This is a genomic window from Gryllotalpicola koreensis, assembly GCF_039538185.1.
GTDB classification, from domain to species: domain Bacteria; phylum Actinomycetota; class Actinomycetes; order Actinomycetales; family Microbacteriaceae; genus Gryllotalpicola; species Gryllotalpicola koreensis.
In genome coordinates this window covers 342,408-457,750 of sequence record NZ_BAABBW010000003.1, presented here as the reverse complement: position 1 = coordinate 457,750, position 115,343 = coordinate 342,408, and the positions used below count along the sequence as shown (strand labels likewise).

Below are 115,343 nucleotides of genomic sequence, written 5' to 3'. Positions count from 1 at the left end.
ACCGCGCCTTAGCACGCAACGTCGAAACGGTCGTCTCGTCGTAGCCGACGCCGTCGGCCCAGTCAGCGAGAACGCCGAACTTCGCCGCAAGCTCGGCGTTGCGGGTGCCCCGCGATTGCATCATCCGCCGTATCCGGTATGCAAGTGTCGGTTGCACCACCCCGATCTCGTTGCCGCCATGCTGCCGGTAATCGACGGTCTGCTCGCGCAGCACCCGCACCCCCCCGTGCAGCGCCGCCACGATAGCCAGCCACTCGTCGTGCACCCACTCGCTCGGGAACGGCAGCGCCTTCTCGAGCAGGTCGCGGCGGAACACTACGGTCGCTCCGGTAGCGACATTGCGCCGTAGCAGCGCGTCGAGTGCATGGCGCGACTCGAGTACGCCGAGCTCAGCCTCGGTGAGGCCGAGCGACTCGAACAGGCCGAAGCCCAGCGGCGCGCCCTCGGCGTCCACGAGCCGGGCGTCGGTGAACAGCAGCAGCGCCTCAGGGTCGCGGTCGAAGATGGCGACCGCCCGCTCGAGCTTGCCCGCATGCCAGATGTCGTCCTGATCGCTCAGGGCGATGAGTCCGCCCGTAGCGGCGCGCACCGCCCCCTCGAAGTTCTTGGTGACTCCGAGCGGCGGACGGTTCTCGATCCAGTGCACCTCGGGCCGGGCATTCGCCGCGCCGATCGCCTGCCGCGCGAGGGCGAGCGTGTCGTCGGAGGAGTCGTCGTCCGAGACGACGAGCTGGGCGGGCGCGGGCGACTGGGCCAGGATGCTATGCAGCTGGGCGCCGACGAAGCGGGCGCCGTTGCGCGTGCACAGCGCGACGGAGACGCCGGGATCGGTCGGCGCCACCACGTCAGTCCAGCCGGCCAGTCGGCCGGGACGGCGCCGGGTAGCGCAGGTAGCTCAGGCGCGCGTTCTCGCGACGCGAGCGCGTGATGCCGTCGAGGATGAAGCCGAGCAGCAGGGTCAGAGCGGCGATGATTGCGAGCGAGGAGGCGAGGATCGCGGACGGAAACCGCGCGACCTCCCCGGTCTGGAAAAACTCTACGATCACGGGGATGCCCACGATCAGCGCGATCAGGAAGACGACGCCGCCGAGGATGCTGTGGAACAGCACCGGCCGCTCGTGGCGCACCAACTGCACAATCAAGCTGAGGATCTTGATGCCGTCGCTATAGGTGTTCAGCTTGCTCTCGCTGCCGGCCGGCCGATCCTTGAAGCCAACCGTCACCTCGGTCTGTGGTACTCGCAGACTCGAGGAATGCACGGTCAGCTCGGTCTCGATCTCGAACTCGCGCGAGACAGCAGGAAACGACTTCACGAAGCGCCGCGAGAACACCCGGTAGCCGCTGAGCATGTCGTTGACCCGGGTGCCGAAGATAGCGCTGACCAGATTGTTGAACGCGCGGTTGCCTGCCTCGTGGCCAGGCCGATAAGCCGATTCAGTGACCTGCGCGCGCACCCCGAGCACGTGGTCGAGCGGTCCGGCGAGCAGTTCATCGATCATCTGCGGCAGGGCGGCCGCGTCGTAGGTGTCGTCGCCGTCGATGAGCACGTACACATCGGCCTCGATATCGGCGAACGCGCGGCGCACCACGTTGCCCTTGCCCTTTACCCACTCGTGGCGAACGATCGCGCCCGCCTCAAGGGCACGCTCGACCGTGGCATCCGTCGAATTGTTGTCGTAGACATAGATGTCCATCGATGGGACGGCCGCCCGCAGCTCGGCGACGACCGTTCCGACGGCGGCTTCCTCGTTATGACAAGGGACAATGGCGGCGATCTTCAGGTCGTCGTACATGTGCGTGTGGTGCTCCTCAACGGGCTGTGCGATTGTCATCTCAGGGCCGCGTCCATCCCGCCGTCAAGATTAGTCAGTACAGGGCGATGGCGTAGACCGCCACACTGCAGACCAGGACGAAGGCGGCCGGGACGGCAAAGACAAGCGGTTCCCACCGTCGGGGTACCGCCACGTACACGGGCAGCAGCGAGGAGAGCCCGAGGATCGCGACCGCGAGCATCGGCAGGAAGTACCGGCCCTGGACGCCCGAGGCGTAGATCGCGCCGACCGGCATGAACGTGAGATACAGCGCACCGATGACGGCGAGGAACACCCCGAGCGCCGCGACGAGCCAGAGCAGGGCGGTCCTCGGCCGGAGCTTGGCTGCGCGCAGACCCGAGATCAGGAGCAGCGCCATGGCGATGATCTTGAGTGGCTCAGGCACCTCGATGGTGTCGTAGCCGAACAGGCCCACGATGCCGACGCGCCACGAGTCGCCGAAGATCGTGATCGTGCGGATGATCACGCCGGCGAATCCGATGGGGTCGGTCAGCACGTGCCGCAGCTGCTCGGCCGGGACGATCTGCGCGGCCAGGTCGGCACGCTGGTAGACCAGGTCCGCCGACGGCCCGGCGGTGATGAGGTACACCCCAGCAGTTACCACGAGTGGGACGACGATGGCGGCCGCCTTCGTGATCCATCCGCTCAGAGTGCCGCCAAGGTTGCGCGCCGGGATCGCCAGGATGAGCAGCAGGAGCGGTGCGTAGGACGGTTTCATCACCGCGAGCGCGAGCGCCGCGAGGCCCAGCACCGCGGTGCTCGTGCGCAGGCCGCGAATCGGATGCGACATCAGCCTCAGCACGACCGCGGTGAAAAGCAGTCCGCCGGCGTCGCTGAACGTGTCGGCGGTGATGACGGAGGATTGAAAGACCACCTCGGGAAGCAACGCGATGACGAGGATCAGCCACCGACTCACGAGGTCACGAACGAGCAGGAGCGCGGCGAACACGATGACGAGGTATACGAGCGCGTTGAGCACTCGGGCGATCGTGAGCGCGCCGGCGACGTCGGCGTGCACGACCCGGGCGATCACGAAGCCGGCGGCGGCCGGGAGGTATGGCACGGGCGAGTACACCGCCGAGTTGACGAAGTCGGTCGTGACCCGCGCGCCGTCGACGTCGTACGGCCGGGCGCCGAAGTGCCGCCGCGCCGTGGCGTCGAACGCGTCGCTGCGCTCGTAGAACTCCTTGCTGCGGTCCACCGAGTTCGACTGCAGCCAGCCGGACTGCTCGTAGTCGTACAGGGTCTTGGGCACGTCGCCGCCCCAGCCCTCGGCGAGGTCGACCAGCTGCGCCCACCAGATGCCCTCCGAGATCTGCTCGGCGCGATAGACGTGCGACTGCTCGTCGAGCCCGTAGCCCGCGGGGGTGATGACGATGAACAGGGCGCAGCCGACGGCGGCGATGATCGCGAACATCCAGTGCGCCGTGAGCAGCCGGCCCAACGGCGACGTCAGCCTTCCCTGTAGATCCACAGCGTGGTCGCCCCCTGCGTGATCTTGGCCTCCTGAGTGAGGCAGCTCTGTTGGATTGCGCCGGTTGAGAGCACATAGTCGACGTTGCTCTTCGCGAAGCTGCTGCAGGAGTCGAAGGTCACCGCGATCTGATCCCGCACCGGGTTGCTCACGACCGGTTCACCGGTACCCGGCGTCCAGCTGATGTTCGCGAGCCGATTCCAGGCATCCTCGTAGCGCTTTGCCGGGTCGATCTCGGCCCACAGCGTACGCGGCGGGTAGGTCTGCACCCCGTTCATCGCCTTCACTCCGCTCTCCAGTAAGACGCTGGTCGTGACGTTGCCGCCGACACCGACCCAGACCGCGTCGGGGTCGGCCTTCCCGATCGCCTCAACCGCGTGTCCGGCCCGGGTGTCGTCAGCGACGTCGTACACGCCGCGGTAGACCGGGTTCACCATCCCGCCGACCGCGAGCGAGGCCATCAGGAACGCGGCCGTGGCCCAGCCGGACCGTCCGAGGCAGTAGAGGGCGACGGCGACACCCGTCAGCAGCACGACGGCCGCCCACAGATGCGTCACATGCACCACCGCCGACCCGGTGTGCCGCAGGTACAGCCAGACCACGCCGCTCGGGACCATGGCGACCACGCCGCAGGCGGCAGCGACCGCCCCGTGCAGGCGCAGGCGCAGGCGCCGCGACACGATGAGCCCATCGGATCCCTCGGTCATCCGCACCATGTCGGTGACCGCCATCACGGCGAGCACGGCGAACGCAAGCCGGATCCGGCCGTCGGTGGTGCGGTCGAGCAGCAGCAGGTACGCGAGCGCGTCCCAGTGCGGCACGAAGAGGAAGGCGAGCACGACGAGACCGCCGACGAGGGTGGCGGCCGCCGGCCAGTCGATGCGGTGCGCCCGCCGCCAGAGCAGCACGAGCAGCAGTACGAGGGGCAGCGTCAGCAGCAGGCTGAGCACGAGCGGGGCCGATGCCTCCGACGGGTTCGGGCCGATCCCGTCCCACGCGCCGAGGCCCAGCGCGCTCTGGAACGGGCCGCTGAACAGCGCGATCGCCGCCTGCAGGCCGCCGCCGCCGGTGGCCTCCAGCCGCTGCCCGGGATAGACGGTGCCCAGCACCGCGCGGATGGTCGGCAGGCGGGTGGCGACCCAGGCCCCCAGCACCGCGACCGCGCCGACGGCGGCCGAGGCCAGCGGCACCAGCCGGACCAGCACGTCGTGCCAGGCGAGGCCTCGCGTGAAGCGGGATTGCAGCACCGCCCCGATCGCGAACAGCCCGGCGGCGACCGCCGCCGGCACGATGAACGGCACATAGATGCTCATCGCCATCGTGACGGTCACGTAGCCGGCCAACGCCGCGACGACCGCACGGACCCACCAGTGACCGGCACGCAGGGCGAACACCACGGCCGTCATGACGAGGAACGCCCAGGCGACCGGCCATAGCGTGGTGGGCAGGAACCACCACTGCAGGATCGGGGAGAACAGCGTGGCGACCGCCAGCATGGCGGCGAGGATCGGCCGCCTGGGCAGGATCGACACCACGAACCAGTACACGCCGACCAGCACGCCGAACGCCGGAAGCCACCAGCGCAGCGCCATCCCCTGGTCCAGCGGCAGGAAGAGGAATCCGGCGACGTGCGGGCGGAAGATCGTCGACCAGTCCCACGAGGGCAGGTCGTTCTGGACCGTCGCATCCATGCCGCCGGGCAGGGTCTGGTTGAAGCTGGGGAAGCCCTCGCGGATCTGCGAGACGATCCAGCTCGACTGCACGAACCACTCGTCGCTGCGGATCGGCCGCGGCACACCGGCGAGGAGCGACGGGTCGGCGCCCGAGCCGAACTCCGCCCAGTGCGCGCCGGTTGACGAGCCCGAGATCCCGAGCGCGACGAGCACGCCGAGGATGACGAAGGCGAGTGCGGGGAAGGCCACCAGCACGAGCAGGTTCGGCAGCCCGGAGGCCTGCGGCGCGAGCCAGGCGCCCAACCGGGCACCCCACGGCGCGCGCGGCGCCGCGTCGGCAATCTTCAGCACGCGTACCCCTCGCACACGATCAATGAGGTTCGCATCTGCAGACAGCACCGCGACCGCCTATGAATTTAGCGGATTCCTAGCTTGAGCCCACGCCGGGAACCGAGGGTGTTTCCCGGTTTTCGGGGCCCAATTCGGGGCAGATCAGGGAACGGTGACGGCTTTGCAGCCGATCAGCGAGTTGCTGCCTGCACCCGTGTTGATGCCGTAGACGCACACGTTGTAACTGCCGGGCTTCGCCGGCACCACGCCATCGTAGCCGTGTTCCGAACCGTAGTCCGGGTACGCCTTGCCGATGTCAGAACGGGTGTTTCCCGCGGTGAGCGCACCGGCCAGCGTCGTCCCGACGTATACGTGCACCGGGATCGACGCCGACGTGTCGGGGTCGAGTGCCCAGCCCGCGACGCGGACTCCGCCCGAGACGCCGCCCGCCAGGTCGACGCTGCCGATGGGCGAGCCCGACTTCACGCTGAGGGTCTTGCAGCCGAGCAACGGGTTCGAGCCAGACGGCTGATTGATCAGGTACAGGCAGACGTTGTCGTTGCCCGCGGCCAGCTGCACGCTTCCGGAGAACCCGTGGGCCCCGCCATAGGCCGGGTAGAGGGCCGCGATGTCCGAGCGGCCGCCGTTGGCGGTCAGAACGGTTACCAGCTGGCCGTTGGAGTACACGTGCACTGCCACGGGGTTCGCCGTGTCGGGGTCCAGCGCCCAGCCCCGCACGGTCGCTCCGCCGGCGACGGCGTCCAGTGCGTCAAGGTGGCCGAAAGGCGCACCACCGGGAAGCACGCTCACACTGCGGCAGCCGATCAGGCTGTTCGATCCGGTGCCGACGTTGATGCCGTAGACACACACGTTGTGCGTTCCGCCGGTGGCCGCGAACGAGACCGAGTAGCCGTGGTTCGTGCCCGAGTTCGGGTACGGTCCGGCGAGATCGGGTCGGCTGCCGTTCGCGAGGAAGTTCGTCGGCACGATCTTGCCGTCGACGTAGATGTTCACGTGGATCGGGTCGGTGGTCTGCTGGTCGAGCGCCCATCCGCTCACCGCGATGCCGTCGGGCAGGGCGGACGCCGAGTCGACGTGGCCGACCGGCGAGGCGGAGATCACGTTGACGGTGCGGCATCCGAGCGAGGTGCCGTGCGAACCGATGCCGACGTTCACGGCCGTGATGCAGACCGATCTCGCGCCTGCGGCGGCACTCACTGTGACCGAGAAACCGTGCTGGTTGCCCGTGTTCGGGTAGGCGGCCGCCACGTCGTTGCGCGTCAGGGAGGCGGCCTTCGTCGCGACGACCTTGCCGTCGACGATCACCTGAACGTTGATCGGACTGGTCGTGTTCGGGTCGATCGCCCAGCCGGTGACGGTGAGCTGGTCGTAGCCGGCGGTCGCCGTGTCGTAGTGACCGTAGGGCACGTTGCCCGCGTCGGTCGGCGAGCCGAACCAGTTGTTGAAGAACACCCAGAAGTTGCGGTTGCCGTAGGAGGAGCAGCTGTCGCCGACACCGTTCAGGTTGTTCAGCGCGGCCGCATTGGGCGTGTACGGCGTATAGATGTACAGCCCGACGGTCGCCTGATTGAGGATGTTGACCGTCGTGCTGCCGCAGGACGCGGTCGGGCTGTAGCGAACCGCCGAATTGCCGATGTGCTTACCGGTGACCGAGTACCAGTACGACGGCTCGTACGCGTACTCTTTGAACTGCCAGGCCGCGTGGTACACCTGGTTGAAGAATCCGTAGTACTTCGTGTCGCACGCGGAGGTGTCGGGGCACGCATAGCCCATCGCGATCGAGTACCGCGCGCTCGTCGGGGCCTTCGAGCTGACGAGCGCCTCCTCCTTCTCGAGCGTGACGAGGATGACCTGCGGGTTGATCCCGCACGCCTGCGCGACCTTGTAGATGATCTGCGCGGCGCTCTCGTTGTTGGCGCCCGCGTAGGCGTTGCAGCGGCCGGCGCTGGCGGCCTGGCTGGTGGTGTTCTGGTGGAAGTTCATCAGGCACGGCTGGCCGTTGGCCGCCGTGCAGCCGGATTCCTGCGACTGCAGGAACGACTGGATCTGCGCAACCGACATCGCGTTCGAGTTGAAGAACACGTCGTCGGAGATGATCTCGCCCGCGTTGAAGTCCGACCCACTGAGCGCCTCGGCGCGCTGACCGGGTAGAGCGATGAGCAACGCCGCTACGAGGCACGCCGACAGTACGGCCGCGCACAGCGTCCAGCCCCTACGAAACACGAACTAACCCCTCACACCCACGGCAATCGAATCTGAGGCTAACCCATGGTCAGCGGTTCGCAAGGGAGGCGGCATGACCGCGGCGAGTCAGAGCCCCGCCCGCTCGCGTCGCATCATTGTGCGCGTGCGCAGGTGGACGAACGGGTCGTTGCCCGGCACCCCCCACCGGGCGCGGATGCGGTCGACCTCGAACTGCTCGACCCGCGCCTCGCGGGTGCGGGACTCGAAGTGGTACAGCCGGGCGCGGCTGATCCAGAGGATCCGGTATCCGGCCTGCCGCACCTTGAGGCTGAAGTCGACGTCGTTGAAGTTGATCGGCAACTCCTCGCTGAAGCCGCCGATCTCGAAGAACACCGTGCGGCGCAGCGCGGCGCACGCGGCGGTCACGCCGGAGACCTCGCGATCCACGTCGAGCGCGCAGAACGGGCCCGGGTCGTCGAGCGAGTAATCCTGATACGGATGCCCGTAGCCGCGGTGCGCGTACTGGTGCCCGGCGTGCTGGATGTGCCCGTCTTCGAAGACGAGATAGCCGCCGGTCAGTCCGACGTCCTGCTGCTCGAGCGGCGCGCAGAGATCCTCGAGAGCAGAGCGCGATATCGGCTCGACGTCGTCGTTCAGCATCACGAGGATGTCGCCGGTGCTGTGCACCGCGCCGAGGTTGCACTTGGCGGAGAAGTTGAACTCGTCCGCGAACTCCACTAGCACGAGGGAATCCCCGCCGATGCGGCGCAGCTCCGCCAGCACGCCTTCCGGCGTCGCCGTGTCGTAGACGATGACGATCTCGAGCCGGCCGGCGACCGTCTGCTCCAGCAGCCCGCGCACGGCATCCACCACGAAGCAGCGCTCGACGCCGTTGACCGTGCCGGTGCCCCCGCGCGTCGGGATGACGACGCTGATGCGGTGCCCCTTCCCCAGCGTGCGCGTCACCTCGACCGTGCCCTGCCAGGGGCCACGCACGGCCCCGTCCCCGGTACCGGTGCGCTTGACGTGCTCGTCGACCGCGCGCACGCCGGCGTCCCACGCATACGGCTTCGCGTCGCCGCTCGAGGCGGTCGATTCGGGCAGGATGCGCCAGTGGTAGAGCACCTCCGGCACGTGGTGGACGTGCCGCGCCAGCTCGGTCACCCGCAGGGCGAGGTCGTGGTCCTGGGAGCCGTCGAACTCCGAACGGAACCCGCCGACCTGCTCGACCAGCGCGCGCCGGTACACCGAGAAGTGGCTCGTGTACATCTGGTTGCGCAGCCGCTCGGGCGACCAGTCGGGCTTGAAGAACGCCTCGGAGAACTCGCCGAGCTCGTCCACCTTGTCCTCGTCGGTGTACAGGTAGTCGATCTGCGGGTCGGCGGTGAGCGCCTCTGCCGCGGTGCGCAGCGCCCCCGCACCAAGGAGGTCGTCGTGGTCCAGCAGGCCGATGAACTCGCCGCGCGCGACCGCGAGACCCGCGTTGGAAGCCACGGAGATGCCGCCGTTCTCCGCCTGCTCCACGACGACGATGCGCTCGTCGAGCTCCGCCTGGGTGCGCAGGAACGGGACGATTTCGCTGTTCGGTGATTTGTCGTCGATCAGGATCAGCTCCCAGTACCGGAACGACTGCATCCGGACGGAGTCGATCGCCTCCTGCAGGAACCTCAGATCGCTGTTGTAGACGGGGACTATCAGTGAGAAGAACGGGGCGTCGGTCATTGCCTGGCCCCGCGGCGCAGCACGCGCATCGGCTTCAGGGCGAGCGTCCCGACCCGCCACGTCCGCGAGCCGCGCAGCGCGTCGAGCTGCGCCGTGTAGTGCTGGTTGAGGTCGTCGATGATCTGCTTGGTGATCTTCTCGTGCATGTACGCGGCCGAGAGGATCTCGTGGCGCAGGGCCTCCTTCTGATCCTCGAGCTGGTCGATTCGCAGCAGGGCCTGCGCCAGGTCGCCGTCGGCGACCTCCTCCCAGCGCTGCCGCAGCACCGCCAACTCGGCACGCGTGCCGAGCGCGTCGTCGCGGGTGAGGAGGAGCTCGCGCTGCAGTGTGCGAATCAACTCGAGCAGGTCCTCGCTCGACTCCTCGCCCCGCGGCACCCACGTGGCCAGCGACTCGGGTTCAGCCGGCTGAGGAGCCGAGGTGGGGATGTCCGGCTGTGCGCCCTCGCCGAAAAGATCTTCTGTCGTCATGTTCTCGCTCACTGCCCTGCGTTGCGACGCGTGATCCGCGCCCTGACCTTGCCCACGACTACTCTTGCACCGCCGTTGCGCAGGTAGTAGACCGCGCGGCCCAGGTCGCGCCGTAATCCGGAGTACTGCGGCACGCGGGCGCGCACGGCAACCGTCTTGCCCGCCTTGACCGCCTCCACCGGCTCCGGCTTCTTGTCGGGTGCGCGGTGCGGCTTCACACAGAACTCGACGACGGGGGCGAGCACACGCTCCCACTCGAAGGCACGCCGCGCTTCGGCGACGTTCGCCCGCGCGGTCGCGACCGCCTCCGGCTCGTAGAGGTAGGTCTCGAGCGCCGTCTCGAGCGCCGCAATATCGCGCTCGGCGACGGATGCCCCGAGCTCGCGCGCCTCCACGAGATCGCCGAAGCTGTCGCCGCCGGTCGTCACGATCGGCAGTCCGGCCCAGAGGTAGTCGAGGATCCGGGTACGGAAGGAGTACGTCGTCTCGATGTGCTGGAAGTGGGTCGACACGCCCAGGTCCGCCTCGAGCAGGTAGTTCTGCCGTTCCTCGTAGGCCACCCAGGTGTCGTTGAAGAACACGTGGGTGCCCGTGAGGCCGAGCTCCTCGGCGAGCTCACGCGCGGCGATCGCGGCCCGCATCTCGGGCACGTGCGGATTCGGGTGCTGCGTGCCGAGGAAGAACAGGCGCACGTCGGAGTGCCGTTCGGCCAGCCGGGCGACGGCGTGGATCAGCGTCTCGGGGTCGAACCAGTTGTAGATGCCGCCGCCCCAGATGATGACCTTGTCGTCGGCGCCGATTCCGGGCACGACGTCGCGCAGCACAGCGCGGGTGTGCGTCGGCTCGTCGCTGGGAATCCCGAACGGTACGACGCTGAGCAGACCCTCGAGATCATTGTCCTGGCCGTAGGTGAACGGGTTGACGCGCCCGAGGGAGGCGAGCTGGCCGAGCCAGAAGCTGCGCTGGCGCTCGCTTGCGCAGAGAAAGAAGTCGCCGACCTCGAGCTGGTGATTGAGGGACTCGTTCGCCTCCTCGACCTGCTTGGTCCACTGCGACAGCGGCTTCTCGCGCCCCTGCTCGAGCTGTTCGAGATGCATCGGGTCGTAGATGTCGACGATGAGGTACTTACCCGACTTCTCGAGGGCCGGGAACAGCGAGAGGGCGTGGCCCTGCGTGATGATCACGTCGGCCCAGCCGACGTGCGGGTTCATGCTGCTGGGGCGGTGGTAAGACACCTCCGCGATCTCGAACGGCTCGCCGCGGTGCACGGCGGAGTTCATGCTGACCAGGCGCACGTCGTTGTCCTTGGACAGGATGCGGGCCATGTTCCAGGCGCGGATGGCGGGGCCGGCCATGCGCGCTCCCACCGGGTCTCCGGTGATGATCAGGATGCGCCGGCGCACGTGCTGGTCGAGCACGCCCAGCGACGAGACGATGCTGCGGTAGCCCTCGAGGTAGCTGTCGATGGGGTACGCCGGCTCGTCGATGTTGCCGAACAGGCCGAGCAGCTGGCGGTCGCTGCGCTGTCGGCTCGTCTGGATCTCGGCCCTGGCGCCGTCGAGGCCGGGCAGCTCCTCGACCAGGCGGTCGATGGCGTAGAAGCCGGCCAGCATCCGGCGCGACACGGTCTCCTCCGGCGCCTTATCGGCACCGGATTTGCGCAGATCGAACTTGTCGGTGTCCTCGACATTGCCGCGACCGGTGGCGCGGCGCACCACGAGCATCAGGGCGGCGGCGAGCCAGTGCTTGAGCTGCTCGTCCTCGAGGTTCTTGTACAGCGTGAACAGGGCGTTGCGCTCGAGCAGGTACAGCTCGTGGAAGTCGCCGAACTTCTCCATCGAGGCGTGGTGCTTATGGAACGCCAGCGACGTCGGAGCGTAGGCGAAGCGGTAGCCCAGCAGGTTCAGCCGCCAGCCGAGGTCGACGTCCTCGTAGAACATGAAGTAGCGCTCGTCGAAGCCCTTCAGCGCCTCGAACACCTCGGCGCGCACGAACATGGCGGCGCCGGTGCCGAACAGCACGTCGCGCGGGTCGTCCCACCTGCCGCCGTCCCGCTCGCCGGCGTGCGGCTTGTAGCCCATGCCGAACCAGGTGATGGCGGAACCCACGTAGTCGACCTCCTCGCCCTCCCAGTCGAGCACCTTGCTCGCCACCGCGCCGACGTCGGCGCCCGACTGGAACACCTTGACGGCCTCCGCGATCCAGCGCGAGTCGGGGCGGGCGTCGTTGTTCAGGAAGGCGACGTATTCGCCGCTCGACTTCGCGACGCCGAGGTTGCTGCCGCCGGCGAAGCCCAGGTTCTTCTTGGATTCCACGAGCACGACAGAGCCGCCGAAGGCAGCCTTCAGCCGCGCCATGCTGTCGTCGCCCGAGCCGTTCTCGACCACGACGATCTCGAGGCGATCCTGCGGCCAGTCCAGCTCGGTCAGGCCCCGCACGGCGGAGATGGTGTCGTCGGTGCCGCGGAAGTTCACCAGGACGACGGAGACGACTCCGGGCTTGCGCTTCGACATCTGCTTGGGGCCTTTCATCGAGGAGGAGCGAGCGGACCAGCGAGGATCAACCCTGCGGGCCGTTGACGTAGTCCAGATAGGCGGCGATCGTGGGGTCGGCCGGGCCGACCTGCTTGAGGTCGCCCTTCTGCAGCCAGGCGGCCTCGTCGCACATCTGCTCGACGAGGTCCATCGAGTGGGACACGAGGATGACCGTCTTGCCGTCCCGCTTCATTTCGGCGAATTTCTGCCGGCACTTGTCCTGGAACTGCTGGTCGCCCACGGCGAGCACCTCGTCGACAACGAGGATGTCGGGGTCGACGTTGATCGCGATCGCGAAGCCGAGCCGGACGTACATGCCGGACGAGTAGTTCTTCACCGGCTGGTCGATGTAGTCGCCGACGTCCGCGAAGTCGATGATCGCGTCGCGCTTGCGCTCGATCTCCTTGCGGCTCATGCCGAGGATCGAGCCGTTCAGGAAGATGTTCTCCACGCCGGAGAGCTCCGGGTGGAATCCACTGCCGACCTCGAGCAGGCCGGCGAGCTTGCCGTACGCGGCGATCTCGCCCTTCTCGGGGAAGTAGATCTTGGTCAGGCACTTGAGCAGCGTCGACTTGCCCGAGCCGTTCGACCCGATCAGGCCGAAGGTGGAGCCGCGCGGCACCTCGAAGCTGACGTCGTTGAGCGCCCAGAACTCCTCATACACGGACTTGCGCCCACGCATGATGGCGCTCTTCAGCGACTGGTTCCGCTCGTGGTAGAGCCGGAATCGCTTGCTGACGTGATCGACACTGACGGCGATATCGCTCATAGTGCTTCGGCCAGCCCCTTCTCGTTCTTGCGGAAGACCGCGAGCCCGATCGCGAACGCCGCGACCGCCCACAGGATGCACGCGACGATGTCCTGCCAGTCGGGGATTCGCTGGTCGTACATCAGGGCGCGGAACGCCGAGACGTACTGGAACATCGGATTCGTCTCGAAGATCTGCATGAGCGTGATGTGGGTGCCGAGGATGCCGCCGTGGCGGTCAGACAGCGACTGCACGATCGAGATCGGGTACACGATCGGGGTCAGGTACATCCAGATCTGGAACAGGATGCCGAGGAAGTACTGCGTGTCACGGAAGTGCACGTTGGCGATCGAGAGCATCATCGCGAGCCCCGCCGCGAACATCGCCAGGAAGAACATCAGCACGACGACCGCGGGCAGAAAGAACACCACGTGCCAGCCGCCGACGAGCAGCAGCACGACGACGAGCACCGCCATCTCGAACAGCCAGTTGAAGGCGACGGCGCCGATGGTCGAGACCGGCAGCACGATGCGGTTGAAGTACACCTTCTGCACCAGGCCGGCGTTGCCGACGATGGAGCCCATGCCGCCCATCACCGCGGACGAGAAGAACGACCATGGCAGCAGTCCGCACAGCAGCCAGACCGGGAAGATGTCCAGGCCCGACGGGTCTCCGGGGGGCGGCGCCGCCCGGAGCAGGAACCGGAAGACGATCGTGTACACGAGCATCGCTGCGAGCGGGTTCACCAGCGACCAGAGCTGGCCGAGGATCGTCCGCTTGTACTGGCCCCGGATGTCACGAAGTGTGAGGTTGGCGAGGAGCTCGCGCGAGGCGAAGACTTCTCGGAGATAGTTCATGCTTCCTCAGTGGTCGGGTTCGGACGGGCTGGCGGGCGCACGCTAACTTATCTCAGAAAGCTTGAGGCCCTCTGTCGCGCTCTCCCCGAGACCCGACAGAGCCTCGCCGCGGCATGAACAGGATGCGAATGACGTCACAACAGGAGACCGGCCCCAATACCTTCCTTCGCGGCACCGCCGCCGTGAGCCGCGCGCTGGGGAGCACATGGCTCTTCTGGGTTATCGTGGCGGCATTCATCGCCAGCGCGCTGGCGATCGCCCTCACCGCGAAGCCGCAGCTGCTGTACGACGAGTACTACCACTTCGGCATCATCGGCGTGTACTCGAAACAGCTCAGCCCGTTCATCACGCATCAGACGGCCGCGACGGCGCCGCTCGGCGACCTCACGCGGATGGGCTCGTTCCTGTACCACTACCTGCTCAGCTTCCCCGAGCGCTTGGCGGTGCACGCCGGCGCCTCCCTCGAGACGCAGTTCCGGCTGCTGCGCACGATCACCGTCCTGATGGCCGGCGCATCGCTGTACTGGTTCCGCCGCTGCCTGACCGACACGGGCGTCCCCAGCGCGGTGGCCAACACCGCCATCGCGGTGTACGTAGCCCTACCGATCACATCGTTCCTCGGCGCGACGATCAACTACGACAACCTGCTGCTGCTCCTTGCGGCGATGCACCTGTCGCTCGGTGTGCGGATCTACACGGACCGCCGCCGCAGTATGACCTTCTACGTGATGTTCCTCGCAACCGGGGTGCTGGCCTCCCTCACGAAGTTCGAATTCATCCCGGCCTTCATCGCCACGTTCGTGATCCTCGCAGTGCGCTTCGTCCTGGTACGGCGCAGCCAGCCACTGGAGCGCGGGCTGCCGCTGCTGCCGGCCCGCCGGCCTGCGCCGATCGCCGCGCTCGTCGGCGCCGCCGCACTGCTGGTCGCGGGTATCTACGCGGTTGCCGCCCGCTATGTCCTGAACGCCTTGACGTACGGCACACCGCAACCGGACTGCGGCGACCTGCACGCCGTCGCGTTCTGCTTGAAGTACGGACCGTGGGAGCGCAATTACGAGCTCGGGCTCTCCCATCCAGTCGCCACGCCCCTAAACCCCAAAGTCATCGGGCAGTATCTGCCGCAGTGGATCACGAACATGCTGAGCACGATCCACACGGACGGAGTGCAGACGCACGTCTACGGCGGGCCGGCCGCCTTCTCCTCGATGCTGTCCTACGCCGTGCCGGTGGCGATTGTGATCCTCGCGATCGGCCTGGGTTTCGTGCTGCGCCGGCCGGGCTTCCAGTTCCTGACGATCGCCGCCGCGTTCTACCTCGCTGTTCTGTTCCATGCCGAGCTGAGCTACTACCTGCGCTACGGGCAGGCGAACATCATCTCCGCCCGCTACGTGATGTTCTTCGTGCCGATCTTCCTCGGGGCGGTCGGGCTCGCCCTCTCCGTGATCGTGCGACGGCTCTACCCCGTGGCCGGCTCCGCCGTGAACGTGGGGATCTTCCTTCTGCTCGCGGTGCTGTCGCTCGACGGCGGCTGGTTCACGACGTTCATGGTCGGTGCGAACCCCGACTGGTTCGACCCGACGAGCCCCTTCGCGCCGTTGCTCACGCCGCTGCGGTTCTTCTCGTCCCACGTGATCGTGCAGTGACACCCGCGCGGCGACGCGCGAAGAGCGGGCTGCCGACACCGAGGACGATCATCAGCACGGTGGCGACTCCCGCGGCAACGAACGCCGCCGTGAGGTAGGCCGGCCAGAAGCGGTAGGCGACGTCGTGCCGTCCGGCCGAGACGACGATGCGCTGGAACAGCCCGTCTGCGGCGACGTGCACCGGCCGCCCGTCGACCGTGACGTGCCAGCCGGGAAGGTACTGCTCGAGCCGTAGCAGCGACCCCGCGCTTGCGCAGTCGACCGTCGCCGCGTCCTTGCCGTGCGCGCTCACCCGGCAGCCGGGTGAAGCGACGAAGTACGACTGTGGCGCAGGCATCCGAAGCACCTGCGTGCTCGCGTCCTCGTAGGCGAGGGTGAGGCCGTGCTTCGCCCGTTCGGCGTCCGTGATCAGCCCGCGCGGCTCGACGACGTAGCTCACGCCGATCGACTCGAAGTTCGCGAGGTTGTCCAGGAATTGCTGCTTGGGCGTCACGGAGGCGCCGCTCGGCGAGACGCCGTTGAAGGTCACGGGCGACTCGGTCGGGATCAGCTTGGCCTGCAGATACGCCTGCCAGGTCTTCGGCACGGGCAGGTTGTTGTCGTTGACGGAGGCGATTCCGAAGTACGAGCCGTAGTTCGGCTGGATCGGCCCCAGCGAGAAGAAGCGCCCCAGGCCGAGGTTCTGCTTCAGGAACGTCACGGAGCCCGTGTCGATCGTGACCGGCCGGGCCGGCGCGTGCGTCTGCGGGGCGAGGAAGAGCGCAACGGATTCCACGACCACCAGCACCGCCGCGCCCAGCCAAGCGCCGGGGACGCGGGCGAACACGGCCGTGACGGCGACGCCGACCCCGACGAGCACGGCCAGGCCGCCCCAGCCGAGGACCTGCAGGCGCAACCCGGGTGCGCCGGGGGCCAAATGGCGCGCGACTAGCGCACCCGCGCTGACGAAGGCGACGGTGCCGACGGCGAGCACCGCCGCGAACCAGAGCCGCAGGCCGCGCCGCAGCACCGCCCCGCGCAGCCCCTCCAGGCCGAGCGCGGCCAGGACGACGGCCGCCGCCGACAGCGCCGCGGGGATGTAGCGGTAGGCCGCGGTCGCGGCGACGCCGGGGATCAGGTCGATCAGCCGGCCGATCACCGGGACGCCGTAGATGCGGCAGATGGCGACGACGACCCACGCGGTAAGGAAGAGCTGCAGTGCCCGGTGCCCGCGCCGCACCATCACCCCGAACAGCGCCAAGGCGACGGTCCCCAGCGACAGATAGCCGCCCACGTTCGACCAGATGTGCGCGATGGTGCCGCTCGCGTCCACGCCGCTCCAGCCATGAATCGGGCCAAAAAGGTAGGGGGCTAGCAACGCAAACATGCCTACCCTAGGCAATGCGACGGCGCTATAGCTACCTGAGTGGCCGGCGAGGAAGGCGTCCGGCAGATAGTCTACGAACGCGACCAGCGCCGGCGCGGCGAGGATCGCGCCGAGCACGACCCCGGCCAGCGTGGCCACGAGGTACGGCCAAGGGCGCGGTGTGCCCGGGATGCGCACGAGCGTCCAGCCGGCGGCGAGCAGCAGGTAGAGGTACGCCGTCTCGGGGAATCCGGCGTACAGCCCGAGCGCGACGGCGATCGCGATCAGCCACCAGCCGCGGAGTCGCGCCCACCGCGTCGTCCCCCGAGCGAGCTCGACGCCGAGCAGCACCCACGGCAGGAACGCTATCGGGTTGACCACCGCGTTGGCCAGCAGCGCGAAGGCGCCGTTGAGGGCGAACAGCACGCCGCCGACCAGCGCCGGCACGAGCGAGAGCTTGAGGCGCCGCAGGAGCAGGTACATGCCGATGCCGGCGAGGCACTCCAGGACGATGTGGAAGATCGCTACACCACCGGGCAGCACCATCAGCAGCGTGAACGGGAACAGCGCGGCCGACTGAAGCCCGCCGGCGAGCGGCTGGCCGACGCCCTCGTCGTGGTTCCACAGCGGTAGTTCGCCCGAGAGCAGCTGATGCACCGCGGCGACCCCGAGGGCCTGGGTGGTAAAGCCGTCGTTCGGGTCGATGGAGTTCATCCCCACGCTGGCCGTGTGCGGCGCCTGCGTGGTTGGCAGGCCGGAGCGTTGCAGCAGCGGATTCGGGTTCGTCACCAGCAGGCTCACGCCATTGGCGAGCAGCACGAACAGGACGATCACCACGAGCGGCCCGATCGTGCGCAGGGCCGCGCGGAGGCGCGCCTCGCGGTCCGTCGCGGGCTGCGAGCGGGCTGACGTCATCGGGTACGACCTCCATCCCTGTGGGAGGAAGCCGGACCTCCCCATCAAAGGGTAGCGTGGCTGCCCGCTGTCAACCGATGCGCACGGCCAACGTGCGATGCGGCCCGCAGCGGGCCAGCCGGCGGTCGGCGTCGCACCCGAAACACAGCGAGCGCCCGCGCTTCCGGGCTCGGCCAGGCGGGCCTTGCATAATGGACGCGTGAAGCTGTTCGTCCAGATCCCCTGTCTCAACGAGGAGGAGACGCTTCCGCTCGTGCTGGAGTCGATCCCGAAGAGGATCGACGGCGTCGACGAGATCGAGATCCTCATCATCGACGACGGCTCCAGCGACCGCACGATCGAGGTTGCCAAGAGCCACGGCATCCGCCACTTCGTGCACCACACCCGCAACATGGGTCTCGCCCGCTCGTTCCACGACGGCATCGACTATGCGCTGCGGCACGGCGCCGACATCGTGGTGAACACGGACGGCGACAACCAGTACCCGCAAGGCCGCATCGCCGACCTCGTGCAGCCGATCCTGCGTGGCGAGGCCGAGATCGTCGTCGCCGACCGGCAGACCGCGAAGATCGCGCATTTCTCTCCGTTCAAGAAGCTGATGCAGCGCTTCGGCAGCTGGGTGGTCAACAAGGCTGCGGGCACGAACGTGCCGGACGCCCCGAGCGGGTTCCGCGCCTACAGCAAGTACTCGCTGCTGCGGATCAACATCGTCACCCAGTTCAGCTACACGATGGAGACGATCATCCAGGCGGGCAACAAACGCCTGGCGATCACCAGCATCCCCGTCGAGACGAACGCCAAGACCCGCGAGTCGCGGCTGTTCCGCAACATCTGGCAACACATGTTCCAGTCTGGCCTCGCGATCCTACGGGCCTATCTGATGTTCAAGCCGTACACGGTCTTCGGCACCATCGGCCTGCTGCTGCTGATCGGCGGAATCATCCCGTTCGCGCGCTACCTAGTGGTGCTCGCCGATAGGGCACCCGGCGGCCACCTGCAGTCCCTGCTGCTGGGCGTGACACTGCTGCTCGGCTCGTTGCTGTCGTTCGTGATCGGCATCGTCGCCGATCTCACTCGCATCAACCGGATCCTGCAGGAAGACCAGCTCGAGCTGCAGAAGCGGCAGGCGTACGACATCGCGGTTCGGACGTTCGGGCAGACGCTGCCTTCGGATGGCCCGGGTCAAGCAGCCGCGTAACCCCGGCATATGAAACGCGGCTGCGCTTGAGCCGACCGCCTTCAGTATTCGGGCTGTAGATTCCGGCGGAGAATGTGCCGAGCGGCGACGCGTTTTGACGATCGATATCGAACGACCCACATGAGAGCAAGCGCCGCGATCAGTGCTACCGCGGCTAGCACGATTGCCATCCGCGCGAGGACCAGTGCCCAGACGTGGGTGATCGGTTCCTCGAGGTTCACCATGCCGACATCGATCGCAAACTCACAACACGACCAAGCCGTTGCTGCAGCCGCTCCAACCACTCGGCCAGTGGAGAAGACGTAGCCGAACATTGCGGCCAGGATAGGAAGGAGCGGCAGCGCGTAGCGGTTGTTGGCTCCGCCCCCGCCGGTTTCCGCCCATATTAGGAACAGGCAGGTGAGAACGACTTCCAACAGGCTTAGCCCGACAATCTTCAACGTGCCGCGAGACGGCGCGTTCCTGCGGGCGCTCGCGCTGATGCTCCACGCGAGTGCTGCCGCCATGAGCGGAACGAGCAAGAGGAGCCACGGCCCAAAGTCTGTACGGGAGAGGTGGCCGTTGAAGATCGCAAACACGCCAATCCAGAACTTTGAGCCGAAAATCACCTCGATCCACGTCGCGGAAGTACGGCCGAGATGCTCGCTCGACCAGTCTGAATGTCCCCCCGTGATGCTCCCCGCAACCAGTAAGTTCCGCACATAGAACCACCCAGCGAAGGCCAGGGCGGATCCCCCCACTATCAGGGCGTCACCCGTCGCCATAAGCAGCCGTCGAAAGCCGGTTCGCCGGTTCTCAGCTAACAGCACCGCGACCAGCAGGACGATCAGCCACACCGCGAAGGAGAGGCGGCTCAACATGCCAAGCGCTGAGACGCCGGCGGCGCCGAAGATCAAGCCCCACGACCGACCCTCACGCGCGAGCGCACCACACAGCCCGAAGGCAAACGCTCCACAGACGAGGCAGGCCAAATCGCTATATACCGTCCCTCCGATAAGTATCACCAGGGACGTAAGAGATGCGACGACCGCGGCCATGTCGGCGGCGAAACTCCTACGGGGTAAGACGCGCCGGACCGACCACCAGACGGCGAACACCGCGAGCCCGGCTAAAAGCGAGTTCATCGCCCGCCCTGCAATCACGGCAAGGTACGCATGTCCATCGTCTGCAAGTGGGCCGATCACCGGGGCGAGCAGCACATAGAACAGGGGCGGATGCTGCGACTCCCACTGAACAGGCGGTACGACTGCCCAGCTCGGCCGAATCAAGACGCCCGAGTAAAAGTCCGGAAGCCGAAGATGCCAGACCTCGTACGCATAGTCGAAGTGTCCCGTTTCGTCTGCTGTGTGGAGCGGGGCAGATCCCAGCGAGAGGGAGACGCTCGCAGAAACCGCAAGGATGATGGCACTCAATAGGATCGACACCGAGAGCCGCGTCGGCCGAACGGAAGTCAATCTCGGTCTAGCGGGAAGCTGCACGTTCGAAAGGCTACCGTCAGCCATAGCAATGCAAGGCATTCACTTGTGGTTGTCACGCTCGGCACGACTTCGAGGACGGCAGATGCGCCGTTCCGCACGCACGTCGGGGATCGCCTCGCGGAGGCGACGCCGGGAACGGCCGTTTTGTGCTTGATCCATGCCTCGCGACCTCCTGCCCTCCACGACACATCGACAAAGCGTGAGGGCGGAATCGGCTTAGAGGGTACGGACTCGGCGATTGACCTCAAGAATCGTTGTGAGTCGATACTTTATGAAGAACGCCAGCATGAAGTGCCGCAACGGCAGCCGAGAAATACGGCACCTCTTGAAAATCCCTTGGAAAAGCCGATCATCGACCAGTTCTTGAAATTCGCCTCGTCGCGCGCGAAAGGTTCGGGGGTTGTCCGGATGGAACGGACCGAGATGCACGCAGTACAGGAGTTCCCAGAGGACTCGGTAGTCATAGAGCTCGTTCCAGTCAGGATTTCGATTTCGCAGCCTTGGCAGCAGTGATGCGAGCGCGTGCAGCGCGCCCTTGCAGTACTCGATCTTCTTCGGGTTGAACCGGTGACCCTCCGACTTGATGAAGAGCCGGTGATGCAGCACTGTGTACTCAACTCGCACGGCGTTGCGCGCCACATCCAGGCACGCGAGATTGAAGATGATGTCCTCGGCATGGTGGACATCCTCGGAGAATCTCAGGTCGTTGCCGAGAAGAAAATCCCGCCGGTACAGCTTCGCCCATGGCGTTACTAGCCTCATCAACTCAAACACAGGCTTGTTGCTTCGGAACCGATTCAGACAGTCCTCTTGCAGTTTGCCGATCAAATCTGAAATATCCACCGGCTCGCTGGGCCGCGTCTTCTTCGGCGCCGAGACCTCAGATTCCTTTTCAAACTCATCGAAATCGAGATAGACGACATCCGCCTCCACACTGGTGCAACGTCGAATTGCTTCAATCGCGTCGCACGCTAGGAGGTCATCATGGTCGAGAAACATGATCCACCTGCCATGGGCGAGACCGATGCCGTGGTTGCGGGCGGAAGAAATACCGCCGTTGCGTTTGTGGACTACGCGAATAAACGGATATTCGGCCGCATACTCGTCGAGCACGAGAGGACTCTCGTCCGACGAGCCATCATCAACGCAGATGAGTTCGACGTCGTCCCTATCTACTTGCGAAACGACGCTACCGAGACAAGCCCGAAGGTGTTCGCCGGTGTTGTATACCGGGACGATTATGGACAGTAGCACTCTCAAGTCCTTCATGTTGTAACAAAGTCGTGGGGCTGGGCCGCGGTCACGGCGAGCGTCGGCCATCGGCCTCCGTGAAGGTCTCGCCCCGCTGAAATGCAACATCGTCATGGCGGTGACGGCGGCTGAGGAGCAGCGCGACCAGCGCGCCGAGACAGTCGATGGCGATCTGCGCGAGACGAGAGATGATCGCCACGGCGAGCGCCCCGCTCGTTCCGGCGATGGGCCCGAGCAATGCGACCAGTACCGCCTCTCGTGGGCCGATTCCCCCGGGCGCGATGATGATGACGAACCCGACCGCAAAGGCGAGTTGCGCCGCGCCGAGGGCCAACCAGAAGTTGGCGGTTCCGCTTGTCGAAATGGCTCTAACGATTACCCACGTTTGGAAACCATTGCTCACCGCACCTAACAGCGACCATGCGGTTGCACCCAGCAGCGGTCTGCCCCCGACCGAAACCTCACCGAAGGCTCGGAAACGCCACCCGACGCGCGCGACAAGTCGCAGGACCCAGGTCAAGAGTCCAGGCCACAGCGCGGCGAAACACATAGCGGCGATCGGCACGAGCCACCAATACTTGGCGATTGAGCCACCGGAGAGGAAGACCCCCAAGACACCCGCCACGACGGCTGCGCCTAGCCCGATTGTCATCGTCAGAACGGCCGCGACAGCGCTGTGGGTTCTCGGTACGCCGTTGCGCTTCATCAGTTCCATCTGCGCAGCTACCGGCCACACCGCGCCGGGAACGTACTTGCCGAGCGCGGCCGTGAGGAAGGCGCGTGCGACCTGCGCCACAGGAATTCGGTGGGATGTCGCAGCGAGGCTCTCACGCGAGGCCATGACCGACGTGAACTGCGCGACGACTGCAGCGAAAAGGGCAAGGAGCAGTGTCTGCGCATCGATCAGTCCCACGGCTCGTGTGAAGTCCGACCATTGCTTCACCACGGCGGCGACCAGAAGCCCGAGGGCGACGACAAGAAACGCCACAGAGGCGATTGTCTTAACGTGTCTTTTCACTTCGCCCGCGCCTTCATTCATCCACTCCTTGCTCATCGGACCACGGAAGCGCGTCGAGCGCGGCGGCGATCACATCGACGCTGAAACGCTTTTCGAACAACACTCGCCCCGCTTTCCCGATCGCCTCGAGGCCCTCACGGTGCTCTGCCGCCCAGAGGATCGCCTCTTCGATCGCCTCGGCCGAGCCCTGCGGGACAACGAGGGCATCGACTCGGTCCGTGACCACTCGAGATTCATGATTCGCCCCGATTACCGTCGGTAACCCCGCACAGAGGAACTGATACGCCTTCCCGGTGATTACACGCTGGGACTGCACCGTGTCACCGAACGGACCTGCTAGGAAGAGGTCGCACTCGCCGAACAGTTCGGGCAGCCTCTCATAGTCCACCCACAACCGATGCCGCACTCTCGCGCCGGCTGACACAGCCCGATGCACAGCCTGCACCGTTTCGTTGTCACCGCCGACAAGTTCGAAGTCGATGTCCTCTCGATCGCGGAGTGAGACGGCTGCCGCTAGAACATGGTCCAGACCGTGCAACGGCAGCATGGACCCGTAGTACAGCACCGTGAGACAATCCGAGCTCGACCGCGTCCGCGGTCGCGGCGCAAATGTCTTTTCATCGGTGCCGACGGGCACGGGACGGTAGTGGTCCCGCGGGATGCTCATGAGCCGCGAGCTGAGTTCCGCATGTGAAGGCGTGTCGGTGAGAACTGCGACGGACCGTAGCGACCATCTGCGGAACAGCGCGCGCAGGACTCGCGCAGGTGCGGACCCCTCGCGGAACTTGCGGTGCTCGTAAACGAACCACTCGACCGCGTTGACGAACTCGTCGAACACGACCGGGCGGCCGCCGGAGAGGGCAAGCACGATCGGTAGGATCTCGTAGCCGCGGAAGGTGACAAGGTATGCGTCGGGGCGGCGCCGTCGCAATTGCCACAGTTGCCGGGTCACCTCGAGATAGCGCCGAAGGCCGCGACTCCGATTCTTGACCACCACCACGTCATCGAACCTCTCGCCCCGATCCAGCGCGTCCCTTAGGCTGACCGCACGGACGTAATCGGGATGCCGATAGCACGTGACCACTGCGATAGAGGAGCGCCTGTGAGCGGCGTCAGGTTCTGGCAAAGACATCCTCGAGTTGCGAAGGCGGGCTTGTGACAGGTTACCAAGGGCCGATTGTGAGGCCGCCTGCGCAGCTTCCCCGCTCTCCGTGCGCGCCTCGCTGCGATACGACGTCGTCTCCCGCGTGATCTCGGCCTGTTCCCCGCGAACTGCTTTGAAGATCGGATGCGGCCGGGGCCTTCGGCGCGCGACTCGCGGGTCGGGTCGACTACCTGGGCGTCGAGCCGGACGCGCAGTCCTACGCGACCGCCGCCAGCAGAATCGAACCGAGGGGGGAAGGCTTCGACTCGGCACGGCAGACGTCGTCGCCGACGGCAGCACCTTCGATCTCGTGTGCGCGTTCGAGGTTCTCGAGCACATTGAAGATGACTTCGGCGCGCTCGCGCGCTGGGCATCGCTCATCAGGCCAGGGGGGCAGCTCGTGCTCTCTGTCCCCGCATTCGAGGAGCGCTTCGGGCCAATGGACGTCCATGCGGGACATTTTCGCCGCTATTCGCCGGAGGATCTCGACCAGCGGATTCTTGCGGCGGGGCTGCGGACCGACACAATCCGCGCCTACGGTTGGCCGCTCAGCTATGCCCTCGAGGCCGTTCGCAATCGCATCGACGCCAAGAAGCTCGCCGCCGCCCGGCGCCGCGGCACCTCGGCGGCGGAACTGACTGCGGCAAGCGGACGAACCTTCCAATCTCCGGCGTTACGCGGCGTCGTGATCGCCGTTGCCGCGGCGACGCTGCCCTTCCGTTACGCGCAGAGGCGCCCGACTCCTGGAATCGGCCTCGTCGCCGTGGCGACCCGCCCCGAGTAGCGCGTTCAGCCTTCGCGGCAGTGTGCGCTCGTAGACTGTCCGGGTGGAGGCGCAGAGGACGAGTGAGGCGGTTGTGACGGAGGCCGACGATTGTTCTCACGTGGACCCGACCCTCGCCGTGATCACGGTCAACTACCGTTCGCAGGACGCGCTCACCGAGTTGATCGAGTCGCTGGCCGCGGCCGATACCCTGCCCCTGCAGACCCTCGTCGTGAACAACGAGGCCGGTGCGAGCCTGAGCCTGCCCGCTCTCGAGGGGCTCGCGATCGTCGACGCCGGCGGCAACCTCGGCTACGGCGGCGGCATCAACGCCGGCGCACGCCGGCTCGCGGAATCCGTCGAGTGGATCCTCGTGACGAACCCCGACGTGCGCATCGAACCGGATGCCCTGAGCCGGTTGCTGGAGGTGGCCCGCTCCCACACGAAGGCCGGGTCGGTGGGACCCCGGATCCTCGAGACCACCGGCGAGGTGTACCCGTCCGCGCGCGAGCTGCCCAGCCTGCGCACCGGCATCGGGCACGCGCTGCTGGCGAACGTCTGGCTGAGCAACCCGTGGACCCGGCGTTACCGCGGCGAGACCCGAGAGACGACGGGCACCTGGCGCGAGACCGGCTGGCTGTCCGGCTCGTGCGTGCTGGTGCGCCGGGCCGCGTTCGAGGCCATCGGAGGCTTCGACGACAGCTACTTCATGTACTTCGAGGACGTCGACCTCGGCGCGCGGCTCACCAGGGCCGGCTGGCGGAACCTGTACGTCCCCGGCGCGACCGTGACGCACACCGGTGCGCACTCGACGTCGACGGCGGCGGATTCCATGCGCGCGGAGCACCACCGCAGCGCCTATCAGTACCTCTCCCGCAAGTACGCCGGCTGGTACCTCGCCCCGCTACGCGTCGCGCTCAAGGCGGCGTTGATGCTGCGTGCCCGATTCACGAGCCGCGGCTGAGTCCCGGTAATCTCGACTCACCATGACGACTCTGCGCGTGTTCGCCGACGACGCGCTCGCGCGCTCGTCGGCTCAGCCGAGGATCAACGGCCTGACCCGCTACGCGGGCGAACTCACGCGGGCGCTGATCGACACCGCACCGCCCGAGTGCGATGTCGAGCTGATCGCATCCAGCCGTCCCAAGAGCGCACTGACCGAGCTCGAATCCGAGTTCCCCGCGGCGACGCGCACCACCGTTTCGCGGCTTTCGCATTGCGTTCTCGCCTCGGCGTGGGCGGGCGGCATCCGGGTCGCCGCCGGCACGGGCATCCTGCACGCACCTAGTCTGTTCGCGCCGCTCGTCGGCCACGACCGCAGTGTTGCCAGGCAGCTCGTGGTGACGATCCATGACACGATCGCCTGGACGCATCCGTCATCCCTCGACGGCGGCACCGCCGCCTGGACGCGGCGCATGGCGCGCCGCGCCGCGAAACACGCCGACGCGATCGTGGTGCCGAGTCACGCCGTCGCCGCCGAGCTCACCGAGCGCATCGATGTCGGCGAGCGCGTGCGGGTCATCCCCGGCGCGACGAGCTCGAGCATCGTGCTGCCCGCCGAGCCCGAGGTGCGCTCGAGCTGGCTGAAGCTGCCCGAACGGTTCGTGCTGGCATCCGGCTCCATGGATCCGCGCGCCGGCATCGCCGAGCTGATCCAGGCGGCCGCTCTGCCGGACTTCCACGACGTCCCGCTGCTCATCATCGGCGACGACGAATGGCGCGGTCAGCGCATCACGGAAGCAGCCATGCTCGCGGGACTTCCTGAGGACCGCGTGCGCCCCCTCGGCACCGTCAGCGACTCCGATCTCGCCCTGCTGCTGAAGCGCGCAGAGGCCTTCGTCGCACCGAGCTACGCGGAAGGCTTCGGCCTGATGGCGCTTGAGGCGCTCGCCTTCGGCACACCGCTCGTGCACTCCGATGCGCCTGCCCTCGTCGAGCTCGCGAGTGGAGCCGGCTACCCCGTCGTGCGGCATGACGCGGGGTCAAGCTACGCCGAGCGCCTCGCCGCCGCGGTCGGCAACGTGCTCCACGGGGACGCCGACGCCGAGTCTCTCGCGACCCTCGGCCGGGACCGCGCCAAGGCCTTCAGCTGGCGCGACTCCGGCGCCAGGGTCTGGCAGCTGCACGCCGAGCTGTAGCCGGACACGGGGTCACAGCCCGGCGATCAGCGCCTGATTCTTCTGCTCGACGAGCGCCTCGAGCTCGCGCGCGTAGGCAGCGACCTTCTCGCTCAGCTCAGCGTCGCCCGAGGCGAGGATGCGCCCCGCGAACAACCCGGCGTTCGCCGCCCCGTTGATCGCCATCGTCGCGACCGGGATGCCCGCGGGCATCTGCACGATCGACAGCAGCGAGTCGAGTCCGTCGAGTCGTGCGAGCTGCACGGGCACGCCGATCACGGGCAGCGTGGTGACCGAGGCGACCATGCCCGGCAGGTGCGCGGCGCCGCCGGCGCCCGCGATGATGACACGGATGCCGCGGGCGGCGGCCCCCTTGCCGAAAGCCAGCATCTTGTCCGGCGTGCGATGCGCCGAGACCACCTCGACCTCGTACGAGATGCCGAAGCGGTCGAGCGACTCCGCCGCCGCCTTCATCGTCGGCCAGTCGCTGTCGGAGCCCATGATGATGGCGACCTGCGCCGCAGTGGTCGAGAGTGGCATGGTGTCAGGATATCGGGGACCATTTCGAGACGCGCGCTGCGCGAGCTCCGCAACCGCGCTAGTCGAAGTAAGCGGCTGCGGCACGGGCATCCGTCAGCACGCCGTCGAGACTAGCGCCTGTCAGGGTCACGTGCCCGACCTTGCGACCCGGGCGCGACTCCTTGGCGTAGCTGTGCAGCTTCACGGCGGGGAACCGCTCGGCGACCGCCGGGTAGCGGTCCTGCATGAGCTGCCCGACCGGCCCGCCGAGCACGTTGATCATGACCGACCACTCCTCGCGCGGCCGCGTCGAGCCGAGCGGCAGGTCGAGCACCGCGCGCAGGTGCTGCTCGAACTGGCTCGTGACAGCGCCGTCGATCGACCAGTGGCCGCTGTTGTGCGGGCGCATGGCCAGCTCGTTGACGAGCACGCGCCCGTCGCGGGTCTCGAACAGCTCGACGGCGAGCATGCCGGTGACGCCGACGCCCTCCGCGATGCGCACGGCGATGTCGCGCGCCTCATCGGCGACGGTGCGATCGGACGCCCCGGCCACCGCGTCGCCCGCTGTCGGCGCCGGCGCGATCACCTCGGCGCACACGCCGCCCTTCTGCACCGTCTCGACCACGGGGTAGGCGACGATCTCACCCGAGGGCCGGCGCGCGACCTGCTGGGCGAGCTCGCGCACGAAGTCGACGAGCTCCTCGACGATGAGCGAGCCGCCGCGGCCGTCCTCGGCAAGGGCGATGAACCAGTCGTCCGCCCCGTTCTTGTCGTCGACGACGCGCACGCCTTTGCCGTCATAGCCGCCGCGCGCGGTCTTCACGACGGCGCGGCCGCCGTGGGTCTCAAGGAACGCCCCGAGCTCGTCCGCGTCCGAGATCGCCGCCCAGTCAGGCGACGGCAGGCCGAGCTCGGTGATCTTCTGCCGCATGAGCAGCTTGTCCTGCGCATAGAGCAGGGCATCGGGGCCCGGGCGCACCGGCACGCCGGCGTCGACGAGCGCGTGCAGCACGTGCTGCGGGACGTGCTCGTGGTCGAAGGTGACGACGTCGACGGTCTGCGCGAAGGCGAGCACCGTGTCGAGGTCGCGGTAGTCGCCGACCGCGGTGGCGGCGAGCTCTGCCGACATCCCCGGCGCCTCTTCGAGGACCTTGATGGTGACGCCCAGCGCGACGGCGGGCGGGATCATCATGCGGGCGAGCTGGCCGCCGCCGATCACTCCGACAGTGCTCTTCATGGACCCAGGCTATCGGGGACGGCGAATAGCATGACCGGGTGCAGAACCTGTTCGTCGCGCTCTACAACCGCTTCATCCGCGACGCCATGAAGTTCCTGGTCGTCGGCGGGGCGGGCTTCGTCATCGACACCGCCGTCTTCAACCTGATGCGACTGGGCGCGAGCGGTCACGGCCACTTCTTCCAGGGGCCGATCGGCGCCAAGATCGTCTCGGTCGCGGTCGCCACGATCGTGACGTGGGTCGGCAACCGGTACTGGACGTTCCGCGAGCACCGGCGCCAGAACTACCTCCTCGAGTTCGTCGAGTTCACGATCATCTCGCTCGCCGGCCTCGGCCTGAACCTGCTCTGCCTATGGGTGTCGCACTATGTGCTCGGGTTCACCTCGCTGCTCGCCGACAATATCTCGGGCACCCTGATCGGAACGGTCCTCGCGATGGTCTTCCGCTTCGTGCTCTACCGCTACTGGGTCTACGGCCACTACCGGAAAGACGGCCTGACCGCGGTCAAGGACCGCGAGGCCCGCGCTGCGGCGGCCGCGATCTACGAGTCGGAGGCCGACGCCTCAGGCGACCCCTTCGCGACGGGCCCGGTCACGATCGTCGAGGACCGCGACTAGCGCCCCGTCCACACCGTCGTCTGCCGCGTGATCGTCGGCGACTGCATCACCTGGCGCTGCGAGGTCTGCAGGCTCGCGGCGTTCTCCATCAGGTCGTGCAACGCGACCTGCACGGTGCGCGCCCGGGGAATGTCACGGAGAACCAGCACCGTCTCCCCCGCGACCGTGATGCGCAGGTTGCCGGAGCCGAACATCGCCTGCAGCGGCCCCCTGCCGAGCTCGACGTCGTAGCCCCGCGTGTGCAGCAGCTCCTGGTTGCGGCGCACGAAGAACCCGCGCCGCACGACGATCCGGCGCGTCGTGATGATGAAGCGCCGCGACAGCCACGCGAAATACGGCAGCAGGAACAGCAGCAGCACGAGCAGTGCGGCACCGAGCAGCACCGCGTAGCGCGCCCAGGCGGCCTCGAAGCGATCGGCGAAGTACCCGTAGCCCGCGCACACCAGCACCAGCGCGATGCTCGGCCAGAACAGGGCGCGCGCGTGGGGGCGCAAGCGTGCGACGACCCGCTCGGGCGGGCCTGCGGGGGCCCCGGGGGCCGCCGCCGTGCGCGGGGCTACCGGTCTGGCCATGAGCCATTAATACCGCAGGTGGGTCACGTCTCCTGCTGCGACCGCCGCGGGTCCGGCATCCGTTATCACCATGAGACGTCCTGAGTCGTCGAGACCGGTCGCGCGCGCCGTCATGATCCGGCCGTCCGGCAGCTCGATGCGCACGTCACGTCCGACGGTCGCGCACTCCCGATCGAGAAGAGAGCGGATGCCTGCGCCGTCGGCGTCTCCCCCCGCATTCGCCAGCTCGTAGACGAGCACGCGGAGCTCGCCGAGGTACGCCGCGAGGATCGCGTCGGGGTCCGGCTCGGCCACCCCCGCGAGCCGCAGCGAGGTGGCGGTGGGGGCGGGCAGCGCGTCCGCGCCGATGGTGAGGTTGAGTCCGGAGCCGACGACGACCGCCGAGGCATCCGGCACCAGCTCGGCGAGGATGCCGCACACCTTGCGGCCGCCGATGAGCACGTCGTTCGGCCACTTCAGCTCGACGTCCCGCGCCCCTGCCGCCGTGACGGCACGCTTCATCGCGACGCCGGCGAGGAGCGGCAGCCAGCCGAAGGAGCCGACGGGCAGGCTGCCCGGCAGCTCATCCGGCCGCAGCAGCACCGAGATCGCGAGGCTCGTGCCGGGCGGCGCGCTCCAACTGCGGCCGAGGCGGCCACGGCCTGCCGTCTGCTCGTCGGTGAGCAGCACGGAGAGGTGCGGCCAGTCCGAGGCGGCGGCGGACGCCCGCTCGATCAGCTCCCGGTTGGTCGAGCCGGCGCTCGGGACGACCACCAGACGCGAGGCGACCAACCGGGCCCGGGGCAGTTCAGGAAGACTCACGAGCCCATTGTTGCGTGGGAAAGGCGCTAGGACGCCTTGGCCGTGGCGAGCTGATGGACGCGCTGTGTAGACATGCCGAGCATTCGAGCGGCCTCGGCATAGGTGTAGCCGCTCGCACGAAGGGCGCGCACCACGGCGCGGCTGAGGGCCGCCGCCTCCGCCTCGTCAGCACGCGCGCGCTCGGCTTTTTGCCGGGCGCGTTCCCAATCGGCGGCGACCCCTGCGGGCATCCGCAGACTCACCTGGACGTCGAGCATCTCGGGCTCGACATCCAGCCACACAGCTGCGGCTTCCTCAGCCATGCGCTGCACATCGCCGAGTTTGCGGGCAGCGGTGCGCGTACTGATCTCGGGCAACTCGATCTCCCACCAGCCGCCTTCGCGGGTGGCCACGGCATCGACGCGGCGCTTGCTGCTCTCACTCATGTCCTGCCTCACTTCCACTCGTCCGGAGTATTCGGGACCTTGGCGATCACGTCGCGCACGACGCCAGGGGACACCTTGCCGCCGTGGGCGACCAGACTCACGCTCACCGCTCCATCGGGCGACTTCCAGACCTCGTGGCTTCCCCGAGTCCTGTCGATCTCCCAGCCGCTGCTGCGCAAGAACTTCGCCACGACCCGATACTTCAGTTCCCTGACCATCGGCTCGATCAATCCCCTCTAGAATAACTGCGTCTATCCCCACTTGATGAGACTGTTGTCGGCGACTGCCCGAGGCGTGCACCGCGCCGAGTCTTCGCCCTCCTGTCTCGTGCCGAGACCGCCGCACCCTCGATCTGTGAGCTTCTTCCCTCAGCACCAAGCTGTGCTGGCCGAGATCCCTCCAACTCCAGCTCCCCAGACGGCGGATCCGTGACGTTACGTGAGCCTCCGCAACTCCCCAAGCCTCAGCAGATCCTTTGTAGGAATCCATCAACGGTCTGGGCCCAACGCTCGCAGGTAGGGTGAAACGCGTGACCGAAGACGCCACGGAACCCGACCTCGCGACCACAGCCGGACGCATCGCCGACCTCAAGGCCCGCTATCACGAGGCCGTGACGGTGAAAGAGGAGGCGAGCGCCGCCAAGCAGCACTCCAAGGACAAGCTGACGGCCCGCGAGCGCATCCTGGGCCTGCTCGACCCGGGCACCTTCGTCGAATTCGACGAGTTCGTGCGTCACCGCTCGACGGGCTTCGGCATGGAGGCGAAGCGCCCCTTCGGCGACGCCGTGATCACGGGCACCGGCGCCGTCGCGGGGCGTCAGGTCGCCGTCTTCAGCCAGGACTTCACGACCTTCGGCGGCTCGCTCGGCGAGGTCGCCGGCGAGAAGATCATCAAGGTCATGGACCACGCCCTGAAGACGGGCTCGCCCATCATCGGCATCCTCGACTCCGGCGGCGCGCGCATTCAGGAGGGCGTCGTCGCCCTCGGCAAGTACGCCGAGATCTTCCGCCGCAACACGGCGGCCTCTGGCGTCATCCCGCAGATCTCCATCGTCGTCGGCCCGGCGGCGGGCGGCGCGGTGTACTCCCCCGCCCTCACCGATTTCGTGATCATGGTCGACAAGACGAGCCACATGTTCGTCACCGGCCCCGACGTCATCAAGACGGTCACCGGCGAGGACGTCGGCTTCGAGGAACTCGGCGGCGCGCTCACCCACAACAAGCTCTCGGGCGTCAGCCACTACCTCGCCACCGACGAGGCCGATGCCCTCGACTATGCGCGCAACCTGCTCAGCTACCTGCCTGACAACAACCTGACGGACGCGCCGGTCTACGACGTCGAGCCCGAGCTCGAGATCACGGATGCCGATCGCGAGCTCAACCTGCTCATCCCCGACTCCCCCAACCAGCCCTACGACGTGAACCGCGTCATCGAGCACATCGTCGACGACGGCGAGTTCCTCGAGATCCAGCCGCTGTTCGCGCCGAACATCGTGATCGGCTTCGGCCGCGTCGAGGGCCGCTCGGTCGGCATCATCGCCAACCAGCCGAACGCCATGGCGGGAACGCTCAACATCGACGCAGGCGAGAAGGCCGCGCGCTTCGTGCGCTTCTGCGATTCGTTCTCGATCCCGATCGTGACGCTCGTCGACGTGCCCGGCTACCTGCCCGGCACCGATCAGGAGTGGACCGGCGTCATCCGCCGCGGCGCCAAGCTGCTCTACGCCTACGCCGAGGCGACCGTGCCGCTCGTCACGATCATCACGCGCAAGGCCTACGGCGGCGCGTACATCGTGATGGGCTCGAAGCAGCTCGGCGCCGACATCAACCTCGCGTGGCCGACGGCCGAGATCGCGGTGATGGGCGGCCAGGGCGCCGTCAACATCCTCTACCGTTCGCAGATCTCGGATGCCCGCGAGCGCGGCGAGGACGTGCAGGCGCTGCGCCAGAAGCTCGCGAGCGACTACGCCTACGAGGTCGCCTCGCCGTACCTCGCCGCCGAGCGCGGCGCGCTCGACTCGGTCATCGAGCCGGCGGCGACCCGCACCGCGATCATCAAGGCCCTGCGCTCGCTGCGCACCAAGCGCGCGTCGCTGCCGCCGAAGAAGCACGGGAACATCCCGCTGTGAGTCCGAAGCACCGCGCCGCAGACGCCGAGCAGGCATCCGTCGACCTGCGCTTCGTCACCCAGGGTCTCAGCCCTGAAGAGGTCGCCGCGGCGACGGCCGTGCTCACCGCGGCGCTGCAGCAGCAAGCGCAGGCGGCGAACGCCCTCGTAGAGCCCGAGCGGCCCTCCGCATGGTCGCGCTCGACGCGCGGCCTGCGCCGCCCGCTCCGCGGCGACTGGCGCGGCTTCACCGCAGAGGGTCTCTGACCCTCAGGCCGCATGGGACGATTGACGGATGCCCGTCCGCACGCCGCCCCGCCGCCACCAGCGCCCCGCCGCCGCGCCGAACCCCACCGTCGGCACCGAGCTCGAGCTCGAGGTGACCGGGGTCGCCCACGGCGGCGTGATGGTCGCGCGGCACGAGGGCAGGGTCGTCTTCGTCAGTGACGCGATCCCCGGCGAGCGCGTGCGCGCCCGGGTGACCGAGGCGAAGAAGTCCTTCTGGCGGGCCGACACCCTCGAGGTGCTCGAGGCGAGCCCGCACCGGCAGCCGCACGTGTGGGCCGAGGCTTCCCTCGACCGCGACCCGGAGGGGCGCGCGGGCGGCGCCGAGTTCGGCCACATCGAGCTCGCCCACCAGCGCGAGCTGAAGCGCCAGGTCGTCGCCGACGCGCTCGCGCGCTTCGCCCGCGTCGACGCGGGCGGCCTCGAGGTGCAGGCGCTCGACGGCGACGACGACTCCTCCGGCACCGGGTGGCGCACCCGCGTGCGGCTGCAGGTCGCCGCCGACGGCACCGTCGGGCCGTACGCCGCGCGCTCGCACACCGTCATCCCGGTGCGCTCCCTGCCGCTCGCGGCCGAGGCGATCGCCGAGATCGCTCCGCTGGCGACGCGCTTCGGCGATGCGGCATCCGTCGATCTCGTCGCGCCGTCTGGCGGGCGCGCGCTCACCGTCGTCACAACGCGCGACGGCAGCAGGCCGCCGGCCGAGGCGATCACCGAGCGCGTCGGAGACCGCGAGTTCGCGCTCGACGCGCTCGGCTTCTGGCAGGTGCACCTGCGCGCCGCGCAGACCCTCACCACCGCGGTGCAGCGCGCGATCGACGCCGACGCGTTCGACCCCCGCGCGGCGAACCTCGACCTCTACGGCGGCGTCGGCCTGCTCGCCGCCGCGGTCGGCGACCGCTTCGGCCAGGCGACGCGCATCACGAGCGTGGAGTCCTCCGAGCCCGCCACCGACTTCGCCGCCCGCAACCTCTCCGACTGGGTCGGGGCACGGGCGCTCACCGCGCGCGTCGAGCACTTCGTCAAGGGCCTCGCCGAGAACGCCACCGCCCTCGAGCGCGGCCGGCAGCGCGCCGCAACGGTCGTTCTCGACCCGCCGCGGTCGGGCGCGGGCAGGGCGGTCGTGGACGAGCTCGTGCGCACCGGACCCGCCCAGGTGATCTACGTGGCGTGCGACCCGGTCGCGTTCGCGCGGGACGCCGCGCTGTTCGGGGACGCCGGCTACGGCATCCGCTCGCTCGAGGCCTTCGACCTGTTCCCGAACACGCACCACGTCGAGCTGGTCGCCCACCTCACCCGCGACTGACACCGCCTTCCGCGCCCGCCCCCGACACGTGCGCCCGGGCCGCTGGGCGCAGCGGTCGGCGGCAGGCGCAAAACTGACACGCCGGACCGACGCTACGCTCATGAACATGGTGACTGTCGCGATCGTCGACGACCACGAGTCGGTGCGCCTCGGGCTGCGCGCGGCCTGCGGCGACGCGGGCTTCACCGTCACCGGCGAGGCGGCGACGGTCGACGAGCTGCTTCCCTCCCTCGCAGACGCGCCGGCCGACATGGTCGTGCTCGACCTCTCGCTCGGCGACGGCTCCAGCGTCACCGACAACGTCAAGCGGCTTCAGGATGCCGGCAGCGCGGTGCTCGTGCATTCGATCGCCGACCGCGTGCAGCCCGTGCGCGAGGCGCTCGCGGCGGGCGCCGCCGGCGTCATCCCGAAGTCGGCGCCGACGGGCACGGTGATCGACGCGATCCGCACCGTGGCAGAAGGCGGCGTGCTCAACAACCTCGAATGGGCGAGCGCCATCGACGCCGACAACGACTTCGCCCGCGCCAAGCTCGGCCAGCGCGAGCGCGACGTGCTGCACCTCTACGCCTCCGGCCTGCCGCTCAAGGCCGTCGCGGCCCAGCTCGGCATCGCGCACTCGACGGCGCGCGAGTACCTCGACCGCATCCGCGTCAAGTACGTCGAGGTCGGCCGGCCGGCGCCGACGAAGGTCGACCTGCTGCGCCGCGCCGTCGAAGACGGCATCCTGCCGGGGCTCGCCACCGACTCCCCCGGCGATGAGCAGCGCTGAGCAGCTCGCCGGCGCGCTGCCCCCCGCACCGCGCCACCCGCTGACGCAGGCGCGCATCGAGACCATGGTCTCGCGCGCCATCGTGCTCTTCGGCGTCGTGTTCGGCGTGCTCGTGGTGCCGACCCTGATCGCACAGCAGCAGGAGCTCGCCCAGCCGTTCGGCTGGCTGCAGGTCGGCGCACTGTGCGCCTGCATGGCCTGGGCCGTCGTCGGGGCGATCTCGCAGCGCGGCGTCGGCGCGGCGACGACGGCGTTCGCCCTGCTGTACCTCGTCGTCCTGCTGCTGTGGCCGGCGACGGCGGCAGGCACCACGGTCGACGGCATCCCGTGGCTGTGGACGCTCTGCACGGTCGCATCCGCATATGCCACCGTGCGCATGCGCCCCTGGATGGCCGCGGTCTACGTCGTGCTCGCACCGACGCTCTTCGGCCTCGTGATGGTCTGCGTCACCGGCGGGCGCGAGTGGAAGCTCGCCTTGCTCGACGCGCTCTACGCGGCGATCGTCGGCGCTGTCATCTTCACCATCGCCTCGCTGCTGCGGAACGCGGCCGCGGCGGTCGACGCAGCACAGCGCGCGGCACTCGAGGGGTACGAGCGCGGCGTGCGCGAGCACCTCGGCGAGGCCGAGCGCGTCGAGGTCGACGCCCTCGTGCACGACAGCGTGCTCACGACCCTGCTCGCGGCCGCCGGTGCGCGCACGCCCGAGGCGAAGCTGCTCGCCGCCCGCATGGCCGAGGACGCGCTCGGCCACCTCTCGTCGATGAAGCCCGTGCCGACCCCGGTTCCGGAGCCGGTGACGGATGCCTGGAGCCTCGTGGCCGGCATCCGCAGCGCCTCCGCCACGATCCCGCATCAGCCGCGTTTCCACAGCCACGGCCCGCTCACCGCGACGCTGCCCACCAGCGTGGCCGAGGCGCTCACCGCCGCGACGGTGCAGGCCATGATGAACAGCTCCCAGCACGCGGGCGGCCCGGACGTCACGCGCAGCGTGACCTTCGCGGGCATCGGGGAAGACGGGGCGGCGGGCGTGCGCATCCAGATCGTCGACAACGGCGTCGGCTTCGACGTCGAGCAGGTCGCACCGCGGCGCCTCGGTCTCGCGACCTCGATCATCCAGCGCGTCGAGGTGGCAGGCGGCGCGGCCCGCGTCGAGTCCACACCGGGAGCGGGCACCACCATCACGCTCACCTGGCCCACTCGAGAGGGCCGTTCGTGATCGCCCTCTCACGCGCCACGATCATCTCGCTGGCGGCGCTCTTCTCCCTCTACCATGTCGTGCTCGGCCTCTCCGCGCTCGAGGTGCCCCGGTCCCCGTGGCCGACGGTCGCGTCGCTCGCCGCATTCGCCGGCGCGATCGTACTCAGCCTGCTGCGGCCGCGCACGCGTGTGCTCCCGGTCTGGATCGCCGTCCTGGATCTCGCCGTCTCGGTCACGATCCCGCTGGCGGTGAGCTCGCAGCTCGACCCTGACGCGTCCAATGGCTACGCGACGTGGTACGTCGCCGCGGTCGGCACGCTGCTCACGATCGTGATGGTCCGCGGGCGGGACATGTATGCCTGGATCGGCATCGGATTCCTGACGCTGTACACGATCTGGTGGGCGGGCTTCGACTCGCTCGGCGAGCTGGGCGTGGTCGGCTCGATCGTGTGGGTCGTCGCGGCCAATGTCGTGATGTACGCCGTGCGCAAGACCGCGGAAGACGCCGAGCGCTTCGCCGAGGTCGAGCGCAAGGCCTCGGAATGGCGGGCCGCCTACGACGCCCACGTCGTCGAGCGTCAGCACCGCCTCGAGCACACCTACACGATGGCCGAGCCGCTGCTCACCGAGATCGTGCGCTCGCAGGGCGAGCTCAGTGAGGAGCAGCGGGCGGAATGCGTGCTGCTCGAGGCGACGATGCGCGACGAGATCCGCGGGCGCGGACTGCTCAATGACGCCGTGCGCCAGGTCGTCACCGCGGCCAGGCGCCGCGGCGCGGCCGTCAGCCTGCTGGACGAGGGCGGTCTCGACGAGCTCGACGAGGCGCGGCGCGAGCGGGTGCTGACGGAGCTCGCCGACGCGATCGCCGAGGCCGATGCCGACACGCTGATCGTGCGGACGGTGCCGCGGGCTGAGGAGGTGGCCGTGACCGTCGTCGGGCTGAAAGCCCCGGAGGACGATGAGGAGGAGAGCGATGTCACGCTCTGGCTGGAGATCAAAGCGACCGCCTGAATGGAAACCACCAGGCTCGCGGTGGGGGCGGAAACCCACCCCCACCGGAAGCCTCGAGCCAGAACGACAACCCGAATGCCGCTCCGACTCCCCCCAATGGCACTCGCCCTGCATACCCTTTTCGGCGAATGATTGGACAGCCTCTGCGAGCAGAGAGTCGCTGTGCGTTATCCATAGTCCCCGATAGACCGCCGTATAGAACAGTCGGCTCTTAGGGGGACACAGACAGGACGGTCCGACCACGCCCGGTCGCGAACCGAACGCGGACCATAGGCTGATCGCCATGCGCCTCTACCTCGCGTCCACCTCGCCCGCCCGGCTCTGGCTGCTGCACAATGCCGGCATCGAGCCCGTCGTCGTGCCGTCACACGTGGACGAGCCGGCGGCGGTCGCCACGGCCGAGGCCGAGCACGGCGCCCTCGCCGCCGGACACATGGTGCAGCTGCTGGCCCGCGCGAAGGCCGAGGCCGTGGTCGGTGCGTCACCGGACGGCGCCCCCATCGACGGGCTCATCGTCGGCTGCGACAGCGCCTTCGAGCTCGACGACACGATCTACGGCAAGCCGCACAAGGCCGAGATCGCGACCGAGCGCTGGCACGGGCAGCGCGGCCGCACCGGTGTGCTCCATTCCGGCCACTGGGTCATCGACCACCGCGGCGGCGCGGCGCGCGCGGCGGCGGGGGCCGTGGCGCAGGCATCCGTCTCGTTCGTCCCCGATATGACGGATGCCGAGATCGACGCCTACGTCGCGAGCGGCGAGCCGCTGCAGGTCGCCGGCGCCTTCACGATCGACAGCCTCGGCGGCCCTTTCATCGACCGCATCGACGGCGACCCGTCGACCGTGGTCGGCATGTCGCTTCCGACGCTGCGCCGCCTGGTGCGCTCGCTCGGTGTGGAGTGGACCGAGCTCTGGAACCTGCCCGAGCGGTTGTGAGCCTCGATCACACCTCTGGGCCTTGTGACAAAGCCCTCCGAACACTTTTGTGGATGCCAGCCAAATGCACCCCGATGAGCCTTCGTAGGCTGGACTGGTGCCCCGTATCGCCAAAGTCCTGATCGCCAACCGCGGCGAGATCGCCGTTCGAGTCATCCGCGCAGCACGGGACAGCGGGATCGGGTCCGTCGCTGTCTACGCCGACCAGGATCGCGACGCGGTGCACGCCCGCCTCGCCGACGAGGCCTACGCCCTCGGCGGCACGACGAGCGCGGAGACCTACCTCGTCATCGACAAGCTCCTGTCGGTCGCGCGCCGCTCGGGCGCCGACGCGGTGCACCCCGGCTACGGATTCCTGGCGGAGAACGCCGACTTCGCCCGCGCCGTCATCGACGCAGGCCTCATCTGGATCGGCCCCAGCCCCGAGGCCATCGAACGCCTCGGCGACAAGGTCAGCGCCCGCCACGTGGCCGAGATCGCGGGTGCGCCGATGGCGCCGGGCACCCTGAACCCCGTGGCGGATGCCTCAGAGGTGCTCGCCTTCGCCGACGAGCACGGCCTGCCCGTCGCCATCAAGGCGGCGTTCGGCGGCGGCGGCCGGGGCCTCAAGGTCGCGCGCACCCGCGACGAGATCCCCGAGCTCTTCGACTCGGCGACGCGCGAGGCGGTCGCCGCGTTCGGCCGCGGCGAGTGCTTCGTCGAGAAGTACCTCGACAAGCCGCGCCACGTCGAGACCCAGTGCCTCGCCGACGCGCACGGCAACGTCGTCGTCGTCTCGACCCGCGACTGCTCTCTGCAGCGCCGTCACCAGAAGCTCGTCGAGGAGGCGCCCGCGCCGTTCCTCACCGATGCCCAGCGCGAGGAGCTGTACCGCGCGTCGAAGGCGATCCTCAAGGAGGTCGGCTACCTCGGCGCCGGCACCTGCGAGTTCCTCATCGGCCAGGACGGCACCGTCAGCTTCCTCGAGGTGAACACGCGCCTGCAGGTCGAGCACCCGGTCTCGGAAGAGGTCACGGGCATCGACCTCGTGCGCGAGCAGTTCCGCCTCGCCGAGGGCGGCGTGCTCGACTACCCGGACCCCGAGCCGCGCGCGCACTCCTTCGAGTTCCGCATCAACGGCGAGGATGCCGGGCGGAACTTCATGCCGGCCCCCGGCCCCGTGCATGTGTTCAAGCCGGCATCCGGACCCGGCGTGCGCGTCGACTCGGGCGTGCAGGCCGGCGATGAGATCTCTGGGGCCTTCGACTCGCTGCTCGCGAAGCTCGTCGTCACCGGCGCGACCCGCGAGGAGGCGCTGGAGCGCAGCCGCCGCGCCCTCGACGAATTCGAGGTCGCGGGGCTCCCGACGGTGCTGCCGTTCCATCGCGCGGTCGTCCGCGACCCCGCCTTCGCCCCGGAGAACGGCGAGCCCTTCGGCATCTACACGCGCTGGATCGAGACGGACTGGGCAGGCGGCATCGAGCCCTGGAGCGGCGAGACGGATGCCGCACCGCACACTCCCGAGGAGCGACAGAGCGTCGTGCTCGAGGTCGAGGGCAAGCGCGTCGAGGTGACGCTGCCGGCGAAGCTGCTGGCCGCGCCGGGTGCGCGCACCGCGGGCCCCGCACCGAAGCGCGCGACCGGCGGCCGTGCCGCCGGCGGAGCTCCCGTGGCCTCCGGCAACGCGATCACCGCGCCGATGCAGGCGACCGTGGTCAAGATCGCCGTCGAGGAGGGCGCGGAGGTCGTCAAAGGCGACCTCGTCGTCGTGCTCGAGGCGATGAAGATGGAGCAGCCGCTGACCGCCCACAAGGACGGCCGCATCGAGGGCATCAACGCCACCGTCGGCGCGACGGTCTCGAGCGGCACCCGCCTGCTCAGCATTGTCTAGTTCGCGCGTCCCCGCCGCGCGAACCCGCTTCGGCGCCGTACACGCCGCCGCCTCCGCTGGCATTGTCTAGTTCGCGCGTCCCCGCCGCGCGAACCCGCTTCGGCGCCGTACACGCCGTACACGCCGCCGCGCCGGACGTCGTCTCGATTGCGCTACAGCTGCGGAAGCGCGCTACCGAGGCGCGGAGCGCGCCGTTCCGCAGCTGTAGCGCGGAGACGGTCAGGATGGCGAAAGCCGCACTAACTGCACGCTGATGCGGTGCGCCATCGCGGCCACTGAGTCACGGCCCGTCAGGGGTGTGCCGAGCCAGCCGCTCAGCAGCCACACGATGCCGCCGGACATGATCACGACGCTGTCGCGGATCTCCTCCGACTGTGGGTCGGCGACACCCTGAAGCAGCGGCGAGCGCTCGAGGATGCGGCGCGCGACCAGGTCGACGGCCGCGTTGACCGCCGCCCCCGAGCGCGGGCCGTGCAGCACCCGGCGGTAGAAGCCCCGATGCGACGCGAGGTGCTCGAGCAGCCCGCGCACCACCGGCTCGACGCGCTCGAGCCAGTCTCCCGCTGACGGCGGCGCCGGCTCGTGGCGCTCGAACTCGTCGTTCAGCCGGGTCACGGCGGCGGCGCGCGCGAGCTCGGCGAGGTCCCCGAAATGCTGGTAGAACGTCGGCCTCGTCACACCGGCCGCGGCGACCACCTGGGTGATCGACAGCTCACTCAGGTCGTGCTCGTCGAGCAGCTCTGTGGCCGCGGTGATCAGCGCCCGCTTCGAGCGGGCCGCCCGCGGGTCGTCGGCTCCGGCATCCATTTTCATATCTTCTCAGCGTTTCTGATTTACATGTGTAAGATAGATCTTCGTCAGCCAAATTTTACAACCGTAAATCAGAACGAGTGAGGGACGGAATGGCCAAGCGGATCCAGACGGCGGGCGACAGGCGTCGCAACCGCGCCGTGCGCATCGCGATCGGCGCGATCGCGTGCATCCCGCTGATCTACGGCGGCGCGCTCATCTGGGCGAACCAGGACCCGACGCACCGCCTCGACAAGATCCCCGCCGCGGTCGTCGATCTCGACCAGCCGGTGACGCAGAACGGCACGACCGTCGACGTCGGAAAGTCGGTCGCGCACGAGCTGGTCACGGACGACAGCGACAACGACTTCGACTGGGTGAAGACGGATGCCGCGACCGCACGCGCCGGCCTGAAAGACGGCACCTACCTCGCCACCATCACCCTGCCCAAGGACCTCTCGGCGAACGCCGTCTCGCTCGGCGGCGACGTGCCGACCGACGCCTCCGCCTCGCACATCACCATCACGACCGACGACGGCCACAACTACATCGTCGGCGTCGCCGCGAAGACCATCGGCATGACGATCTCGCAATCGGCCGCCAAGTCGGTGTCGCAGCAGTACCTCAGTCAGATCTACACGGGGTTCGATCAGATCGGCGGCAAGCTCGGCGAAGCCGCCGACGGCGCGAAGCAGCTCGCCTCGGGCGCCGGATCGCTCGAGTCGGGAACCACCCAGCTCGAAAGCGGCGCGCAGCAGAGCGCCACGGGAGCCTCGCAGCTCGCCTCCGGTCTCGGCACGCTGTCGTCAGGAGCCCAGTCGCTCAAAAGCGGGACGGAGCAGGTCTCCTCAGGCGCCTCCGCACTGTCGAACGGCGCCGGCCAGCTCGCCGGGGGCGCGGACACGCTCTCGAGCGGTCTGACGGACCTCAAGGACCGGACCACGAACCTGCCCGACTCGGCGAGCCGACTCGACAGCGGCGCACAGGCGCTCCAGAAGGGCCTCACCGGCTCGGGCACAGCGAGCGACCCGGGGTACACGGGTGGCGTCGACCGGCTCGCCGACTCGTGCGCGACCATCGCGGCGAACCCGCTGACGGCAGCCGATCCCATCGCCGCGCAGCTCTGCGACGGCATCGATCAGGTCGCCGGGGCGAAGGGCGCGAACGGCTACGCCAACAGCCTCGCTCTGCGCACCGGGGCGCAGCAGCTCGCGGACGGCACCGCGACGCTGAACGCGCAGGCGCCCGCCCTTGCGCAGGGAATCGCCCAGGCATCCGCCGGTGCTTCGCAGCTCGACAGCAAGCTGCATGACGCGGCCGCCGGCGCGCAGACGCTCGCCGGCGGCGCACAGCAGGCAGCGAGCGGGGCGTCACAGCTCGCGTCGGCTGCCGCACAGGCCCACAGCGGCGCGCAGCAGCTCGCCACCGGAACGGCGCAGCTGGCCGACGGGGCGAAGAGCCTCGACTCGGGTGCGCAGCAGCTGAGCTCGGGCTCAAGCCAGCTGGCCGACAAGCTCGCCGACGGGAAGGCATCCGTGCCCACCTATGATTCGGCAGAGAAGAAGCACCTCAGCGGGATCGCCGCGCAACCCATCGCGCTGGCGCAGGACAAGCTCGACAGCGTGCCGAGCTATGGCTACGGGCTCACGCCGTACTTCATGGCGCTCGGGGCGTGGGTCGGCGGTCTGTCGATCTACATGCTGCTGCGCGCGATCCCGCACCGCGCGGTCGAGGCCGGGCGCCCGGGCTGGCTCGCCGCCCTCATCGGCTATCTGCGCGGTGCCTGGATCTCGCTCGTGCAGGCCGCCCTGCTGTACCTGGTCGTCACGGTCGGCATCGGCGTGCATCCCGCGAACCCCGTCGGGCTCGCGCTCTTCATCGGGCTGTGCTCGCTCGCGTTCACCGCCGTGAACCACGCGCTCATGGTGCTGTTCGGCAGCCGCGGGCGCTTCCTCGGGCTGATCCTGCTGGTGCTGCAGGTCGCGGCGGCCGGGGCGACGTACCCGATCCAGACCACGCCCGCGTTCTTCCAGTTCGTGCACGGGCTGCTGCCGCTGACCTATGCCGCGAACGCGATCCGCTCGCTGGTCGCCGGGGGCGGAGCGGGCATCGGGGTCGGCGTCGCGGTGCTCACGTGCTGGCTGTTCGCCACCCTCGCCATCTCGGTCGGCGTGACGGCGCTGCGCCACGCCCGGAAGTCGGACCTGCTCCTGCCCGACTTCGCCATTTGAGCGACGCTCACGCGGTTGCGCTGCTCGGATCCGCTTTGCGCTGCTCGGATCCGAGGCGCGCATTGCGGATCGCAGCAGCGCGCGCTACGGCTACGGATCGGCGCGCTCGCCAGAGCTGGCGCTCCGATCCGTAGGTGTAGCGCAAGGGCAGGGCACGGCGCCAGGCGCGGGGCAGGCGCAGGGCAGGGCAGGAGTGGAGCAGGAGTGGGGGGCTCAACCCACGATGTGCATGGCCCGGGCGGCATCCGTCAGCGCGCCCGAGACGGAGGGGAAGACCGCGTAGGCCTTCGCGACGTCGTCGACCGTGAGGCGGTGCTCAACCGCGAGCGCGAGCGGGAAGATCAGCTCGCTCGCCCGCGGCGCGACGATGACCCCGCCGATGACGGTGCCCGAGCCCGTGCGGGCGAACAGCTTGACGAAGCCGTCCTTGATGTTCTGCATCTTCGCGCGGGCGTTGGTCTGCAGCGGCAGCTTGTAGATCTCGCCCTGCGCGATGCCGTCCTCGATCTGCTTCTGCGACCAGCCGACCGTCGCGATCTCGGGCTGGGTGAAGATGTTCGAGGTGACGTTGCGCAGCTCGATCGGGTTGACCGCGTCGCCCATGGCGTGGAAGACCGCGGTGCGACCCTGCATGAAGGCGACGGATGCCAGGGGAAGCACGTCGCTGCAGTCACCGGCCGCGTAGATGTTCGGCACCGAGGTGCGCGCGACGCGGTTCACCCGGATGTGACCGGACTGCGTCAGCTGCACCCCCGCCTCCTCGAGGCCGATGCCCGCCGTGTTGGGGATCGACCCGACCGCCATGAGGCAGTGCGAGCCTTCGACGGTGCGCCCGTCGGAGAGGGTGACGAGCACCCCGTCATCCGTGCGCTCCACCTTCTCGGCGCGCGACTTGGAGAGCACGGTCATGCCGCCGCGGGTGAAGACGTCCTCGAGGATGCGGGCCGCGTCGGAGTCCTCGCCCGGCAGCACCTGGTCGCGACTCGAGACGAGCGTGACCTTCGCGCCGAGGTTCATGTAGGCCGAGGCGAACTCGGCGCCCGTCACGCCTGAGCCGACGACGATGAGGTGCTCGGGCAGGGCCTTCAGCGTGTACAGCTGTGTCCAGGTGAAGATGCGCTCGCCGTCGGGCTTCGCCGTCGGCAGCTCGCGCGGGCTCGCCCCCATGGCGAGCACGATCGTGTCGGACTCGATGCGGTCGAAGTCGGTGCTCCCTCGGCCGGTGCCCGTCGACACGACGACCGTGTTGTCGCCCTCGAGTCGGCCGACGCCGTCGATGATGTTGACGCCCGCGCGCACGAGCTCGGTGCGCATGTCCTCGCCCTGCTGGCGCGCGAGACCTAGGATGCGCTTGTTCACGGCGGCGAGGTTGACGGCGACCTCTGGACGGTGCGGGCGATTGTCCTCGCCGCGGGTGAAGAACTGCACGCCGAGGCCGACCGCGTCGGGGATGTTCTTCGCCGCTTCTGCCGTCGCGATGAGCGTCTTCGACGGAACGACGTCGGTGATGACCGCCGAGCCGCCGATGCCCGCTCGCTCGATGACGGTGACGTCGGCGCCGAGCTGCGCGCCGGCCAGCGCCGCCTCGTAGCCGCCAGGACCGCCGCCCACGATCGTGATCCGCTGCTTCCGCTCGAATTCGAAGGCCATGGGGATTAGTCTGCCGCACCCGCATTGCGGCCAGGTGTCCATGGCGCGGCAATAAACTCGTGGCATGCCCGACGCCTCGATCCTGGACGTGCCCGAGACCGACCCCTTCGACGTGGCCCGCCAGGCCGCGGAGCAGATCGCCGAGAAGACCGGGGTCGAGAAGCACGACATCGCCCTCACCCTCGGCAGCGGCTGGGGCAAGGCCGCCGATCTGATCGGCGAGACGGTCGCGACGATCCCGGCGACCGAGGTGATCGGATTCCGCAAGCCGGCGCTGACCGGACACGTGGGCACCCTGCGCTCGATCGCGCTGCCGAGTGGCAAGCGCGCACTCGTCATCGGGGCGCGCACGCACTTCTACGAGGGCCACGGGGTGCGGCACGTGGTGCACTCCGTGCGCACGGCGGCTGCGGCCGGGGCATCCGTCATGGTCCTCACCAACGGCGCAGGCGGCATCAAGCCGCACTGGCAGGCCGGCACGCCGGTGCTCATCAGCGACCACATCAACCTGACGGCGTCGAGCCCGCTCGAGGGCGCGACCTTCATCGACCTGACCGATCTGTACTCGACGCGGCTGCGCGAGCTCGCGAAGACCGTCGACCCGAGCCTCGACGAGGGCGTGTACGTGCAGTTCCGCGGCCCGCACTACGAGACCCCGGCCGAGGTGCAGTTCGCGAAGACGATCGGCGGGCACATCGTCGGCATGTCGACCGCGCTCGAGGCGATCGCGGCGCGCCAGGCCGGCATGGAGGTGCTGGGCCTGTCGCTCATCACGAACCTCGCCGCCGGCATCTCGCCGACCCCGCTCTCGCATGCCGAGGTGCTCGAGGCCGGGCAGGCCGCCGAGCCGGTGATCTCCGCCCTGCTGGCCAAGATCGTGGGGCTCTTGTGAGCACTACGGATGCGCTGCTTGAGGCCGCCCGCGCGTGGATCGCGCAGGACCCCGACCCCGAGACGCGCGGCGAGCTCGATGCGCTGATCACGGATGCCTCGGCCGGTGACGCCGACGCGATCGCCGAGCTGCACCGCCGCTTCGACGAGCGCCTCGCCTTCGGCACGGCCGGCCTGCGCGGCGAGCTCGCCGCCGGCCCCAACCGCATGAACCGCGTGCTCGTCGCGCAGGCCGCCGCGGGGCTCGCGGCCTACCTCGTCGAGAAGCACGGCAAGCAGGCATCGGTCGTCATCGGCTACGACGGGCGGAAGAACTCGCGCGTGTTCGCGGAGGACTCCGCGAAGATCTTCGCCGGCGCGGGCGTGCGCACGATCCTGCTGCCGCGGCTGCTGCCGACGCCTGTGCTCGCCTACGCCGTGCGCCACCTCGACGTGTCGGCGGGGGTCATGGTGACGGCGTCGCACAACCCGGCGCGCGACAACGGCTACAAGGTGTACCTGGGCGACGACGACCAGGGCTCGCAGATCGTGCCGCCGGCCGACTCCGAGATCGCCGCGCACATCGCCGCCGTCGCGGCGGGCGGCCCGATCACCGCGCTGCCGCGCTCCAGCGCCTATGCGCTCGCCGACGAGTCGCTCGTGTACTCATACGTCGCGGCGACCGCCGCCGTCGCCGGGAAGCTGCCGAAGGGCGTCGACCTTGAGGTCGTCTACACGGCCATGCACGGCGTCGGGTGGGACACCGCGTCCCGCGTGTTCGAGGCCGCCGGCCTGCCGCTGCCCGTCAGCGTCGCGGCCCAGCAGGAGCCCGACGCCGCCTTCCCGACCGTGTCGTTCCCGAACCCCGAGGAGCCGGGCGCGCTCGACCTCGCCATGCAGACCGCACGCGAGCAGGGCGCAGAGCTCATCATCGCGAACGACCCGGATGCCGACCGCTTCGCCGTCGCGATTCCCGATGCCTCAGTCGAGAGCGGTTGGCGCCGGCTCACCGGCAACGAGGTCGGCACGCTGCTCGGCTGGGCCGCCGCAGAGGAAGAGGCCGGCACCCCCCACGGCGCGCATCACGTTCCCGGCGTGCTCGCGGCCTCGATCGTCTCCTCCCCCGCCCTCGGCGTCATCGCGGCGCACTTCGGGCTCGAGCACGCCGTCACCCTCACCGGCTTCAAGTGGATCTCCCGCGCCCCCGGCCTGCTGTTCGGCTACGAGGAGGCGCTCGGCTACCTGGTCAACCCCGAGACCGTGCGCGACAAGGACGGCATCTCGGCCGCCGCGCGCTTCCTCGCCCTCGCGCTGCGGTGGAAGGCCGCCGGGCGCACCGTCGCCGATCAGCTCGAGGCGATCGCCGCCGAGATCGGCCACGACGCGAGCGGGCAGATCTCGCTGCGGGTGACCGACCTCTCCGAGCGCGGCCGCATCATGGACCGGCTGCGCGCCGAGCCGCCGCAGACGCTCGCCGGCAGCGCTGTGACGTCGTTCGACGACCCGGCGGCAGGGGTGCCGGGGCTGCCCGTGGACAACATCCTGCGCATCCTCACCGCCGACGGCTCGCGGGTCATGATCCGCCCCAGCGGAACCGAGCCGAAGCTGAAGGTCTATCTCGACGTGCGCGGGGGGTCGAAGACGGATGCCGCGGCGAAGCTCGCCGCCCTCGACGCGGCGCTGCGCGAACTGCTCGCGGCTTAGCCGCGGCCGCTAGGCCGTCGCGAACCAGGCGAACAGCAGGAAGGCCACGATCAGCGACATGATGATCGCGATGCCGGTCGCGGCGAAGCGGTAGGTGCGCAGGCGGCCGTCCTCGCGGCGGCGCACCGAGAAGGAGATCAGCACCCAGGCGCCGATCAGCACGACCGCCGCCGGCGGCGAGGCGAGCAGCGGGTAGTACAGCACCGCGAGCTGGTCCGGCTGCGGCCCGGGCAGCGCGGGAGCCGCGATGCCCGCTCCGAGCGCGCCGCCGAAGAGCACCACGGCAGCCAGCGCGCAGACGAGCGCCCAGAGGGCGAAGGTCTTCCAGATCGGGCGCTCGGCTCCGGCATCCGTCATCTCAGACCTCCGCACCGTGCAGGACGGCGCGCACCTCGTCGGCCGTCGTCGCCGCACGCAGGGCGGGCAGGGCGCCGGGGTCGTTGAACACGTTCGCGATGCCGGCGACCAGGCTGACGTGCGTGTCGGGGCTGACGCTCGCGAGTCCGACGACGACCGAGACCGGGTCGTTGTGGGCGTGCCCGAAGGCGATCGGCTCGGCGAGCGTGACGACCGAGAGCCCGTCGCGCCGCACGTCGCGGCCGGGGCGGGCATGCGCGAGCGCGAGCCCGGGCGCCACCACGATATAGGCGCCGAACTCGTCGACCACCCCGATCATGCGCTCGGTGTAGGCGTCGGTCGCGACCCCGGAGCGGACCAGTGCCGCGCCCGCGAGTCGGATCGCCTCGCGCCAGTCCGCCGCCGCCCGGTTGAACTCGATGGCGTGATCGGGCACCTCGGGCAACGGCATGGTCTCGATTTTAGCGAAAGTCGGCGCGAGTTCTACACAGCGTCGAAGCCAACGGCGATGCGGTCGAGCAACTCCTCGCGCTCTTCGATCGGCAGGAAGGCGGCGGCCGCGGCGTTGAGCTGGAAGGCCTCGAGGTCGTCGAGCCGATAGCCGAAAGCGTCGGCGAGCAGCGCCAGCTCGCGGCTGAGGCTCGTGCCGCTCATCAGGCGGTTGTCGGTGTTCACGGTCACGCGGAAGCCGAGCTGGTAGAGCAGGTCGAAGGGGTGGTCGGCGATCGTCTCGCCCCAGCGGGCGATCGCCCCGGTCTGCAGATTGCTCGTCGGGCTCGTCTCGAGGGCGATCTCGCGGTCCTTCACCCACTGGCTGAGCAGGCCGAGCGACACATAGGTGCTCTCGTCGTCCTGCCGCTCGACGGTCAGGTCCTCGGCGAGGCGCACCCCGTGGCCGAGCCGCAGCGCGCGCCCGTCGAGCAGCGCAGAGCGGATCGACGCGAGTCCGTCGGCCTCGCCCGCGTGCACCGTGACGGGGAACCACTCGGAGGCGAGGTAGTCGAAGGCGCCGCGCATCGTCGACGCGGGAAAGCCCGCCTCGGGCCCCGCGGTGTCGAAGCCGACGACGCCGTCGTCGCGGTGCCGCACCGCGAGCTGCGCGATCTCGAGGGTCTGCCCCGGGTTCTGCCGCAGGCTCGACAGCAGCTGGCCGACGCGGATGAACCCGCCGGCCGCCTCGACCTGCGCGACCGCTTGGTCGATGCCCGACTGCACGGCCTCGACGGTCTGATCGAGGCTGAGCCCGCGGGCGAGGTGCTGCTCGGGCGCCCAGCGGACCTCGCCGTAGATCACGCCGTCGGCGTGCAAATCCTCGACGAACTCGCGGGCGACCCGGGCGAGCCCGGCCGCCGTCTGCATGACCCCGACCGTGACGTCGAAGGTCTTCAAGTACTCGACGAGGCTGCCGGCGTTCGAACGGCTCTCGAACCAGTCCTGCAGACGGCGGGCGTCACTCGCCGGCAGCTCGAGGCCGATCTCGTCGGCGAGCTCGACGATGGTCTGCGGCCGCAGGCCCCCGTCGAGGTGGTCGTGCAGGCTCACCTTCGGCAGGGCGTTGATGCTGACGCCCTCGAGCAGGTACTCGCGGTCCGGTGCGCTCATGAGCCCACTCGCTCCCTGATCAGCGGCGAGGACACATGATCGGATGCCTCGCCGATCGCCCACGCCCCGTCGAGCGCCTCGAGCGCGCGCTCGAACCGCGCCGCGTCGTCGGCGGCGAGAGTGAACAGCGGCTGGCCAGCAGCGACCGTGTCGCCGGGCTTCGCGTGCAGCTCGATTCCGGCGGCGTGCACCACGGGGTCCTCCTGTCGGGCCCGGCCCGCGCCGAGCCGCCAGGCGGCGACGCCGAAGGACAGCGCCTCCTGCGTGACAAGCACGCCGCTCGTGGGCGCGATGACGGTGTGCGTCTCACGCGGCACGGGCAGCGCGGCATCCGGATCGCCGCCCTGCGCGGTGACGAAGGCGCGCCAGCGGTCCATCGCGCGGCCGTCCTTGAGCGCCGCCTCGACGTCGGCGTCGGGCTGGCCGGCGAGGGTCAGCATCTCGCGCGCGAGGGCGACGGTGAGCTCGACGACGTCGGCCGGGCCGCCACCGCTAAGCACCTCGAGCGACTCGCGCACCTCGTTCGCGTTGCCGATCGTGAGGCCGAGCGGAACGTTCATGTCGGTCAGCAGGGCCGAGGTCTTCACGCCGGCATCCGTGCCCAGCTCGACCATCGTCTGGGCGAGCTCGCGCGCCTTCGCGAAGTCCTTCATGAAGGCGCCCGAGCCGAACTTCACGTCGAGCACGAGCACGCCCGTGCCCTCGGCGATCTTCTTGCTCATGATCGACGACGCGATCAGCGGGATCGCCTCGACCGTGCCCGTCGTGTCGCGCAGCGCGTAGAGCTTCTTGTCGGCCGGGGCGAGCCCGGCACCCGCTGCGCAGATGACGCCGCCGACCGGGCCGGCGAGCTGCGCGAACACCTCCTCGTTCGTGAGCGAGGCGCGCCAGCCGGGAATCGACTCGAGTTTGTCGAGCGTGCCGCCCGTGTGCCCCAGCCCGCGACCCGACAGCTGCGGCACCGCGACGCCGAAGCATGCCACAAGCGGCATGAGCGGCAGCGTGATCTTGTCGCCGACACCGCCCGTCGAGTGCTTGTCGGCCGTCGGCTTGCCCAAGCCCGAGAAGTCGAGGCGCTCGCCCGAGGCGACCATCGCCATCGTGAGATCGCGGATCTCCTCGCGCGTCATGCCGTTCAGCAGGATCGCCATGGCGAGCGCCGACATCTGCGAGTCGGCGACGTAGCCGCGCGTGTAGGCGTCGACCAGCCACTGGATCTGCGGGGTGGTGAGCGTGCCGTGGTCGCGCTTGGCGCCGATCAGCTGGACCGCGTCGAAGGGCTCGACTGCCACTGAGGTTCCTTTCGGTAGGAGGGTTTCGATACGCGCTGCGCGCTCCTCAGCCAGCGGAGTAGTCCGACAACGTGCGCGGCCCGAACGCGTCGGGCAGCACCTCGTCGATGGTGCGGATTCCGGAGACCGTCTCGAGAAGCATTCCCGGGGCGGAATGCTCGAAGAGCAGCTGCCGGCAGCGACCGCAGGGCATCAGCACGGCACCGTGCCCGTCGACGCAGGTGAAGGCGACGAGTCGGCCGCCGCCGCTCATCACCAGGTCGGAGACCAGCGAGCATTCGGCGCACAGCGTCACGCCGTACGACGCGTTCTCGATGTTCGCCCCGCGCACGGTGCGCCCGTCGTCGACGATCGCCGCGGCGCCGACGGGGAACTTGGAGTAGGGCGAGTAGCTCTTGCCCATGGCATCCGTCGCGACCGCGCGCAGCGCGTCCCAATCCACGGCGGGCACGGATGCCGGGCTGCCGTCACTTGACATACGGCGTCCCATCCGCGGCGGGGGCTCTCGATTTCCCGACCAGCCCGGCCACGGCGAAGATCGTCACGAGGTACGGCAGCATCAGCAGGAACTCGCTCGGCACGGGCGAGCCGATGATGCCGAGCGTGTTCTGCAGGTTCGTGGCGAAGCCGAACAGCAGGGCGGCGAGCGTCGCGCGAATCGGGTCCCAGCGGCCGAAGATGACCGCCGCGAGCGCGATATAGCCCTGGCCCGCCGTCATCTCCTTGGTGAACAGGCCGACCGAGCCGAGCGTGAAGAACGCGCCGCCGAGCCCGGCGATCGCGCCGGCGAGCGAGACGTTCCAGAACCGGGTGCCGTTCACGTTGATGCCGACGGTGTCGGCGGCCTTCGGGTGCTCGCCGACGGCCCGCACGCGCAGGCCCCACTTGGTGTGGAACAGGCCGTACCAGACGGCGGCGACCGCGACGTAGGCGATGTAGACGATGATCGAGTGGTCGAAGAACACGGGCCCGATGACGGGGATCTCCGACAGGCCCGGAATGGGCAGGTCGGGCAGCGTCATGCGCTTGTTCAAGTGCTCGGGGTCGGCGGCGAGCACCTTCGAGTAGCCGAAGTTCGTGAGACCGGTCACGAGCACGTTGATCACGACGCCGACGATCACCTGGTCGACGAGGTACTTGATCGCGAACGCCGCGAGGATGAAGGCCACGAGCACACCGGCGATCGCGGCCGCGACGAGTCCGAGCGTCATCGATCCGGTCGCCGAGGCGACGAGCGCCGAGCAGAACGCGCCGCCGAGCAGCTGCCCCTCGATCGCGACGTTGACCACGCCCGCGCGCTCGCCGATCACGCCGCCGAGGGCGCCGAAGACGAGCGGCACCGACAGGGTGACGGCGCCGAGCAGCAGCGAGGTGACCGGCAGCGGCCGGTCGCCCTGGGCCGCCCAGGCGAGGAATCCGACCATGAAGACGACCGCGAACAGCGCGGTGAACCACATCGGGACACGGATGCCGCGCGCGACGGCCGCCCAGCTGAGCAGCGCCATCACGACCGTGACGATCGCGAGCACGATGCCGACCGGCGCGGAGGCGACGGTCACATCGGGGATCCGGAAGAAGTCCTCGCTCTGACTGAAGCGGAACTCGGTGTGGCCGCTGCGCGCGAAGAAAATGAACAGCACGACGGCGCCGAGGGCGAAGACGCTGAGCGCGATCGGCACCTTCCAGCTGCGCACCTCGACCTTCTCGAGGACGATCGGCGACGCGTCGGGGACCGGAGCGGTTGCGGTGGTCACGGGCTAGGCCTCCTTCGCGACGGTACGGCGGCTGCGCCGCGGGGCGCCGCCGGGCTTCGGCAGCCCGAAGATGGCCCGCACGAGCGGCGGCGCGGCAATGAACAGCACGATGAGCGACTGCACGATGAGCACGATGTCGATGGGGATGTTGTTGGCCGCCTGCATGACGTAGCCGCCCGACTTCAAGGCGCCGAACAGCAGCCCCGCGATGAACACGCCGAGCGGCCGCGAACGGCCGAGCAGCGCAACGGTGATCGCATCGAAGCCGAGGCCCGCGTCGAAGCCCGACGAGAAGCCGCCGGGTGCCGTGGCGAGCACCTGGTTGACGCCGGCGAGGCCGACGAATCCGCCGGCGATCGCCATGCCGTAGATGTACATGCGCTCGACCCCGATGCCCGCGGTGCGCGCCGCGCTCGGGTTCTCGCCGACCGCGCGGAAGCGGAAGCCGAGGTTCGAGCGGCTCATCAGCCACCAGTACGCGAACGCGGCGGCGATCGCGAGCACGAAGGCCCAGGTCACGGTGTAGCGGATGCCGAACAGGCCCGGAAGCTGCGCCGCCGCGGGGATCGCGGGCGACTTCGGGTTGTTGGTGCCCGGCGCCTGCAGCGCCCCCGGGGTGCGCAGCAGGAACGAGATCAGATAGAACGCGATGTAGTTGAGCATGATCGTGACGATCACCTCGTGTGCGCCGGTCTGCGCCTTGAGCCAGCCAACGATGCCGGCCCACACCGCGCCGCCGACGATGCCGGCGAGGATCGCGACGATGAGCGCGAGCGGGAACGGCATCGGGAACGACCAGGCGACCCAGCCGGCGAACGCGCCGCCGATGAGGATCTGGCCCTGGCCGCCGATGTTGAACAGGCCGATGCGGAAGGCGAGCGCGATGCCGAGACCGCCGAAGATCAGCGGCGTCGCCGCGCTCAGGGTGTTCATGAGCGGCTGGATGCCGCTCGCGAAGGTGAACGCCCCCGTATTGAAGATCGCGCCCTGGAACAGCGAAGTGTAGGCGCCGCCCACGGCCGTCCAGATCGCCCGGAAGGTGTCGCCGGGGCGGGCGAAGAAGTAGCCGGAGGCGTGCTGCACGCCCGGGTCGGTCAGCGCGATCAGCACCGCCCCGGCGACGAGCGCCAGGAACACGGCGAGCACCGAGATCACGAAGCTGCCGCCCATGATGTCGCGCAGCGCCTGCTGGCCGCGGGTCGTGACAGGCGACGGAGTGGGGGCGGATGCCTGCTGTTCGGGTTCCGTCGTCTGCGGCTGCGTCGTCTCGCTCATCACGCAGCCTCCCCCGCGCTCTCGGGCGCCTCGCCCGCCATCATCAGGCCGAGCACCTCGCGCGGGGTGTCGCCGGGGACGATGCCGACGATGCCCCCGCGGTACATCACCGCGATGCGGTCGGCGAGCGCCACGACCTCGTCGAGCTCGGTGGAGACCACCACCACGGGAACGCCCTCGTCGCGGGTCGCGACGATGCGCTTGTGCACGAACTCGATCGAGCCGACGTCGAGGCCGCGGGTCGGCTGCGCGGCGACCAGCAGGCGCAGCTCGCGGGAGAGCTCGCGCGCGAGCACGACCTTCTGCTGGTTGCCCCCGGAGAGGCGGCCGACGTGCGTCTGGATCGACTGTGCGCGCACGTCGAACTCCTTCACCTTCTCTTCGGCGAAGGCGTTCAGCGTCTTCGTCTGCAGATTGGCGCCCCTCACGAACGGCGCTCCGGACGAGCGGTCGAGCATGAGGTTCTCGGCGATCGTGAACTCGCCGACGAGGCCGTCCTCGTTGCGGTCCTCCGGCACGAAGCCGACACCGGCGTCGAGCACCTGACGCACCCCCTTGCCGACGAGCTCGGTGCCGTCGAGGGTGATCGAGCCCTCGACGTGAGGCTGCAGCCCGAGCAGCGCCTCGGTGAGCTCGGTCTGGCCATTGCCCTGCACGCCGGCGACGGCGAGGATCTCGCCCTGGCGCACCTCGAAGCTGACGTCGTTGACGACCTTCTGGCCGAGCGCGTCGAGCACCGTGAGGCGGTCGACGACCAGTGCGGCATCCGCCGCCTTCGCCGGGTCCTTGTGGACCGTCAGCTCGACCGCGCGCCCCACCATGAGAGAGGCCAGCTCGGCGTTGCTCGCCGTGGGCGATGCCTCGCCGACGACCTTGCCGAGGCGGATGACGGTGATGCGGTCGGCGACCTCGCGCACCTCGCGCAGCTTGTGGGTGATGAAGACGATGCCCGTGCCCTGCTCCTTGAGCTGGCGCATGATGCCCATCAGCTCATCGGTCTCCTGCGGGGTGAGCACCGCGGTCGGCTCGTCGAAGACGAGCACCTGGGCGTCGCGGCTCAATGCCTTGATGATCTCGACGCGCTGCTGCACGCCGACGGGCAGCTGCTCGACGATCGCGTCGGGGTCGACGTCGAAGCCGAAGCGCCGGGAGATCTCGCGCACCTTCGCGCGGGCGGCGGGCAGGTCGAGCCGCCCGAGGCCCTTGGTCTGCTCGTGGCCGAGCATGACGTTCTCGGCGACCGTGAACACCGGCACGAGCATGAAGTGCTGGTGCACCATGCCGATGCCCGCCTTCATCGCGTCGCCGGGGCCTGCGAAGTGCTGGACGGCGTCGTCCAGCAGGATCTCGCCTTCGTCGGCCTGGTACAGCCCGTAGAGCACGTTCATCAGGGTGGACTTGCCCGCGCCGTTCTCACCGAGCAGGCAGTGCACCTCACCGGGTTCGACGGTGAGCGAGATGTGGTCGTTGGCGGTGAGGCTGCCGAAGCGCTTGGTGATGCCCTTGAGCTCGAGCTTCATACGGGAAACGCTACCTTTCAGCGCTTGTTTGGCGCGACGGTCCCCGCCCGTCGCGCCGCGGTTGGTTTCGCGACGCGATGCGTTCGGCGGCGATCAAGTCGCCGCCTCGTAGAGCGGGTTACGAAGCGGCCGGCCGGGGAGATCGTCCCCGGCCGGCCGATTCACTGCTGAGACGATCAGCTCTTGGGCGATGCCGGCGAGGTGACCGTGATCGACCCGTCGATGATTCCCGCCTTGATCTTGTCGATCTCGCCCTGCAGACCCGGGTCCACCTTCGACGCGAAGTCGTGGAACGGGGCGAGGCCGACGCCGTTGTTCTTCAGGGTGCCGACGTAGGGCGTGTTGCTGAACTTGCCGTCCGCAGCCGCCTTCACGACCGCCTGGACCGAGGGGTCGATACCCTTCTGGACCGAGGTGAGCAGGATGCTGCGCACCGACGGGTCGGTGTTGTAGACATCCGCGTCGACCCCGATCATGGCGATCGACTTGCCCGAGTTCTTGATCGCCGTGGCAGCCGACTGGTAGATCGGGCCGCCGACGGGCATGATCACGTCAGCGCCCTGGTCGATGATGCCCTGGGCCGTGTTCTGCGCGGTGTCGTTCGCGTCGAAGCCGCCCGTGAAGGACCCCTTCTGGCTGTCGACGTTCCAGCCGACGACCTTGACGTCCTTGTTCTTCTGCTTGTTGTAGTACGCGACACCGTCGGCGAAGCCGTCCATGAAGATCGTGACGGTCGGGATCTGCTGGCCGCCGAAGGTGCCGACGACGCCGGACTTCGAGTAGCTCGCCGCCGCGTAGCCGCCGAGGAAGGCCGCCTGCGCGGTGTCGAAGATGATCGGCTGCACGTTGTCGGCGGTGATCGAGTTGTCGTCGATGATCGCGAACTTGGTGTCGGGGTTCTGCGCCGCAGCCGCCTTGGTCGCGTCGGCAAGGTTGAAGCCGACCGTGATGATCAGGTTGCAGTTCTGCGACACCATGCTCGAGATGTTCGGCGCGTAGTCGGCATCCGTCTTCGACTCGGCCTTCTTGTACTCGACGCCCAAAGACTTCGACGCGCTGACGAGGCCGTTGTAGCCCAGCTCGTTGAACGAGTGGTCGTCGAAGCCGCCCGAGTCCGAGATCATGCAGGGCAGGAAATCGCTCTTCTTGGCGCTGGTCGAGCCGTCACCGGAGGTGGACGGCGCCTGGGCGCATCCGGCGAGCAGCGCGACGCCGCTCGCTACGGCGATCGCCGAGACGATCACCTTCCGTGCTGTGTTCTTCACTTTTTACCCCTCCACAGGAATTGCAGGGTGCTCGCGCGTGTGCGTACGCGTGCACCTCACGAAGTTACTTGACCCGCGAGTGCCCGATTGACCAAGACCGCACTTCTTAATCCGGCCGTTACATCTCCGGGCTCAGAGCACGTCCGTGGATCCCTGCAGCTTCAGCGCATCCACCACGGACTTCACGCGCTGGGCGTTCTCGGTGGTCGTGACGAGAAGCGCGTCCGGGGTGTCGACCACGACGATGTCCTTCACGCCGATCAGGCTGATGATGCGCTTCGACTGGCTCACGACGATCCCGCTCGACGCGTCGGCGAGCACGCGGGCGTTCTCGCCCAGAATCGCGAGGTCGGCCTTGCGGCCGCCCGAGTTCACTTTGGCGAGGGACGCGAAGTCCCCGACGTCGTCCCACCGGAACTGGCCGGGCACGACCGCCATTCTGCCCTCGGCCGCGGCGGGCTCTGCGACCGAGTAGTCGATCGCGACCTTCTCGAGGCGGGGCCAGATGCGGTCGACCGCCGGCCCGCGCGTGGCCGGGTCGTCCCATGCCGCGGCGAGCTCGCGAAGCTGCTGGTGCAGTTCGGGCTTCGTCTTCGCGAGCTCGCCCAGCAGCACATCGGCGCGCGACACGAACATGCTCGCGTTCCAGAGGTACCCGCCGTCGCGCAGGTAGCCGCGTGCGGTCGCGAGGTCGGGCTTCTCGACGAAGGACTCGACGGCGCGGGCGGTCGGCGCCCCCTCCACCTCGAGCGACGGACCCTGCTTGATGTAGCCGAAGCCGACGGCGGGCTCGGTCGGGCGGATTCCGACCGTCGCGATGTAGCCCGCGTCGGCGACGCGGACCGCTTCGCGGACGGCGCTCTCGAACAGGCTCAGGTGGCCGATGATGTGATCGGCGGCGAAGGAGCCGATGATGACGTCGGGCTCTCGGTGCTGCAGGATCGCGGCGGCGAGGCAGATCGCCACGGTGGAGTCGCGCGGGTCGGCCTCGAGCACGATGTTCGCATCACGCAGATCAGGCAGCTGCTCCTCGACGGCAGCGCGGTGGGCTCGCCCCGTGACGACCATGATGCGGTCCTTGCCCGACAGGGGCGCGAGCCGATCCCACGTGTCGCGCAGCAGGCTGTGGCCGCTGCCGCTCAGGTCGTGGAGGAATTTCGGCGCAACGGCGCGGGAGAGCGGCCAGAGCCGCGAGCCGATTCCCCCGGCGGGGATCACGGCGTGGAAACGGGACAGGGCGTCGCTCGAGCCGGCCATGCGGCACAGCCTATGTGCGGAGCCGTGGGGCCGCGAAGTTACACCGGTGTGCTTTTGCGGTTCACAGGGGGTTCACCGTGCCGCCACGCGGCTTCCTTAATTTCGGGAGCATGCGGGTAGCTGTGGTCAGCGAGAGCTTTCTTCCCACGGTCAACGGCGTCACCACGAGCGTGTGCCGGGTCCTCGAGCAGCTCGCCGAGGCCGGGCACGACGCGATGGTGATCAGCCCGGCTGCGGCGAAGGTCCCGACCAGTTACGCCGGATTCCCGGTGCACACCGTGCCCGCGATGGCCTACCGTCAGTTCCCCGTCGGCCTGCCGAACCCGCAGGTGGCGCGCCTGCTGGCCGATTTCCGGCCTGACGTCGTGCACGCGGCGAGCCCGTTCCTGCTCGGCGCGCAGGCCATCACTGCGGCGAGCAGGCTCGGGGTGGCATCCGTCGCCATCTATCAGACGGATGTCGCCGGCTACGCCCGCCGCAACCGACTCGGTCTCGCCGTGAACGCGGCATGGCGCCTGCTCAAGTGGGTGCACGAGGGCGCGACCCTGACGCTCGCCCCGTCGACCTCGTCGCTGGCCGACCTCGAGGCGGCCGGCATCGAGCGCCTCGCCCGCTGGGGCCGCGGTGTCGATCTCGAGCGCTATCACCCCAACAACCGCATGTCACCGCTCGCGCGGCGGTATCGCGAATTCCTCTCGCCGAACGGCGAGGTCGTCGTCGGCTACATCGGCCGCATCGCGCCGGAGAAGCAGGTGGAGCGGCTGCGCTGCCTGCGCGGCATCCCCGGCATGCGCGTCGCCGTGGTGGGCGACGGGCCCGCGATGCCCGCCGTGCAGAAGGCGCTGCGGCCACTGCCCGTGACGTACCTCGGCCGGCTCTCGGGCGAGGAGCTCGCCGCCGCCTACGCCGCGCTCGACGTGTTCGTGCACACCGGCGAGGAGGAGACCTTCGGCCAGACGGTGCAGGAGGCGCATGCGTCCGGCCTGCCGGTCGTCGCCCCGGCGGCAGGCGGCCCGCTCGACCTCGTCGAGTACGGCACGGACGGGTTCCTGTTCCGCGATGACTACGAGCTGCGCACCCAGGTGCGCGCCCTCGTCGGCGACGGCGCGCTGCGGCTGCGGATGGGCGAGGCCGGGCGCCGTGCCGTGCTCGACCGCTCATGGGCGGCGATCTGCGAGGAGCTGTTCGCGCACTACGAGGCGGCGATCGCCGAGGTGCGCCGCCCGGCTCCCGTGTCCGCATAGCCCGCGGGGGTACCCTTCTCGGTTGGGCCGCACGTCGGACCCAGCCATAGCGACGCGGCGGCGTGTACGTCGCGTCGCGTAGCGACTCGCGCCGGGCAAGGACCGGCGCGATATAGACGCCGGGAGGTGTAGAGCTATGGCCCAGCGCAGACTCCGTGTCCTGCCGCCGATGCCGTTCGTCAACCGTCGGAACGCCCCGTCGAGTCCCGCGGCCCCGAGCACGGCGCCCACCCCGACGAGACCCGGCCGCCGCACCATCGTCGACTCGGCGATCTACCTCGACGGCATCCGCGTCGCCTCCCCCACCTCGCTCGCCGAGACGTTCCGCGCGCTGCACGAGACCCCGGGCGGCATGGCGTGGATCGGGCTGTACCGGCCGTCGCAGGCCGAGATCCACTCGCTCGCCGAGGAGTTCGACCTGCACGAGCTCGCCGTCGAGGACGCGATCGCCGCGCATCAGCGCCCCAAGCTCGAGCGCTACGACGACACGCTCTTCGTCGTGCTGCGCGCGGCCGACTACCTCGACGTGCCCGAGGAAGTCGCCTTCGGCGAGCTGCACGTCTTCGTCGGCGCGAACTTCGTGATCACGGTGCGGCACAGCGAGTCGCCAGACCTGTCGCATGTGCGCCGCCGCATGGAGGCCGACCCCGAGCTGCTCGCGATGGGCACGCAGGCCGTCCTCTTCGCGATCATCGACACGGTCGTCGACGAGTACGCCCCCGTCGTGGCCGGCCTCGCCAACGACATCGACGAGATCGAGAGCCAGGTCTTCGACAGCCAGGACGCCCAGGTGTCGCGGCGCATCTACGAGCTGTCGAGCGAGGTGATCGACTTCCAGCGGGCGATCCACCCGCTCGCCACCGTGGTCGACAATCTGCAGGCGGGCTCCGAGAAGTACCACGTCAACGAGGAACTGCAGCGCAATCTGCGCGACGTCGCCGACCACCTGACGGTGGTCAATGAGCGGGTCGACGGATTCCGCTCGATGCTGCGCGACATCCTGACGGTCAACGCGACCCTGGTCAGCGAGCGGCAGAACGCCCGCATGCAGGCGCTGTCGGAGCTCAGCCACCAGCAGGGCGAGGACACGAAGAGGATCTCGGCCTGGGCGGCGATCCTGTTCGCGCCGACGCTCATCGCGAGCATCTACGGCATGAACTTCACGGACATGCCCGAGCTCCACTGGGCGCTCGGCTACCCCTTCGCGGTGCTGCTGATGTTCGTCCTCGGCTTCGGCCTGTACTTCTGGTTCCGGAAGCGGAACTGGTTGTAAGAGGCGCCGGTCCCTGGCATCCGATTTGTCTTGATGTCGAGATAAATTAGGGTGGCCTTACTGACGGTCGCCGGGGCTCGCACCATAGACTGAGGCCGCAGAAGACGGATGCGTCGCAGCATCTGTTCGCACAGCCAGGGAGGGTTGTCAGTGTCAAGCCAGACGATCGATGCCCCCAAGCCGAGGCCCTCTCGGCTGGGCGGAACGCTCTATCGGGGCCGCGAGGGCATGTGGTCGTGGGTGCTGCACCGCATCACCGGCGTCGCGATCTTCTTCTTCCTGCTCGTACACGTGCTCGACTCGGTCGTGCTGAACATCTCGCCCGAGGCGTACAACGCCGTCATCGGCACCTACAAGAACACGCTGCTCGGCATCGGTGAGATCGGCCTGGTCGCAGCCATCTGCTTCCACGCCATCAACGGCCTGCGCATCATCGCCGTCGATCTTTCGGCCTGGGCCGCCCGGAACCAGCGCCTGCTGTTCTGGATCGTCGTGATCATCTGGGCGATCCTTCTGGCCGGCTTCGTGCCGACGCAGCTTTACCACATGAGCCAGGAGGTGCACTAGCCATGTCGGCCACCATCGAAAGCCCGCGCACCCCGGTGTCGCCGCGCAAGAAGAGCCGCACCAACTGGGAGAAGTGGGGCTGGATCTACATGCGGGTCTCGGGCGTCGTGCTCGTGATCCTGATCTTCGGCCACCTCTTCGTGAACCTCGTCGCCGGCCAGGGCATCGCCGCCATCGACTGGGCGTTCGTCGCCGGCAAGTGGGCGAACCCGTTCTGGCGCATCTGGGACGGGCTGATGCTCTGGCTCGCCCTCATCCACGGCGGCAACGGCATGCGCACCCTGGTCAACGACTACGCGCACAACGTCACGGTCAACCGCGTGCTGAAGTGGGCGATCCTGCTCGCCGTCGTGATCCTGATCATCCTCGGCACCTACACGGTCACGGCGTTCGACCCGTGCCCGACCGACCCTTCCTTGAGCTTCTGCAAGTAGAGAACCGAACAGAGAACGAGAACGTGACCGGAGTCCATCACCACCAGTTCGACATCGTGATCATCGGCGCGGGCGGCGCAGGCATGCGCGCCGCGATCGCCGCGGCTGAGGAATCCCAGGGCACGTCTGTCAGCGTCGGCGTGATCACCAAGCTGTACCCGACGCGCTCGCACACCGGCGCCGCCCAGGGCGGCATGGCCGCAGCGCTCGCGAACGTCGAAGAGGACAACGCCGAGTGGCACACCTACGACACGATCAAGGGCGGCGACTATCTCGTCGACCAGGATGCCGCGCAGATCCTCGCCAAAGAGGCGATCGACGCGGTCATCGACCTCGAGAACATGGGCCTGCCGTTCAACCGCACCCCTGAGGGCAAGATCGACCAGCGCCGCTTCGGCGGCCACACCCGTGACCACGGCAAGGCGCCGGTGCGCCGCGCCTGCTACGCGGCGGACCGCACGGGCCACATGATCCTGCAGACGCTGTTCCAGAACTGCGTCAAGTACGGGGTCAACTTCTTCAACGAGTACTACGCCCTCGACCTGCTCTACACCGAGGGCAAGGTCTCGGGCGTCGTCGCCTACGAGCTCGCCTCCGGCGAGCTGCATGTCTTCCAGGCCAAAGCCGTGATCTTCGCCACGGGCGGCTTCGGCAAGATGTTCAAGACGACGTCGAACGCCCACACGTTGACCGGCGACGGCGTCGGCATGGTCTGGCGCCGCGGCCTGCCCCTCGAGGACATGGAGTTCTTCCAGTTCCACCCGACCGGGCTCGCCGGCCTCGGCATCCTGCTCACCGAGGGCGCGCGCGGTGAAGGCGCGATCCTGCGCAACGCGAGCGGCGAGCGGTTCATGGAGCGCTATGCGCCCACCATCAAGGACCTCGCGCCCCGCGACATCGTCGCCCGCTGCATGGTGCAGGAGGTGCGCGAGGGGCGCGGCGCCGGCCCGAACAAGGACTACGTGCTGCTGGACTGCACCCACCTCGGCGCCGAGGTGCTCGAGACGAAGCTGCCGGACATCACCGAGTTCGCCCGCCTCTACCTCGGCATCGACCCTGTGGTCGAGCCCGTGCCCGTGATGCCGACCGCGCACTACGCGATGGGCGGCATCCCCACGAACAACAACGCCGAGGTGCTGCTCGACAACTCCACGCCTGTGCCCGGCCTGTACGCCGCGGGCGAGTGCGCCTGCGTGTCGGTGCACGGCTCGAACCGCCTCGGCACCAACTCGCTGCTCGACATCAACGTGTTCGGCAAGCGCGCCGGCCAGAACGCGGTCGCCTACGTGCAGGGCGTCGACTTCACGCCGCTTCCGGAGGATCCGGCTGCGGGCGTGCGCGCCCTCGTCGACCAGGTGAAGGCGGCCAGCGGCTCCGAGAGCATCGCCACCCTGCGCAAGACCCTGCAGGAGAACATGGACGACAAGGCGCAGGTGTACCGCACGGCGGACTCCCTGCGCGAGATGCTGCACATCATCCACGACCTGCGCCAGCGCTACAAGAACATCGGAATCCACGACCGCGGCTCGCGCTACAACACCGACCTGCTCGAGGCGATCGAGCTCGGCTTCCTGCTCGACCTCGCCGAGGTCGTCGTGTACTCGGCCATGAACCGCGAGGAGTCCCGCGGCGGGCACATGCGCGAAGACTTCCAGACGCGCGACGACGAGAACTGGATGAAGCACACGATGGCCTACCTGACCGGCGACGCCACCTCGCCCGACCCGGAAGACCACATCAAGCTCGACTACAAGCCCGTGGTGTTCGTGAAGGGCGACGACGGCGAGCTGCTGTACCCGCCGATGGAGAGGAAGTACTGATGTCGACTGCAACCGAGACCCCGAGCGCCGCGCCGGCGGTCGATGTCACGCTGGTCACCGTCATCATCCGGCGCTTCGACCCCGAGGTCGACAGCGAGCCGCGCTGGGTCGACTACGACGTCGAGGTGTACTCGACCGACCGCGTGCTCGATGTGCTGCACAAGATCAAGTGGGAGCAGGACGGCTCGCTCTCGTTCCGCCGCTCGTGCGCGCATGGTGTCTGCGGCTCCGACGCGATGCGCATCAACGGCCGCAACCGCCTCGCCTGCAAGACGCTGATGAAGGACCTCGACCTGTCGAAGCCGGTCTACGTCGAGGCGATCAAGGGCCTGCCCCTCGAGAAGGACCTGATCGTCAACATGGACCCGTTCTTCGAGTCCTTCCGCGAGGTCCAGCCGTTCCTGCAGTCGCACCAGCCGAAGCACGAGGGCAAGGAGCGCCTGCAGTCGGCAGCCGACCGTGAGCGCTTCGACGACACCACCAAGTGCATCCTGTGCGCGGCGTGCACCACCTCGTGCCCTGTGTTCTGGACCGACGGGCAGTACTTCGGCCCAGCCGCGATCGTGAACGCGCACCGCTTCATCTTCGACTCGCGCGACGACGAGTCCCAGGTGCGGCTGGACATTCTGAATGACAAGGAGGGCGTGTGGCGCTGCCGCACGACCTTCAACTGCACCGAGGCGTGCCCCCGCGGCATCCAGATCACCCAGGCGATCGCCGAGGTGAAGCAGGCCGTGATTCGCGGCCGTCGGTAGGTCGCCGCTGGTAGCAGCCGACTCCCTGCCCGGCTGCACGTCTGCCCCTGCGCAAAACTCAGGGAAATCCGCGTTGCGGCGTTTGCCGTTCCGCGGGATTACGGGGTGCCGGCAGCGAGAACTGCCGGTTGGCCCTGCGTATTGCGTCGGGCCAACCGGCAGATGCGCCCGGGTTGGAGCCGCGGCACGAGCGTGATCCGGCGGGCACTCCCCCAGCACAGGTGCTGATACGGCTCAGCTGTCCACATTCCGGGGACTGACGCAAACGGTGCGCCCAGCACGCCTGCGACGTTGGTGTCGTGGGGTCGTGGCAGGACGTATTCGACGCGTACGGGATGCCCGTGCTGCACCGCGACGAACTGCTCGCCGCAGGCGCAACGGGCCGCTCCCTCACGACGGCCGTGAAGCTCGGCTTCCTGACGAGACTCCGAAACGGGCACTACTGCCTACCGGGCTGCGATCCGCACGTGCAACGCGCGGTCAGAATCGGCGGAGTTCTCGGGTGCGTCTCAGCGCTCAGCAGCTACGGAGTATTCGCGTACGACTCGAGTCGTACGCACCTTCACGTCGACGACAGCATGTCGCGGCTTCGCTCGCCCGCGCGACAGCGTGTGCCCCTGACCCCGCGGAATCGGCAGGGTGCCGTGCTCCACTGGTCGACGGAGCTCCTCGATCCAGACAACGCGGAGCGCCACCGGGTGAGCCTCGTCGACGCGCTGTATCAGTCGCTTCTCTGCCAGCATCCCTGGCACGCGCTGGCATCGATCGACAACGCCCTGCATCTCGGCCTCATCGGCGAAGAACACGTCCGTGCGATCTTCCGGCGCACGCCGCGCCGGCTCGCGTACCTCGAAGCGCTCGTCGACGGTCGCGCCGAAGCAGGCCAGGAAACCGTCCTGCGCATGCTGGTCGTCGGCCTCGGCCTGCCCTACGAGCTCCAGGTCGTGTTCGACGACGTCGGTCGGGTCGACATCCTTGTCGCAGGTTGCCTGGTGCTTGAGGCGGACAGCCGCGAGGCCCACGAGGGCTGGGAGCCGCACATCAAAGATCGCGGGCGCGACTTGGCACTCGCGAAGCAGGGCCTCGCGTCCCTGCGCCCCGCCTACCAGCACACCATGAAGCAGCCCGACCTCGTGCGAGACGCCATCTGGGGGCTGGTGACCCAGCAGCAGGCCTTCATCCTGCGCTGAGTCCCGGCCGCCGGACGGACCCGCGAGCCGGCTCTTCGAGTCAGGCGTGCGCAAAACTCAGGGGCGACTTCCTGAAATAGCCCCACGAGGCCTGTTTTCCTCGACCTCTGCCGATCCGCCCCGGAGTTTTGCGCAAGGGGCCGTAGACGACCGCGGTGCAGCCCCCTAGTCTCAGCCCATGGCGCTCATCTCGTCCGGCTTCCTGGGCCGTCGCCGCAGCGACCCGTCGCTGCCACCCGGTCAGTATCTGACCGAATCGTTCCCGGTGCTCTCGGCGGGGCCGACGCCCCGCATCCCCCTCGAGCAGTGGACGTTCACGCTGAACCTCGGCCGCGGCGACACCAAGGTCTGGACCTGGTCGGAGTTCATGGCGCTCCCGCAGGAGGAGATCACGACCGACATCCACTGCGTGACCAGCTGGTCGAAGCTCGGCACGACGTGGCGCGGCGTCGCGATCGACACCCTCTTCGAGGGCATTGACCACGAGTTCGCGTACACGATGGCGCACTCCTACGGCGGCTACACGACGAACGTGCCGCTCGCCGATCTGCTGGGCGGCAAGGCGTGGGTCGCGTGGGAGTTCGACGGCAAGCCGCTCGCCGCAGAACACGGCGGCCCCGCCCGGCTGCTCGTGCCGCACCTGTACTTCTGGAAGTCGGCGAAGTGGGTGAGCGGACTCGAGCTGATCCCCAACGACCAGCCCGGCTTCTGGGAGTCCAACGGCTACCACCTGCGCGGCGACCCCTGGCTCGAGCAGCGCTACTGGTGAGCGATGAGCAGCACCGCGCGGCGAACACCTGGCGGGTCGCCGACGTCATCGACGCACATTTTGAAACGGATGCCGCAGCCGAAGGCGCCGCCCGCACTCTGAGGCTGCGCGCGCCCGGGCTCGGCACCGAGCTCGCCGGGCAGCACATCGACATCCGCCTCACGGCCCCCGACGGCTACACGGCGCAGCGCTCCTACTCGCTGGCGCTCGCCGGGAGCGGCGACGAGGCCGAGATCACGGTCGAGGAGCTCGCCGACGGCGAGGTGAGCCCCTACCTGGTGCGCGGCGTCGCGGTCGGCGATCAGCTCGAGGTGCGCGGGCCGGTCGGGGGCTGGTTCGTGTGGCATCCGTCTGATCCTTCGCCCGTCGTGCTGATCGCGGGCGGCTCAGGGATCGTGCCGCTGATGGCGATGGCCCGCAGGCACCGGGTGCTCGCTAGCACGGTGCCGTTCACGCTGCTGTACTCGGTGCGCTCCCCCGACCGGGTGATCTACGGCGAGGAACTGCACGAGCTGGCATCCGATCACACCGCTCCCTTCGAGCTGATGCTGTTCTACACGCGCGAGGCGCCGCCCGAGTCGACGCGGGCGCCCGGCCGGCTGACGCGCGACGAGGTCGCGATGGCGGCGATGGACGAGGACGTGCGCTTCTTCATCTGCGGTCCGACCGCATTCGTCGAGACGGTCGCCGACCGCCTCATCGACGACGGTTTCGACCCCGACCGGATCAAGACGGAGCGCTTCGGCGGCTGACCAGCGGCGCGGCGCGGGGCCTCCCGAATGCCGCCGCCCCTTGCCAAAATGGCGAGCATGACCGAGCGCGACTCCCCCGCAACCGCGGTGGAGCAGGTCAAAGAGGTCGTCGACCGCGCCCAGCGGCTGCGGCCCGCGCGGGTCTTCCAGCACTACGCGAGCGCCAACGGCCCACTGCTCGCGGCCGGCATGGCCTATCAGTCGCTCTTCGCGCTCTTCGCCGCCGTGTGGGTTGGCTTCTCGATCGCCGGTATCTGGGTACGGTCGAACGAGTTGCTCTACGACCAGCTGATCAGACTGGTGAACCAGGCCGTGCCGAACCTGATCGGCGACGGCGGCGCGATCTCGACGAGAACGCTCGACGCCGCCAACCTGGCACTCACGTACACGGCGGTCATCGCGTTCGCGGCACTCGTGTGGACGGCGCTCGGCTGGCTGTCGTCGACCCGCACGGCGATCCGCACGATCTTCGGCGTCGGCAACGACAAGCGGAACTTCTTCGTGCAGCGCTCGATCGACGCGGTGCAGGCGATCGCGTTCGGCGTGGGCCTGATCGTCTCGGCACTGATCGCGCTCCTCACCACGCAGGTGCTCGATCTGATCCTGCTCGAGCTGGGCTTCGACGGCTCGTCGCCGATGTCGCAGATCGGCGTCTACGCCGTCACGGTCATCGTCTCGCTGCTGATCAACTTCGGCACCCTCGCCGCGATGTACCGGGTGCTGTCGCGCCTGTACATCCCGTGGCGCAACCTGCTCGTGGGCGCGGGCGTAGGCGCGGTCGCTCTGTCGGCGCTCAGCCAGGCGAGCAGCCTGCTGCTGCGGGGCGCGTCACGGAACCCGGCGCTCGCAGGCTTCGCCGGTTTCGTCGCGCTGTTGCTGTGGTTCAACTTCGTCTGCCAGGTCATCTTGATCGCGGCATCCTGGATCGCCGTCGGCATGGAGGACCGCGGTCTCTCCGCCCGCCGGATGTCTGCGGAGGAGGCGGCCCGCGAGCGTCTGCGGCAGGAGTACGAGCGCGACCTCGAAGAGGCCCGGCGCGCGGTGCGCACGGCGAACGAGGTCTATGAGCGCGTCACCGGGTGGCGACGGCGCCGCAGCGCGCGCCGCCTGCTGCTGCGCGCGCTGCGTCATCTGCGCGTCGTCACGGCCAACGACCCCGATCGCGGGCAGAAGGCGCGGCCGGATGCCTGAACCGTGCGGCCCCGTCGATGTCAGACGCCCCGGCTAGGCTCTTGTCATGGCGAAATCCACCCGGCTGCGCATCGCGAGCGTCAATGTCAACGGCATCCGTGCCGCCTATCGCAAGGGCATGGCCGACTGGGTGAACAGCCGCGGCGCCGACATCATCGCGATCCAAGAGGTGCGCGCGACCGTCGACGATCTGTCGGGGCTGCTCGGGCCCGAGTGGAACATCCTGCACGACGAGGCCACCGCGAAAGGCCGGGCGGGCGTCGCGCTCGCAAGCAGGAACAAGGCCGAGATCCACCGCGTGACCTTCGGCGACGACGACTTCGACTCGGCCGGCCGCTGGCTCGAAGCCGACTACGACGTCGACGGCACGATCGTGACGGTCGTGTCGACCTACGTGCACTCCGGCGAGGTCGACACCCCGAAGCAGGTCGAGAAGTACAAGTTCTTGGACGCGCTGCTGAAGCGGCTGCCCGAGCTGCGCGAGCACAACAAGCTGTCGGTGTTCATGGGCGACCTCAACGTCGGCCACCGCACGCTCGACATCAAGAACTGGCGCGGCAACGTGAAGCGCGCCGGGTTCCTGCCCGAAGAGCGCACATACTTCGACAAGATCTTCGGCGCCGAAGATGAAGAGGGCTACAACACCGGCAAGGCCGGCCTCGGCTGGATCGACCTCGGCCGCAAGTTCGCCGGCGAGGTCGAGGGGCCGTACACGTGGTGGTCGAACCGCGGCCAGGCCTTCGACAACGACACCGGCTGGCGTATCGACTACCAGGTCGCGACGCCCGAGCTGGCAGCGAAGGCCACGGCGTATGCGGTCGACCGTTACCCCAGCTACGACGCCCGCTGGTCCGACCACGCGCCGATCGTCGTCGACTACCAGCTGTAGAGATCATTTCGAGACGGATGCCGGCGGCATCCTCCTCAATGATCGGAACCGCCTCGAGGCATCCGTCTCGAAGCCCTCGAAATCTCAAGGAACACGCATGACCAAGCCCCGCCTCTATTCGGGAATCCAGCCCTCGAGCGATTCTCTGCACCTCGGCAACTACGTCGGGGCGCTGCTGCAGTGGCGCCGCATGCAGGACGAGTACGACGCGTTCTTCTCGATCGTCGACCTGCACGCGCTGACGAACGCCGCGTTCGACCCGAAGACGCTGGCCGCGGCCTCGCGCGGGCTCGCCGCACAGTACCTCGCCGCCGGCGTCGAGCCAGGGAAGTCGACGCTGTACGTGCAGTCGCACGTGCCCGCGCACGCGCAGCTCGCCTGGGTGCTGAACACCATCACGGGGTTCGGCGAGGCGAGCCGCATGACTCAGTTCAAGGACAAGTCGCAGCGCTTCGGGGCCGAGGGCACCACGGTCGGGCTGTTCGACTACCCCGTGCTGATGGCAGCCGACATCCTGCTGTTCGACGCCGAGGTCGTGCCCGTCGGCGACGACCAGAAGCAGCACATCGAGCTGACGCGAAACCTCGCCGAGCGCTTCAACGCGCGCTTCGGCGAGGTGTTCACGGTTCCGGCGGGCAGCTACCCGGAAGAGGGCGCGCGCATCTACGACCTGCAGGAGCCGACGTCGAAGATGTCGAAGTCCGCCGCGACGGACGCCGGGCTGATCTGGGTGCTCGACGAGCCCTCCGTCACCCGCAAGAAGATCATGCGCGCCGTCACCGACACCGGTGCAGAGGTGCGCTACGACTGGGGCACGAAGCCGGGCGTCACGAACCTGCTCGAGATCTACACGGCGATCACCGGGGTGTCGGTCGCGGCCGCCGAGACGGAATTCGCGGGGAAGGGCTACGGCGATTTCAAGCGCACCGTGGCCGACGCCGTGATCGCCGAGCTCGAGCCGGTGCGGGCGCGCGCGCTCGAGCTGCTCGCCGACCCGGCCGAGCTCGACCGACTGCTGGCGTTGAACGCGGCGCGGGCGAGCGAGGTCGCCGAGGCGACGCTGAAGCGCGTCTACGACGCGGTCGGCATTCTGCCCAGGGGGTAGTTGCGCGGCAGGGTCCGGCCGCGTGCCCGAGAAGTGCGGCGATGTCGTGTCGCCTCAATTGAGACGACATTTCAGCACTTCTCGAGGGCGGCAGACGGCGGTACGGGCGGCGACACGGCACCGAGGCCGGATAGCGTGGTGGCGTGGAACCGGTCACGCTGCGCAGTGAGAGACTCGTGCTCTCAATTCCGACCCTCGACGATGCGGAGCGCGTGTTCGAGTACTGCCAGGACCCGCTCTTCGAGACGTACCTCTCGACGCCGTGGCCGTACCACCGCTCCGATGCTGAGCACTTCCTCGGGGAGATCGTGCCCTCCGGGTGGAGGCTCGGGCGCGAGCACATCTGGGCGCTGCGCGAGCACGACGACGGCCCGCTGCTCGGCGTCGTCGGTCTCCACCGTCGGCGCGCCGACGACCCCGGCTCGCTCGACGTGGGGTACTGGCTCGGCGCACCGCACCGCGGCCACGGCTACATGGCCGAGGCCGTCCGGGCGGCGGTCGCGTGGGCGTTCGAGAACGCCGTGGCGGTGACCGTGCACTGGGAGTGCGCCGTCGGGAACATCGCCTCCGCGCGCACCGCGCGAGCGGCCGGGTTCCGCTTCACGGGCATCGGCCCGTCTCAGGTGGCAACGCGGGACGGCGGGCACCCCGATCACTGGCACGGCCGGCGCTTGGCGGGCGACGTGGACGGCACTCCCGCCTACCTTGCGTGGCCCGCAGAGGTGACTGGGGAGCCCGCCGCGTGAGCGCGCCGCGGGTCGTGCTGTTCGACCTCGACGCGACGCTGTTCGACCACCCGGGAGCGTTCCGGCGCGGCATCCTGGCCCATGTCACCGCCCTCGGCACGCCCTACGACGCCGTGCCCGCCGACGAGCTCGTGGCCGCCTGGCAGCAGGCGGAGGACCTGCATTTCGACCGCTACCTCGCCGGGGAGCTCGACTACGACGGCCAGCGGCGCGCCCGGGCCCGCGACTTCGTCGCGCGATTCGGCGCAGCGCCGCTGGCCGACGACGACGCGACCGCGTGGTTCGGCGGCTACTACGCCGCCTACCGCGACGCGTGGGCCGCCTATGACGACGTCCACGGCGCGCTCGACGCGCTCGAACTCGTGGTTCCGGGCGTGCGCTTCGGCATCATCACGAACGGCGAGCTCGCGCTGCAGCAGCGGAAGGTCGAGAAGATCGGGCTGGGCGCCCGCGTCGATCACGTCATCGCGTCGGGCGAGCTCGGCATCGCGAAACCCGACCCGCGGATCTTCGCTCACGCCGTCGAGCGCTTCGGCGCCCGCGCGGCGGAGGCGGTGTATGTCGGCGACCGGGTGCGCGTCGACGCGCTCGGGGCCGCAGCCGCGGGGCTCACCGGCGTGTGGATCGATCGCGACGAGCGCGGCTGGGGCACGGACGAGACGGATGCCGCCGCCGCAGGCATCCGTCGCATCGTGTCCCTCGCCGAGCTGCCGCAGCTGCTCGCCGCAGGCTAGGCAGACGCGAGCAGCGCCGCCTCGCGGGTGATGCGTGAGCGCTCGCGCCACCACACGAAGAAGCCGGTGAGGGTGAACACCCCGTAGAAGACGTACATCGCCGCCGAGGCGTAGTAGTGCGCACTGAACAGCAGCGGCACGCCGACCACATCGACGGCGACCCAGATGAGCCAGAACTCGACCCAGCCCTTGGCCATGCCGTAGGTGGCGAGCAGGGAGCCGACGAAGATCCAGGCATCCGACCAGACCGGCTCGTACGATCCGAGCGCGCGGAACAGCGGCGTGAGCACGGCCGTGCCGCCGATCATGCCGGCGATGAGTGCGATGCGCACGGGCCACGACGCCCAGCGCGGGGCGATCGCTCCCCCGCCGGCGCGGTGGCCGGTCTGCGTGTCGCGACGTGTCCAGCGCACCCAGCCGTAGACCGAGACGATGATGAACATCACCTGGCGCCCCGCCTGGCCGAGCAGGTTCACCGGGTTCGGGGTGTCGAAGACCGCGCCCAGGAACACCGTGAACAGCAGCGCGTTGCCGACGATTCCGACCGGCCAGGCCCACACCTTGCGGCGCATGCCGCCGAGCGCGCTCAGCAGGCCGAACAGGTTGCCGATCACCTCGCGCCACAGCACGACCTGATCGCCGAGGTGCAATTGGGCGTCGAACAGCCAGCGCAGGAGATCCACGGTCGATGATAACTAGCGGGCGCTGGCCGCCCATTCCCATGCCGGCCGTGCCGTCCGCGTCGGCTGCGCTGCGCTACGCATAAGGGCGTATTGCCGCCATCGCACGCCCGGCCGACCGTGGCGGCATGAAGGCACCTCTCCGTTCGATGGCCGCGGTCCTCGCCACCGCCGCCCTGGTCGCGCTCGCCGGCTGCGCCGGTGGAGCTCAGGCCGGGCTCTCCGACGAGCACCCGACGCCGACGACGGCGCCGAATGCCCAGCCGGCCCCGGCGATCACCCCCGTTCCCCACACCGCGCTGCCGCTCGGCCACCTCGCCATCAGAAGCGAGCCCGCCCACCGGCTGGAGAAGCTGCCGCCCGGAAGCTTCGCGAAGCGCGCGCGGTGAACTGCGCGGGCATCCGGTCAGGGTGTGACGGATGCCTGCGCGGGGAATACGCCGCGAGGTTATGCTTGTTGGGCAATACGTGCTCCGGGGTCGGTGAGAGTCCGAACCGGCGGTGATAGTCCGCGAGCTGCGTCGCAAGGCGCGGTTGAGCCGGTGGAACTCCGGCACCGACGGTTAAAGTCCGGATGGGAGGCAGCACGGCGCGCCGTCGGCGCGTGATTGTCGCATTCGCGTCACCCCCGGAGCCTGAACAAGGCGGAGGGACGAGAGATGGACGCGACGACGTTCGAGCCGGCGATGCGTCGCGCGCTCGAGCTCGCCGCCCGCGGCCCGGCGCAGGGCGTCAACCCGCGCGTGGGCTGCGTCATCCTCTCCCCCGCAGGCGAGATCATCGCCGAGGGCTGGCACCGCGGCGCGGGCACGGCGCACGCCGAGGTCGACGCCCTCGCACAGCTTCCGAACGGCGCCTCTCGCGGCGCCACCGCCGTCGTCACCCTCGAGCCGTGCAACCACACCGGACGCACCGGTCCGTGCAGCGAGGCTCTCATCTCAGCCGGCGTGGCACGCGTCGTGTTCGGCACGGACGACCCCGGCGCGCGCTCGCGCGGGGGCGCCGACCGCCTGCGCGCCGCCGGCGTCGAGCTGATCGGGGGCGTGCTGCATGAGGAGATCGAGGGATTCCTCGCTGACTGGCTCTTCGCCGAGCGCCACCTGCGCCCGTTCACGACGCTGAAGTGGGCCGCGAGCCTCGACGGCCGCACGGCGGCGGCCGATGGCTCGAGCCGATGGATCACGGGGCCCGTGGCACGCGAGCGCGTGCACGAGCAGCGCGCGGCGGCCGACGCGATCCTCGTCGGCACCGGCACGGTGCTCGCCGACGACCCGAGCCTGACCGCGCGCTGCGCCGACGGCGCGCTGCGCGAGCACCAGCCGGTGCCCGTCGTGGTCGGTCTGCGGGAGATTCCTGACGAGGCCGCGCTGCGCCGGCATCCCCAGTCCCTTATCGCCCTTCGCACCCGCGAGCTGGGTGAGGCGCTGCACGAGCTGCAGCAGCGCGGCATCCGTTCGCTCTATGTCGAAGGCGGCCCGACGCTCGCCAGCGCGCTCGTCGCCGCCGGCCTCGTCGACGAGTACGCGATCTTCCTCGCCCCGACCCTCATCGGCGGACCCCGCACCGCCACCCTCGACCTCGGCGTCGGCTCGATCGACGAGCAGCGCCGCCTGGAACTCCGCAGCGTCGAGCGCCTCGGCGACGACCTGCTGATCACCGCCCGACCCGTCGGCCACGCCGACGAGCCCGGCACGTAAGGAGACATACCCATGTTCACCGGAATCATCGAAGAGATCGGCGAGATCACCCGCGTGCAGCAGCACGGCGACGCCGCCCGCATCACCGTGCGCGGCCCGCTCGCGGTGCAGGGCGCCGCACACGGCGACTCGATCTCGGTCAGCGGCGTGTGTCTCACCGTCGTCGGGCTCGAGCGGGACGAGTTCACCGCCGACGTGATGCGCGAGACGCTCGAGGTCTCGACGCTCGGCAAAGCCGCCATCGGCACGCACGTCAACCTCGAGCGCGCCGCCCAGCTCGGCGACCGGCTCGGCGGGCACATCGTGCAGGGACATGTCGACGGAACCGCCGTCGTGCTCTCGACGCAGGACGGCAGCGCCTGGCGCGTCGTACGCCTCTCGCTCACTCCCGAGCTCGCGCCGCTCGTCGCCCGCAAGGGCTCGATCGCGATCGACGGCACCTCGCTGACGGTTTCGGCCGTTGGCGGGAATGCGCTCGACGGGTACTGGTTCGAGGTGTCGCTGATCCCCGAGACGCTCGCCGCGACGACGCTGGGTGCACGCGCGGCGGGAGACCTCGTCAACCTCGAGACCGACATCGTGGCCAGGCAGGTCGAACGGATGCTTGAATTCCGCGCTCTTGCCGGGCAGGAGGTGCACGCATGAGCATCGGGACGATCCCCGAGGCGATCGCAGCGCTGCGCGCCGGGAAGCCGATCATCGTCGCCGACGACGAGAGCCGCGAGAACGAGGGCGACATCATCATCGCCGCCGAGTTCGCGACCCGGGAATGGCTCGCGTGGATGATCCGCGCCACGAGCGGATTCATCTGCGCGCCCATGACCAACGAGATCGCCGACCGGCTCGAGCTGCCGATCATGGTCGTCGACAACCGCGACCCGCTCGGCACGAACTACACGGTGAGCGTCGATGCGGCCGACCGCGCGTCGACCGGCATCAGCGCCGGCGAGCGCGCGCACACCCTGCGCGTGCTGGCCGACCTCGGCTCGACGCCGGCGGCGCTCAACCGGCCCGGCCACATTCTGCCGCTGCGCGCCGTCGACGGCGGCGTGCGTGCGCGGGGCGGCCACACCGAGGCATCCGTCGATCTCCTGAAGCTGGCGGGGCTCACGCCCGTCGCCGCGATCGGCGAGGTCGTCTCTGAGGACGGCGAGATGGCGCGCCTGCCCGAGCTGATCGCGCTCGGCGAGGCGAAGGACCTGCCCGTCGTGACGATCGCGGCCCTCATCGACTACCTCGACGAGTTCCACGGCGACACCCCGCTCGAGTCGGTCACTGCGATTCCCGAGGCGAGCAGCGTCACCTTCGAGGTCGAGACCACGATCCCGACGACGCACGGCCCCTTCCGGGTGCGCGCCTACCGCGACCGGATGACGGGCGCCGACCACGTCGCGATCATCGCCGGCCAGCCTGCCGAGCACGGAGCGCTCGTGCGGGTGCATTCCGAGTGCCTGACCGGTGAGGCGTTCGGCTCGCTCAAGTGCGAGTGCGGACCGCAGCTGGATGCCGCGCTGGACACCATCCAGCGCGACGGCGGCGTCGTGATCTATCTGCGCGGGCACGAGGGGCGCGGCATCGGGCTCATCAACAAACTGCGCGCTTATCAGCTGCAGGCCGAGGGACTCGACACCCTCGACGCGAACCTCGCCCTGGGGTTGCCTGTGGACGCCCGCGACTACACCGCAGCAGGCGACATTCTGAAGGACCTCGGCGTGGCATCCGTTCGCCTGCTGACCAACAACCCCGACAAGGTGAGCCAGCTCGAGGCGCACGGCATCGCGGTCGACGAGCGCGTGCCGCTCGTCGTCGGAGTCGGGGCACTCAACGCCGGCTACCTCGAGACCAAGCGCGATCGCATGGGGCACCTCATCGAGCGCCTCGGCGTCGACCAGCACCAATAGAACCCACCAGGCTGGTCGAGGATCGGCCTGCGGCCGCGTCTCGAGACCATCGCCAAGCGGCCTCGGGACGCGCGCTGCGCGTGCTCCTCAGCCATCGGAAAGGAAAGCACTCATGGCCGGATCCGGCGCCCCCACCGAGTTCGCCCCGATCGACGCGAGGGGTCTCGACGTCGTCATCGTGGCGGGCACCTGGCACGACGAGATCACCGCCGGCCTCATCGCCGGGGCCGAGCGCGTGCTCGGCGAGTCGGGCGCGACGCACCGGCTCGTGCGCGTGCCGGGCTCCTTCGAGCTGCCGGTCGTGGCGAAGGCGGCGCTCGAGGCCGGCGCCGACGCGGTCGTCGCGCTCGGCGTGATCATCCGCGGAGGCACCCCGCACTTCGAGTACGTCTCGTCGGCGGCCACCGACGGCCTCACGCGCGTCGCGCTCGACACCGGCAAGCCCGTCGGCTTCGGCGTGCTCACCCTCGACGACGAGCAGCAGGGCCTCGACCGCGCCGGCCTGCCCGGCTCGAAGGAGGACAAGGGCGCGGAGGCGGCGCACGCCGCCCTCGCGACGGCGCTCACCCTGCGCGCGCTGCGCGGCTAGGGGCGGCGGGCGGCACATCGAGTACGAAGAAACTGCGCCTATGAGCGCGCCATAACGACATCGTCTCCGTACTCGGCGACGAAGCCCGCGCACCGCGCGCGGTTAGGGCCGAAAGGCCATCAGGATCACGACGACGACCAACAGGATGGTCGTGACGCCGGCGGTCGCCGCGACCGCCGAATAGGCAGCGGGGCGGCGCACCGTCTCGCCCTCGGCCGCAGGCGCGGCGCCCTCGATCTCCTCCGCACCACGACGCAGGTTCGGCACCACGACGAAAGTGCTCAGCACGAACGCCGCCGCATACAGCACGACCGAGAGCCAGACCCAGAGCTCGGTGAACGAGATCTTGTGTCCGCTTCCCTGGGCCGCGCCCATCGCGGCGAAGCCGAGCACGAAGACCAGCAGGGACAGCCAGCTGAAGATCGCCGTCGAGCGGGAGATGTTGACGACCTGCTTCGCGTCGCGCACACGCAGTGCCCGCAGCCCCGTGTGGGGCAGCAACGCCATCGGGCCGATGATGAAGACCGCGAAGATCACATGTAGAGCGCCAAAGACGTTTCCCATGCCGCCCAGCCTAGTGACGCATACGGGCCGTACCCCAGAGCCGCGTGCCGGAGGCGGCGCAGCCCGGGCGTAGAATGTTGTCTTTCGCACCCGCCACAAGCGACTCGACGAAATCCAGATGCCAGAGCTCGCGGTCTGTACCCCGACCGGCATGAGCAGCCACCGGCATCCGTTTTCTCATCTCACGAATCGCACGGGACCCATGTCTGTTTCTGCAACCCTCGAGGCTTCGAACACCGCCGCGGCGAATCCGCGCGGGCGCGTCATCTTGGCAAGCCTCATCGGCACCTCGGTCGAGTTCTACGACTTCTACGCGTACGCGACCGCCGCCGTTCTCGCCTTCCCCACCCTGTTCTTCCCGACCGGCGACCCGACGACCGCGCTGCTCGCAAGCTTCGCGACCTTCGGCGCCGCCATGGTCGCCCGCCCCATCGGCGCGATGTTCTTCGGCCACTTCGGTGACCGCATCGGCCGCAAGGGCACCCTGGTCGCGTCGCTGCTCACGATGGGCATCGCGACGTTCCTGATCGGATTCCTGCCCACCTATGCCGCCATCGGCTGGTGGGCGACCCTCATGCTGATCATCCTGCGCCTCGCGCAGGGCTTCGCCCTCGGCGGCGAATGGTCAGGCGCCGCGCTCATCGCGACCGAGAACGCCCCGGCGGGCCGCCGCGGCTGGTGGGGCACCTTCCCGCAGCTCGGTGCGCCCATCGGATTCATCATCGCGAACCTCGTGTTCCTCGTGATCAACACGATCTGGCCCGGCTCGTTCCTCGCCTGGGGCTGGCGGGTGCCGTTCTTCTTCTCCGCCCTCATGGTGATCATCGGCCTGTGGGTGCGCCTGCGCCTCGTCGAGTCGCGCACCTTCCAGAAGGCGGTCAAGGCCGAGGCGATCGTGAAGCTGCCGCTCGGGTCGCTGCTGCGCAGGAACTGGAAGGGCGTCGTGCTCGGCACCTTCTACATGCTCGCGACCTACGTCGTCTTCTACCTCATGACGACGTTCACGCTGAGCTACGGCACCCGGCTGCCCGCGCACGCCGCAGCGGCCGCGGCGAAGACCGCGGGCACGCCGTTCGACGCCGCGTCGTACGTGCCCGGCCTCGGCATCCCGTATACCCACTTCGTGCTCATGCAGATCCTCGGCGTGATCTTCTTCGGCGTCTTCACACTGATCTCGGGCCCGATCGCCGACACGATCGGCCGCAAGAAACTGCTCATCGGCGTCACGGTCGCCATCATCCTGTTCGGCTTCACCTTCGAGCTGTTCCTCGCACCGCGCGCGGACGCCACCTTCGAGGGAGCGCTCGTGCAAGCCTTCCTCACGATCGGCTTCACCCTGATGGGCATCACCTTCGGGCCGATGGGCGCGCTGCTGCCCGAGCTGTTCCCGACGAATGTGCGCTACACGGGCTCGGGCGTCGCATACAACATCTCGTCGATCCTCGGCGCGGCGCTCGCGCCGATCATCGCGGTGGCGCTCTGGGGCGCGGCATCCGGCCGCACCTGGCTCGTGGGCGTCTACCTGTCGGCGATGGGCGTGCTGACGCTGATCGCCCTGATCATCGGGCGCGAGACGAAGGACGTCGAGTTCCACGACCAGCTCCAGTAGCTCGGTCGGCTCCTCGTCTCCCGTCTCTCTCCCCCCGTGCAAAACTCAGGGGCGTTTGCTGACGGGCTCGTCGTCGGCGCGGAATTCCGCGCTCGGCAGGGCCCGCGGAGAGCATCGCCCCTGAGTTTTGCGCAGGGGGCACCCAAGCCGGAAACCTAGAATCAGCTCGCCATGAGTGACGCAGCCGAGACCCCCGCCAGACCCGCACGTCGAGGCTTCGGCCGCCGCTCCCCCGGCGACGGGCCGCGCGCCTCGTTCCGCCAGCTGCTGCCCTACCTGCTCGAGCACCGCCGCGTGCTCGTGTGGGTCATCGTGCTCTCGGTGCTCGGGGCGGCCGCGTCGCTCGCGCAGCCGCTGCTCGTCAACCAAGTGATCACCCGGGTCCAGCACGCGAGCCCGCTCGGTTGGCTGGTCTTCGCGCTCGTCGGGCTGGTGGTCGTGGCCGGCCTGCTGTCGGGCTACCAGCACTACCTGCTGCAGCGCACCGGCGAGGGCGTCGTGCTCTCGTCGCGCCGCCGGCTCGTCGCCCGGCTGCTGAATCTGCCGATCTCGGAGTTCGACCAGCGCCGCACCGGCGATCTGGTCAGCCGCGTCGGCGCCGACACCACCGCGCTGCGCGCCGTGCTCACGCAGGGGCTCATCGATGCCATCGGCGGCGCGCTCACCTTCATCGGCGCGCTCGTCGGCATGCTCATCATCGACCCAGTGCTGCTCGGACTCACGGTGCTCGTCATCGCGGTGTCGGTGATCGTCGTCGTGCTGCTTTCCGGGCGCATCCGCGAGGCATCCGCTCAGGCTCAGAAGAAGGTCGGCGACCTGACCGCGGCGGTCGAGCGGGCGATCACCTCGGTGCGCACCATCCGCGCCGCCGGAGCCACCGGTCGCGAGATCGCCGCCGTCGACCGCGATGCGGAGGGCGCATGGCGCATGGGCATCCAGGTCGCGCGGATCTCCGCGATGGTCGTGCCCGTCGCCGGCATCGCCCTGCAGGTGTCGTTCCTGGTCGTGCTCGGCATCGGCGGCTACCGGGTCGCGTCGGGAGCCATCTCGGTGGCATCCCTCGTGACCTTCATCATCTTCCTGTTCATGATGGTCATGCCGCTCGGCAACGCCTTCGGCGCGATCACCTCGGTGAACTCGGCGCTCGGCGCGCTCGGCCGCATCGAGGAGATCATCGCGCTGCCCGGCGAGGACGCCCGCGATTCGCACGCCGCCTCGGTGGGCGACGAGAGGGCGGATGCCCCGGCCATCGCCTTCGACGGGGTGTCGTTCGGCTACCCAGCGCTCCCGGGCGAGAGCGAGTCGACGCCGGTGCTGCGCGGGGTGTCGTTCTCCGTTCCGCGGGGGAAGCGCACCGCGCTCGTCGGTCCGTCGGGCGCCGGCAAGTCCACCTCGCTCGCGCTCATCGAGCGGTTCTACGACCCGACGGACGGCGTGATCCGCATCGGCGGCGTGGACATCGCCGCGCTGCCGCGCGACGAGCTGCGGGCGCAGCTCGGCTACGTCGAGCAGGATGCCCCGGCGCTCGCCGGCTCGCTGCGCGACAACCTTCGGCTCGCCGCGCCGTCGGCGTCGGACGACGACTGCCGCCGCGTGCTCGAGGCCGTCAACCTCGGCGAGGTGCTCGCCCGCTCGCCGCTCGGGCTCGACGCGCCCGTCGGCGAGGAGGGCGTGATGCTCTCCGGCGGCGAGCGCCAGCGGCTCGCGATCGCGCGGGCGCTGCTGGCCGCTCCCCCGATCCTGCTGCTCGACGAGTCGACCTCGTCGCTCGACGGCCGCAACGAGCAGCTCATGCGCGAGGCGATCGACGCCGTCGCCGAGGACCGCACGATGATCGTGATCGCGCACCGCCTCTCGACGGTAGTGGATTCCGACCAGATCGTGGTCCTCGACCACGGCGAGGTCGTCGGCGTCGGGACGCACTCGGAGCTGGTGGCATCCGTGCCCCTGTACCGCGAGCTGGCGAAGCACCAGCTGCTGGTGTGAATGGCGCCCGGCGACGCCAAGAGTTCCCGATCGGCGCGATTGCACCCTGCGCATCGGACGTATTCGCGCCGATTGGCCGCACTCGCGTCGGATCGCTGCCCGGGACGGCGCCGTGATGCGCGTGTTCGTCAGGACGAGCGCTGGAAGCGCGCCGCCACCTCGTCGGCGAGCGCGACCCGGATCCGCTCCAGGTGCTCCTCGCGCATCTCGGGCAGGGCGCCCGGCCGGAACCAGCCCGCCTCGGTGTTCTCGCCGTCGGCGGGGAACGGCTCGCCGGAGACGTAGCGGCACAGGAACGTCAGATCGAGGTAGCGCGAGCGGTCGCCGTTCTCGTAGACGACCACGCGGTCCTCGACGTGCACACGGGCGAGCCGCTCGGCGACCGCCACGATGTCCGCCTCCTCGAGAACCTCGCGCTCGGCGGCGACAGCGGGTGGCTCGCCGGGGTCGATGATGCCGGTCACCGCGGTCCAGGCGCCGTTGTCGGCGCGCTTGACCAGCAGCACCTCTCGGTCATCGCCCGAACCGCGCACGACGACCGCGGTGATGCCCGAGAGCCAGAGCTCATCGTTGCCGACCTTCTCACGCAGGCGCAGGACGAATTCGGGGGTCGGCATCGCCCCAGACTATCGACCGCCTTCGCCGTAGGGTGGAACGGTGACCGACACCCAGGCGCTCACCGTTGACGCCGCCGTTTCTGCTGCCCAGACCGCCTTCGAAGCCGCCCGCGATGTGCCGCCCACCACGCGCCAGGCCTGGCTCGACGCCGTCGCCGACGCGATCGAGGCGAGCGCCGACGATCTCATCGCCCTGGCGCACGACGAGACGCACCTGCCGGTCGGCCGGCTCACCGGCGAGCTGACCCGCACCGCGTTCCAGCTGCGCCTGCTCGGCGCCGAGGCCGCGAGCGGCGCGCCGTTCGGCGCCACGATCGACCACGCCGACCCAGGCTGGGGCATGGGTCCGCGCCCCGATCTGCGCCGCGTCGGCGAGCCGCTCGGCGTCGTCGGCGTCTTCGGCGCCTCCAACTTCCCCTTCGCGTTCAGCGTGCTCGGCGGGGACAGCGCGGCGGGCCTCGCCGCGGGCTGTGCCGTCGTGCACAAGGCGCACCCCGCGCACGAGCGCCTCGCCCGCGCGACCGCGCGCATCGCCACCGAGGCGCTCGCCGCCGCCGGCGCCCCCGACGGCCTGTTCTCGCTGGTCGAGGGCCGCGACGCCGGCACCGAGCTCGTGCAGCACCCCCGGGTCAAGGCGATCGGATTCACCGGCTCGACCGCGGGGGGCCTCGCGCTTGCCAAGCTCGCCGCGCAGCGGCCGGAGCCGATCCCCTTCTACGGAGAGCTCGGCAGCACGAATCCCGTCTTCGTCACGCCCGCCGCATGGGCCGCCCGCCGCGACGCGATCCTCGCGGGCTACGTCGGCTCGTTCACGCTCGGCATGGGCCAGTTCTGCACGAAGCCCGGCTTCCTCGTCATCCCGGCCGGCGAGCGCGACGCGCTCGTGAAGGGATTGACGGATGCCGCACCCGTGCCGCCGCACGCGATGCTCTCCCCCGGCCTGCGCGACGCGTTCGAGCGCTCCCGCGACGAGCTCGTGGGCGCCCCGGGCTTCGAGCTGATCGCGACGCTGCCGGGGTCCGACGACGCGCCAGAGGCGACCGTGCTGCGGGCATCCGCCGATGCCGTCATCGCGAACCCCGAGCTGCTCGAGCACGAGATGTTCGGCCCCGCGAGCGTCGTCATCGAATACGAGACGCCCGAGCAGCTGGTGGCCGTCGCCGAGCACATCGGCGGCCAGCTCACGGCAGGGGTGCACGCCGAGGACGGCGACGATGTCGCGGCCCTGCTGCGCACCCTTGCCGCGCACGCGGGCCGCGTGCTGTGGAACGGCTGGCCGACCGGCGTCACCGTGAGCTACGCACAGCAGCACGGCGGTCCGTTCCCGGCGACCACGGCGCCCGCCACGACCTCGGTCGGCACGGCGGCGATCGCGCGCTTCCTGCGCCCGGTCGCCTACCAGGACGTTCCGGATGCCGCGCTGCCCGCACCTCTCCAAGAGGCGAACCCCTGGGGCATCGCCCGCCGCGTCGACGGCGTCAGCTCGCGCTGACCGGAGAGGGCACCGCTCAGCCGGGCAGCCGGCCGTGCACGAGGCGCCCGCGAGAGACGACCGCGACGATGTTCTCCACCCGGAGGTCGTCGATCGATTCCCATGGCCGCCCACGCAGCACGACGAGGTCGGCCGGCAGGCCGGGCTCCAGGCGGCCGAGGTCGTCGCGGCCGATGGTGCGCGCGGCGCGGACGGTGGCGGCCTGCAGCGCACGCTCAGGGCCGTAGCCGAGGATCCGCGCCATCTCGCGCACCTCGGTCATCTGCTCGCCGAACTCGACGTGGAAGCCGTTCGCGTCGGTGCCGAGCACGAACTCGACGCCGAGGCCGACGGCGGCGCGCAGCAGTGCGTCCCGGGATGCGACGAGCTCCTGAGCCTTGCCCGCCTGCTCCTCGTTCGCGCCAACGCCCTGCGCGATGCGGTCGTTGATGAGCAGCGTCGGCGCCACGGTGATGCCCGCGGCGGCGATGCGCCTGGCCTGCGCCTCGGGCAGCACCGTGGCGTGCTCGATCGAGTCGACGCCGTGATCGAGGGCGATATCGACGCCCTCGGGCGTATGGGCGTGCGCGGCGACGCGCATCCCGAGCGCGTGCGCCTCGTCGACGATCGCCGCGATCTCCTCGCCGGTGTGGTTGCGCCAGGCGGCTTTGTCGCCGACCGAGAGCACGCCGCCGCTCGTCGCGATCTTGATGCCGTCGGCGCCGGCGCGCGCCCAGTGCCGCACCAGGGCGCGGCACGCGTCCGGGCCGTCGGCCACGGGCCCGCGCGTCTCGACCGCGGGCGGGGTGAACAGGTCGCCGTGGCCGCCCGTCATGCTCACCATGCCGTGCGCGAGCACCCGGGGCCCCTCGACGACCCCCGCGTCGAGCCCGCGGCGCAGCGAGAACTGGATGTCGTCGGCCGACAGGTCCCGCAGCGTGGTCACTCCACCGGCGAGCGCGCGCCGGGCGTGGGCGAGCCCGTGCAGCACCCGCTCCTCCGGCCTCGTCACGAGCGGCCAGGTCAGGAAGCCCGACGGCGTCGCGCTCGCGTTGCCGATCAGGTGTACATGGGTGTCGATGAGTCCGGGGATGACGCTGAGGCCGCTGTCGACGCCCGCCTGGGCGATCGACTCGACCACCCCTTCCGTCGCCCCGGCCGTGACGGTCAGCGTGCTCAGCCCGCGCGCGGCGGTGCCGTCCCAGAGCTGCACGCCCTCGATCGTGATGGTGGTCATGCGTTCAACGTCTCCTCTGCGCGCATTAGCCTGAAATCGTGCTCGATGCCTATCGCTCCGCCTGGACCGATGTCGCCGCCCACCTGCGCGGCACCCCTATCGCGATCCTGCCATTCGGGGCGCTGGAGCAGCACGGCCCCCAGCTGCCGCTCGGCACCGACACCGCGACGGCGACGGAGGTCGCCCGCCGGCTCGCCGAGCGGCTGGACGCGGTGCTGCTGCCGCCCATCCACTACGGCGACACCTGGAACAACGCGGGCTACCCGGGCACGCTCTCGCTGTCGCCCGCCACGGTGACGGCGATCGCCGTCGATCTGGGTCGGGCCCTCGCCGACTCCGGCGCCGAGCTGTTCGTCGTGGTCAACGGCGACTGGGGCAACCGCAACCCGCTCGCCGCCGCGATGCGCACGCTCGCCGTGGAGGGCCGGCTGCGCGCGATCGCCCTCGACTACCCGGGCATGGATGCGGCGATCGAGGCGGTGCGCGAGAGCCGCGGCGCCGCTCCGGGCCTCAACCACGCGGAGGAGGCGGAGACCTCGATCATGCTGGCGATCGATCCCGACGCCGTGCACCCGGACCGGTTCGCGCCGAGCTACCCGGTGTTCCCGAGCGACTTCGGCACGCGGCCCATGCAGCTGCACCCGTTCTCGGAGTCGGGGGTGTTCGGCGACCCGTCGAGAGCGACCGCGGCGAAGGGCGAGCGCATCCTCGCGGAGACGGTCGAGGCATCCCTCGCCGTCCTCGCGGATCTGCTGCCTCATCGCTGAGCGGCGCACTGCGGCGCCCTGCCGCGCGTCACGCGTTGTAGTCCTGGATGCTGCGGCCGTGGCTGCGATCGGTGAGCCGTGGCAGCCGCGGCGCGATCTCTGCGACGAGGCCCGGCACATCCACGGTGAGCAGCTTGCGGCCGCGCATCAGCACCCGGCCGTCGACGATCGTGGTGTCGATGTCGTCCGAGTGGGCGCTGTAGACGAGCGTCGCCGCGAGGTCGTGCACGGGCTGCGTGCGCGGCCCGGACAGGTCGACGAGCAGCAGGTCGGCGCGATAGCCGGCTTCCAGCCGGCCCAGATCGTCGCCCCGTCCGATCGCCCGGGCGCTCTGCACGGTGGCGTGCTCGAGCACATCGCGCGCGGAGAGGAACGCCTGGTCGCGCTCCACGGCCTTCTGCACCAGCGCGAAGGCCGTCATGGTCTCCCACATGTCGACCGTGTTGTTGGATGCCGCACCGTCGGTCGCGAGTCCGACCGGTACGCCCGCGGCGCGCAGCAGCCGCACCGGTGTGGTGTCGGTGCCGTGCTTGAGGTATCCCTTCGCGGCGGACCCCACGCCCACGCGCCCCGCGGCGAGCGTCGCGACGTCCTCGGGAACAATGCCGATGCCGTGTGCGATGAGCAGGCGGGCCTCGAACAGGCCGGCCCGGTGCAGCACCTCGATGGGCGTGACGCCCTCGCGGTCGATGCTGTGCTTGGTCTGGATGCGGCTCTCGGAGGCGTGGATGTGGACGGGCAGGTCGTGATCGAGGGCGGCGAGCGCCGTCGCCACCAGGTCCTCGTGCCCGACGGTGTAAGGGGCATGCGGCGCGAGCGCCGTCGTGATGCGGCCGCCCGCTTTGCCGCCCCAGCTCTCCGCGAAGGCAAGGCCGCGCTCCAGCCCGGCCGGACCGTCCGAGGAGAAGTAGGTGAGGCCGAGCAGGGCGCGCAGCCCGCTCTCGTCGGTGGAGCGCGCGATCTGCTCCATGCCGAAGTAGTGGTCGGCGAAGGTGGTCGTTCCGGTGGAGATCATCTCGGCCGCGGCGAGGCGCGCGCCGAGCTCGATGTCGTCGTCGGTGAGGTTCACCTCCATCGGCCAGATGTACTCGTTGAACCAGCGCTCCTCGCTGACGTCCTCGGCGACGCCGCGGAACAGCACCATGGGCGAGTGGGCGTGGCAGTTGATGAGGCCCGGCATCGCGACCATGCCGTGCGCGTCGATCGTCTCGAGCGCCGGCACCGGCTCGCCGGTCGGCTGCACCGCCTCGATGACGCCGCCGCGCACCACCACGTCGTGGTCGGGCAGGAAGTGCACGCCGTCGGCTTCGCTGTAGGCGAGCACGACGGCGCCGCGCACGACCAGGTCGGCGGGCGGGGGTGTCGGCGTCTCGGTCATGACTGCAGCGCCGCGATCGCGACCTCGACCGCCCGGCCGAAGGTCTTCTCCCGCTCCTCCGAGGTCATCTCCTCTGACTTGAACACGTGGTCGCTCACCGTGCCGACCATGAGAGTCTGGAATCCCTCGACCGCGCCTACCGTGTACAGCGCCGCGGCCTCCATCTCGACGGCGAGCGTGCCCATGGCGATGAGCTTCGCCACCGTGTCGTTCTCGGGCTGATAGAACGCATCCGTGGTGAAGATCGGCCCGACGTGCAGGCGGATGCCGGCCGTCTCGGCGTGCTCGACCGCTGCGCGCAGCAGCGAGAAGGTCGGCGCGGCGCTGAAGCTCACCCCCGGCACCCGGCGCGCGGCCATCGCCGAGTCCGTGTGCGCGGAGGAGGCGGCGATGACGTCGCCGAGCTCGAGGAAGTCCTGCGCGCCGCCCATGGTGCCGACGCGCACGATTCGCCGCACACCGTAGGCACGTGCGAGCTCTGTGGCGTAGATCGTGACGGAGGGCGAGCCCATTCCCGAGGCCATCACCGAGATCGGCCGGCCGCCGATGGTGCCGGTGTAGCCGAGGATGCCGCGCACCTCGGTGACGAGGCGCGGGGCATCGAAGTACGTCTCGGCGATCAGCTTCGCGCGACGCGGGTCGCCCGGCATGATCACGTCGGCGGCGAAGTCGCCCTCCTGGGCGGCGATGTGGGGCGTGGGCATGCGATGGTCCTTTCGGTGAGTGGTCAGCGAGCGACCGTGAAACGCGAGAGCACGGCGCGCTCGGCCGCGCTCACGAGGCTGTAGAACACGACGGACACCGCCGCGAGCAGCACGGCGGCCGCCCAGAGCTGCGTGTAGTTGTGGAACGCGCGCGCCGAGACGATCATGTGCCCGAGGCCGTCGCCGGTGGCCAGCCACTCGGCGAGCGTCGCGCCCAGGATGGCCGCGGGTGCGGCGATGCGCGCCGAGGCGAAGATCGCGGGCAGCGCGGTCGGCAGCCGCAGCCGCCACAGCGTCTGCGCGACGGAGGCGTCGTAGCTGCGCATCAGCACGAGCGCGTCGGAGGGCACCCGTGACATCGCCTGCTGCACGTTCGCGAGGGTGGGGAAGAACGTGACGATCGTCGTGATCGCGACGACCCCTGGCAGCCCGCGCCCGAACAGCACGATGAGCACGGGGATGAGCGCGACGATCGGCACCGAGCGCAGGGCGACGGTGAGGGGCGTGAACGCGAGTTCGAGCGGCGGGACCAGGACGAACACCGTGGCGACCAGGATGCCGATGAGAAGGCCTGCGGCGTAGCCGGCGCCCGCGTGCACCAGTGTGACCCCGAGTGCCTCGACGAGGTCGGCGCGGTTCTGCGCGGCGCCGGGCAGGCTCGTGAGATAGGTCCAGACCACGGCCGGCGACTTGCCGACGAACGGGGTCACGCCGAACGCGATCAGATAGAGCCACCAGGCGCCGATGATGACCGCCACCGAGGCGACCGCCCAGCCGATCGCGTTCCCGATGCGGCGCAGCGCCGAGCCACGCCCAGGCGCCTCGGCGGCCGCCGTCGACAGCCCCGTCGACCACGGCACGAGGATGCGGCGCGCGATGCCGAGCAGGCCGTACGGCACCGCGGCCATGAGCGTCGCGAGCACGGCGACGGCGAAGACCTGGGCGAGATGGAGCTGCTGCAGGCCGTTGATGAGCAGCACGCCCAGACCGCGATCGGCGCCGATGAACTCGCCGAAGACCGCGCCGAGCGTGGCAGCGGCGGCCCCGATCTGCAGACCGGTGAGGATTGCGGGGATGCCCGTCGGGGTCCGCACGAACCGCAGCGCCGCCAGTCCCCCGCCGCCCCACGCCCGCACGACCGTGAGCTGCCCGCCGTCCGCCGAACGCAGACCGAGCATCGTGCCGACGAGTGTCGTGAAGAACACGGAGAGGCCCGCGAGCACGACCCGGGCCGTGTCGGGGTCGAAGGTGAGCTGCAGCAGGGGCATGACCGCGACGAGCGGCAGGCAGTAGAGCACGAGCGCCAGGCGCTGCAGCAGCAGCTCGAGCACGCGGAACTGCACGAACAGCACCGCGAGCACGATGGCCGCGAGATCGCCCCAGAACCAGCCGCGGGCCGCCACCCACGCCGTCGCGGCGAAGTTGTTCGCGTACAGGCCGGCGTTCTGGGCCAGCTCGACGACGACGGCACTCGGCGGCGCGAGCACGCCGAGCTGCGACAGCCCGAGTCGGGCCGCGAGCTCCCACGCGGCGAGCGAGGCGAGGCTCGCGACGATCAGGACGACGACGCGACGAGTGCGGGTGAGCCTCATGCGGCATCCGTGACGTCGTCTGCTCCGCCCGCGTGCAGCAGTCCGCTCAGCCGGTCGCAGACGGCGTGGAACGCCGGATCGGTGAGCAGCGCGCGACCGCGCGGCCGCGGGAAGTCGATCTCGACCTCTCCGACGATGCGACCGGGGCGCGGCGACATGACGACCACGCGATCGGCGAGGAACGCCGCCTCGGAGATCGAGTGCGTGACGAGCAGGGCGGTGGCGCCCGAGGCGGCCCAGAGCTTCTGCAGCTCCTCGTTCATGCGCTGACGCGTCATCTCGTCGAGCGCGCCGAACGGCTCGTCGAGCAGCAGGATCTCCGGATTCGCGACGATCGCGCGCGCGATGGCGACGCGCTGACGCATCCCGCCCGAGAGCTGGCCGGGCCTGGCCTTCGCGAAGTCCTCCAGGCCGACGAGTTTCAGCAGTTCGTCGACGCGCTGACGCGGGATCGGCTTGCGCATGACCTGCCCCGGCAGGCGGATGTTGTCCCGCACCGTCCGCCAGGGCAGCAGGGACGGGTCCTGCAGCGCGAGTCCGAGCCGGTGCGCCGTGCGAATCGCCGCAGGCGACTCGTCATGCACCGTCACGGTGCCGGAGGTCGGATCCTCCAGATCGGCGAGCATGCGCAGGATCGTGGACTTGCCGCATCCGCTCGGTCCGAGCAGGACGGTGAAGGAGCCGCGGGGCACGACCAGGTCGATGCCGTCCAGCGCGACGACGTCGCCGGTGCGCACGTGGTAGGTCTTGCCGACGCCGCGGAGCGCGAATCCGGTCTGCTCGTCCATGGTGTCCTCCACCGTCCTGCTCGTCGGGCCGGTCGGGTCAGTCGATGCTCGACTGGCCCTTGTAGATGTCCTTCAGCACCGAGGTGTCGAACAGGCTCGAGTCGGCGCTGATGCCGAGCGCCTTGATCGTCTTGAGGTTCGCCGCGATGTCGGCGTCGCTCATCCAGAACAGGCCGTGCGCCTTCGTCGTGTCGGTCTCCAGCAGCGGCAGCTGCAGCTTGGCCTGCTCGGTCTGGTTCGCCACGGTGAGCTTCTGGTCCTTGCCGTAGTCGTGGACGGTGAGGTCGACCGCCTCGGTCTGGTCCTTCACATAGGCCTGCCAGCCCTCGATCTCGCCCTTCATGAAGTCCTCGACGGCGACACGGTGGCTCTTCAGGTAGTCCTTCGTGACGACGTAGACCTGCGCGTAGACGTTGAGTCCGTAGTCGGCGAGCAGCATCGAGTGGGTCTTGAAACCGGCCTCTTCGGCGCTGATCGGCTGCTCGGTCGCGAAGACGTACTGCCCGGCGACCTGGCCGCTCGTGGTCGGCGTGACGTCGAAGCTGACCGGCACGCTCGTCACCTGCTTGTCCGTGAGGCCGTTGACGCTGAGGAACGCCGCGTGCGTGCTCTCGTCGCCAGAGGGCACACCGATCTTCTTGCCCTTCATGTCGGCGGGAGTCTCGATCGGGCTCGAGGCGAGCGACATGATCGCGAGCGGGCTCTTCTGGAAACCGGCGCCGATGATGACGAGATTCGCACCCTGCGAGTTCGCCTGCGCGACGACATCGGCGTTGCTCACGGCGATGTCGGCCTTGCCCGACTCCAGGAGCGCGAGGCCGTCGGTGTCGGGGCCGCCCGGGAGGATCTTGACGTCCACGCCCTGTTTCGCGTAGTAGCCCTCCTTCGCGGCGACGTAGCTGCCGCCGAACTGCACGAGCGGAATCCACGAGGTCTGGAAGTTGATGGTCTGGGTGCCGCTGGTGGAGCTCGGCGTGCTGCCGGAGCTGGAGCATCCGGCGAGCAGTGCGGCGGCCGCGACGGCCGCGAGGGCGACGCCGGCACGGCGGCGAAGGCGGTTCGGGATGACGGGCATGTTCTTCCTCGGAGGTGGGGGTGTGCGATTACAAAACGCTTTGCATTGGCTCGCTCGCCGAGCGTATGCGGGCAGCGTTTCCCCCGGATTTCTCTGTGTTTCCGCGAAGTAACAGCCTCAGAAGGGCGTCCGAGGACCGTTGCAACACGCATTGCACGCACTATGCTCGCGACGTGGACAACCCGTCACGTCCGTGGACGATGCAGCAGATCGCCGACGCGGCCGGAGTGAGCGTGACCACGGTGTCGCACGCACTCTCGGGAAAGCGACCCGTCAATCCGGACACGGCGGCCCGCATCCACCGCCTCATCGACCAGTTCCAGTACGTGCCGGATGCCGGCGCACGCCGCCTGCAGTCCGGCCGCAGCCGCACCATCGGCCTCGCCGTGCCCGACATCTCTCACTGGTATTTCGGCCGCATCGCGCGCGGCGTGGAGGAGGCCGCGAACGAGGCCGACCACGGCCTCGTGGTCGCGAGCACGGCCAACGCGGACCCGCGGCGCGAGCGCCGCTACTTCACCATGCTCTCGACCCGCGCGATCGACGGCCTGATCTACGCGTCCAGCCGCTCGACCGCGGAGATCGACGAACTCGCCCGCCTGGCCCGTTCCGCGCCGCTCGTGCTCGCGGACGAACCCATCGAGTCCATCGACGTGCCCTCGGTCTCGACGACCGTGTACGAGGGCGCGCTGGAGGCCGTGACCCTGCTGAAGGCGCTCGGTCACGAGCGCGTCGTCGCGGTCGCCGGCTACCAGGGGCTCCCCTCGACCCTCGCGCGCACCCGTGCGCTGCACGAGGTGTTCCCCGGCGCACTGACCTTCTACGGCGACTTCGAGGTCGAGTCGGGCTACCGGATCCTGGGCGATCTGCTCGCTGCGGACCTGCGCTTCACAGCCGTCTTCGCCCACAACGACAACATGGCGATCGGCGCGATGCGGCGCCTGCAGGACGCCGGGCTGCGCGTGCCCGAGGACGTCTCCATCATCGGCTTCGACGACACCGACGCCGCCACCATGGTCACGCCCGCCCTGACGACCGTGCGCAAGGACATGGTCGAGGTCGGCCGGCAGTCGGGGCGCCTGCTGCTCGACCGGCTCAACGGCACGCCCGTCGCCAAGCAGGATTCGGTGCTGCTGCCCACCGAGCTCGTGGTGCGGGGCAGTACCGGCCCGGCGCCGGCTACTCCACGACCGAGCTCGTCGTGAGCTCCACGCCGGCGGCGGCCAGCTCGTCGAGGGCGGCGCGCGACGAGGCATCCGCCACACCCGCGATCAGGTCGGTGAGCACGCGAACCCGCTCGCCGTCCGCGACCGCGTCGAGTGCGCTGGCCCGCACGCAGTGGTCGGTCGCGATGCCGACCACGTCGAGCTCGGTGATGCCGTGCGCCTGCAGCACCTCGCTGATGCCCTTGCCGAAGTCGTCCGCGCCCTCGAAGGCCGAGTAGGCAGGCTTCCCCTGCCCCTTCTTGATGTGCACATCGATGCGATCGGATGCCAGCGCAGGGTGGTACTCGGCCCCTGGGGTGCCGCTGATGCAGTGCGACGGCCAGGTGTCGACGTAGTCCGGGTGGTCTGAGATATGGCCGCCGTTGTCATTGTCGCCGTCGTGCCAGTCGCGGCTCGCGATGACGAGGTCGTAGGCGTCGCCGTGCTCGGCGAGCAGCTGCGTGACGCCCGCGGCGACGGCCGCGCCGCCGGCGACGGCGAGCGAGCCGCCCTCGGTGAAGTCGTTCTGCACGTCGACGATCAGGAGTGCGCGGCTCATGCCCTCAGGTTATGTGACTCCCGCCGACAACTGAGTCCGGCGCGGGAGGCGCAGGTGTCGGGCGCAGGCACAGTTTCCGGCTGCTACGAGTTACTCAGGTTGCCGCCGCACGTGTAGATCGCGGCGGTGAGCGCATCGATCGCGGCGCGGGCGCTGTCGCCCACATTCCCGAGGGCGTAGATCGCGAAGATGAGCTGCGTGCCGTCCTTCGCGTTGATCTGCCCCGCGAGCGTGTAGGCGCCGTCGATCGAGCCTGTCTTGGCGTGCACCTGGCCCGTCGCGACCGCCGAGGCGCCGGTGAAGCGCCCGTAGCTCTTCGAGAGGGTGCCGCTCTGACCGGAGACCGGCAGCGCGTCGGCGATGACGCCGAGGCCGCTCTCGCGGTTGAACACCTTCGTCAGGTACCCGGTCAGGAACGACGGGGGCACGCGGTTGTCGGCCGACAGCCCCGAGCCGTCGATGATCGTGAGGCCCGAGGTGTCGACGCCGATCTTCTTCAGCGCAGCAGTGTCACCCGCGTCGATCGCGCCGAAGGTGTTGCCGGCGCCCATCTTGATGGCCACGAGACGCGCGAGCATCTCCATCACGGTGTTGTCGGAGTTCTGCAGCGCCTCGGTGATGAGGTTCGAGACCGGCTGCGATTTCACGACGCCGAGCTGGGCGGCGCCCTGCGGCGCCTGGCGGGTGCCGTCGTACGCCGCGCCGAGATCCTGCGCGAACGCCTTCCCGGCGTCGCCGACGGGGTCGGTGCCGCGGGGCGACTCGAGCTTGGTCGGGTTCTGCTTGTCGCCGTCGGCCATGAGCGCGACGATCTCGGCCGTCGAGCCCTCGGGCGTGCGCTCGGGGTTCTCGTGCCAGCTGGGCTGCCAGGTGTCGCCGCCGAACAGCGAGGCATCCGCGATCACCGAGGTGATCGGCTGGCCGTTGTTCGCCGGGTCGGCCGCCCAGGCCTTCTTCACCTGGTCGGCGAGATCGGTGAGTGTGGGAGCGCCCTGGTACCACTGGGCGCCGCCGGTGCCGAGGGTCGGGTCGCCGCCGCCGACGATGACGACCTGGCCGGGCTGCGAGCCCTTGACGACGGTCGTCGAGATCTGGGCGTCTGCGCCGAGCGCCGCGATCACCGCGCCCGCCGTGATGGTCTTCATGACGCTCGCGGTCGGGGCCGCGGTGCCGCCGTTGCGGTCGAAGAGCACCTGGCCCGTCTTCGCATCGACGACCTGGGCCTCAAGGGTGCCGAGCCGTCCGTCGGACGCGGGCCCCGCCACCGAGCAGGTCTTGAGCGCGGTCGCGGGCGCGGCCGGGTTGGCGGTCGGACGCCCGGTGGGCGTCGGGGTCGAGGTCGGGGTGGCGGATGCCGCGGGGCTGCTGCTGTGCGAAGGAGCCTTCAGCGCGGCGGGCTGCGCGGGCTGCCCCGTCGCGGCGCCCGCGGCGAACGAGCCGCCGCCGATGACGAGGAACGCAGCGGTCGCGGCGGCCGCGATCCAGCTGCGGGGGTAGGTGCGGATCGACGTGAGGATGCCCGCCCAGGCGCGCGCCGGAGCGCTGGCCGCCCGCGGGCCCGCGCCCGCACCGACGACGATCGGCTGCACGGCGGGCACAGCCTCGGGACCGGCCGAGGGCGCGAGCTGCGGTCCTCCTGCAGGCGCCGCTGCCGGCCCTGCCGCCATGGGCTGCGTCGGCTGCTCGACGACGGCGCGCTCGTCGGTGCTCAGCGGAGTGAACGGTTCGGTCGGGGGGAACTCGTCACCGAAGGGGTCTCTCGGGTCGGTCACCCTGCGAGTGTAGCCAAGGCACTCTGGAAGGCCCCGGCGAGTGCGGGAGCCGTCACAGCGCCTGCGCAACCCCAGGTATCGTCGAAAGCACAGCAGACGCATAGGCGGGTGACGGCGATGGACGTGGAGACCGAGTTCATCCTGCTCGTCGCCGTCGGGGTGCTCGTGCTGGTCGCCGCCACCGGCGTCTCGCGCCGCATCGGCGTCGCCGCACCCCTGCTGCTGGTCGCGATCGGCGCCGGCCTCAGCTACGTGCCCGGGGCGCCCGTCATCCACCTCGAGGCCGAGTGGATCCTGCTGATCGTGCTGCCGCCGCTGCTCTACGGCGCGGCGGTCGCCTTCCCCGTGATCGACTTCCGCCGCAACCTGCCCTCGATCGCGTTCCTCGGGGTGGCGCTCGTCATCATCTCGGCGGTCGCCGTCGGCTGGGTGCTCTTCGTCGTCTTCCCCGACCTCGATCTCGCGAGCGCCATCGCGCTCGGTGCCGTGCTGAGCCCGACCGACGCCGTCTCGGCCACCTCGATCGCGAAGCGCATCGGACTGCCCTCGCGCATCGTGACGGTACTCGAGGGCGAGAGCCTCGTGAACGACGCATCCGCCCTCGTCCTGCTGCGCACCGCCACCGCCTCGATCGCCGCCGCCTTCAACCTGCCCGCCGCGATCGGCAGCTTCTTCTGGGCGACGTTCGCCGCGATCGTCGTCGGCGCCGTCGTGGGGGCGCTCTCGGTGTTCGTGCGCTCGCGCTTCAAGGACCCGGTCATGGTCACGTCGCTGTCCTTCGTGATCCCCTTCTTCGCGTACGCCCCCGCCGAGGCGATGAACGCCTCCGGCGTGATCGCCGTCGTCACCGCGGGTCTCATCGTCGGGCACTACAGCGTGCGCTCGCAGACGATCCAGCTGCGCTTCGCCGAGCAGACCAACTGGCGCACCGTGCAGTTCATCCTCGAGAACGGCGTCTTCCTGCTGATGGGCTATCAGCTGCGCGAGTACATCGACGACGACATCCATGACGGATTCCAGCCCGGGTACACCATCGCCATCGGGCTGCTCGCCGTGGGGGTGCTCGTCGTCGTGCGCCTCGCCTTCACGTACCCGCTGTTCGGGCTGCTCGCCCGCCGCAGCCGCCGGATCGCCGCGGGCAGACACAGCCTCTGGGCCCTGCTCACGGTGCAGCTGCGGCGTCGCGTCGCCGTGCTGCGCCGCCGCGACCGCGACATCGACTGGCACCGGCAGCTGCAACGCCGCCACGAGTCCGACCGCGCGTTCCACGCCAGGGAGGCGCTGGGCTGGCGCTCGAGCACGATCATCGGCTGGTCGGGCATGCGCGGCGTGGTCACGGTCGCGGCCGTGCAATCCCTGCCCGCCGACACCCCGTACCGCTCGGCGCTCATTCTGATCGCCTTCACCGCGGCGACGGTCACGCTGCTGCTCGGCGGGCTGACGCTGCCCGGGCTCGCGCGCCTGCTCGGCGTCACCGAGGCCGAGACGACGACCGGCGCAGACATCCGCGCCCTGTTCGCCGAGCTGGCGCGCACCGGGCGCAAGGTGCTCGCGAATCCCAAGCTCGCGCAGGCCGACGGCACGCCGTTCTCACCCGAGGCGCTCGCCCAGGTCCACAGCGAGGTCGCCCGGCAGGCGCAGGTCGCCGAGCGCAGCATGCCGTCGACGCCGGGCGGCAAGCAATCGGCCGAGTTGCAGGAGTTGCGGCGCCAGGTGTTCGCCGCCGAGCGCGAAGCGCTCGCCGACGCCCGCGCGACGAGCACCTTCGGCAGCGCGGCGCTCGACACGGCAGAGGCGATCCTCAACACGATCGAGGCGCAGACTCCGACGGAGGGGTGACGGATGCCTGGGCCGACCCGGTCGTCACAACGTCACGCTTCGCGCCGTTCTGAGGTGCCTTTCCGACGACCGAGGTCGCCCGTTGACGCGGCGCCCGCTCAGAGCGGCAGTCCGGAGTACTGCTCTGCCAGCGATTCCTGCGCGTGCGTCGATGCGGTCACGTAGGCCAGTCTGCCGAGCTGGCTGCGGTACTGGAACTCGGCGGCGGGGTCGGACTGCGGCGCCCGGTGCAGCAGCTCGGTCATCCACTGCGAGAACTGCTGCAGCTTCCACTGCCGGGTGAGGGCGGCCTGCTCGTAGCCGTCCAGCGCGCGGTCGTCGCCGACGTAGTGGTCGGCGAGGCCGCGGGCGAGCATCGTGACGTCGGCGATCGCCGAGTTGAGCCCCTTCGCCCCGGTCGGCGGCACGATGTGACCTGCGTCGCCGACGAGGAACAGCCGCCGGTGCCGCAAGCGGCTCGCCACGAAGCTGCGCATCGGGGTGATGGACTTATCGGTCACGGGCCCCTCCTCGAGCGTCCACCCGGGGATGCCGAGGCGGGTGTGCAGCTCGTCCCAGATGCGGGCATCCGACCACTCCTCGATGCGCTCGTCGGGCGGCACCTGCAGGTACAGCCGGCTCACCTGCGGCGAGCGCATGGAGTGCATCGCGAAGCCGCGCTCGTGCAGCGCGTAGATCAGCTCGTCGGTCGACGGGGGGACGTCAGCCAATATGCCGAGCCAGGCATATGGGTACTCCCGCTCATAGCTGGTGAGGCCGGGAATGCTCGGCCGGGTGACCCCGTGGAAGCCGTCGGCCCCCACGACGAAGTCGGCCACGAGCTCGGTCTCGACGCCGTTCGCGACGTAGCGCACGCGGGGGGCATCCGTCTCTCCCCCGTCGATCGAGACGTCGGATGCCTCGAACACGACGTCGCTGCCTGCGTCGCGGTGCGCGGCGACGAGGTCGGCGACGACCGCCTGCTGGCCATAGACCGTGACGGTGCGGCCGATGAGGGCGTGGAAGTCGATCTTGTGGCGTCCGCCGTCGAATTGCAGGTAGATGCCGTTGTGGGTGAGGCCGTGCTCGGCGATGCCGGCGCCGAGGCCGAGCCGGGTGAGCTCCTCCACGGATCCCTGCTCGAGGATCCCGGCGCGGATGCGGCCCAGCACGTAGTCGAGGGAGCGGTTCTCGACGACCACGCTCTCGATGCCGACCGCGCGCAGCGACCATGACAGCAGCAGGCCGGCTGGACCGGCGCCGATGATCGCGACCTGGGTTCTCGTCGTTGAGCTCATGAGGCCAATCAAGCGGTCTCGCGGGACTTTCGGCCCGATGCCATCTCACTCAGTGGGATGGAGCCGAGACCCGCCGCCGATGCCGGGGAGCATGCTTGCTTGTTGTCACACAAGGGAGTGAGTCAATGACAGAAGTGCGCGGGGGCCGGCCGATCCCCCAGGAATCTCGCGAGCTGATCGCCCGCCTCGACCGTATCCAGACCTGGTCGCTGTCGCCGGCGTTCCTCGCCATCATCGGCGTCGGGTTCCTCTTCACCTTCTACGACATCTTCGACATCAACGTGTCGTTCGTGCAGACCTGCGTGCAGCTGGTACAGGGCTGCACGCCCGAGAACGCGCTCTCGTCGCTGCCGCTGCCGACGGTGCTGAACCTCGTCGGCTACGTGATCGGCACACTGGTGCTCTCGCCGATCTCCGACCGCATCGGCCGCCGCAACATGCTGCTCATCACGATGCTGATCACCGGCCTCGGCTCGCTGTACACGGCCCTCGCCCCCGACTACGCGAACTTCATCATCTCCCGCACCGTCACGGGCATCGGCATCGGCGCCGACCTCGCGATCGTGAACACCTACGTCGGCGAGGTCTCACCCCGGCGCTCGCGCGCGCGGTTCACGACCGTCGTGTTCATCATGTCGGCGCTCGGCGCCTTCTTCGGCGTCTGGCTCGGCCTGTTCCTCACCACCGCGAAGGCGCCGTGGCCCAGTGGCCTGCCGTTCGCCCTCGGCCTCGAGTCGGGCTGGCGCTGGATGTACGCGGTCGGCGCGATCCTCGCCCTCGTGGCGATCCTGCTCAGGTTCCGGCTGCCGGAGTCGCCGCGCTGGCTGCTGCAGCGCGGGAACCACCAGGAGGCCGAGGTGGTCACCGCGAGCATGGAGCTGCGCGCCGCGAAGACCGGCGCCCTCGACCTCGCCACGACCGAGAACGTGCCGACGCACTGGCCGCCGACCCGCCGGGTGCCGTACGCCGACATCTTCACGCACCCCGTGTACCTCCGGCGCATGATCCTGCTGTTCTGCATGTGGTTCATCGGCTACATCACGGTTTACGCCTACGCGGCCGGCTTCACCTCGATCTTCACCGCGGTCGGGATTCCGGGGCCGGAGGCCGGCGTGATCGCCGCCGTCGGCACCATCGGCTTCGTCGCCGCCGCCGTCATCATGTCGTTCGTCGTCGAGCTGCTCGAGCGGCGCTACTGGCTGCCCGTGGCGACCGTCGTCACCTTCATCGGCGTCGCGGTCGTCGCGATCGGCGGGGGCACCTCGATCCCGCTCGACTTCGTCGGAGCGATGCTGATCTTCGCCGGCTTCAACCTGTGGGTCTCGCCGAGCTACGCGATGACGGCCGAGCATTTCCCGACGCGCGCCCGCTCGACGGGCTTCGCGATCGTGGACGGCGTCGGCCACGTCGGCGGCGGCATCGGCATCCTGGTGCTCGCGCCGATCATCCCCCACCTCAACGTGGTCGGCGCGCTCATCCTGGTGAGCTGCTTCCTGATCATCTCGTCGATCCTCGCCCAGTTCACGGTGCACACGAGGAACCGCTCGTTCGAGGAGGTGTCGCCGTAGGCGCGGAGAACGGATGCCGGGGGCCGGGGATTCGCGCTGTGCCATCGCCCGCCTCCGCCGGCTGAGGAGCAGCACGAAGCGCCGCGTCTCGAAGCCCGCCCTCGCCCGACAGTACGATTCCTCTCATGGCCGGCCGCACCCGGGGCGACGATGAAGGCGTCGTCGCCCGTATCGCGCGTCTCCTCGCCGCCTTCGACGACGACGAGCCCGAGCTCGGCATCGAGCGACTGGCGGATGCCGCAGGCCTGCCCCGCTCGACCGCGCACCGGCTCGCCACCGAGCTCGCCCGCCACGGCCTGCTGGCGAAGACGGCGCCAGGCACCTTCTGCGTCGGCACCCGGCTGTGGGAGGTCGGCGAGCTGTCACCGCTGTCCTCGCGACTGCGGGAGTACGCCTTCCCGATCCTCGAGCGGATGTACGAGGCGACCGGCGAGAACGTGCATCTCGCCGTGCTCGCCGGGAACTCGCCCCAGACCGCCGAGGCACTCTACGTCGTGAAGGTCTCGGGCGAGACCTCGATCCCGACGCTGAGCCGCACCGGCGGGCGCCTGCCGCTGCATACCACCGGCGTCGGCAAGGCGCTGCTGATGGGGCGCGACGACGAGTGGCTGGCGCAGTACTTCACCCGCCGGCTGGAGCGCGAGACCACCTTCTCGATCGTCGACGAGCAGCGCCTGCGCGCCGACCTGGCCGAGAGTCGCGTTCGCGGCTATGCGGCGACGCGGCAGGAGATGACGCTGGGCAACTTCTCGGTCGCGGTGCCGCTGCCCGGCATCCCCGGCCTGCCGGCCGCCGCGGTGGGCATCGTGAGCCACATCGGCAGGTCGAGCGAGAGCCGGCTCGCCCCGATCGTGCGCCGCGCCGCGCGCGACATCGCGGCGGCGGTCGGCCCGCGCCTTGCGCGCCGCTGAGCTTCCGATAGTCGAATCCGTCGCTCTAATATCGAACAATGGCAGTCACAGCGGACACCGGCGACGCTCAACGGGGCTCGCAGACGCTCAGTCGAGGCATCCGGATCCTCGAGGTGCTCGCCGGAGCCGAACGGAACCTGTCGATCGATGAGCTCGCTGCGGCACTCGGCGTGCACCGCTCGATCGCCTACCGCCTGCTGCGCACCCTCGAGGAGCACACCCTCGTCGCCCGCGACGACGCCGGCCGCGCCGGGCTCGGCGCGGGGCTCGCCGCCCTCGCCTCCGGCATCGCGCGCGACCTGCAGACCGCGGCGCTGCCCCACCTCGATGCCGTCGCCAACGAGCTCGGCATGACCTGCCTGCTCGCGGTGCTGCTCGACGGCGACGAGGCGGTGACGCTCGTCAGCGCCGCGCCCCGGCGCAACATGGCCGTCGTGTCGTACCGGCCCGGGCACCGGCATCCGATCACCCGCGGGGCGCCGGGCAAGGCGATCCTCATCGACCTGCCCGCGAGCGCCTGGCCGACGGATGCCCCGGCCGGGCTGCGCGCCGAGATCGATGCGTCGCGCGCCCGGGGCTATGCGACGAGCCACGACGAGGTGGTGCCGTCGCTGCGCTCGGTCGCCGTCCCGCTGTCGCTGCCCGGGCAACCACCCGCCTCAATCGCCGTCGTGCACGTGTCGATGCCCGGCCCGGAGGACGAGGTCGCCGCCCGCCTGACCTCGGCCGCCGCCGCCATCACGTCCGCGTTCGGCGCCTGACCCCGTCCACCGCGCTCCTCACTCACCCGGGGCCTCGCCCCGAACTCACCCGAGGGATGAGTTGCGGTCGTCTCAGCCGCACCGCAGCGACCCGACCGCACCCCTCGGGTGGGTTCGGGTGGCCCTGAGACGGGGACCCTCAGACCGCGGCCGGCGCCGACGTCGCGAGGATCGGCGCGAAGAACGCCGCCAGCTCATCGGTCGCGGTGAGCGGCAGCACCGCCGACACGTACTGATCGGGGCGCACCACGACGATCGCGCCCGCGCGATCGACACCGCGCTCCTCGAAGATGTCGAAGTACTCGCCCGCGACGGTGCCCGAGGCGAACACCTTGGCGCGGTCGGTCAGCCCGAAGGGCTGCAGCACCGGCTTGAACACGGCCGGCACCTCGTTGAGGTTCACCTCGGCGTGGTCCTGCTGGTAGATCACCTTGACGTCGAACCAGGCGTCGTCATCGCCGCCTACCGGCGTCGCCGCGAGAGGGGACGCCGGGTCGTGAGCGAGCCAGTCGGCGAGCGCGGCCGTGGGCGTGCCCGCGAGTGCGGGCGCGGCGGGGTCGGCGAACACATAGATGCGCCAGCGCCCGTCGGCGCGGTGCAGATGCCCGAGCTGTTTGGGGTTGCCGGTGCTCGCCTGCACGGTGCCTGCCGAGTGGAACCGCTTGCCGACGGGGAAGCCGCTCGCGAGGGCCTGGTGCTCGTCACCGCCGGTCAGGATCGACGGCGTGTACTGCGTCATGAGACCAGAGGGGAACTCGAAGGTCTTCACGTACCAGTCGGAGAGGTAGTTCGGGTCGTCGAAGTCCTCGGGCTTCATCGCCATGAGGGTCGACCACTCCTTGTCGAAGTCGATCAGGTTCTTCGCGATGACCTGTCGCTCGGCCGAGTACGTCGAGAGCAGCGCCTCGCTCGCACGCCCCTCGACGACGTGGCCGAGCTTCCAGGCGAGGTTCCAGCCGTCTTGCATCGAGACGTTCATGCCCTGGCCCGCCTTCGCCGAGTGCGTGTGGCAGGCATCGCCGGCGATGAGCACGCGGGGGGTGCGCTCAGCTTCGGCATCCGTCTCGACATCGTCGAACTTGTCGGTCAGACGGTGCGCGACCTCGTAGACGCTGTGCCACGCAACCGATTTCACGTCGACGGAGTACGGATGCAGAATCCGGTTCGCCCGCTCGATGATCGTCTCGACGGGGGTGCGGCGCACCGCGCCTCCGTCGTCTTCGCGCACCTCGCCGAGGTCGACGTAGAGCCGGAACAGGTGGCCGCCCTCGCGTGGGATGAGCAGGATGCTGCCGCCGTCGTGCGACTGGATCGCGGCCTTGGTGCGAATGTCGGGGAAGTCCGTCGCCGCGAGCACGTCGATGACGCCCCACGCGTGCATGGCCTGATCGCCGACCAGGCGGCGGCCGATGGCGCGGCGCACGTCGCTGCGGGCGCCGTCGCAGCCGACGACGTACTTGGCGCGCACGGTGCGCTCCTCCCCCGCGCCCGGGGTGCCCTCGCTGCGCCGCAGCCGCACCTCGACCGGGCGCTCGCCGGCGTCGGGGCCGTCGTGCACGGTGAGATCGAGGAACTCCCAGCCGTAGTCGGGGGTGATGCGCCCCGGCGAGTTCTGAGCGAACTCGGCGAAGTAGTCGAGCACGCGGGCCTGGTTGACGATGAGGTGCGGCCACTCGCTGAGGTGGGCGGGGTCGTCCTCGGGCAACGAGATGCGGATGATGTTCTGCGGGTTCTCGGGGTCCGGGTTCCAGAACGCCATGTGCGTGATGCGGTATGCCTCGTCGATGATGCGGTGCGCGAAGCCGAAGGCGTTGAAGCTCTCGACGCTGCGCGCCTGGATGCCGTCGGCCTGCCCGATCTCGAGACGGCCGCCCCGGCGCTCGACGATGCGCGTGTTGACGCCCGGGAACTGCGCGAGCTGCGCCGCGGCGATCATGCCGGCAGGCCCCGTGCCGACGATGAGCACGTCGAGCTCATCGGGCAGCTCGACCGGGCGATCGATTCCGAAGCCGGCCGCCGGCTCGATGCGGGGCTCGCCTGAGACGTAGCCGCGGTGGTGGAACTGCACGGGAGACTCCCTCACGTCGTTGTGGGCAATTCGATAATCGAACACGTAATTCTGTTATCGGTCAGGTTTGATGATAGGCCGGGGGATGCCCGGGCACAAGCGGCCCTACGATGGCGATGTCAGGCTCAGCCGGTGCTCGAGAAATGGGCACGAAGCCACGCTGCGGAACGCGGCGCGTGCGAGACACATACGGAACCGGAATCCGTCGATGTCTCGAAAGGCCTCACCATGCCCACCGTCGCCCACCACGTCGCCGCCGCCCTCGCCCGCCACGTCACCCACGTCTTCGGCGTGATGGGGAACGGGAACGCCTACTTCCTCGACGCACTGCTGCGCGAGACGGATGCCGCGTACACGGCCGTCCGCCACGAAGCCGGCGCCGTGGTGGCTGCCGACACACACTTCCGGGTGTCGGGGCGCATCGCCGCCGCGACGACGACCTACGGCGCCGGCTTCACCAACACGCTCACCGCGCTGGCCGAGGCCGCGCAGGCGCGCGTGCCACTCGTGGTGGTCGTCGGCGACGAGCCGACCTCGGGCCCGCGCGCGTGGGACGTCGACCAGATCGCGCTCGCCTCCGCCGTCGGAGCCCGCACCTACACGGTCGGGCGGGTCGACGCGGCGGCCACCACAGTGATCGCGCTCGAGCACGCGCTCTCCTACCGGGTGCCCGTCGTGCTCGCCCTGCCCTACGACATCGCGACGCGCGAGGTCGGCCCCGTGCCGGAGCTTCCTGAGCTGCGCCTTCCCGATCCGCTCGTGCCCGCGCCGTTCGCCGCCGCGTCGATCGAGCGGGTCGCGCGGTTGCTCGCGGAGGCCGAGCGGCCATTCCTGCTCGCAGGCCGCGGCGCCTGGCTCGCCGGCGCAGGCGAGGCGCTCGGCCGGCTCGCCGCCGCGACCGGCGCTCTCACCGCGTCGACCGCGCTCGGCCGCGGGGTGTTCCCCGACGTGTGCTTCGATCTCGGCGTCGCCGGCGGCTTCGGAGCCCCCGGCGCGATGGAGCTCGTGCGCGACGCCGATGTCGCCGTCGTCTTCGGGGCCGGCCTCAACCAGTTCACGATGCGCTTCGGCGAGCTGTTCGCGCCCGCGACCCGCGTCGTGCAGGTCGACGTCGCGCCCGCCGCCACCCATCCGCACGTCGGGGACTTTCTGCGCGGCGACGCGCGCCTCGTCGCGGAGGCGCTCGTCGAAGCGCTCCCCGAGGCGCTCCCCGCCTCCGAACTGTTCCCGTGCCCGACAGCTGCGCCCGGCACCGCGGGCGCAGCTGTCGGCGGCGGGCGCAGAACCCCGTGGCGGGGCACCTTCGACCTCGACGCGGCGCGCCGCCAGGATGCCGGCGCAAGCGACGGGCGCGCCGCCGACGGCCGCCTCGACCCGCGTGCGGCGGCCGCGCGCATCGGCGAGCTGCTGCCCGCAGACCGCGTCGTCGTCAGCGACGGCGGGCACTTCCTCGGCTGGTCGAACATGTTCTGGCCGGTCTCGGCGCCGAACCGCCTCGTGATGGTCGGCACCGCCTACCAGTCGATCGGACTCGGCCTGCCGAGCGTCGCCGGCGCCGCAGCCGCCGCCCCCGAGGCCACCATCGTGCTCACCTCGGGCGACGGCGGCGGGCTCATGGCGCTCGCTGACTTCGAGACCGCGGTGCGCTCGGCGCGCGGCCGGGGCCTCGCGGTGTTCTGGAACGACGGCGCGTACGGCGCCGAGGTCAACCTCTACGGGCTGAAGGGCCTCGCCCGCGAGCCCATGCTGATCCCGGAGGTCGACTTCGCGGCGCTCGGGCGGGCCCTCGGCGCCGAGGGCGTCGTCGTGCGCGAGCTCGGCGACCTCGACCGCCTGGCCGAGTGGGCCGCGGCCCCGGCATCCGATCGCCCGTTCCTGGTGCTCGACCTGCGCATCTCACGTGACGTGATCGCGCCGTATCAGCGCGAGGTCATCCGCGTGAACTCGTGACCCCGTGAACTCGTGACCCGGGTCACCGAGTACGGAGTCGTTGCGCTCACACGCGTGTCTTTCGCGCAACAACTCCGTACTCGACGGGTCACTTGACCCCGGCCTGCACCGCAGGCTTTTGCCACTGGTAGATGCCCTGTTCCTGCTCGGCCTCGTTCGCGGGGCTCAGGTTGATGCCCTTGCGCTCGCGCAGCAGCAGCGTCGCGACGAACGCGACGGCTGTGAGCAGCAGCAGGTACCACGTGATCGCCATGGTCGACCCGGTCGCCTGCAGCAGCGCTTGCGCGATCAGGGGCGCGAACGCCCCGCCGAGGATCGCCCCGATCGCGTACGAGATCGAGATGCCCGAGTAGCGGATCGACGCCGGGAACAGCTCGACGTACCAGGCGGCCTGCGGCCCGTAGGTGAAGCCGAGGGCGAGCGAGAGGAACACGAGTCCGATCGTGAGCCCGGCGAGCGAGGCGAGGTTCACGAGCGGGAACAGGGCGATCACGGCTGCTGCCTGGATCACCCAGCCGATGAGGTAGACGGTGCGCCGGCCGATGCGGTCGGTGAGCCACCCGGCGAAGAACGCCGAGACCAGCCAGACGGCGCCCGAGAGCGCGACGATCCACAGCACGGGGCCGCGGTCGAGGCGCACCGCGCCGTCGGGGTTCGTCGCATAGTTCTGCACGAAGCCGCCGGTGGTCATGTAGCCGACACCGTTGTCGCCGGCGAACACGAGTGCGGCGAGCAGGACGAGCGGGGTGAAGCGGGCGAACAGGCGGGCGACGGGCACGCGGGGCTGGTCGTCGCGGGCGGCGAGCTCGACGAACACGGGGCTCTCCTCGATGCGGCGGCGCACCCAGTAGCCCACGATGATCAGCAGGAAGCTCAGCAGGAACGGGATGCGCCAGCCCCAGCCGTAGAAGCTGTCGCCGGGGAAGATCGCGCTCATGACGGCGAGCACGCCGCTCGAGAGCAGCAGGCCGATCGGCACGCCGATCTGTGGCATCGCACCGAACACGCCGCGGCGGTCGCGCGGCGCGTGCTCGACGGCCATCAGCACGGCGCCACCCCACTCGCCGCCGGCGGAAACGCCTTGCACGATGCGCAGGAAGATCAGGATGATCGGGGCCGAGACGCCGATGGTGTCGTAGCCGGGAATGAGGCCGATCAGCGTCGTGCCGACCCCCATCAGCACGAGCGTCAGCATGAGCATGGGGCGCCGGCCGATCTTGTCGCCGAAGTGCCCGGCGAGGAACGCGCCGAGCGGACGGAACAGGAAGCTGATGCCGACCGTCGTGAACGCGAGGATCGTCGCGACCGCCGGTCCCGCCGGCTCGAAGAACAGCTTTCCGAACACGAGGCCCGCCGCGGCCGCGTAGGTGAAGAAGTCGTACCACTCGACCGAGGTGCCGATGATGGTGGCGATCGCGAGGCGGCGGCGATCCGTCGTGAGGGTCAGCGTGCCGGAGGGCGTGAGGTGCCCGTCGAGAGATGACATCCGTACTCCTTTGTCCTGATGCCTGTGCGAAGCGACCGTTGCAGGCCGCTCTCGGAACATATACGATTTCGAATACGAACGGAAGGCAGCGACGCCATGACGACACTCGGTCCCCTCGAGACCGCCCCCGGCAAGATCATCGCCGTGCACCTCAGCTACGAGTCGCGCGCGGCACAGCGCGGGCGCCGGCCGACGCATCCGTCGTACTTCTTCAAGCCTCTGAGCTCGCTGGCCGCGACCGGCGATACCGTCGAGCGGCCCACGGGCACCGAGTTGCTCGCCTTCGAGGGCGAGGTCGCGCTGATCATCGGCAGCGCTGCGCGCTGGGTGAGCGAGACGGATGCCTGGGCGCACGTCGCCTTCGTCACCGCCTCCAACGACTGGGGCCTCTACGACCTGCGCGGCAACGACAAGGGCTCGAACGTGCGCAACAAGGGTCGCGACGGCTACACGCCGCTCGGGCCCGAGCTGATCGACGCGCGACTCGTCGACCCGGCCGCCCTGCGCGTGCGCACGTGGAAGAACGGTGAGCTCGTGCAGAACGACACGACGGCCGGCCTCATCTTCCCGTTCGCGCAGATCATCGCCGATCTGTCGCAGCACCTGACGCTCGAGGCGGGCGACGTGATCCTCACGGGTACGCCCGCCGGGTCGAGCGTGGCGGTTCCCGGGGACGTGATCGAGGTCGAGGTGGATGCCCCGACCGCTCCCGGTGCTCCGACGAGCGGTCGCCTCGTGTCGCACGTCGCCGAGGGCCGCGGCGACTTCGACCCGGCGCTCGGCTCGCTGCCCTCGATCGACGAGCTGCAACGGGAAGAAGCCTGGGGCCGGCCGCTGAACAGCGCCGACCCAGTGGGTCGGCGCGCGCCGGCCCCCGAGCGAGCTGTGCTCGCGAGGCCGGAGACCGCCCCAGCGCCGGCATCCCCGGCGCTCCCCCTTTCCCTCCGCGAAAAGCTCCTCAAAGCACCCGTCGCCGGGATCTCGCAGCAGCTGCGCAAGCGCGGGCTCGACGCGGTCTCGATCGACGGTGTGCACCCCGCGAAGCCCGGCACCAAGCTCGTGGGCGTCGCGAAGACGCTGCGGTTCATCCCGGCGCGCCCCGACCTCTTCACGGAGTTCGGCGGCGGGTTCAACGCCCAGAAGCGCGCCTTCGACACCGTGAACGAGGGCGAGGTCATCGTGATCGAGGCCCGCGGCGAGCGCGGCTCGGGCACGGTCGGCGACGTGCTGGCGCTGCGAGCGCTCGTGCGCGGCGCGGCCGGCGTCGTCACCGACGGCGGCGTGCGCGACTTCGCGACCGTCGCCGAGCTGGGGCTGCCCGTCTTCAGCCAAGGCCCCCACCCCGCGGTGCTCGGCCGCAAGCACGTGCCGTGGGACACCGATCTCACGATCGCGTGCGGCGGGGCATCCGTTCAACCCGGCGATGTGATCGTCGGCGACGATGACGGCGTCGTGGTGATCCCGCCCGCACTGGCGGAAGAAGTCGCCGATGCCGCCCTCGCTCAGGAGGACGAGGATGCCTGGGTGGCCGAGCAGGTCAGAGCAGGCGCCGCCGTCGACGGGCTGTTCCCGATGAACGCCGAGTGGCGCGCACGCTATGAGGCGAGCAAGGCGGCCAACGGATGACCGACGTGCAGCCCCACGTCAGCAAGTCCACCCGCGCCTACGAGTGGATCCGGGACCGCATCGCCGGCCGCGAGTTCGGGCCGGGCTACCGTCTCGTGCTCGGCGACATCGCGGGCGAGCTCGACATGAGCGTCGTTCCGGTGCGCGAGGCGATCCGCCGCCTCGAGGCGGAGGGCCTCGTGACCTTCGAGCACAATGTCGGCGCCCGCGTCGCGCTCGTCGACGAGGCCGAGTACGTCTACGCGATGCAGACCCTCGGCGTCGTCGAAGGCGCGGCCACGGGGCTCGCGGCTCCCCTGCTCACCGAAGACGAGCTGACGCGCGCCGAGGCGGTCAACGCGCGCATGATCGCGCTGCTCGACCACTTCGATGCGCATCGCTTCACCCAGCTCAACCAGGAGTTCCACGCCGTGCTCTTCGAGCGCTGCACGAACCCCCACATCCTCGATCTCGTGCACCGCGGCTGGAACCGGCTGTCGGGGCTGCGGGACTCGACCTTCAGCTACGTGCCCGACCGCTCACGGGAATCCGTCGCCGAGCACACCGAGATCATCGCGCTCATCCGCGCGGGCGCGGACCCGCTCGAGATCGAGCTCGCCGCCCGCAACCACCGCTGGCGCACGATGAACGCCTACCTGGCCGCGCGCCATCACGACGAGACCACCTCAAGGAAGAGAAACCCATGACCGACACCGCCACCCGGGTCGCACCGGTTCCCGCCGGCCTTCCCGACGCCATCCGCCACTACATCGACGGCGCCTTCGTCGACTCGCTCGACGGCGACACCTTCGACGTGCTCGACCCGGTCACGAACGAGACCTACATCCGGGCCGCGGCCGGCAAGAAAGCCGACGTCGAGCGCGCCGTCGCCGCCGCGCGCCGTGCCTTCACGGAAGGGCCGTGGCCGAAGCTGCTGCCGCGCGAGCGCAGCCGCGTGCTGCACCGCATCGCCGACATCGTCGAGTCGCGCGACCAGCAGCTCGCCGAGCTCGAGTCCTACGACTCCGGCCTGCCGATCACGCAGGCCCTCGGCCAGGCCCGCCGCGCCGCCGAGAACTTCCGCTTCTTCGCAGACCTGATCGTCGCCCAGGCCGACGACACCTTCAAGGTGCCCGGCCGCCAGATCAACTACGTGAACCGCAAGCCGATCGGCGTCGCCGGCCTCATCACGCCGTGGAACACGCCCTTCATGCTCGAGTCGTGGAAGCTCGGCCCCGCGCTCGCGACCGGCAACACGGTCGTGCTGAAGCCGGCCGAGTTCACGCCGCTCTCCGCCTCGCTGTGGCCCGGCATCTTCGAAGAGGCGGGGCTGCCGCAGGGCGTCTTCAACCTCGTCAACGGGCTCGGCGAGGACGCGGGCGACGCGCTGGTGAAGCATCCGGATGTCCCGCTCATCTCCTTCACGGGCGAGAGCCGCACCGGGCAGATCATCTTCGGCAACGCCGCCCCCTACCTCAAGGGCCTGTCGATGGAGCTCGGCGGCAAGTCCCCCGCCGTGGTCTTCGCCGACGCCGACCTCGACGCCGCGATCGACGCGACGATCTTCGGCGTGTTCTCGCTGAACGGCGAGCGCTGCACCGCGGGCTCGCGCATTCTCGTGCAGCGCGAGGTGTACGACGAGTTCGTCTCGCGTTACGCAGAGCAGGCGAAGCGCGTGAAGGTCGGATTCCCCCACGAGAAGGACACCGAGGTGGGGGCGCTCGTGCACCCCGAGCACTATGAGAAGGTCATGAGCTACGTCGAGCTCGGCAAGTCGGAAGGTCGTCTCGTCGCCGGCGGCGGCCGACCCGAGGGCTTCCCCGAGGGCAACTTCGTGGCCCCGACGGTGTTCGCCGACGTCGCCCCCGACGCCCGCATCTTCCAGGAGGAGATCTTCGGCCCCGTCGTCGCGATCACCCCGTTCGACACCGACGAGGAGGCGCTCGCCCTCGCGAACAACACGAAGTACGGCCTCGCCGCCTACATCTGGACGAACGACCTCAAGCGCGCCCACAACTTCGCCCAGGCGGTCGAGGCGGGCATGGTGTGGCTCAACTCGAACAATGTGCGCGATCTGCGCACCCCGTTCGGCGGCGTCAAGGCCTCGGGCCTCGGGCACGAGGGCGGCTACCGCTCGATCGACTTCTACACCGACCAGCAGGCGGTGCACATCACGCTCGGCGAGGTCCACAACCCGAGCTTCGGCAAGCAGTAGCCCGCCGCCCCGCCCCGCCTTCCGGCGGTTGAGTAGCGGCGCAGCCGCGTATCGAAACCCTTTATCCCTTCGACAAGGACGTCAACCATGACCGAACCCCGCATCAAGTCCTCCTCAGGCTTCTACATCACCAAGGAAGCCCCGATCGAGGCCGCGAACGCGCTGCCCACCCCAACGAACCCGGCGCCCGACATCCTGCGCTGCGCGTACATGGACCTGGTCGTCACCGACCTCGCCGCGAGCCGCGAGTTCTACGTCGACGTGCTCGGCCTGCACGTGACGGAGGAGGACGACGAGGCGATCTACCTGCGCTCGACCGAGGAGTTCATCCACCACAACCTCGTGCTGCGGAAGGGCCCGGTGGCCGCCGTCGCGGCGTTCTCGTACCGCGTGCGCACGCCAGGCGACCTCGACAAGGCCGTCGCCTTCTACACCGAGCTCGGCTGCCGCGTCGAGCGCCGCCCTGAGGGCTTCACGAAGGGCATCGGCGACTCGGTGCGCGTCGAGGACCCGCTCGGCTTCCCCTACGAGTTCTTCTACCAGACCGAGCACGTCGAGCGGCTGTCGTGGCGCTACGACCTGCAGACGCCGGGCGAGCTCGTGCGCCTCGACCACTTCAACCAGGTCACCCCCGACGTGCCGCGCGCGGTGCGCCACTACCAGGACCTCGGATTCCGCGTCACCGAGGACATCCAGGACGAGGACGGCGTCGTCTACGCCGCCTGGATGCGCCGCAAGCCGACCGTGCACGACACGGCGGCGACCGGCGGCGACGGCCCGCGCATGCACCACGTGGCGTTCGCGACGCACGAGAAGCACAACATCCTCGCGATCTGCGACAAGCTCGGCGCCCTGCGCCGCAGCGACGCCATCGAGCGCGGCCCGGGCCGGCACGGCGTCTCGAACGCGTTCTACCTCTACCTGCGCGACCCCGACGGCCACCGCGTCGAGATCTACACGCAGGACTACTACACCGGCGACCCCGACAACCCCGTCATCACGTGGGACGTGCACGACAACCAGCGCCGCGACTGGTGGGGCAACCCGGTCGTGCCGAGCTGGTACACCGAGGCATCCCTCGTGCTCGATCTCGACGGCAAGCCGCAGCCCGTCGTCGCCCGCACCGACGCGAGCGAGATGGCGGTCACGATCGGCGCCGACGGCTTCTCGTACACGAAGGACGAGACGGATGCCTCGAGCCTGCCGAGCTGGAAGATGGGCGAATACAAGCTGGGACACCAGCTATGAGCGCCGCAGCGCGGCGCTTCGAAGGCGCAGCTGAGTACAAGCTGGGGCACCAGCTTTGAGCGACGGAGGAGCTACGCAGGGGGGCAGCCTTCCCGACCAGGTCATCGCGCAGCTGGCCGGCGAGCTCGCCGAGGCCGACCGGGAGCACGGGGTGATCCCGCGCATCACGGCCCGGTTCCCGGAGGCGACGATCGAGGACTCGTACCGCATCCAGGGCGTGTGGCGCGACGCGCAGCTCGCCGCCGGCCGACGGCTCGTCGGGCGGAAGATCGGCCTCACCTCGAAGGCGATGCAGCAGGCCACGGGCATCACCGAGCCCGACTACGGGGTCATGTTCGACGACACGGTGTACCGGTCGGGGGCGGTGATCGACAGCGCGGCGTTCTCGAACGTGCGCATCGAGGTCGAGCTGGCCTTCGTGCTGGCGCGACCCCTCGAAGGCCCCGACTGCACCCTCGACGACGCCCTCGCGGCGATCGACTACGCGGTGCCGGCGCTCGAGGTGCTGAACTCGCACATCGAGCTCGAGGGCCGCACGATCGTCGACACGATCAGCGACAACGCCGCCTACGGCGCCATGGTGCTCGGCGAGGTGCACAAGCGCCCCGACGAGATCGACCTGCGCTGGGTGCCCGGCGTGCTCAGCCGCAACGGCGAGATCGAGGAGACCGGGGTCGCCGCGGGCGTGCTCGGGCACCCCGCGACCGGCGTCGCGTGGCTCGCCAACAAATTCCACCAGCACGGCGACCGACTGGAGGCCGGCGAGATCATCCTCGCGGGCTCCTTCACGCGCCCGATGTGGGTGGCGGCGGGCGACCAGGTGCGCGCCGACTACGGTCCGATGGGAGTGATCGAATGCCGCTTCAGCTGAAGCCCACCCTCGGCGCGAGACTCGCCGACCCCGCCCGTGACCGCACGCTGTTCGGCGGCTGGGTGTGCTCCGGCTCCCCCGTCATGGCCGAGATCATGGCCGGCAGCGGCCTCGACTGGCTGATGATCGACATGGAGCACGCGCCGAACGGCCTCGAATCCGTGCTCGCGCAGCTCTACGCGGCATCCGGCTACGAGGCCACCGCGATCGTGCGGGTGCCCAGCAACGACCCCGTGATCATCAAGCAAGTGCTCGACCTCGGCGCGCAGACGATCATGGTGCCGATGGTGTCGACCGTCGCCGAGGCCGAGGGCGCCGCGCGCGCGGCGCAGTACCCGCCCGCCGGCATCCGCGGCGTCGGCAGTGCCCTCGCCCGCTCGGCGCGCTGGAACCGCGTGCCGGACTACCTGCAGAATGGGGCCGATCACGTGTCGGTCATCGTGCAGATCGAGACGCCGGAGGGCGTCGAGAACGCCCAGGCGCTGGCATCCGTGCCCGGTATCGACGGGGTGTTCATCGGCCCGAGCGACCTCGCCGCGTCGATGGGGCTCATCGGGCAGCAGACGCACCCTGAGGTCGTCGCCGCCGTGAAGCGCGCCTTCGCGGGTGTCGCCGCCGCCGGCAAGCCGGTCGGCGTGAACGCGTTCGACCCGGTCGCCGCGCGTGACTATGCGGCATCCGGGGCATCATTCGTATTGGTCGGCGCCGACGTCGCGATCGTCGCACGGGCGTCGGAGAAGCTGGCCCAGGATTTCATCGAGAAGAGGAACTGACACATGAATGAGCGTGAGAGCGCGCTGCTCGGCTCGGTCGAGAACCGCCTGTTCATCAGCGGGGAGTGGGTGGATGCCGCAGGCGGCGCGACCTTCGACGTGCGCGACCCCGCGACGGGCGAGGTGATCCACACCATCGCCGACGCGACACCGGAGGACGGCATCCGCGCCCTCGATGCCGCCGTCGCCGCGCAGGACGCGTGGGCCGCCACGGCGCCGCGGAAGCGCAGCGAGATCCTGCGCCGCGCGTGGGAGCTCGTGCAGGAGCGCAAGGAGGACCTCGCCCTCGTCATGACGCTCGAGATGGGCAAGCCCTACGCCGAGGCGCTCGGCGAGGTGACGTACGGCGGCGAGTTCCTGCGCTGGTTCTCGGAGGAGGCCGTGCGCATCTCCGGGCGCTACGGGCTCAACCCCGAGGGCACCGGCCGCATGATCGTCTCGCAGCGACCCGTCGGGCCGTCGTTCTTCATCACGCCGTGGAACTTCCCGCTCGCGATGGCGACACGCAAGATCGCGCCGGCCCTGGCCGCCGGGTGCACCGTCGTCGTAAAGCCGGCGCAGCTGACGCCGCTCACGACGATCCTGTTCACGCAGCTGCTCGTCGAGGCCGGCCTGCCCGACGGCGTCGTGAACGTCGTCACCTCGTCGTCGTCGTCGAAGGTGGCCGCGCCGATCATCGCCGACCCGCGGCTGCGCAAGCTGTCGTTCACGGGCTCGACCGAGGTGGGCCGCAAGCTCATCGCGCAGGCCGCAGAGGGCGTGCTGCGCGTCTCGATGGAGCTCGGCGGTAACGCCCCCTTCGTCGTCTTCGAGGACGCCGACCTCGACAAGGCCCTCGACGGCGCCATGGCCGCCAAGTTCCGCAACATCGGCGAGGCGTGCACCGCGGCCAACCGGTTCATCGTGCATGAGTCGGTCGCCGACGAGTTCGCCCGGCGCGTCACCGAGCGCGTCGCGGCGATGAAGATCGGCCGGGGCACCGAGGACGGCGTCGCGATCGGGCCGCTCATCGACGAGGACGCGGTCGCCAAGGCATCCGAGCTGGTGACGGATGCCGCGGCCAGGGGCGCCACCGTCACGACGGGCGGCCACCGCCTCGACGGTCCAGGAACCTTCTTCGAGCCGACGGTCATCACCGGCGTGGTCCCCGGAAGCGAGATCCTCAAGCAGGAGATCTTCGGGCCGGTGCTCGCCATCGCGACGTTCTCGACCGAGGATGACGCCGTGCGGCTCGCGAACGACACTGAGTTCGGGCTCGTCTCCTACGTCTTCACGGAGGACCTCGCGCGCGGCCACCGCATGATCGACCGCCTCGAGACCGGCATGATGGGCCTCAACGTCGGTGTCATCTCGAACGCGGCGGCGCCGTTCGGCGGCGTCAAGCAGTCGGGCATCGGCCGCGAGGGCGGCTTCGAGGGCATCCACGAGTACCTCTCGACGAAGTACACCTTGCTGCCAGTTTCATAACGGGCGCGCTGCGGGCTCGGTCGCGAACCTCACGTGAGGTGTGGTCGCGAATGGCCCCCTGCTTGGTCGCGTATGGCCCGCTTCTTGGCGAAGAACGGGCCATACGCGACCACTGGACATGCCGGTTGACTTCGCGCATCGGCAAGAACCCGGTTTCTTTCGGCGGCTTGTTCGGGAACCCGCCCCGCGATGCGCCATAGCTTCGAAGACATGACCCTTTTGACCGAATCCGAAGCCACCCGCGACGGCCACGTGCTCAGCCCCGATCGCAACCTCGCGATGGAGCTCGTGCGTGCCACAGAGGCCGCCGCCATCGGCTCCTCCGGCTGGGTGGGTCGCGGTCGCAAGGAGGACGCCGACGGCGCCGCGGTCGACGCCATGCGCGCCTTCCTCGGCACGGTCGCCTTCGACGGAACCGTCGTCATCGGCGAGGGCGAGAAGGACCACGCCCCGATGCTGTTCAACGGCGAGCGCGTCGGCACGGGCGACGGGCCGGCCTGCGACATCGCGGTCGACCCGATCGACGGCACCTCGCTCACCGCCACCGGCCGCCCCGGTGCGCTGAGCGTCATCGCGGTCAGCGACCGCGGCTCGATGTACGACCCGAGCGCCGTGTTCTACATGGACAAGCTCGCCGCAGGCCCCGAGGCGCGCGGCGTCGTGGACCTCGGCCAGTCGGTCGGCGACAACCTCCACGAACTGGCGCGGGCGCTGAAGAAGCCGGTCAGCGACATCCGCGTCGCGGTGCTCGACCGGCCGCGCCACGAGGGGCTCATCGACGAGATCCGCACCGCGGGGGCCGGCACGCGCCTGCTCTCCGACGGCGACATCTACGGCGGCATCAACGCCGCCTACCGCGGCTCCTCCATCGACCTGTGCCTCGGCATCGGCGGCACGCCAGAGGGCATCATCACGGCGTGCGCGATCAAGGCGCTCGGCGGGGTCCTGCAGGGACGGCTCGCGCCCCGCGACGCGGCGGAGGCGAAGAAGGCGACGGATGCCGGGCACGATCTCACCCGCATCCTCGGGCTCGACGACCTGGTCGCCGGCGACAACACCTACTTCGTCGCGACCGGCGTCACGGGCGGCGACCTCTTGCGCGGGGTCGAGCGCACGCCCTATGTGATCCGCACGGAGTCGATCGTGCTGCGCTCCGCGAGCGGGACGATCCGCCGCATCTCGGCGGAGCACCTCCCCGAGAAGTGGTAGGCCGAGGCATCCGTCTCAACTGCGCCGAACGGTCAGCCCTGCATCGCACGGCGCGCGGCAACGCGCAGCGGTGACCGTCTGGCGCAGTTGAGGCGCCGTCAGTCGGCGGCGGCCGAGTGGCGCTCGAGGAACTCGTAGAGCTCGGCGTCGTCGACGCCGGGGAAGTTCCCCGAGGGCAGCGGCGAGAGGATGTGCGCGTGCGCCCGCGCCGACGGCCAGGCCGCCCTGTGCCAGCGCTCCTCGAGCTCGGCCGGCGGGTTCTGACAGCACCGCGGGTCGGGGCACGTCGACTGCGCCCGCAGCGTCGTCTCGCGCCCTCGGAACCACTTCGCATCGTCGAACGGCACCCCGAAGGTGATCGAGAACCGCCCGTCGTCCCCTGAGCCGACCTGCGTCTCGCACCAGAAGGTGCCGTTCGGGGTGTCCGTGTACTGGGCGAGCGTCGTCGTGTGCTGGCTCGACGACAGCGCGGCGCGCGCCCCGAATTTCCGGCACGCGAACTG

General features: G+C 69.6%; 102 protein-coding genes and 1 riboswitch (2 of these 103 cut by a window edge). Of the genes, 54 read left to right on the top strand and 48 right to left on the bottom strand.

Annotation, left to right across the window (positions count from 1 at the left end; all coding sequences use genetic code 11):
- From ABD708_RS10665 to ABD708_RS10620, 10 genes are all read right to left on the bottom strand, one after another.
- Nucleotides 1-841 carry the 5' portion of a glycosyltransferase gene (locus ABD708_RS10665; RefSeq protein WP_344754181.1) on the bottom strand. 143 nt of this gene lie to the left of the window's left edge, so only the first 841 of its 984 coding nucleotides appear in the window; its start codon is at nt 839-841; its stop codon lies beyond the left edge, outside the window.
- A 4-nt stretch (nt 842-845) separates the two neighbouring features.
- On the bottom strand, nt 846-1,793 hold the full coding sequence (locus ABD708_RS10660; RefSeq protein ID WP_344754179.1) for a glycosyltransferase: 948 nt from the start codon (nt 1,791-1,793) through the stop codon (nt 846-848).
- A gap of 73 nt (nt 1,794-1,866) precedes the next feature.
- Nucleotides 1,867-3,276 (bottom strand): DUF2142 domain-containing protein, encoded by a 1,410-nt coding sequence (locus ABD708_RS10655; RefSeq protein WP_344754177.1) that lies wholly within the window; start codon nt 3,274-3,276, stop codon nt 1,867-1,869.
- A gap of 8 nt (nt 3,277-3,284) precedes the next feature.
- Nucleotides 3,285-5,330, bottom strand: coding sequence for a DUF7657 domain-containing protein (locus ABD708_RS10650; RefSeq protein WP_344754175.1), 2,046 nt, complete (start codon nt 5,328-5,330; stop codon nt 3,285-3,287).
- A gap of 141 nt (nt 5,331-5,471) precedes the next feature.
- Nucleotides 5,472-7,493, bottom strand: a complete 2,022-nt coding sequence (locus tag ABD708_RS10645) for a hypothetical protein (RefSeq protein ID WP_344754173.1) — start codon at nt 7,491-7,493, stop codon at nt 5,472-5,474.
- 147 nt (nt 7,494-7,640) lie between these two features.
- Nucleotides 7,641-9,236, bottom strand: a complete 1,596-nt coding sequence (locus tag ABD708_RS10640) for a glycosyltransferase family 2 protein (protein ID WP_344754171.1) — start codon at nt 9,234-9,236, stop codon at nt 7,641-7,643.
- The gene (locus tag ABD708_RS10635) at nt 9,233-9,706 is read right to left on the bottom strand and encodes a hypothetical protein (protein WP_344754169.1); all 474 of its coding nucleotides are present in this window, start codon (nt 9,704-9,706) and stop codon (nt 9,233-9,235) included. The genes ABD708_RS10640 and ABD708_RS10635 overlap by 4 nt, the downstream gene beginning before the upstream one ends.
- Before the next feature lie 8 nt (nt 9,707-9,714).
- Nucleotides 9,715-12,219, bottom strand: a complete 2,505-nt coding sequence (locus tag ABD708_RS10630) for a glycosyltransferase (protein WP_344754167.1) — start codon at nt 12,217-12,219, stop codon at nt 9,715-9,717.
- A gap of 46 nt (nt 12,220-12,265) precedes the next feature.
- Nucleotides 12,266-13,009, bottom strand: coding sequence for an ABC transporter ATP-binding protein (locus ABD708_RS10625; protein WP_344754165.1), 744 nt, complete (start codon nt 13,007-13,009; stop codon nt 12,266-12,268).
- Complete coding sequence (locus tag ABD708_RS10620) at nt 13,006-13,845, bottom strand: ABC transporter permease (protein WP_344754163.1); 840 nt, start codon at nt 13,843-13,845, stop codon at nt 13,006-13,008. The genes ABD708_RS10625 and ABD708_RS10620 overlap by 4 nt, the downstream gene beginning before the upstream one ends.
- Before the next feature lie 128 nt (nt 13,846-13,973).
- On the opposite strand from ABD708_RS10620, the gene ABD708_RS10615 reads away from it, so the two are divergent.
- Entirely contained in the window at nt 13,974-15,488 is a 1,515-nt protein-coding gene (locus tag ABD708_RS10615; RefSeq protein WP_344754161.1) for a hypothetical protein, read from the top strand.
- On the opposite strand, the gene ABD708_RS10610 is transcribed toward ABD708_RS10615, so the two are convergent.
- Nucleotides 15,445-17,748, bottom strand: a complete 2,304-nt coding sequence (locus tag ABD708_RS10610) for a hypothetical protein (RefSeq protein ID WP_344754159.1) — start codon at nt 17,746-17,748, stop codon at nt 15,445-15,447. The two genes, ABD708_RS10615 and ABD708_RS10610, sit on opposite strands and share 44 nt — an antisense overlap.
- 199 nt (nt 17,749-17,947) lie before the next feature.
- On the opposite strand from ABD708_RS10610, the gene ABD708_RS10605 reads away from it, so the two are divergent.
- A complete protein-coding gene (locus ABD708_RS10605) occupies nt 17,948-18,946 on the top strand; it encodes a glycosyltransferase family 2 protein (protein ID WP_344754157.1) in 999 nt (332 codons plus the stop codon).
- A gap of 41 nt (nt 18,947-18,987) precedes the next feature.
- Here the strand turns inward: ABD708_RS10605 and ABD708_RS10600 are convergent, their stop codons facing one another.
- The 4 genes from ABD708_RS10600 to ABD708_RS10585 form a co-directional block, all read right to left on the bottom strand.
- The gene (locus ABD708_RS10600) at nt 18,988-20,424 is read right to left on the bottom strand and encodes a hypothetical protein (RefSeq protein ID WP_344754155.1); all 1,437 of its coding nucleotides are present in this window, start codon (nt 20,422-20,424) and stop codon (nt 18,988-18,990) included.
- A 216-nt stretch (nt 20,425-20,640) separates the two neighbouring features.
- Nucleotides 20,641-21,693, bottom strand: coding sequence for a glycosyltransferase family 2 protein (locus ABD708_RS10595; protein WP_344754528.1), 1,053 nt, complete (start codon nt 21,691-21,693; stop codon nt 20,641-20,643).
- 31 nt (nt 21,694-21,724) lie between these two features.
- A complete protein-coding gene (locus ABD708_RS10590) occupies nt 21,725-22,729 on the bottom strand; it encodes a lysylphosphatidylglycerol synthase transmembrane domain-containing protein (protein ID WP_344754153.1) in 1,005 nt (334 codons plus the stop codon).
- Complete coding sequence (locus ABD708_RS10585; RefSeq protein ID WP_344754151.1) at nt 22,707-23,693, bottom strand: glycosyltransferase; 987 nt, start codon at nt 23,691-23,693, stop codon at nt 22,707-22,709. The genes ABD708_RS10590 and ABD708_RS10585 overlap by 23 nt, the downstream gene beginning before the upstream one ends.
- A 211-nt stretch (nt 23,694-23,904) precedes the next feature.
- On the opposite strand from ABD708_RS10585, the gene ABD708_RS10580 reads away from it, so the two are divergent.
- From ABD708_RS10580 to ABD708_RS10570, 3 genes are all read left to right on the top strand, one after another.
- The gene (locus tag ABD708_RS10580; protein WP_344754149.1) at nt 23,905-24,621 is read left to right on the top strand and encodes a class I SAM-dependent methyltransferase; all 717 of its coding nucleotides are present in this window, start codon (nt 23,905-23,907) and stop codon (nt 24,619-24,621) included.
- A 100-nt stretch (nt 24,622-24,721) separates the two neighbouring features.
- On the top strand, nt 24,722-25,564 hold the full coding sequence (locus ABD708_RS10575; RefSeq protein WP_344754147.1) for a glycosyltransferase: 843 nt from the start codon (nt 24,722-24,724) through the stop codon (nt 25,562-25,564).
- A 22-nt stretch (nt 25,565-25,586) separates the two neighbouring features.
- Complete coding sequence (locus ABD708_RS10570; RefSeq protein ID WP_344754145.1) at nt 25,587-26,738, top strand: glycosyltransferase family 4 protein; 1,152 nt, start codon at nt 25,587-25,589, stop codon at nt 26,736-26,738.
- Between the two features lie 12 nt (nt 26,739-26,750).
- On the opposite strand, the gene purE is transcribed toward ABD708_RS10570, so the two are convergent.
- Entirely contained in the window at nt 26,751-27,257 is a 507-nt protein-coding gene (purE, locus tag ABD708_RS10565) for a 5-(carboxyamino)imidazole ribonucleotide mutase (RefSeq protein ID WP_344754143.1), read from the bottom strand.
- Between the two features lie 58 nt (nt 27,258-27,315).
- Entirely contained in the window at nt 27,316-28,473 is a 1,158-nt protein-coding gene (locus tag ABD708_RS10560) for a 5-(carboxyamino)imidazole ribonucleotide synthase (RefSeq protein WP_344754141.1), read from the bottom strand.
- Nucleotides 28,474-28,511: 38 nt separating this feature from the next.
- On the opposite strand from ABD708_RS10560, the gene ABD708_RS10555 reads away from it, so the two are divergent.
- The gene (locus tag ABD708_RS10555; protein WP_344754139.1) at nt 28,512-29,090 is read left to right on the top strand and encodes a GtrA family protein; all 579 of its coding nucleotides are present in this window, start codon (nt 28,512-28,514) and stop codon (nt 29,088-29,090) included.
- Here the strand turns inward: ABD708_RS10555 and ABD708_RS10550 are convergent.
- The 4 genes from ABD708_RS10550 to ABD708_RS10535 are packed head-to-tail and all read right to left on the bottom strand — an operon-like array spanning nt 29,087 to nt 31,079.
- On the bottom strand, nt 29,087-29,662 hold the full coding sequence (locus tag ABD708_RS10550) for a PH domain-containing protein (RefSeq protein WP_344754137.1): 576 nt from the start codon (nt 29,660-29,662) through the stop codon (nt 29,087-29,089). The genes ABD708_RS10555 and ABD708_RS10550 overlap by 4 nt on opposite strands.
- A 6-nt stretch (nt 29,663-29,668) precedes the next feature.
- Nucleotides 29,669-30,463, bottom strand: coding sequence for a biotin--[acetyl-CoA-carboxylase] ligase (locus tag ABD708_RS10545; protein WP_344754135.1), 795 nt, complete (start codon nt 30,461-30,463; stop codon nt 29,669-29,671).
- Between the two features lie 26 nt (nt 30,464-30,489).
- Nucleotides 30,490-30,888 carry a hypothetical protein gene (locus ABD708_RS10540; RefSeq protein ID WP_344754133.1) on the bottom strand — a complete coding sequence of 133 codons (399 nt, stop codon included), beginning with the start codon at nt 30,886-30,888 and terminating at the stop codon, nt 30,490-30,492.
- Between the two features lie 8 nt (nt 30,889-30,896).
- Nucleotides 30,897-31,079 carry a type II toxin-antitoxin system HicA family toxin gene (locus ABD708_RS10535; RefSeq protein ID WP_344754131.1) on the bottom strand — a complete coding sequence of 61 codons (183 nt, stop codon included), beginning with the start codon at nt 31,077-31,079 and terminating at the stop codon, nt 30,897-30,899.
- A gap of 338 nt (nt 31,080-31,417) precedes the next feature.
- Between ABD708_RS10535 and ABD708_RS10530 the strand changes: the two genes are divergently transcribed.
- The 8 genes from ABD708_RS10530 to ABD708_RS10495 all read left to right on the top strand — a co-directional run bounded on the left by ABD708_RS10530 (nt 31,418) and on the right by ABD708_RS10495 (nt 40,366).
- The gene (locus ABD708_RS10530) at nt 31,418-33,016 is read left to right on the top strand and encodes an acyl-CoA carboxylase subunit beta (protein ID WP_344754129.1); all 1,599 of its coding nucleotides are present in this window, start codon (nt 31,418-31,420) and stop codon (nt 33,014-33,016) included.
- A complete protein-coding gene (locus ABD708_RS10525) occupies nt 33,013-33,261 on the top strand; it encodes an acyl-CoA carboxylase epsilon subunit (RefSeq protein WP_344754127.1) in 249 nt (82 codons plus the stop codon). Before ABD708_RS10530 ends, ABD708_RS10525 begins: the two co-directional genes overlap by 4 nt.
- Before the next feature lie 28 nt (nt 33,262-33,289).
- Nucleotides 33,290-34,585, top strand: coding sequence for a class I SAM-dependent RNA methyltransferase (locus ABD708_RS10520; protein ID WP_344754125.1), 1,296 nt, complete (start codon nt 33,290-33,292; stop codon nt 34,583-34,585).
- Nucleotides 34,586-34,691: 106 nt separating this feature from the next.
- A complete protein-coding gene (locus ABD708_RS10515) occupies nt 34,692-35,354 on the top strand; it encodes a response regulator transcription factor (RefSeq protein WP_344754526.1) in 663 nt (220 codons plus the stop codon).
- A complete protein-coding gene (locus tag ABD708_RS10510) occupies nt 35,341-36,570 on the top strand; it encodes a sensor histidine kinase (RefSeq protein ID WP_344754123.1) in 1,230 nt (409 codons plus the stop codon). The genes ABD708_RS10515 and ABD708_RS10510 overlap by 14 nt, the downstream gene beginning before the upstream one ends.
- On the top strand, nt 36,567-37,562 hold the full coding sequence (locus ABD708_RS10505) for a hypothetical protein (protein WP_344754121.1): 996 nt from the start codon (nt 36,567-36,569) through the stop codon (nt 37,560-37,562). Before ABD708_RS10510 ends, ABD708_RS10505 begins: the two co-directional genes overlap by 4 nt.
- 283 nt (nt 37,563-37,845) lie before the next feature.
- Nucleotides 37,846-38,496, top strand: a complete 651-nt coding sequence (locus tag ABD708_RS10500; protein ID WP_344754119.1) for a Maf family protein — start codon at nt 37,846-37,848, stop codon at nt 38,494-38,496.
- A gap of 97 nt (nt 38,497-38,593) precedes the next feature.
- Nucleotides 38,594-40,366, top strand: a complete 1,773-nt coding sequence (locus ABD708_RS10495) for an acetyl/propionyl/methylcrotonyl-CoA carboxylase subunit alpha (protein ID WP_344754117.1) — start codon at nt 38,594-38,596, stop codon at nt 40,364-40,366.
- 219 nt (nt 40,367-40,585) lie between these two features.
- On the opposite strand, the gene ABD708_RS10490 is transcribed toward ABD708_RS10495, so the two are convergent.
- Nucleotides 40,586-41,173, bottom strand: coding sequence for a TetR/AcrR family transcriptional regulator (locus ABD708_RS10490; protein ID WP_344754115.1), 588 nt, complete (start codon nt 41,171-41,173; stop codon nt 40,586-40,588).
- A 95-nt stretch (nt 41,174-41,268) separates the two neighbouring features.
- Here ABD708_RS10490 and ABD708_RS10485 point away from each other — a divergent pair, with 95 nt between their 5' ends.
- A complete protein-coding gene (locus ABD708_RS10485; RefSeq protein WP_344754113.1) occupies nt 41,269-43,386 on the top strand; it encodes a YhgE/Pip domain-containing protein in 2,118 nt (705 codons plus the stop codon).
- A gap of 213 nt (nt 43,387-43,599) precedes the next feature.
- On the opposite strand, the gene ABD708_RS10480 is transcribed toward ABD708_RS10485, so the two are convergent.
- Nucleotides 43,600-45,036 (bottom strand): NAD(P)H-quinone dehydrogenase, encoded by a 1,437-nt coding sequence (locus ABD708_RS10480; RefSeq protein ID WP_344754111.1) that lies wholly within the window; start codon nt 45,034-45,036, stop codon nt 43,600-43,602.
- Nucleotides 45,037-45,100: 64 nt separating this feature from the next.
- Between ABD708_RS10480 and ABD708_RS10475 the strand changes: the two genes are divergently transcribed.
- Nucleotides 45,101-45,928, top strand: coding sequence for a purine-nucleoside phosphorylase (locus tag ABD708_RS10475; protein WP_344754109.1), 828 nt, complete (start codon nt 45,101-45,103; stop codon nt 45,926-45,928).
- The gene (locus ABD708_RS10470; protein WP_344754107.1) at nt 45,925-47,610 is read left to right on the top strand and encodes a phospho-sugar mutase; all 1,686 of its coding nucleotides are present in this window, start codon (nt 45,925-45,927) and stop codon (nt 47,608-47,610) included. The genes ABD708_RS10475 and ABD708_RS10470 overlap by 4 nt, the downstream gene beginning before the upstream one ends.
- Before the next feature lie 9 nt (nt 47,611-47,619).
- On the opposite strand, the gene ABD708_RS10465 is transcribed toward ABD708_RS10470, so the two are convergent.
- From ABD708_RS10465 to ABD708_RS10420, 10 genes are all read right to left on the bottom strand, one after another.
- Nucleotides 47,620-47,967: a hypothetical protein gene (locus tag ABD708_RS10465; RefSeq protein ID WP_344754106.1), complete on the bottom strand. Its 348-nt coding sequence runs from the start codon at nt 47,965-47,967 to the stop codon at nt 47,620-47,622.
- 1 nt (nt 47,968) lies between these two features.
- Complete coding sequence (locus ABD708_RS10460) at nt 47,969-48,418, bottom strand: PTS sugar transporter subunit IIA (RefSeq protein ID WP_344754105.1); 450 nt, start codon at nt 48,416-48,418, stop codon at nt 47,969-47,971.
- Nucleotides 48,419-48,450: 32 nt separating this feature from the next.
- The gene (locus ABD708_RS10455; RefSeq protein ID WP_344754103.1) at nt 48,451-49,569 is read right to left on the bottom strand and encodes an adenosine deaminase; all 1,119 of its coding nucleotides are present in this window, start codon (nt 49,567-49,569) and stop codon (nt 48,451-48,453) included.
- Nucleotides 49,566-50,861: a thymidine phosphorylase gene (locus tag ABD708_RS10450; protein WP_344754101.1), complete on the bottom strand. Its 1,296-nt coding sequence runs from the start codon at nt 50,859-50,861 to the stop codon at nt 49,566-49,568. Before ABD708_RS10450 ends, ABD708_RS10455 begins: the two co-directional genes overlap by 4 nt.
- Before the next feature lie 46 nt (nt 50,862-50,907).
- Nucleotides 50,908-51,339, bottom strand: coding sequence for a cytidine deaminase (locus ABD708_RS10445; protein ID WP_344754099.1), 432 nt, complete (start codon nt 51,337-51,339; stop codon nt 50,908-50,910).
- A complete protein-coding gene (locus ABD708_RS10440; RefSeq protein WP_344754097.1) occupies nt 51,329-52,615 on the bottom strand; it encodes an ABC transporter permease in 1,287 nt (428 codons plus the stop codon). Before ABD708_RS10440 ends, ABD708_RS10445 begins: the two co-directional genes overlap by 11 nt.
- Before the next feature lie 3 nt (nt 52,616-52,618).
- Nucleotides 52,619-53,890, bottom strand: coding sequence for an ABC transporter permease (locus ABD708_RS10435; RefSeq protein ID WP_344754095.1), 1,272 nt, complete (start codon nt 53,888-53,890; stop codon nt 52,619-52,621).
- The gene (locus ABD708_RS10430) at nt 53,890-55,410 is read right to left on the bottom strand and encodes an ABC transporter ATP-binding protein (RefSeq protein WP_344754093.1); all 1,521 of its coding nucleotides are present in this window, start codon (nt 55,408-55,410) and stop codon (nt 53,890-53,892) included. Before ABD708_RS10430 ends, ABD708_RS10435 begins: the two co-directional genes overlap by 1 nt.
- Nucleotides 55,411-55,586: 176 nt before the next feature.
- Nucleotides 55,587-56,675 carry a BMP family lipoprotein gene (locus ABD708_RS10425; protein WP_344754091.1) on the bottom strand — a complete coding sequence of 363 codons (1,089 nt, stop codon included), beginning with the start codon at nt 56,673-56,675 and terminating at the stop codon, nt 55,587-55,589.
- A gap of 132 nt (nt 56,676-56,807) precedes the next feature.
- A complete protein-coding gene (locus tag ABD708_RS10420; RefSeq protein ID WP_344754089.1) occupies nt 56,808-57,932 on the bottom strand; it encodes a mannose-1-phosphate guanylyltransferase in 1,125 nt (374 codons plus the stop codon).
- A gap of 110 nt (nt 57,933-58,042) precedes the next feature.
- Between ABD708_RS10420 and ABD708_RS10415 the strand changes: the two genes are divergently transcribed.
- The 14 genes from ABD708_RS10415 to ABD708_RS10350 all read left to right on the top strand — a co-directional run bounded on the left by ABD708_RS10415 (nt 58,043) and on the right by ABD708_RS10350 (nt 71,401).
- Nucleotides 58,043-59,176 (top strand): glycosyltransferase family 4 protein, encoded by a 1,134-nt coding sequence (locus ABD708_RS10415; RefSeq protein WP_344754087.1) that lies wholly within the window; start codon nt 58,043-58,045, stop codon nt 59,174-59,176.
- A 136-nt stretch (nt 59,177-59,312) separates the two neighbouring features.
- Complete coding sequence (locus tag ABD708_RS10410; RefSeq protein WP_344754085.1) at nt 59,313-60,449, top strand: magnesium and cobalt transport protein CorA; 1,137 nt, start codon at nt 59,313-59,315, stop codon at nt 60,447-60,449.
- Nucleotides 60,450-60,599: 150 nt separating this feature from the next.
- On the top strand, nt 60,600-61,016 hold the full coding sequence (gene sdhC / locus ABD708_RS10405) for a succinate dehydrogenase, cytochrome b556 subunit (RefSeq protein ID WP_344754083.1): 417 nt from the start codon (nt 60,600-60,602) through the stop codon (nt 61,014-61,016).
- A gap of 2 nt (nt 61,017-61,018) precedes the next feature.
- Nucleotides 61,019-61,450 carry a succinate dehydrogenase hydrophobic membrane anchor subunit gene (locus ABD708_RS10400; RefSeq protein WP_344754081.1) on the top strand — a complete coding sequence of 144 codons (432 nt, stop codon included), beginning with the start codon at nt 61,019-61,021 and terminating at the stop codon, nt 61,448-61,450.
- 23 nt (nt 61,451-61,473) lie between these two features.
- Complete coding sequence (sdhA, locus tag ABD708_RS10395) at nt 61,474-63,270, top strand: succinate dehydrogenase flavoprotein subunit (protein ID WP_344754079.1); 1,797 nt, start codon at nt 61,474-61,476, stop codon at nt 63,268-63,270.
- Nucleotides 63,270-64,025, top strand: a complete 756-nt coding sequence (locus tag ABD708_RS10390) for a succinate dehydrogenase iron-sulfur subunit (protein ID WP_344754077.1) — start codon at nt 63,270-63,272, stop codon at nt 64,023-64,025. Before sdhA ends, ABD708_RS10390 begins: the two co-directional genes overlap by 1 nt.
- Before the next feature lie 698 nt (nt 64,026-64,723).
- Nucleotides 64,724-65,215, top strand: coding sequence for a hypothetical protein (locus ABD708_RS10385; protein ID WP_344754075.1), 492 nt, complete (start codon nt 64,724-64,726; stop codon nt 65,213-65,215).
- A gap of 178 nt (nt 65,216-65,393) precedes the next feature.
- Nucleotides 65,394-65,984, top strand: coding sequence for a sulfite oxidase-like oxidoreductase (locus tag ABD708_RS10380; RefSeq protein ID WP_344754073.1), 591 nt, complete (start codon nt 65,394-65,396; stop codon nt 65,982-65,984).
- Entirely contained in the window at nt 65,981-66,736 is a 756-nt protein-coding gene (locus tag ABD708_RS10375) for a ferredoxin reductase (RefSeq protein WP_344754071.1), read from the top strand. The genes ABD708_RS10380 and ABD708_RS10375 overlap by 4 nt, the downstream gene beginning before the upstream one ends.
- A 57-nt stretch (nt 66,737-66,793) precedes the next feature.
- A complete protein-coding gene (locus tag ABD708_RS10370) occupies nt 66,794-67,927 on the top strand; it encodes a YihY/virulence factor BrkB family protein (RefSeq protein WP_344754069.1) in 1,134 nt (377 codons plus the stop codon).
- Between the two features lie 46 nt (nt 67,928-67,973).
- Nucleotides 67,974-68,816, top strand: coding sequence for an exodeoxyribonuclease III (locus tag ABD708_RS10365; RefSeq protein WP_344754067.1), 843 nt, complete (start codon nt 67,974-67,976; stop codon nt 68,814-68,816).
- A gap of 97 nt (nt 68,817-68,913) precedes the next feature.
- Nucleotides 68,914-69,921 (top strand): tryptophan--tRNA ligase, encoded by a 1,008-nt coding sequence (gene trpS, locus ABD708_RS10360; RefSeq protein ID WP_344754065.1) that lies wholly within the window; start codon nt 68,914-68,916, stop codon nt 69,919-69,921.
- A gap of 143 nt (nt 69,922-70,064) precedes the next feature.
- Complete coding sequence (locus ABD708_RS10355) at nt 70,065-70,667, top strand: GNAT family N-acetyltransferase (RefSeq protein ID WP_344754063.1); 603 nt, start codon at nt 70,065-70,067, stop codon at nt 70,665-70,667.
- Complete coding sequence (locus tag ABD708_RS10350; RefSeq protein ID WP_344754061.1) at nt 70,664-71,401, top strand: HAD family hydrolase; 738 nt, start codon at nt 70,664-70,666, stop codon at nt 71,399-71,401. The genes ABD708_RS10355 and ABD708_RS10350 overlap by 4 nt, the downstream gene beginning before the upstream one ends.
- On the opposite strand, the gene pnuC is transcribed toward ABD708_RS10350, so the two are convergent.
- The gene (pnuC, locus tag ABD708_RS10345) at nt 71,398-72,084 is read right to left on the bottom strand and encodes a nicotinamide riboside transporter PnuC (protein ID WP_344754059.1); all 687 of its coding nucleotides are present in this window, start codon (nt 72,082-72,084) and stop codon (nt 71,398-71,400) included. The two genes, ABD708_RS10350 and pnuC, sit on opposite strands and share 4 nt — an antisense overlap.
- A 125-nt stretch (nt 72,085-72,209) precedes the next feature.
- On the opposite strand from pnuC, the gene ABD708_RS10340 reads away from it, so the two are divergent.
- From ABD708_RS10340 to ribH, 5 genes are all read left to right on the top strand, one after another.
- Nucleotides 72,210-72,470 (top strand): hypothetical protein, encoded by a 261-nt coding sequence (locus tag ABD708_RS10340; RefSeq protein WP_344754057.1) that lies wholly within the window; start codon nt 72,210-72,212, stop codon nt 72,468-72,470.
- A gap of 75 nt (nt 72,471-72,545) precedes the next feature.
- Nucleotides 72,546-72,673: riboswitch (FMN riboswitch) on the top strand.
- Between the two features lie 67 nt (nt 72,674-72,740).
- A complete protein-coding gene (gene ribD, locus ABD708_RS10335; protein WP_344754055.1) occupies nt 72,741-73,778 on the top strand; it encodes a bifunctional diaminohydroxyphosphoribosylaminopyrimidine deaminase/5-amino-6-(5-phosphoribosylamino)uracil reductase RibD in 1,038 nt (345 codons plus the stop codon).
- Nucleotides 73,779-73,790: 12 nt separating this feature from the next.
- On the top strand, nt 73,791-74,423 hold the full coding sequence (locus ABD708_RS10330; protein ID WP_344754053.1) for a riboflavin synthase: 633 nt from the start codon (nt 73,791-73,793) through the stop codon (nt 74,421-74,423).
- Nucleotides 74,420-75,679: a GTP cyclohydrolase II gene (gene ribA / locus ABD708_RS10325; RefSeq protein ID WP_344754051.1), complete on the top strand. Its 1,260-nt coding sequence runs from the start codon at nt 74,420-74,422 to the stop codon at nt 75,677-75,679. Before ABD708_RS10330 ends, ribA begins: the two co-directional genes overlap by 4 nt.
- Nucleotides 75,680-75,791: 112 nt before the next feature.
- Entirely contained in the window at nt 75,792-76,268 is a 477-nt protein-coding gene (ribH, locus tag ABD708_RS10320; RefSeq protein WP_344754049.1) for a 6,7-dimethyl-8-ribityllumazine synthase, read from the top strand.
- 102 nt (nt 76,269-76,370) lie between these two features.
- Here the strand turns inward: ribH and ABD708_RS10315 are convergent, their stop codons facing one another.
- Nucleotides 76,371-76,832, bottom strand: a complete 462-nt coding sequence (locus ABD708_RS10315) for a DUF2269 family protein (RefSeq protein WP_344754047.1) — start codon at nt 76,830-76,832, stop codon at nt 76,371-76,373.
- 202 nt (nt 76,833-77,034) lie between these two features.
- Between ABD708_RS10315 and ABD708_RS10310 the strand changes: the two genes are divergently transcribed.
- Together ABD708_RS10310 and ABD708_RS10305 are read left to right on the top strand one after the other, a co-directional pair.
- Entirely contained in the window at nt 77,035-78,441 is a 1,407-nt protein-coding gene (locus ABD708_RS10310) for an MFS transporter (protein ID WP_344754045.1), read from the top strand.
- A gap of 171 nt (nt 78,442-78,612) precedes the next feature.
- The gene (locus tag ABD708_RS10305; protein ID WP_344754043.1) at nt 78,613-80,427 is read left to right on the top strand and encodes an ABC transporter ATP-binding protein; all 1,815 of its coding nucleotides are present in this window, start codon (nt 78,613-78,615) and stop codon (nt 80,425-80,427) included.
- Between the two features lie 128 nt (nt 80,428-80,555).
- Here ABD708_RS10305 and ABD708_RS10300 read toward each other — a convergent pair whose 3' ends face one another.
- Nucleotides 80,556-81,044, bottom strand: coding sequence for an NUDIX hydrolase (locus ABD708_RS10300; protein ID WP_344754041.1), 489 nt, complete (start codon nt 81,042-81,044; stop codon nt 80,556-80,558).
- A 40-nt stretch (nt 81,045-81,084) separates the two neighbouring features.
- Between ABD708_RS10300 and ABD708_RS10295 the strand changes: the two genes are divergently transcribed.
- Complete coding sequence (locus ABD708_RS10295; RefSeq protein WP_344754039.1) at nt 81,085-82,536, top strand: aldehyde dehydrogenase (NADP(+)); 1,452 nt, start codon at nt 81,085-81,087, stop codon at nt 82,534-82,536.
- A gap of 16 nt (nt 82,537-82,552) precedes the next feature.
- On the opposite strand, the gene ABD708_RS10290 is transcribed toward ABD708_RS10295, so the two are convergent.
- On the bottom strand, nt 82,553-83,752 hold the full coding sequence (locus ABD708_RS10290) for a metal-dependent hydrolase family protein (protein ID WP_344754037.1): 1,200 nt from the start codon (nt 83,750-83,752) through the stop codon (nt 82,553-82,555).
- Nucleotides 83,753-83,790: 38 nt separating this feature from the next.
- Between ABD708_RS10290 and ABD708_RS10285 the strand changes: the two genes are divergently transcribed.
- Nucleotides 83,791-84,519, top strand: coding sequence for a creatininase family protein (locus ABD708_RS10285; protein ID WP_344754035.1), 729 nt, complete (start codon nt 83,791-83,793; stop codon nt 84,517-84,519).
- Nucleotides 84,520-84,547: 28 nt separating this feature from the next.
- Here the strand turns inward: ABD708_RS10285 and ABD708_RS10280 are convergent, their stop codons facing one another.
- Genes ABD708_RS10280 through ABD708_RS10260 form a run of 5 tightly spaced genes read right to left on the bottom strand, consistent with a single transcriptional unit; the run spans nt 84,548 to nt 90,056 of the window.
- Nucleotides 84,548-85,897: an amidohydrolase gene (locus ABD708_RS10280; RefSeq protein WP_344754033.1), complete on the bottom strand. Its 1,350-nt coding sequence runs from the start codon at nt 85,895-85,897 to the stop codon at nt 84,548-84,550.
- The gene (gene deoD / locus ABD708_RS10275; protein WP_344754031.1) at nt 85,894-86,601 is read right to left on the bottom strand and encodes a purine-nucleoside phosphorylase; all 708 of its coding nucleotides are present in this window, start codon (nt 86,599-86,601) and stop codon (nt 85,894-85,896) included. The genes ABD708_RS10280 and deoD overlap by 4 nt, the downstream gene beginning before the upstream one ends.
- Nucleotides 86,602-86,624: 23 nt before the next feature.
- The gene (locus ABD708_RS10270) at nt 86,625-88,193 is read right to left on the bottom strand and encodes an ABC transporter permease (RefSeq protein ID WP_344754029.1); all 1,569 of its coding nucleotides are present in this window, start codon (nt 88,191-88,193) and stop codon (nt 86,625-86,627) included.
- The gene (locus ABD708_RS10265; RefSeq protein ID WP_344754027.1) at nt 88,190-88,993 is read right to left on the bottom strand and encodes an ABC transporter ATP-binding protein; all 804 of its coding nucleotides are present in this window, start codon (nt 88,991-88,993) and stop codon (nt 88,190-88,192) included. The genes ABD708_RS10270 and ABD708_RS10265 overlap by 4 nt, the downstream gene beginning before the upstream one ends.
- Nucleotides 88,994-89,018: 25 nt before the next feature.
- Nucleotides 89,019-90,056, bottom strand: a complete 1,038-nt coding sequence (locus tag ABD708_RS10260; RefSeq protein ID WP_344754025.1) for an ABC transporter substrate-binding protein — start codon at nt 90,054-90,056, stop codon at nt 89,019-89,021.
- Nucleotides 90,057-90,229: 173 nt separating this feature from the next.
- Between ABD708_RS10260 and ABD708_RS10255 the strand changes: the two genes are divergently transcribed.
- Entirely contained in the window at nt 90,230-91,261 is a 1,032-nt protein-coding gene (locus ABD708_RS10255) for a LacI family DNA-binding transcriptional regulator (RefSeq protein ID WP_344754023.1), read from the top strand.
- Here the strand turns inward: ABD708_RS10255 and ABD708_RS10250 are convergent.
- Both ABD708_RS10250 and dacB read right to left on the bottom strand, forming a co-directional pair.
- Nucleotides 91,236-91,820 carry an isochorismatase family protein gene (locus ABD708_RS10250; RefSeq protein WP_344754021.1) on the bottom strand — a complete coding sequence of 195 codons (585 nt, stop codon included), beginning with the start codon at nt 91,818-91,820 and terminating at the stop codon, nt 91,236-91,238. The genes ABD708_RS10255 and ABD708_RS10250 overlap by 26 nt on opposite strands.
- A gap of 83 nt (nt 91,821-91,903) precedes the next feature.
- Nucleotides 91,904-93,592: a D-alanyl-D-alanine carboxypeptidase/D-alanyl-D-alanine endopeptidase gene (gene dacB / locus ABD708_RS10245; protein ID WP_344754019.1), complete on the bottom strand. Its 1,689-nt coding sequence runs from the start codon at nt 93,590-93,592 to the stop codon at nt 91,904-91,906.
- Nucleotides 93,593-93,709: 117 nt separating this feature from the next.
- Between dacB and ABD708_RS10240 the strand changes: the two genes are divergently transcribed.
- The gene (locus tag ABD708_RS10240) at nt 93,710-95,431 is read left to right on the top strand and encodes a cation:proton antiporter (RefSeq protein ID WP_344754017.1); all 1,722 of its coding nucleotides are present in this window, start codon (nt 93,710-93,712) and stop codon (nt 95,429-95,431) included.
- Between the two features lie 98 nt (nt 95,432-95,529).
- Here the strand turns inward: ABD708_RS10240 and ABD708_RS10235 are convergent, their stop codons facing one another.
- The gene (locus ABD708_RS10235) at nt 95,530-96,708 is read right to left on the bottom strand and encodes a 4-hydroxybenzoate 3-monooxygenase (RefSeq protein ID WP_344754015.1); all 1,179 of its coding nucleotides are present in this window, start codon (nt 96,706-96,708) and stop codon (nt 95,530-95,532) included.
- A 125-nt stretch (nt 96,709-96,833) separates the two neighbouring features.
- Here ABD708_RS10235 and ABD708_RS10230 point away from each other — a divergent pair, with 125 nt between their 5' ends.
- The 3 genes from ABD708_RS10230 to ABD708_RS10220 all read left to right on the top strand — a co-directional run bounded on the left by ABD708_RS10230 (nt 96,834) and on the right by ABD708_RS10220 (nt 99,948).
- A complete protein-coding gene (locus ABD708_RS10230; RefSeq protein WP_344754013.1) occupies nt 96,834-98,276 on the top strand; it encodes an MFS transporter in 1,443 nt (480 codons plus the stop codon).
- 125 nt (nt 98,277-98,401) lie between these two features.
- A complete protein-coding gene (locus ABD708_RS10225; protein WP_344754011.1) occupies nt 98,402-99,187 on the top strand; it encodes an IclR family transcriptional regulator in 786 nt (261 codons plus the stop codon).
- Nucleotides 99,188-99,225: 38 nt separating this feature from the next.
- The gene (locus tag ABD708_RS10220; protein ID WP_344754009.1) at nt 99,226-99,948 is read left to right on the top strand and encodes an IclR family transcriptional regulator; all 723 of its coding nucleotides are present in this window, start codon (nt 99,226-99,228) and stop codon (nt 99,946-99,948) included.
- A 139-nt stretch (nt 99,949-100,087) separates the two neighbouring features.
- Here the strand turns inward: ABD708_RS10220 and ABD708_RS10215 are convergent, their stop codons facing one another.
- The gene (locus tag ABD708_RS10215) at nt 100,088-102,016 is read right to left on the bottom strand and encodes an FAD-binding monooxygenase (protein ID WP_344754524.1); all 1,929 of its coding nucleotides are present in this window, start codon (nt 102,014-102,016) and stop codon (nt 100,088-100,090) included.
- Between the two features lie 228 nt (nt 102,017-102,244).
- Between ABD708_RS10215 and ABD708_RS10210 the strand changes: the two genes are divergently transcribed.
- Nucleotides 102,245-103,966: a thiamine pyrophosphate-binding protein gene (locus ABD708_RS10210; protein ID WP_344754007.1), complete on the top strand. Its 1,722-nt coding sequence runs from the start codon at nt 102,245-102,247 to the stop codon at nt 103,964-103,966.
- An 88-nt stretch (nt 103,967-104,054) separates the two neighbouring features.
- Here the strand turns inward: ABD708_RS10210 and ABD708_RS10205 are convergent, their stop codons facing one another.
- Nucleotides 104,055-105,452 (bottom strand): MFS transporter, encoded by a 1,398-nt coding sequence (locus ABD708_RS10205; RefSeq protein WP_344754005.1) that lies wholly within the window; start codon nt 105,450-105,452, stop codon nt 104,055-104,057.
- A 96-nt stretch (nt 105,453-105,548) separates the two neighbouring features.
- Between ABD708_RS10205 and ABD708_RS10200 the strand changes: the two genes are divergently transcribed.
- From ABD708_RS10200 to glpX, 8 genes are all read left to right on the top strand, one after another.
- Entirely contained in the window at nt 105,549-107,078 is a 1,530-nt protein-coding gene (locus tag ABD708_RS10200; protein ID WP_344754003.1) for a fumarylacetoacetate hydrolase family protein, read from the top strand.
- Nucleotides 107,075-107,764: a GntR family transcriptional regulator gene (locus tag ABD708_RS10195; RefSeq protein ID WP_344754001.1), complete on the top strand. Its 690-nt coding sequence runs from the start codon at nt 107,075-107,077 to the stop codon at nt 107,762-107,764. The genes ABD708_RS10200 and ABD708_RS10195 overlap by 4 nt, the downstream gene beginning before the upstream one ends.
- Nucleotides 107,761-109,272 (top strand): 5-carboxymethyl-2-hydroxymuconate semialdehyde dehydrogenase, encoded by a 1,512-nt coding sequence (hpaE, locus tag ABD708_RS10190; protein WP_344753999.1) that lies wholly within the window; start codon nt 107,761-107,763, stop codon nt 109,270-109,272. Before ABD708_RS10195 ends, hpaE begins: the two co-directional genes overlap by 4 nt.
- Before the next feature lie 87 nt (nt 109,273-109,359).
- Nucleotides 109,360-110,520 (top strand): 3,4-dihydroxyphenylacetate 2,3-dioxygenase, encoded by a 1,161-nt coding sequence (gene hpaD, locus ABD708_RS10185; RefSeq protein ID WP_344753997.1) that lies wholly within the window; start codon nt 109,360-109,362, stop codon nt 110,518-110,520.
- Nucleotides 110,521-110,575: 55 nt separating this feature from the next.
- The gene (locus ABD708_RS10180) at nt 110,576-111,391 is read left to right on the top strand and encodes a 2-keto-4-pentenoate hydratase (RefSeq protein ID WP_344753995.1); all 816 of its coding nucleotides are present in this window, start codon (nt 110,576-110,578) and stop codon (nt 111,389-111,391) included.
- Nucleotides 111,376-112,164 (top strand): HpcH/HpaI aldolase family protein, encoded by a 789-nt coding sequence (locus tag ABD708_RS10175; RefSeq protein ID WP_344753993.1) that lies wholly within the window; start codon nt 111,376-111,378, stop codon nt 112,162-112,164. The genes ABD708_RS10180 and ABD708_RS10175 overlap by 16 nt, the downstream gene beginning before the upstream one ends.
- 3 nt (nt 112,165-112,167) lie before the next feature.
- Nucleotides 112,168-113,631, top strand: coding sequence for an NAD-dependent succinate-semialdehyde dehydrogenase (locus tag ABD708_RS10170; protein ID WP_344753991.1), 1,464 nt, complete (start codon nt 112,168-112,170; stop codon nt 113,629-113,631).
- A 210-nt stretch (nt 113,632-113,841) separates the two neighbouring features.
- A complete protein-coding gene (glpX, locus tag ABD708_RS10165; protein ID WP_344753989.1) occupies nt 113,842-114,840 on the top strand; it encodes a class II fructose-bisphosphatase in 999 nt (332 codons plus the stop codon).
- Between the two features lie 98 nt (nt 114,841-114,938).
- On the opposite strand, the gene ABD708_RS10160 is transcribed toward glpX, so the two are convergent.
- Nucleotides 114,939-115,343: the end of a helix-turn-helix transcriptional regulator gene (locus tag ABD708_RS10160; protein ID WP_344753987.1), read on the bottom strand. Its footprint extends 1,044 nt past the window's final position; 405 of the gene's 1,449 nt are visible here — the last part of the coding sequence; its start codon lies off the right edge, out of view; it ends in the stop codon at nt 114,939-114,941.

Bases quoted from the DNA above. Each gene is read 5' to 3' on its own strand.
- hpaE (WP_344753999.1), top strand. From the start codon at position 107,761: ATGACCGACACCGCCACCCGGGTCGCACCGGTTCCCGCCGGCCTTCCC.
- ribH (WP_344754049.1), top strand. From the start codon at position 75,792: ATGGCCGGATCCGGCGCCCCCACCGAGTTCGCCCCGATCGACGCGAGG.
- ABD708_RS10370 (WP_344754069.1), top strand. From the start codon at position 66,794: ATGACCGAGCGCGACTCCCCCGCAACCGCGGTGGAGCAGGTCAAAGAG.
- ABD708_RS10490 (WP_344754115.1), bottom strand. From the start codon at position 41,173: ATGGATGCCGGAGCCGACGACCCGCGGGCGGCCCGCTCGAAGCGGGCG.
- ABD708_RS10485 (WP_344754113.1), top strand. From the start codon at position 41,269: ATGGCCAAGCGGATCCAGACGGCGGGCGACAGGCGTCGCAACCGCGCC.
- ABD708_RS10260 (WP_344754025.1), bottom strand. From the start codon at position 90,056: ATGCCCGTCATCCCGAACCGCCTTCGCCGCCGTGCCGGCGTCGCCCTC.
- ABD708_RS10170 (WP_344753991.1), top strand. From the start codon at position 112,168: ATGAATGAGCGTGAGAGCGCGCTGCTCGGCTCGGTCGAGAACCGCCTG.
- ABD708_RS10200 (WP_344754003.1), top strand. From the start codon at position 105,549: ATGACGACACTCGGTCCCCTCGAGACCGCCCCCGGCAAGATCATCGCC.
- ABD708_RS10330 (WP_344754053.1), top strand. From the start codon at position 73,791: ATGTTCACCGGAATCATCGAAGAGATCGGCGAGATCACCCGCGTGCAG.
- ABD708_RS10305 (WP_344754043.1), top strand. From the start codon at position 78,613: ATGAGTGACGCAGCCGAGACCCCCGCCAGACCCGCACGTCGAGGCTTC.
- deoD (WP_344754031.1), bottom strand. From the start codon at position 86,601: ATGCCCACGCCCCACATCGCCGCCCAGGAGGGCGACTTCGCCGCCGAC.
- ABD708_RS10515 (WP_344754526.1), top strand. From the start codon at position 34,692: ATGGTGACTGTCGCGATCGTCGACGACCACGAGTCGGTGCGCCTCGGG.
- ABD708_RS10445 (WP_344754099.1), bottom strand. From the start codon at position 51,339: ATGTCAAGTGACGGCAGCCCGGCATCCGTGCCCGCCGTGGATTGGGAC.
- ABD708_RS10570 (WP_344754145.1), top strand. From the start codon at position 25,587: ATGACGACTCTGCGCGTGTTCGCCGACGACGCGCTCGCGCGCTCGTCG.
- ABD708_RS10615 (WP_344754161.1), top strand. From the start codon at position 13,974: ATGACGTCACAACAGGAGACCGGCCCCAATACCTTCCTTCGCGGCACC.
- ABD708_RS10595 (WP_344754528.1), bottom strand. From the start codon at position 21,693: ATGAAGGACTTGAGAGTGCTACTGTCCATAATCGTCCCGGTATACAAC.
- ABD708_RS10195 (WP_344754001.1), top strand. From the start codon at position 107,075: ATGACCGACGTGCAGCCCCACGTCAGCAAGTCCACCCGCGCCTACGAG.
- ABD708_RS10610 (WP_344754159.1), bottom strand. From the start codon at position 17,748: ATGACGTCAGCCCGCTCGCAGCCCGCGACGGACCGCGAGGCGCGCCTC.
- ABD708_RS10635 (WP_344754169.1), bottom strand. From the start codon at position 9,706: ATGACGACAGAAGATCTTTTCGGCGAGGGCGCACAGCCGGACATCCCC.
- ABD708_RS10220 (WP_344754009.1), top strand. From the start codon at position 99,226: ATGGCAGTCACAGCGGACACCGGCGACGCTCAACGGGGCTCGCAGACG.
- ABD708_RS10480 (WP_344754111.1), bottom strand. From the start codon at position 45,036: ATGGCCTTCGAATTCGAGCGGAAGCAGCGGATCACGATCGTGGGCGGC.
- ABD708_RS10280 (WP_344754033.1), bottom strand. From the start codon at position 85,897: ATGACCGAGACGCCGACACCCCCGCCCGCCGACCTGGTCGTGCGCGGC.
- ABD708_RS10420 (WP_344754089.1), bottom strand. From the start codon at position 57,932: ATGGCCGGCTCGAGCGACGCCCTGTCCCGTTTCCACGCCGTGATCCCC.
- ABD708_RS10365 (WP_344754067.1), top strand. From the start codon at position 67,974: ATGGCGAAATCCACCCGGCTGCGCATCGCGAGCGTCAATGTCAACGGC.
- ABD708_RS10435 (WP_344754095.1), bottom strand. From the start codon at position 53,890: ATGAGCGAGACGACGCAGCCGCAGACGACGGAACCCGAACAGCAGGCA.
- ABD708_RS10430 (WP_344754093.1), bottom strand. From the start codon at position 55,410: ATGAAGCTCGAGCTCAAGGGCATCACCAAGCGCTTCGGCAGCCTCACC.
- ABD708_RS10475 (WP_344754109.1), top strand. From the start codon at position 45,101: ATGCCCGACGCCTCGATCCTGGACGTGCCCGAGACCGACCCCTTCGAC.
- ABD708_RS10510 (WP_344754123.1), top strand. From the start codon at position 35,341: ATGAGCAGCGCTGAGCAGCTCGCCGGCGCGCTGCCCCCCGCACCGCGC.
- trpS (WP_344754065.1), top strand. From the start codon at position 68,914: ATGACCAAGCCCCGCCTCTATTCGGGAATCCAGCCCTCGAGCGATTCT.
- hpaD (WP_344753997.1), top strand. From the start codon at position 109,360: ATGACCGAACCCCGCATCAAGTCCTCCTCAGGCTTCTACATCACCAAG.
- ABD708_RS10270 (WP_344754029.1), bottom strand. From the start codon at position 88,193: ATGAGGCTCACCCGCACTCGTCGCGTCGTCGTCCTGATCGTCGCGAGC.
- ABD708_RS10300 (WP_344754041.1), bottom strand. From the start codon at position 81,044: ATGCCGACCCCCGAATTCGTCCTGCGCCTGCGTGAGAAGGTCGGCAAC.
- ABD708_RS10210 (WP_344754007.1), top strand. From the start codon at position 102,245: ATGCCCACCGTCGCCCACCACGTCGCCGCCGCCCTCGCCCGCCACGTC.
- ABD708_RS10415 (WP_344754087.1), top strand. From the start codon at position 58,043: ATGCGGGTAGCTGTGGTCAGCGAGAGCTTTCTTCCCACGGTCAACGGC.
- ABD708_RS10640 (WP_344754171.1), bottom strand. From the start codon at position 9,236: ATGACCGACGCCCCGTTCTTCTCACTGATAGTCCCCGTCTACAACAGC.
- ABD708_RS10590 (WP_344754153.1), bottom strand. From the start codon at position 22,729: ATGAGCAAGGAGTGGATGAATGAAGGCGCGGGCGAAGTGAAAAGACAC.
- ABD708_RS10620 (WP_344754163.1), bottom strand. From the start codon at position 13,845: ATGAACTATCTCCGAGAAGTCTTCGCCTCGCGCGAGCTCCTCGCCAAC.
- ABD708_RS10560 (WP_344754141.1), bottom strand. From the start codon at position 28,473: ATGAAGAGCACTGTCGGAGTGATCGGCGGCGGCCAGCTCGCCCGCATG.
- ABD708_RS10660 (WP_344754179.1), bottom strand. From the start codon at position 1,793: ATGTACGACGACCTGAAGATCGCCGCCATTGTCCCTTGTCATAACGAG.
- ABD708_RS10290 (WP_344754037.1), bottom strand. From the start codon at position 83,752: ATGACCACCATCACGATCGAGGGCGTGCAGCTCTGGGACGGCACCGCC.
- ABD708_RS10230 (WP_344754013.1), top strand. From the start codon at position 96,834: ATGACAGAAGTGCGCGGGGGCCGGCCGATCCCCCAGGAATCTCGCGAG.
- ABD708_RS10540 (WP_344754133.1), bottom strand. From the start codon at position 30,888: ATGAGTGAGAGCAGCAAGCGCCGCGTCGATGCCGTGGCCACCCGCGAA.
- ABD708_RS10520 (WP_344754125.1), top strand. From the start codon at position 33,290: ATGCCCGTCCGCACGCCGCCCCGCCGCCACCAGCGCCCCGCCGCCGCG.
- ABD708_RS10340 (WP_344754057.1), top strand. From the start codon at position 72,210: ATGAAGGCACCTCTCCGTTCGATGGCCGCGGTCCTCGCCACCGCCGCC.
- ABD708_RS10310 (WP_344754045.1), top strand. From the start codon at position 77,035: ATGTCTGTTTCTGCAACCCTCGAGGCTTCGAACACCGCCGCGGCGAAT.
- ABD708_RS10630 (WP_344754167.1), bottom strand. From the start codon at position 12,219: ATGTCGAAGCGCAAGCCCGGAGTCGTCTCCGTCGTCCTGGTGAACTTC.
- ABD708_RS10550 (WP_344754137.1), bottom strand. From the start codon at position 29,662: ATGGCCAGACCGGTAGCCCCGCGCACGGCGGCGGCCCCCGGGGCCCCC.
- ABD708_RS10410 (WP_344754085.1), top strand. From the start codon at position 59,313: ATGGCCCAGCGCAGACTCCGTGTCCTGCCGCCGATGCCGTTCGTCAAC.
- ABD708_RS10235 (WP_344754015.1), bottom strand. From the start codon at position 96,708: ATGAGCTCAACGACGAGAACCCAGGTCGCGATCATCGGCGCCGGTCCA.
- ABD708_RS10240 (WP_344754017.1), top strand. From the start codon at position 93,710: ATGGACGTGGAGACCGAGTTCATCCTGCTCGTCGCCGTCGGGGTGCTC.
- ABD708_RS10465 (WP_344754106.1), bottom strand. From the start codon at position 47,967: ATGACGGATGCCGGAGCCGAGCGCCCGATCTGGAAGACCTTCGCCCTC.
- ABD708_RS10625 (WP_344754165.1), bottom strand. From the start codon at position 13,009: ATGAGCGATATCGCCGTCAGTGTCGATCACGTCAGCAAGCGATTCCGG.
- ABD708_RS10460 (WP_344754105.1), bottom strand. From the start codon at position 48,418: ATGCCGTTGCCCGAGGTGCCCGATCACGCCATCGAGTTCAACCGGGCG.
- ABD708_RS10380 (WP_344754073.1), top strand. From the start codon at position 65,394: ATGGCGCTCATCTCGTCCGGCTTCCTGGGCCGTCGCCGCAGCGACCCG.
- glpX (WP_344753989.1), top strand. From the start codon at position 113,842: ATGACCCTTTTGACCGAATCCGAAGCCACCCGCGACGGCCACGTGCTC.
- ABD708_RS10500 (WP_344754119.1), top strand. From the start codon at position 37,846: ATGCGCCTCTACCTCGCGTCCACCTCGCCCGCCCGGCTCTGGCTGCTG.
- ribD (WP_344754055.1), top strand. From the start codon at position 72,741: ATGGACGCGACGACGTTCGAGCCGGCGATGCGTCGCGCGCTCGAGCTC.
- ABD708_RS10390 (WP_344754077.1), top strand. From the start codon at position 63,270: ATGTCGACTGCAACCGAGACCCCGAGCGCCGCGCCGGCGGTCGATGTC.
- ABD708_RS10455 (WP_344754103.1), bottom strand. From the start codon at position 49,569: ATGAGCGCACCGGACCGCGAGTACCTGCTCGAGGGCGTCAGCATCAAC.
- ABD708_RS10175 (WP_344753993.1), top strand. From the start codon at position 111,376: ATGCCGCTTCAGCTGAAGCCCACCCTCGGCGCGAGACTCGCCGACCCC.
- ABD708_RS10315 (WP_344754047.1), bottom strand. From the start codon at position 76,832: ATGGGAAACGTCTTTGGCGCTCTACATGTGATCTTCGCGGTCTTCATC.
- ABD708_RS10225 (WP_344754011.1), top strand. From the start codon at position 98,402: ATGGCCGGCCGCACCCGGGGCGACGATGAAGGCGTCGTCGCCCGTATC.
- ABD708_RS10400 (WP_344754081.1), top strand. From the start codon at position 61,019: ATGTCGGCCACCATCGAAAGCCCGCGCACCCCGGTGTCGCCGCGCAAG.
- ABD708_RS10250 (WP_344754021.1), bottom strand. From the start codon at position 91,820: ATGAGCCGCGCACTCCTGATCGTCGACGTGCAGAACGACTTCACCGAG.
- purE (WP_344754143.1), bottom strand. From the start codon at position 27,257: ATGCCACTCTCGACCACTGCGGCGCAGGTCGCCATCATCATGGGCTCC.
- ribA (WP_344754051.1), top strand. From the start codon at position 74,420: ATGAGCATCGGGACGATCCCCGAGGCGATCGCAGCGCTGCGCGCCGGG.
- ABD708_RS10205 (WP_344754005.1), bottom strand. From the start codon at position 105,452: ATGTCATCTCTCGACGGGCACCTCACGCCCTCCGGCACGCTGACCCTC.